This is a genomic window from Segetibacter sp. (genome assembly GCF_025963695.1).
Taxonomy (GTDB): domain Bacteria; phylum Bacteroidota; class Bacteroidia; order Chitinophagales; family Chitinophagaceae; genus Segetibacter.
Genome location: NZ_JAOQAH010000091.1, coordinates 1 through 115,343, shown reverse-complemented (window position 1 = coordinate 115,343; position 115,343 = coordinate 1). Strand labels below are relative to the sequence as shown.

The window sequence follows — 115,343 nt, the reverse complement described above, 5'->3', positions numbered from 1 at the left end:
CCTACCATTAAAATCAATCCCAACGTAAAAGATATTTTCGGTTTTACATTTGAAGATTTTGCCTTAGAAAATTACCAACATCATCCACCTATAAAAGCTGAGGTAGCAGTGTAGAAGAAGGAGGAAATCGGAAGCTGAAAATTGCAAGGCAATAGCAACTTGCTTGTAATTGGGGGCAAGTTCGAATATTAAAAATAATAGTCAAAAACCGGAAGCTCGAAGCTTGAGGCTAACAGCTTGCAGTAAAAAAAATTCCATGATAGTATCTCTTATAGTAGCTGCTACTTCAAATAATGTGATTGGTAAAAACAACGATCTGCCCTGGCGTTTGCCTAACGATATGAGGTATTTTAAAAATACCACCTGGGGTATGCCTGTTATTATGGGAAGAAAGACCTTTGAGTCAATGAGCGAATCTCTGGCAGGAAGAACAAACATTGTAATTACAAGGCAACCGAACTACAAGCCCAAAGATGCCGTTGTAGTTAATAATTGGAGCGATGCAGTTTTTGTAGCTAAAGACGCTGATTGCAAAGAAGTCTTCGTAATTGGAGGCGGTGAAATATTTAAAGACACCATAAAAAAAGCCGACCGAATATACATGACCCGAATTCATACAATTATCGATGGAGATGCTTTTTTTCCGGAGATCGATGAAAAGAAATGGAAACTTGTTTCGAAAAGAGACTGCCCGGCCGATATAAAACATAAATTCAATTATTCACTTGAAGTGTGGGAAAAGAAATAATAGACCCGAAGAAAAATACAAACAAGCCACTCATACTGCTCGTTCAATTAACCTCAATTTCGAAACCAATGTTCCATGTATTCTGCCCTTAAACTAGCTACAAAATACCTCTCTTATTATTTTACTGCTTCAAATGGAAAGGGCCACGGTGTGCATTCTCCATTTGTTTTTAATTTCATTACAAATGTTCTAAACGATCGTCGCACCTTTTATGCATACGAGGAACTGGAAACACTACGGCAGGATTTGATATCTGATAACCGGCAACTTACAATTGAAGATTTTGGCGCCGGTTCCGCAGTTACAAAGAGCAACGAACGGAAAGTAAAAAACATAGCCGGCTCTGCTTTAAAACATAAGAAATATGGGCAGTTGATGTTTCGAATGGTTGATTATTACAAGGCGAACACAATTGTTGAATTAGGAACATCACTCGGCATAACTACCGGTTATCTTGCTTCCGCAAATTTGAAAGGACAGGTGTATACCCTGGAAGGCGCAAGGCAAGTGGCAGAGGTAGCAAAGCAAAATTTTAAAAAGCTTTCATTAGAAAATATACAAGTTGTAGAAGGAAGCTTTGATGACACTTTGCAACCTCTTCTGGATAAAATCAATAAAGTAGACTTTGCATTTATCGACGGCAACCATCGCAGGGAACCTACTGTTCGGTACTTTGAGCAACTGCTTTCAAAAGCTTCAGAAAACTCAGTCTTTGTGTTTGATGATATTCACTGGAGTGAGGGAATGGAAGACGCCTGGACATCTATAAAACAACATGCTTCAGTAACACTTACAATTGACCTGTTTTTTATTGGCATCGTATTTTTTCGAAAAGAACAAAAGGTTGCACAGCACTTTAGTATTAGGTTTTAGAACGTGGTAACGTTGTATTGTATTATTTTTTTGTAATTGCTTCAGGTAAAGAATTCGGTTGCTATAAATGTAGAAGGATTGATTTTGATACAACCGATTGCAAAAAGCTATCGCGACCACAAGCCTAAGTAACCCTGATATTTGCACTATTGTAAACGTAAAATAAAAGTTTTGCCACAGGTTTTACCTAAAAATTTCATTGACTCTCTAGTTGGTTTGCCGGGTTTTGACGAGGACACTTTTATTAATGTTCATGAGAACGCCAGCCAGCTTACTTCTATACGCTTAAATCCATTAAAGCCTACGGCTGCAATAAATAATTTACCTGTTGAAAAAACGATTCCATGGTGTGACAACGGCAGGTATTTGTCAGAACGACCTTCGTTTACATTAGATCCTGTTTTTCATGGAGGAGCTTATTATGTGCAGGAAGCCAGCAGTATGTTTATTGATCATATTGTAAAGGAAATTTATAGAAATGAATCTCTACCCGAACGAGTCTTAGATCTTTGCGCTGCACCAGGCGGAAAAAGTACATTGTTGGCTGCTGCATTGCCCAAAAGTTTTATCATCTCTAATGAAGTGATTAAAACAAGGGTTGGAGTTTTAGCAGAGAACATTAGCAAATGGGGAAGTGATCATGTGATGGTCACCAATAATGATCCTAAAGATTTTAAAAAGCTTCCAGGTTATTTTGATTTAATGGTGGTTGATGCACCATGCAGCGGTAGCGGATTGTTTAGAAAAGATTTAAATGCAATAAATGAGTGGAGCGAAGCCAATGTTGAAATGTGTAGCCTAAGGCAGCAGCGAATATTAACTGATACTATAGGTTCATTAAGGCAAAACGGGATTTTGATTTACAGTACCTGTAGTTATAGCACGCAGGAAGATGAAGACATTTGCGATTGGATAATCGAGCAATTTAATTTGGAGTCAGTGAAAATTGCAATCGACCCTGCTTGGGGAATAGTAGAAACCTCGTCTGATAAACACGCTGCTTCAGGTTATCGTTTTTATCCAGATAAGGTGCAGGGAGAAGGTTTTTTTATAGCATGTTTTAAACAAACAAATACAGTAGATGAATATTATGGCTCTTATAGTAAAGTTGCCGTTGCACCCAAACAAATCCAGTCCATTGTTAATCCCTTTTTGAAAAATTCAGCAGATTATTTAATTAGTGATCAAAAAGAGATAGTTATAGCATCTCTAAAAAAATGGGAAGAAGACATTGCGACAGTTTCAAAAACTTTGAACGTAAGGAAGTCGGGAGTAGCCGTTGGAACAGTGAAAGGCAAAGACTTGATTCCGCATCATGAACTGGCTTTATCTCATTTACTAGCTGCTGCTATTCCATACGTTGACCTGCAGAAGGACGAGGCTTTAAAGTACTTGCGGCGGCAGGATTTGGTTTTTGAAAATGAGAAAAAAGGGTGGACAATTTGCCGCCATGGGGATATCAATTTGGGCTGGATGAAAGTTTTACCCAACCGTGTGAATAACTACTACCCTACAAACTGGAGAATTTTAAAAGCATAACTTTGGCCAACCCTTTAATGGCTATTTCTTATTTTGAAAACCCATTGTTATGAAAAAAATAATTCTCGTTGTTTCCTTTTTTTGTTCGGTTTTAGTTGCACAAAGTCAAAACCTAACTGTTGAAGGCACTGCTCCCAATTTATATATTACACATACCGTTGCCCCAAAAGAAAATTTTTATAGCATAGGCAGATTATATAATCAAACTGCAAAGTCTATTGCTTCATTTAATAGCGTTGTAATGGAGAAAGGGCTTGCAATAGGACAGCGCATAAAAATTCCTTTGAATGATCAAAACCTTGATGTTAATGGCACTTCGGGAGAAACTGTTCCACTAACCCGCATTGTTAGCAAAAGTGAAACACTCTCTAAAATTGGTACTGACCTTAATGTTTCCGCTCAATCAATTAAACAATGGAATAAACTCAGTTCTGACAATATTGCTCCTGGAACTCCCCTTGTAGTAGGTCACTTAAAAATGTCATCGACACCAGGAAATACCAAAGCGGCATTGAATGCTTCAGTAAATGATCAACCAATTGCTTCAAAACAGGAACCAGTGGCAGAGGTAAAGCAAGTTGCTGCTGAACTAAAAAAAGATGAAAGTGCCGCTGCACCTGTTGTAAAACCAGAACCTGTTAAACAGGCTGAAACGGTGGGGAACCCGCCAGTTAAAGAAGCGCTGGTAAAACAGGATGTTACAAAAGCAGAGGATACAAAGAAATCAGAAACTTATAGTTATTCAACTACCAACAGCCTTGGTTCTATTGAGGGTGTTTTTGCAAATGTGTTTACAACAGAGGCCTCACTAAAATCGATAAACAATAAGAGTGGTGAAGCGGCCACCTTTAAATCTACCAGCGGATGGCAGGATAAAAAATATTATGTTTTAATGAATGACGTTGCTCCGGGAACGATTGTAAAAATTGCATCAATGGAGAATAAAACTGTATATGCAAAAGTCTTAGGCAGTATGCCTGATATGAAAGAAAACAACGGCCTTTTGTTAAGAATAAGCAATTCTGCCGCCTCTCACCTTGGTATCATAGATCCAAAGTTTCCTGTGCAAATAAGTTACTATCAATAATTGTTGAAGGAGATTCTCAGAAACAGAAAAGCGGAATTGTAATTAGCAATTCCGCTTTTTTGTTTCTATAATTATTTAATAGCTAGTTACAGAAGCACTGTCATAAACCTGTCCTCTTTCGGTTTTCAACATGCGGGCGGGGTAGCGGTTTATCACGATATAATCATGGGTTGCCATAACAACCGCGGTATTAAAGTCTTTCGCTATTTGAAATAAAAGCTGCATAATCTCATCACTTGTTTCAGGATCAAGATTACCTGTGGGTTCATCTGCGAGTACGAGTTTTGGAGAGTTTAATAACGCGCGGGCAATATCAACTCTTTGCTGTTCGCCGCCGCTCATTTCAAACGGCATCTTAAAGCCTTTGCTTCGTAAGCCTACTTTATCTAACACGTCGTTTATCTTCTCTTCCATTAACTTGTTGTCTTTCCATCCTGTTGCTTTTAGTACAAATTTCAGGTTTTCATGAACATTACGATCGGTTAGTAATTGAAAATCCTGGAAAACAACCCCTAGAGACCTTCGTAAAAAGGGTACTTTTTTCCAGTTCATCTGGCGTAAATCGTAACCTGCTACTATTCCATTTCCCTCTCTTAAAGGAAGGTCGCCATATAATGTTTTCAACAAACTACTCTTTCCTGTACCTGTTTTTCCTACCAGGTATACAAACTCACCTTTATTTACATTGATATTGACGTCCTGCAAGATCAAATTCTCGCCTTGAAATATTTTAGCGTCTGATAACGATACTATTGACTCAGCCATTGCAATTATTGTTGTTGTCACAAAAATATTGTTTCAGTACAGTACTGCCTAACAATAATATATAACAGCGGGAAAAAAGCTGTTAATGTTAATTATTTAAAAGTAAAAACCAGTAAGCCAAAAAAGTTATGGCGTTTAATCAACCGAAAAAAAAATCCGGGTTGAAATACGAAAAGTTGATAATAAAATCCGGAGTACAAGGGAGTGACACAACGATGTTGAAAAAAGTTATCCGGCTTGTAAAATTGACCAGAACTAAAATGTAATCTCTCCAAAATTACCCCTTAGTATCAGCTCTTTTTTATTTAACGCTTCTGCTCTCCCGACTACTTTAGCTTCAATGCCAAATGCTGTTGCTATTGAAATAATGTCTTCAGCCTTGTCTTGCGGAGTAAAGATTTCTAATCTGTGGCCCATATTAAAAACCTGGTACATTTCGTTGTAGCTGGCCCTTGAGGCCTGCTGAATGATATTGAAAATAACAGGCGGTTCAAACAAGTTGTCTTTTACAATCCTCATGTTTCCGGGAAGATATTTCATACACTTTGTTTGGCCGCCACCGCTACAATGTATTAACCCATGAATATCTTCAAACTTTTCTTCCAATAACTTTTTTATAACAGGGGCGTAAGTTCGGGTGGGACTTAAAATAAGCTTTCCAATATTTGTTTTTACCCCGTCGACCTCGATCACATCTTTCAGACCGTGCTTGCCAATGTAAACCACCCCTTCGTTTAAATAAGGCTCAAAGGTCTGCGGGTATTCTGTAGCGTAGCTTTTATTCAGCACATCGTGACGGGCGCTGGTTAAACCGTTGCTACCAATTCCGCTATTGTACTCACTTTCGTAAGTAGCCTGACCTGAACTGGATAATCCAACGATTACATCACCTGGTTGTATTCTATCATTTGTTACGAGTTTAGCTTTGGGCCATCTTGCAGTCATCGTTCCATTTACCGCTATGGTTCGAACCACGTCGCCAACATCTGCTGTTTCTCCGCCGAGGTAATGAATGTTTACGCCAAAACCTTTTAACCAGTCAAATATTTGCTGTGTTCCATTGATGATGGCTTCGAGCACTTCGCCGGGAATATGTTGTTTATTTCTGTCTATGGTAGAAGAAAATAACAAATTATCATAAATACCTACACACAGCAAGTCGTCAATATTCATAACAACCGCATCCTGGGCAATTCCTTTCCAGACAGTTATGTCGCCGGTTTCTTTCCAATAAAGGTAGGCAAGTATGCTTTTAGTGCCTGCTCCATCTGCGTGCATGATGTTTACCCAGTTATTATCGTTCCCTAAAAAATCATTATAAATCTTGCAAAATGCATTTGGAAACAAGCCCTGATCAAGATGTTTTGTAGCGGCATGAACTTCTTCTTTTTGGGCAGAAACACCACGTTGAGAATATAAAGACATTTTGACTAAAAGTATTTAAGTGGCTGCAAATGTACGGGAGAAGACCTTTAGTTGCCCCTTACCAGTTGGCGGTCTTTATTAACACAAGCACCCAACTTCAACAGGTAAGAGGTACAGGTAGCTGCCCACTGCCATCTCTCTAACTGGCAACTTTCTCTTAGCTTTGCCCGATAATTATGATACAGGTTCACAGAGATTTGGAGCAGCTACCCCCGTTTAAAAATGCTGTAATAACTATTGGCACTTTCGACGGGGTTCATTTAGGTCATCGGCAAATAATTAAACTGCTAAAAGAACATGCAGCGTTTAATGGTGGTGAAACTGTTATCATCACTTTTCATCCCCACCCGAGAAAAGTGGTAGCTCACGGAAAAACTGACGTGAAGATCCTTAACACGTTACCCGAAAAAATTGCATTATTAGACAAACTGGGAATCGATCATTTGGTTGTTGTTGCTTTTGATGATGCATTTGCAAACCAAACTGCTGATGAATACATCACTAACTTTCTTGTAAAGAAATTCAATCCTCAAATCATCATTATCGGCTACGATCACCGGTTTGGTAAAAACAGGTCGGGCGATTATCACTTACTTGAAAAGCTGGGTGAGACATTTGGTTATAAGGTGAAAGAAATTCCTGAGCACGTGCTAAACGAAATAATTATCAGCTCAACTAAAATCAGGGAAGCTTTATTGAAAAGTGATGTAAATACTGCCAATAATTTTCTTGGCTACAAGTACTTTTTCGAGGGGAAAGTGGTTGTAGGAAATAAGTTGGGAAGAACCATTGGTTACCCTACTGCTAACCTGGCAATTGACGACGAAGAAAAACTGGTACCCGGAAACGGCGTGTATGCTGTAGAACTTACGATTGAAGAGGATAAAGCCGTATTTAAAGGAATGATGAACATTGGTGTAAGGCCCACAGTAGATGGATCGCAAAGAACCATTGAGGTAAATATATTTAATTTTGACAAAGACATTTACGGGCAGAAGATGCATGTGCATGTAGCCGCCTACCTGCGGGACGAAGTAAAATTTGCAGGACTAGACGCATTAAAAGAACAACTGGCAAAGGATAAAACCGAGGCACAACAGAAATTAAACACCTAGCTATTTTACTGCAATTAACCTTTCAAGAACAAAATGAACGATAGGGCAAAAAGTAGAATTTTTGAGTGTAATCTGCGGCCTTTTTAGTAAAACATCTTCGTCGGTGTAAGGAAACCTTGAGCAATCGCCCGGTCGGTCTTCGTAAATACTACAATAATTGCCGGCACCTAAAAAAGGGCATGGAGCAGTTTTAGCAACATAGTCCCCATCACTATCAAGGTTTAGATATGTAGCAATAAAGCTGCCTTCTTTCATCTTAAGGCTCTTGCTTATTCTCTTTATATCTGTCGTTTTAAAACGCGGCGAGTAGCCCTTGCAACAGTTACCACAACTTAAACAATCTATTTTTTCAAAAGCCTCTTCGTTTAAATCGGGCAGCCTTTTTAGAACCTTATTTTTATCGGCTCTTTGCAAAAATTGCCTGTACTGCTTCTGATGATCAGTAGATTGCTTTTCCCACCCTTCTGTAATATTACGGGCCATTTGTTAAAGTAAGGGGCGAAGGTAATTTTAATAGATAAAAAGTTATGATGAGCATTCGTTAATGTTATTGCCTACACCCTCGCCTTTTTTACTAAATCTCTAAAAAGTTCCCCCTATGGTTTGCTGATGAAGTGATTGCGACGCAACGATGATGACATGGAAGACTACTGCAGGTATTAAAAAGATTCTTAAACAAAAATTGAAAAACAAGGTGAAAGATTTTTGTGAACAAGCGGTGGACCTTCGTTCAACATCGTTGTGTCACTCACTTGTACTTGTATAACATTTATTCGGCTTAATGCTCCTGGCAGTATAGGGCTATATTCAATATTGAGCATTGAGTATTGAACATGGGCTGTTTTCGCTCTAATGTTCAATACTCATCGCTTTTAATACCCAACTTTTGTTATACAAGCGCAAGATCCAGCACCTGCTGCATGTTTTTTACATAGTGAAATGTAACGCCCTTTATAAATTCAGTATCAATCTCATTTACATCTTTCTCATTTTGCCAGCATAAGATAATTTCTTTCAATCCTGACCGTTTCGCCGCCAGCACTTTTTCCTTGATGCCTCCTACCGGCAGCACCTGGCCTCTCAAGGTTATTTCACCTGTCATAGCCAGGAAAGGTTTCACCTTGCGGCCAGAAAAGGCACTCGCTAAAGATGAAAACATGGTGATACCGGCGCTAGGACCATCTTTGGGAACTGCACCTTCCGGTACGTGTACATGAATGGTTTTCTTTTGAAATAACTCGGGGTCAATATTAAATTTCTTAGCGTTCGCCTGCAGGTAACTCAATGCTGTAGATGCACTTTCCTTCATTACATTACCCAGGTTACCCGTAAGCTGCAAGTTAGGTTTGCCATCACTTAAAATTGTTTCAATAAATAAAATATCACCGCCAACATACGTCCAGGCAAGACCAACCGCTACACCGGGAAGATTAATGGTTTTGTAAATTTCGTTGCTGTATTTTGCCGAGCCTAAAATATTCTCAATATCCTGGATTGTTAGCGTTGCTTTTACTTTTCCCTTTACCGCCATCTCTTTGGCCTGGTACCGCATGATTGATGCAATTTGCCTGTCCAACTCGCGTACCCCACTTTCACGCGTATAAGTTTCAATCACCTTTTCAAGAACTTTGTCTGCAATTTTAAAGCTTCCATTTTTTAAACCATGAGCCTCAAATTGTTTTGGAAACAAATGCACTTTGGCTATCTGCACTTTTTCTTCGATAGCATACCCGCTTAAGTCAATTATTTCTAACCTATCTCTTAACGCCGGCTGAATCTCATTAATGTTATTGGCAGTAGCTATAAATAAGACCTTGCTTAAATCGTATTCAAGCTCAAGGTAGTTATCATAAAAAGTATGGTTTTGCTCCGGATCTAAAATCTCCAGCAACGCGCTACTCGGATCTCCGCGATGATCACTTCCTACCTTATCAATTTCATCCAAAATAATAACAGGATTGCTGCTTTTTATCTTTCTGATGCTTTGTATAATCCTACCGGGCATTGCCCCGATATACGTTTTTCTATGGCCCCTTAATTCACTTTCGTCATGCAATCCGCCCAGGCTCAGACGCACATATTTTCTTTCAACAGCATTTGCAATACTTCGCCCAAGAGAGGTTTTACCAATACCCGGAGGTCCAATAAAACAAAGTATAGGGCTCTTCATATCACCCTTTAATTTTAGCACTGCCAGGTATTCCAAAATCCTCTCCTTAATTTTCGTCATACCATAATGATCATTGTCCAAAACCTGTTTTGCTTTCTTTAAATCATAACTGTCTTTGGTATATTCTTCCCATGGCAGGTCGAGCAACAAGTCGAGATGGTTGTACACGACAGAGTAATCAGGCGTGCTTGGATGCATTCTTTCCAGCTTTTCTATACTGCTCTTAAAAAGGTTCTTAGCTGCCTGCGGCCACTTTTTTCCCTCACCTTTTTTTCTCATTTCAGCCAACTCGCGATCGTTCAAATCGCCACCCAGTTCCTCTTTAATACTTTTTAGCTGTTGCTGTAAAAAATATTCCCGTTGCTGCTTATCAAGTTCGGTACGGGTTTTATTAGTAACCTTATTTTTAAGTTCAGCAAACTGTAGCTCTTTTTGCAAAATGTGCATTAATTCTTCCGCTCTCTCTTTCACATCTTCTATCTCAAGCAGCCTTTGCTTTTCACCAATTTCGCTATTTAAATTGCTGCTAACGAAATTGATTAAAAAAGAAGGGTTTTCAATATTCTTCAAAATGATAGAAGCTTCTGTAGGAATATTTGGAGACATGGAAACGATCTGCCCTGCCACGTCTTTTATGTTGCTTACGTACGCTCCAAAATCTTCATCAACAGGTATAATGTCTTCATCAAGCAATTTTACTCTGGCTTTAAAGTAAGGATCTTCAGTAGTGATTTCCTCCAGCAAAAAGCGCTTTTTTCCCTGGATAATAATGGTAGTTCCGCCATCTGGCATTTTAATTAGCTTCACTATCTTGGCTATAGTTCCGATTAAACACAGATCCTTTACTTCAGGATCTTCGATAGTGCTGTCTTTTTGTGCAAGTACACCTATTAACTTATTTGTTTTATACGAGTCGTTTACAGCTTTAATGCTTTTATCACGGCCAACTGTTATGGGTAACACTACACCAGGAAATAGAACAGTATTTCGCAGAGGAAGAATAGGAAGATTCTCAGGAACATGGGTTATTTTATCACTTTCATTCTCGTGCTCGTTTATAGGAATTATTGGAATAAAGTCAGTATCATCTTCAGAATGCAAATAAAAATTCTTTTGAATCATAGTAAATTTTAGTAGACAAATTGTCGCTACAAGACATCAGGAACAGGATTGAATTAATGGTATTAGAACTTTCAATATTAATGCCATTTGAATTAAATGGTGCCGAAGGTAACAAAGTGGCATAAAAAAAGCATTGCCGTAAGACAATGCAAGAAAATTATTTACGTGGTCTTTATAAACTGATACCAACACCCAATTGCAATTGCTGACTTTTCCATTTGTCCTGGGTACCAACATCGTTCAAATTATTTAAGCCAATATTGTAACGTCCGTACACACGCAGCATCTTCAAGTTCACGGTAGCGCCACCTACCAAGGCTAAATCGCCGCTTTTGAAAGCTTCTTTGCCATTGTTCCAAAGCGTTTCGTTTTTATTAAGCAAGATGCCAAACTGGGGGCCTACATTCAGGGTTAAAAGACTTCCAACATTATAACGCAACAATATCGGGATCGTCAAATAATTTAATTTGATATCCTTTGTATTTTGTTGAAAGTTATTAGTTATATCACTCAAATTTGAGCTGGACTTGGTGTTCGTTTGGTTCCAAACAACTTCCGGCTGTATACCCCATTTACTTGTTACATCAATTTCGGCAAAAGCTCCTACATGGTAGCCAAGCTCGTAGCCATCCTTAAAGGCCTGACCTGAAATCTTGGTCTGATTTGATCCAATCTTTCCGCCAAAATTAAATTTCTGAGCATTTGCAACTCCCATCATCGCCACCAACATTACGGTAAGTCCTAGTAGTTTTTTCATATTCTTGGTTTTCGATCAAAAGTTCAATTGTTATGCCAGAAACTTTTCTCCAGCCTTTCCTAAACCAACCTGGGTTTTATTAATAATACTTTAACAACCAAGCAATTAAGTACGAATTTGTTAACTATAAAATGATGACAAATATTAGTTTACAACAATCTTATCAGTTATTATAACGGTATTGTCATCCCTAATCGTATAAAAATAAACGCCACTACTCGCTAATCTTAAATTTATACTTTGCAACCCGTTTATAAGTACTCTTGTAAACAACTGTCGCCCAATTGCATCATATACCGTCAAACTTCCCTTCGTTCCCGTAAAACTTACATGAACGCTGGAGCCTCTGCTGAAAATGGTAGGATAAAGTTTCGTTACCGGCTGACTACTATTTTGCAATTGTACCATGTCTGAATAAACAGAATTACCTGCACTGGAAATTTTTAAACGGTAATAGTTGTTACCATTAAGAGGAGATGGATCGTCAAGAGTAAAAGGTTGTAAGCAACGGTCAAGAGCGGTAGTAACGGTTCCAATTGAACTAAAATCGATACCATTACTGCTTCTTTCAACATCAAAAATTGTACTGGTACTGGAGCAATTTACCTTCCAGGTTAAGGCGTTAACAGTACCTTGGGTGTTCCCTCTAAAATATTCAATAACAGTAGGGGTGGTGCCAGTAGCAGTCTGCACAATAAAGCCGCCAAAACCGGTTACGTTAAAAGTTACTTCCCACCGGTTAAATTCTGCATTCCAAACAATATCTCCTTCAGCCGGATCAATAATCGTTGGAGTTCCGGTATATGAACCAGGCAAACCACTGTTGTCACTGCTTGCTCCCAAATATTTTACAACTCTGAGATTGGCCTTACCTGCAACGTCGGTTGGATTACCAGGTAGATCTAAAGTGCTACCCGGATCATTATTATAAGCAGTAAATTCGGCTTGTGTAAAGTATAACGTAACTGTTGCCGTGGCAGCAGTACCTATAGCGGGGGTAATTTGGTAACGTCTTTGTACATAAGGAAGCGTTCCTACTCTCGGAACTGAGCCCTCTAACCAAACCCTGCTTGTTACAGATCCGGTTACGGGATTCAGACCTGCCGGAATTACCTGGTTGATTAGTTGACAACTGGCATTTATAAACTGGTTGCTACTGTTAATATTCCTGGTGTCACCAGAAGTAGCAGTAGCGATAGGGCCTGTTGATTGAATATTATTATAAACTACAGAACGTATTTTAAGGTCGGCATTAATAATGCCCCAGCTTGAGCCGCTGTTTGTTGAGCTTACTGAACGGTTATCTAACTGTAATCTTTCTGCACCCACGCTCCAATCATCGCTACTTGTTGCATCTCTATAAATAATTATAAAATAATCGATACCACTGGCTACAGTTACATTAAGAGCACTCATATCAAAATAATTCCATGAATACTTTTGAACCAGGTTTGTTGGTACACCCAGAGTTCCCAATAGCGTTCCCGGACTACCTGAATTGCTTGTTCTTACTTCAACTATCATACTTGTTCCAAAACCTAATGTTTGATAATACACCCCTCCTAATTTTCCTGAAATGTCTGGAGTAAACCTTACGCCCAATCTTTCTGTAGTTCTTCTAAATCCAGTTTGTTCTGAGTTTCTGGTTGAAGAGTCGTATTTATATGTTCTACGTTCAGCAGGACCACAATTAAATAGTAACGCAGCAGCTTTGTATACATCCAACTTTCCATAACCCCAGGCATTATTAGGGGTAGGACTTGCTAATTCTGTTATCCCTCCCCTGGTGGCAGCGGACGTAATCCACGTCTTCAATTGAGAAGATGTAGCTGCACTATTTGCCTGTAGTAGTAAAGCTAAAGCGCCTGTAAGTCCCGGGGTTGCCATGCTGGTTCCCGACCGTACATTATACAATCCCTTTTCAATTAAAGAAACAGAATCGGCCCGGCTTATATTAGATGATAAGCAAGAAACTACCATTTGTCCATTAGCAGTTATTTCGGGCTTTAATACATTGTCTCTTCTCGGGCCGGGTGAGCTAAAAGGGGAAAGACTATCCTCTCTTACGGGAGTCGAATAACTATTGTTAAAAGCGTTATACCATGTATTTCTCGCTGCAAACGAACCTACAGTAATTGCGGAGGCAGCGTTTCCAGGTGAACTTACCAGGTAGTTATTGTCGCCGTTTACAAGTACAGTTGGCGGGAAAGCATTGTTAACTCTATATAACCAACCGTCTAATTTAAGGATGGTAGCAGTGTTATTTGTAAGCGTTAATGTGTAAGTACCTGCTGCAGATGCACTATTCGATCCACTGCGTTCGACCCTAACCTGAACATAGCGGTTATTATTAGCAGGGTCCACATTGTTAGTCACGAAAACGGTAAAATTGCTATTTAAGATGTTTCCACTTGTAGATTGTCCTGCTACTGCCGTCACAGAACCTCCCCCAGGTGTAGTAAGCGTGGCATTTATAGAAGCGCTAGAATTAGCATAAATTTCATAAGAAAACACATCTGTACCAGTTGTCATAGGCGGTGCATTGAAAGTTACTGAAGCTGAAAGATTAGCTCCTAAGTTTAACTGGTTGTGCTTTCTAGAGCCCCCCTCATTACCTGCTGATACTGCTACAGCCCTTCCTGGAGCGGACGCTGTAAAATTATCAATAGCCACCTCTACTGGCCTGGTACCGTCATGAGGACCAAACAAGCTTCCCGAACTTAGATTTAATACTACAGGCTTTCCTAAGGTCGTTGATAATGTCTTAAGGTAAGTAATGGCATCAATCACCCTATTATCACTAAAAGTGCTATCTCCCCCTTTTATAACAATAATATCGGCCTCCGGCGCCATCCCTGTATATTTTCGCGAAGGCAAAGCGCTACCATTACCTGTAGCCGTACCAGCCACGTGTGTCCCATGACCATCCGTGTCTCTTTCTCTTACAAAATTTGCAGGAGTGCCATCAATTTCATTATTAATTTGGGTCTGCGTGTACTCAACACCGTAGCTAAAACCAGTTGGAGGCGCTTCACCAGAAACTGCTGTTATCGTTTGATCCCATATTCTTAATATCCTGCTTTTAGAAGTATCATCGGGGCTTCTAAAATCTAGATGCTTCCAGTCAATACCCGAATCGAAGATGGCTACAATTACATTCCTTCCTTTATAAACCGTGTTGTTCAACCTCCTTTCATGCAGTAGTGATGCACCTGAACTTCCCACCACCAGGTCATTCCCTTTATGTAAAGTTTGTGGTGCTTCAATATAATCAACCAAGGGCATTGAAGCCATTTTACCAATTTGATCTAAAGTAGCCCAGGCGGTAGCGAAAGTTGGAAAGTAAGAGTTTATTACTATTCCGCTATCAGATAAAGCCTTGGCATATTTCGTATATACAACACATTCGTATCTTTCTTCGATAGTGGAATTGGGGAAGGAAAAGCCTTTTGTTGGACTAACTCTTTTTACAAACGCGGGTAAACTATTAATATCGGAAGTTCTTGTTTTTGCAGCTTCAATAAGATACCTGTAAACAGGATCAATTTTATACCCAATTACTCTGTCCTGCCCCGAAGCTGAAAACTGAACAAATAATAAAATCAGGTAAAGAACATATTTCTTCAGCTCGCCAGGTAAACCGCAGTGTTTTGTGAAAATAGATAAATTAGCAAAAGCGCGTTTATCAATATCTATGTAAGTAAATCTCTTCATTCTCGTTGATTAATAGGTTGGTTAGCTTTTATCAAATAACGTTAAGACTAATCCCCCTGTTTTCTTAGTTTGGATAATTGGTTTCAGGCGCCTCTATGTACGTCACCTCTTCCATTGTTGCCATTTGTTCAATTTGGGCTAGTGTGGCTCGGGCAGTTACAAACGTAGGTAGTGTTGAACCAACAATTATTCCTTTGTCTTTTAAAGTCTTCGCGCTTTTTGTATATACGATACAATCATATATTCTTCTTTCCAATTCGCTTTTTAACACACTTCCTTTTGCTGCTGGCTTAGAGCCTAAGCATTTTTTATTTAAAGCAATCTTTTTTGTTTTGTAAGTGGAAATCAGAGACCTAAACACCGGGTCTATCTTATCCTCGTTTTTTATATTTTGAGCGTAGGGCAAGGTGTAAAAAAATAGTAAAACAAGTAGTATCGTAATTTTATTGTTCATTGTAAGTAAACCTCTTTTTCATCTCATGCTCGTTTGAACGTTACCATTATTTCCAGTTAAATAAAGTTTGATTACAATAACAAGATAACAACTGACCGGCAACTTCAGGTTATTTTAGAAATAATAGTACAGGTCAAAATTGTTCGGCTAATTGTAGGTACGTATGACGAAAGGATAACGTTCAAATTTCAGTCTCCAATTTTCAAAATAATTATCATTTTAGGAAACAGTTCTCCCCTACCCGTTCAAAATAAAATCGGTTCTAGATACTTAGATAAAGAAGTTATGCCATCTATGCCAGTTCAATTACTGTTATTTCTGGCATGATACCTACCCGTCCAGGGTAACCCAGAAAACCATAACCCCGGTTGACATATAGCTTTTGGTTACCTTCTTCGTACAAACCCGCCCATTGTCTATATACCCATTTTACAGGGCTCCATTTAAAAAAAGGTGTTTCAAAACCAAACTGCATACCATGAGTATGACCGGCGAGGGCAAGATCAATATCGTTGTACTTAGGGCGTACCTCAGCATCCCAGTGAGTCGGATCATGGCTCATCAAAATTTTAAAAGGATATTTTTCGGCACCGGCATATGCCAGATCCATTTTCCCATATTTTGGAAATCTCTTCAGGGCACTCCAGTTTTCTATACCAAGCAAAGCAATACTGTCGCCATTCCTTTCGAGAGCCACATGCTCGTTCATCAACAGTCGCCACCCCATCTGCCCATGTATGCCTTTAAGTTTTTCAAGGTTTTCCCGCTTCGCCTGCAGCGACGGCCAATTTACATAATCTCCATAGTCATGATTGCCTAGTGTACTATACACACCTAAGGGGGCCTTCAGCCTGCCAAAAACATCAACATAATTGTGCATTTCAGTGGAAACGTCATTAACAAGGTCGCCTGTAAAAAGTATCACATCAGGATTTTCCTTTAAAATCATGTCCACTCCTCTACTGACCGCTTCCTTGTTAGCCAAACTTCCCGAGTGCACATCGCTGATTTGAACGATTTTCAAACCTTTAAATCCTTTAGGCAAATTGTTATAAGAAAGGGTTATTCTTTGTACATGATAGTTGTATTTATTGCTAAATCCATAGATAAACGTTGCTAAAAAGGTTCCCCCAACACCAACGCCTAACCAGCTAAGAAACGCCGAACGACTAATACTCCACGCAGCATTGTTATTAGTATCATCAATGTTTTCGGGAAACATCTTGCTTAAAACCCAGGTAATCCCTCTCCTGGCGTCGTCAATTAAAAAGAATATGGTTGCTAATAATTTCGCGATAAATAGGCCGGCAATAGTAGCAAAAAGGTAATTTCTCACATTTTTTGGCCAGCTATCGGTATTCAGATAAGGAAGTAAGACCAAAAAAGCAACTGCAGAAACAGAAATAGCCCAATAAAGTGTATAAATTAAAAGCCGGGTTTTTTCTGTTGCACCCGAAGCCAATGTTTTCAATACCTGGAAAACGTACAGGTCAAGCATTAGCATAATAACAATAATAATCCACCAACTACTCCTATTGCGCATGTCTCTATTTTTTGCAAAAGTAAAGTGAACTGTCCTGTATCTTCTTTCAGGATGTTGAAAACTTGCCCAAAGCTGTTAACCAATTATAAAGCAATTTGTTTAAGTAAGCTGTATTTTTGCCGCAACCGTAAAACCACTATTAAAAAGAAAGGGCCGCAGTTAGTGAATTTGAAAATTGAGAACTACGCGTACCACTACAACGGTTACTGTGCAAACAACACTAATTTAAAAAGTAAAATATGCTACTAACAAGTTTTGGACACGCTTGTTTTTCTGTAGAGATTGAGGGTAATACAATTCTGTTTGACCCATTTATCACTCCTAATCAATTAGCGGCAAGTATTGATATAAACACTATTGAGGCTGATTATATTTTTGTATCCCATGGTCACAGCGACCATATAGCCGACTGTGTTAGCATTGCAAAACGTACAGGTGCAAAAGTGGTTTGTGCGTTTGAGGTGGCGGAATGGTTAAAAAAACAGGGAGTAGAAAACACCCATCCTATGAATACAGGAGGCAAGTGGTCCTTCGAGTTTGGAACTGTTAAATGTGTAGTAGCCCACCACAGCGGCGGCCTTCCTGATGGTTCTTATGGCGGCAACCCTCTTGGCTTTCTTTTCATGACGCCCGAGGAAAACTTTTATTACGCCGGCGACACTGCTTTAACCCTCGATATGCAGTTAATTCCAAGGTGGGCAGAACTAAACTTCTGCATTTTACCTATCGGAGATAATTTTACTATGGATGTAAAAGATGCAATTATCGCTGCCGATTTCCTAAAGTGCCACGTAATTGTTGGAGTACATTATAACACATTCGGATTTATTAAAATTGATACGCAAGAAGCAGTCGCTGCTTTTAAGGTTGCGGGAAAAACATTACTATTGCCTGAAATTGGGCAGACAATCGAATTATAAGTAACCTTTCTAAATAGAATACGAGAATAATTGAAATGGGAAGAATTATTGGTGTGGCAAATCAAAAAGGCGGAGTTGGCAAAACAACTTCAGCAATTAATTTGGCGGCAAGCTTTGCTGTTTTGGAATACAAAACGCTATTAGTAGACGCTGATCCACAAGCAAACAGCACCACCGGCGTTGGTTTCGATTTACACAACATCACCAGCAGCTTATACGACTGCATGGTTAATAACACATCTTCGCACGACGTAATTTTAAAAAGCGAAATACCCTTTTTAGACGTTATTCCTTCACACATCGATCTTGTTGGCGCAGAGATAGAAATGATTAACTATCCTAACCGCGAGAATGTTATGAAGCATTTACTTCAATCGGTAAAGGATCAATACGACTTTATTGTAATTGACTGTTCGCCCTCGCTTGGCTTAATAACCGTAAATGCTTTAGTTGCCGCCGACAGCGTAATTGTTCCGGTTCAGTGCGAATTTTTTGCATTGGAGGGCTTAGGGAAATTATTAAATACTATTAAAATTGTTCAAAACAGGTTAAATCCAGGTTTACAGATTGAAGGTATTTTAATGACAATGTACGACGGTCGCCTCCGCCTTTGCAACCAGGTCGTTAGCGAGGTTAGAAGGCATTTTGACGAAATGGTTTTCAGTACAATTATCCACAGAAATACAAGGTTAAGCGAGGCGCCCAGCTTTGGCAAGCCCGTAATTTTATACGATGCTGATAGTAAAGGAGCTGTTAATTATCTCAATCTCGCCAAAGAAATATTACAAAAAAACGATCTTACACGCATTACCCAGGAAGAAAGGATGTTAGACTGAGTAAGTTCTGAGCTTTGGGTTTAAAGTTTTGAGTTGGTAGTATATAATATTTTTTGCCTGGCATTTGCACCTACTTTCAACAGCCGTTGCGTCGCACTCTTGTACTAAAATTCTTTATTGAGCCCGTGCAGCTAGCTGGCGCTTACGAAAACATCTACCCTCAACTTCAAACTCAAAACCTAAAACCCTAAACCCACACTTAAACCTTCTTTCCCCGTAACACGAACAACAATGAACCAGCCAAATAAAAAAGACGCACTAGGAAAAGGAATCAGGAGTCTTTTACAAAATATAGACTCTGATTTAAAAACTACTGCAGGCACATTAAAAGCACCCGTAGTTGAAAACGTAACAGGAATCAGCAGGATTGCAATGGATAAAATTTCTATCAATCCAAAGCAACCTCGCCGTGATTTTGATGAACAATCCCTAAATGAACTTGCTGCTTCTATTAAGCTACACGACATTATTCAGCCCATTACGGTTACACAACTGGAAGGTGGAAAATACCAGTTGATCAGTGGTGAAAGAAGGTTGAGAGCAGCTAAGCTTGCCGCGCTTAAAGATATTCCGGCTTATATAAGACATGCAAACGACCACCAATTACTCGAGCTGGCGTTATTAGAAAACCTGCAACGCGAAGATCTGAATGCGATTGAGGTTGGCCTAAGCTATAAGCGTATGATGGAGGAGCTTGATTACACGCAGGAACAAGTTGCCGAAAGGATGGGAAAAGAAAGAAGCACAGTTACGAACTACATTCGTTTATTAAAACTTCCACCAGACATCCAACTTTCAGTAAGAAACGGCAGCTTGAGCATGGGACATGCACGAGCTTTGGTTAACGTTGACACAGTTGACAGGCAGCTTTTCATTTTTAACGAAATAAAGGAAAAAGGCCTGAGTGTAAGGCAAACCGAAGAGTTGGTTCGCCAGCTTTATAAAAATGAAGAGAAGGGCGCTAAACCTTCAAAACCAACATTGCCTCCCGCCTACAAACGAATTGAAGATAACCTGGCTTCTCACTTTGCAACGAAAGTGAAACTTGCTCATAACAAAAACGGTTTTGGAAGCATTAGCATAGACTATTATTCTTTGCAGGAACTAAACAAAATTTTAGAGCAAATGAATGTGCCGACTTCTTAGAGGTTGGATCAGCTACTATGAAAGATCTGAAAAGATTAATATGTTTTTTTCTTTTATTGCATACCACTGCTGCTTTTGCACAAACCGGTAATCCCACCGTTATTCGTACAGACTCAACCACCCAAACTAAAAATCCTGCATTTACCAGGGATACAGCTATAAAGATTGTAAACAAGGATACTATTAAAACAGCATCAAAACACAACCCCGGCACTGCTACATTACGTTCGCTTATGTTGCCCGGTTGGGGGCAGGCTTACAACAGGGAATACTGGAAAATTCCCATTGTTTATGCAGCTGTCGGTACAATGGCGGGATTTTGGGTGTTTAACAATATGTGGTATAAAAGAACCAGGGATGCGTACGACATCAGGGTAAACCGACCGCAGGACTCACTCCTCATTAACCCCAAACTTCAACCGCTCGCAACTACCTCACTACAATTTTATCGCAACGCCTACCGGCGCGACAGAGATTATTCAACCCTTTATTTTATTCTTACCTGGGCGCTCAACATTGTCGACGCTACGGTTTTCGGCCACCTAAAAGAATTTGATGTAAGTGAAGACCTTTCGCTTAGAATAAATCCTGTTATCAATAAAAATGCAAAAGGTCTAAGCCTTGTTCTTGGACTTAAATCTCCTACACATAAGGTATCTTTGATTCCCTAGAAATCGATATTTTCTAAAATATCCTAATCAAAAACACTTTAATTAAAACGCTGTAAATCGCTTACATGAAAATTGCATTACTCGGCTACGGTAAAATGGGCCATACTATTGAAGAAATAGCAGTAAAAAAAGGGCATGAGATTGTTTTAAAAATAAACATTGACAACGTAGAGGAGATGACTTTAGAAAACCTAAGGAGAGCTGACGTTGCAATTGAATTTACCGGCCCCGAAAGTGCAGTAGAAAATTTACAGAAATGTTTTGAAGCGGGTGTTCCGGTGGTTTGTGGCTCTACAGGGTGGCTGAATAAATGGGACGATATAACAACCTATTGCAATGAAAGAGACGGTAGCCTGGTTTATGCAAGTAATTATAGTATTGGAGTAAACCTCTTTTTTGAGTTGAATACCTATTTGTCTAAGCTGATGAAAGATTATGATGAGTATGATGTTAAAATGGAAGAGATCCACCACACGCAAAAAAGAGATGCGCCTAGCGGAACTGCAATAACGCTTGCAGAGCAAATCCTGCAAAACGTTAGCAGTAAAAAACAGTGGGTTAATCAACCGGTTGATAATAAAGAAGAGTTGGTGATTATTAGTGAAAGAGTCGATCCTGCTCCCGGAACGCATAAAATAAAATACACTTCTCAAATTGACGATATAGAAATTATTCACACCGCTCATAATCGTATAGGTTTCGCAGGCGGCGCGGTTAAAGCTGCCGAATTTATAAATGGTAAGAAAGGGATATTTAGTATGAAGGATGTGTTGGGCTTATAAATACCAGTCCGCTTTATCAATGTACATCAATTAATTTACCTAAGCCGAACGGAGCGTCGCAAGCAAAGCCCATAGTAGTGCTAAAGCTCGATCCAAAAAACCTAATAAGAGCCAGGGTGCATATTATTCGTTAATCAAAACGATCTTCCCTATGTGCTCACTGCTTTCCATTAGTGTATGTGCCTGCGCAGCTTCTGCTAAAGGGAATTGCTTATAAATAACTGCTTTAAACTTTTTACTTTCAATAAGTGGCCATACATTTTGTTCCACTTCAGCAGCTAACTGTGATTTAAATTCAGACTCCCTGTTTCTAAGCGTACTGCCCGTAATGGTTAAACGACGACGCATAATGTCTGAAACATTAAAAGCAGACTCACCACCCTTCATGGCATTGATAAAAACAAGCCTGCCCTCAGTCTTTAAAAGACGAATGTTTTTAGGTATGTAATCTCCTCCGATCATATCAAGTATTACGTCAGCACCTTTACTTTTAAGCACCTCCTCAAAATCGTCCTTCTTATAATTAATGCACTTGTCCGCACCCAGCGATATACATGCATTGCACTTTTCATCACTTCCGGCAGTAGTATATACTTTAGCACCCATCGCCTTGGCTATCTGGATAGCGGTGATCCCAATACCACTGCTTCCACCATGTACGAGGAATTGTTCGCCGGCTTTTAAAAGGCCGCGTTGAAACACATTGTGCCACACCGTAAATACAGTTTCAGGAAGCGAGGCCGCCTCGGCAAAAGTACAATTGGCAGGAAGGCGTAAACAATGGCTGGCATTAGCAACGGCGTATTCTGCGTACCCTCCGCCCGCAATCAATGCACATACTGCATCGCCTTTTTTCCATCGGGTTACGGCCTCTCCAACTTCTTTAATCACCCCTGCCACTTCGAGACCTGGTACATCAACAGAAGCGCCCGGAGGCGGTGGATATAAGCCCTTTCGTTGAGCAACATCAGGCCTGTTAACGCCTGATGCATGTACTTTTATTAGTACCTGGTTTGAAGTTGGCGTAGGAATGGTCTTCTTACAAAGTTGTAAAACACCAGGTGGACCGGGACGAAGAATTACAATAGCTTTCATGAAAGAGTGTTATGAGACCTTCTTTTTGTAGTCACCGCCGTGCAAGTGTAAATACTGATAGAAACGCTGTTAAGGCAACGTCTCTTTTTGTTGCTCTTCTATTAACTTGCCTAATTGTGTTGCCAAATCAGATTCGCCTTTTCCTGTCTCATGCCACCGAACTGTACCTTCGTCATCGACGAGCTTCAATAACTTTAGCTCTTGTTCAAGTAAATACACTTTATAGTGCATATTGCTGCTTTCGCAAAACGGCTTCACCTTCACATATGTCTTATCGAACTGAACATAAAAATCGTTATCGCAATTCATAAAGTAAGGGGTGATGGCATGAGGAATGGTATAAGAAAAAAGAGATTATCTAACCTTCATTGTAACCTTTACGCTAATTGACAATGCCTTAGTAGTATATCTTCTAAGTTTACCATATACGTTATAAGTCAGCTTACTACCGTTTAAATAAGGCCTGAGTTCAGGAGCATTCTCGGGAGCAGTGTATGTAACAGTTGGCGTATTGGTCTGAGGAAAAGTTAGCGAGGCAACCTCTATTTCAGCCGTATTCTGGCTTGCGTTAGATGCAAAAGTAAAACGGGCACTTTCGAAATTTGAAAAGTTATTTTGCTCATCAGCATTGGACATGTTGAAAATTATCTGTTTTACCTTAACTGATGTGACGTCTCCTGCACCAAATTGACCGTTTGTCTTTGCCTTAACGGCGCTGTCTAAATTGAAACTTTGTGATAGGGAGCCAATAGATTGCTCACTTGTTGGAACAGGGAAACCAGGAGGTAGTGGTGGTGGTGCGGGAACAGTAAAAACAACTTCGGGAACCTCTACATCCACACCTGAAAATACCGAATTGATGATTTTTTTACAACTAGTTATTACTGCTACAATTACAATTACTAATAGAACTGATACGCTTAATTTTTTCATTTGTGTTTTTCTTTTGACTTTAATACAATAGGTATGCCATTATAGGCATTAGAATTTATACCTTATTTACTAAACGAATAATTAGATTTGATCGGTATTTTATAAAATACTTATTTTTCTTTCATTCAAATGTCTGAACAAATCCTATTGTTCTATGTTCTATTTTTCGCTGCGCGATAAGCTTCTAACGCGGTTTAGGTCGAAGGCTAAGAGGAGTTTACGAAGACGACTGCAAGTAAATTTTAGAAGCAAAGTTGCCCCATTCGAAGACAAGGTTTAGAGTTTAAAGCGATAAGGAAAATGTCTTTAGGTGTATCCGAATTATCTAAAACAGATTTCGAAAACGCAAATTGGATAACAGTTCGAACGCTCATTTTTTGACAAACGTTAGCACCACATTGTTACCATTCATTAATTCCAGTCTACCGTTATCGGCTCTGAAAGTATTTATTCTTTTAAGGCTATCTAAATAAGCCTGTTCATCGTACTCTCCCAAACACACCATCCTGGTAGAAGCAGCTCCATCTAACAATAATATTTTGCTTCCTGTTATCTTATAACGGCCCGAATATTTGTTGCAGCCTGTAAAGCCGGAAAAAGTTTCGTTTGCACCAAAAAAGCTAATACTGGGTTTTTCAACTTTATGCATCATCTCTTTTTGTGAAGGAGTTATTTGTTTTACAGGTGTAGCCATTCTCTCTATATTCACTTCTGTAGTAGTCCTGGTTTCTCCGTTAACGATTGTTGATCTGGTCACACTATCCCGCCTGATTTCTGTACCTGGTGCTAACTTTTTAGTTCCCATATCTACACTTGGCTTTGACCTTTGTATACCAGATGCAAGTACCCATGTTCCCTGTAATTCTTTAGGCACCCCAAGTTCGCTCCGACCTTCAATGGGAATATACTCTGTAATGGTACTGGTATCCCTACTATCTTTTTTTCCGCTCTGTGCATTACCTGTATCAGACAGAAAGAAACTAATAACTCCAAGCAGTAATATATTTTTCATAACCTAGGTTTCAAAGTTTTCCAACAATTTCATGCCATCTTAAATATGCCGTTTACTTCTTCTTATGCAACCGTTCATCATCCGGAACTTTAATTTATAAAGCGCCTTCACCGATTTTTGTTAATCTCTATAAGTTTGCAACCTTTACCTTATTATTAAATAGAACGAGTTTTGGAGACCCTGCAAATAAAGAAAATACTTGTCACCGCAAGATGCAGAGTTGCTATTAAACGAACGGGTGCTAAATGAACGACTGAAACTACACATGAGGCAAGTTGGCAAACTAATGCATAATTGGTTAAAAGAAAAAGAACAATTCGCAGAGCAGGGTCAATGGCTGGCAAATGGTGGGCTTACTGTGATAGCTTGTTGAGATCAGTGGCCGCACCAGCACTGGGAAAAAATTATAGAATAATTAGAAAAAAGAAATGTTGATGCCAACGAGTTAAGTGTACTTATTTATGCTTACTCTTTAATGCGTCCTGTTGAATACAAAGGAATGGGCCTAAAAGGTGTAAGAAAACGGTTGAAGAACAAAGCCTTTGCTGCTAACGTTCGCGGGATGATATAAACGAAGGACGCTGCAAACAGGGCTGGTCTAACTACAGGTGAAGTGGTTGAATTTATTTAACCGGCAGTGATCAGTACAGGTTAAACGGATGCGCAAAATAAATAGATAGCCTTATGGTAAAGCTGTAATTTCCTACGATTGTATATAGTTCTGCAGATGAGAGATCGTTTCGTATTGACTCAGTATGGTTTCAGTTACCACATCGTTTATTGATATTATACCAGCTAATTCATCATTTTGCATCACAGGTAGATAACGCAAGTGATGCCCGGATAACAATTTCATGCACTGCTCAATAGTATCTTTTGGTGTGATAACAGGAAACGACGAAGACATAATATCTGCTACAGTTGTATCATCGGAAGAACGTCCTTTTAAAATAACTTTTCGTGAATAATCTCTTTCAGTCATTATACCTTTAAAAGCTGCCCCTTCCATAACCACAACAGAGCCAATATTTTTATCAGCCATTGTTCTTAGGGCATCAATAACAGGGGTTTTAGGATCAACAGTTATAACTGTGATTCCTTTTCTTGCCAGTATCTGAGCAACAGTTCTCATAGCAGTAATTTTATTATTAGATTAAATATAAGAAAAGATTATTTCAGTTTTTCAACTTTTATTACGCAATCCTTTTTTTACCCACCTATATAATTTACGTGCTTTTTATTCCTGATCATACGAAATTAGTTATACCAATAAAATGAGCAGAAGGTATATCTTTGCCACCCAACAGTTATGAAAAAATTTAAACAATAACCTGTAAAAAGTCTTTTAGCGCATGGATATCGATAATTTTAAAAAGTTGACATTAGAACAAAAGCTTTCAGAGATTAAATATAATGGACAAATTCTCGGCCCATACGAACGCAATAACGAAAATGGCGGCGCAAAAGTTCCGGGAGATATTTATGAGTTGTACGACTTTTTTGTTTACTTAAGCGAAGACGAGACCTTTGTAGTACCCTCCCGAAGAAATCCCTTACCGATCTAAATAAACACTTATTATTCCAGAGAACTTAAGGATAGTTCTACAAAAATGCTTCCTTCCATTAAAATTGGTAAGCTGTTTCCTTTATTTGATAAATTAGAAAAAGTGTATAAACAGCGGCTGCCTCTTATCCTTTGCATACAAGGGACACGCCTGGTTTATGGAGGTTTTCATTACCAGGATTAGGTGAACTGTTTGATATCGTTTTTGCACCTAATCAGCATTTATCTTTTTTAAAATCCTAAGAGGTCGGAAGGGCGCTTTTGAAGGAATATTCATTTTTGCAGAAGATATCCTCTTTTTTCTGACTTTATTCCTTGTCGGCGTGGCAGTTTTAAGAGTACCGATAACGTTTTAAGTAAAGACTTAGCTGAGTAATTGCATTACTTCACTATTAATATAACTTGAAATGCGATCGCCTCTTTTATAACCAACAGCATCTACTAATGATGCTTCTGTTGTGTCACTCACGTGTACGAAAGTTTTTTCAAGCAGCTTTTTCACTTTATGTAATTGACCTTATCAGCAATACTTTTTATAACTACATCAGACATACATTCAACTTCCACTAATTTAGAAACCTCCCTTACTTTGTTCTAAAAGGCTCCTGGTAGAAAAATACTATATTCTTCTTCGTATAAAATTTTTCAAAAATAGAAATGTTATTAAGATTATTTAATTCTCTATTGACAATATTCGAATATCCATTTAACTTTAGGTATGGTAATTTTTTCATTTATTAAGTCCAATTAATCGGTTTACAGCCGAAAGAGTTACAATTCTACTTGTAACAAGCTTTTCAACAGTGATCAACTTTGTGGGATTACTATCAGTAAAAGGAAAAGCTTTTTTAAGGTCAAAAAAGCCCGGGAGGGCGTGAAACAAATCGCGGACTTCAATTATTAAATGGGTAGAAGCAAGAAGCCGAAGAAATAGTTTCAAGAGAAATGCTCCCTTTCTTACAGGCCGCCGGTAACTGAAGACCAAATATCAGTGATCGACAGCCTGTTTTTTTGCAATTCCACTTCGGCTTGCAACAGTACTTCTCCACAAACTTTTTCCACAGCTGTAAAATTTAAGTCACTATTTGCAAAAAAGGGATAGTGGGAACAGCTTAAATAACATAAGAAAGGTTACGAGCTGATGAACTCTCAACTCTTTTGATCGTACAAATGAAAAAGTTATATTTGCTGTACTTAAAAAATTACTTATGTCGTTACCTACCAACAATAAAAAGAACGAAACGCAGGGAAATAAAAACCAAAAGGACCAGGGAAAAGGGTCTAAGTTTTTAAAAAGTTCTGCAAAGCCAGCGGCGGTCACTAAAAAAGTTAGATCAACCGGCGCAAATAGAGGAAGCTAACCGACTATTTTATTTGTAGTTACTCAATTCGTCTTAAACCTTCGGATCATAATTAAAGTTGAAAGAAAAGTAGTTACTGCTCAGAAAGGTGAAGAGCAGTAACTACTTTTTTCTTTAGAACAAAACATTCCGAAGCTTTCAATGATTTTTACGATCGTTCTGCAATCTCTATAATCGCTCGTAACCAACGATGTCTCGAAACAATTCCTCATAGCCTTTGAATATCAGTGCTAGTCCCAAAAGAGTAAGAAAATTTCACGAAAGTCAGATGTAATGCTCACAACCATTTTTTAAAAAACTCCATTATATCCTGACGCATTTCGCGGGTTTCTAAATGTCCTACATTATACACACGTAGCTGCCATGCGTCCGAAGCTTCATCGTGTTTATAAATTTCTTTCAAATTTCGGTCAATTTTTTCCAAACCCTTCAAAGGCGTTAAGGGGTCGAGTTTACCTGCCAAGCCGAAGTGTGGCCTGGGAGAAATTAAACCGTTAATCTGAGAAGTTGTAAAATGATTTAATAAATCAGGAACGTAATAGTATATACCATGTAAGGCCAGCCCTTTTTCTGCCACTAGTTCCTGGTAGTCGGTTAAACAGCAAATGTCAATGCAAACTTTAATACGCTCATCAAGACCAGCGATCCACCACGACATAGTACTGCCCATCGACATTCCTATAGTACCTATGCGTTTACTGTCAATATCAGATCGCGATGATAGATAGTCTAATGCTCTTAAATTGTCGTACACCATCATTCCAAACATTACCTGGCCATTCCAAAGCATCTCTTTAAAGATATCAGACTCACTCGTTCCTCTCCGCTCTCCGAAACCCCACATATCTAAACATAAGCCAGCATATCCGGCACGGGCAAGTGCGAGTGCATATGGCGGGCTTTGCATTTCCTTTCGCCCTTTTACAAATTCATCTTTACCAACCTCATATTGACCAAAGTGAGAATGGTTGAAGAGAATAGCCGGAATTTTTCCGACAGCATTTTTAGGTCTCGTGTAATATGCAGGCACTTCTTGCTGGCCGTTTATGTCAAACAGTAATTTTTCAATAATCATTTCATCGGTCTCTTCCCTTGAGATAATTTTTACGGACATCGGCCGGTTTCTGTCGGGCAACCTTCCCAGTAAATTGTACAACTCTTTTCTCCTTTTCCGTTTATTCTGAAATAATTCTTCCTTTTGATCTGAGGTTTTCATTATAGCTGGATGGGTTTTAAGAGTCTGATGATGGCTGACACAACCATTAGTAAAGCAAATAACAAGCAAGCAAAGCAGGACCAAGAGTGGTTTAAATTTCATCTACAGATTTCATTTACAGGTAAGTTAGGGCATTTTAAAAAGAGTTTCTTCAACCTAATTTGAGAATCGATTGTAGAACAACAATGGGTGCTAAATATAACTAAGCAGGTAAGTTGGGCGGGTTACTTTCACTCGTGGTCAAACAGACGCAGCAGTATAAAACGCAGCAGCCCAAACAACGCCATGAAGAATGTTGGATATTAACGAATTCGCGGATGAACAATCAAGTAGTATGATTCAGGAAAAAAATTTACTCGTCGTCTCCGCAATCAATGTAACCGCAATTCAGGCACTCGTAACACTGCTCGTTATCGTTCAATACAAGAACGGCCTCACAACGCGGACATTCTCTTTCAGTGGTTTTTATGCGAACGCTTAGACTTATAACTGGTTCAACTTCTGCAACGTTTTGCTGTTTCATCTTATTGATATTTATCCTGTGAAGAATTATTGATAAGTTGGTTTTGGTGTTGCTCCCGCAAAATTAAAATGGAATATGACATCTACAATTAACGAGTTAATCACAGGTGTAGATAAGTTGCGTATAGAATTAACAGTACAAGAGAGTGACACAACAATGTATCATCAATATTTACAGATGGTCTAAAAAGCTGCATAAACCTCCCCCGGTATAAAACAAAAATGACCTGTTTTACAGGCCATTTTATTTATTTTAAAAACTAAGATTTATCCTAGTTATTGTCTGTCCTTCTCTCCTGCGGCTGCTCCCGGGGTTGAAAATCAGGTTTCGGCATTAATGCTTTACGGCTAAGTTTAAACTTACCTGTCTTAGGATCAAGTCCGATCAATTTTACTTTTACCACATCGCCTTCATTCAAAACCCCTTCCATAGTATCAAGACGTTTCCAGCTTATTTCACTGATGTGCAATAACCCCTGTTTGCCAGGCATAAATTCAACGAATGCGCCGAACTCTTTTATTCCTTTTACAGTTGCCTCATACACATCACCTACTGCCGGAACAGCGACAATGCTTTTAATCCAGGCTACAGCTTTATCTACACCTTCTTTTATAGGTGAGAAAATGCTTACCTCGCCTACATTACCAACCTCTTCGAGATTGATAGTTGTACCGGTTTCGCGCTGAATTTCCTGTATAACTTTACCCTGCGGTCCGATAATGGCACCGATAAATTCTTTATCGATAAACAGTTTCTCCATTCTTGGGGCATGCGGCTTAACCTCGGGACGGGCAGCAGGCATACATGCATACATAGCATCAAGTATATGTAAACGTCCACGGCGTGCTTGCTGAAGCGCCTGTGTCATTACTTCCATGCTTAATCCATCTACTTTAATGTCCATTTGCACACCGCAAATTCCATCACGGGTACCTGTAACTTTAAAGTCCATATCGCCCAGATGATCTTCATCACCAAGTATGTCTGTAAGGATAGCATATTTACCATCTTCACGGGTAATTAAACCCATTGCAACACCGCTAACGTGTTTTTGAATAGGAACACCAGCGTCCATTAAGGCGAGCGAACCGGCACATACAGTAGCCATAGATGAAGAACCGTTACTTTCAAGAATATCGCTAACAATGCGTACAGTATAAGGATAATCATTACCTGGCATCATTTGTTTCAGGCTGCGCAATGCAAGGTTACCATGTCCAACCTCTCTGCGTCCGACACCTCTCATCATTTTAACCTCGCCGGTAGAAAACGGCGGGAAATTATAGTGAAGAATGAAATTGCTGTAATCAGACTTGGCGGCACTTTCTATTAAAAGCTCGTCTAACTTAGTACCAAAAGTAACGGTTGTAAGTGATTGAGTCTCACCCCTTGTAAACAATGCAGAACCATGTGGAGTTGGAAGAGGATCTACTTCCATAGTTAATACACGAACATCTTCCAGACCACGGCCGTCAAGCCTTACTCTGTCTTCAAGCATCATGTTTCTTACTTCTTCCCACTGCAGATCGGCGTAATATTTCTTTGCAAGCTTCTTTTGCACATCTGTAGCGTCTTCACCAAGACTTGCAATTAATTCATTCTTTATAGTACTAAAAGCTTCGCTTCTTGCATGTTTGCTTGATCCGCTTCTTGCAATTAGTCCAATTCTGTCTTTCGCAAAATCAATTACTTTTTGTTTAATTTCTTCGCTTTGCTCTGGTTTAGCATACTCTCTTACTCCCGGTACACCTACTTTACTTCTCAGTTCTTGCTGTGCCTTGATGTGAACCCGGATAGCATCGTGCGCAGTTTGCAAGGCATTTACCAAATCGTCTTCCGAACACTCTTTGGCTTCACCTTCCACCATCATCAGGTTTTTATCAGTAGCAGCTATAATAAACTCATAGTCTGCTCTTTGTAGTTCTGACCGTGTAGGATTAATAACTATCTGGCCATCCACTTTAGCAATTTTTGCCTGGCTAATGATTTCTTTAATGGGAATATCAGAAACGGCCAATGCTGAAGATGCAGCAAGACAAGCTAACGAATCAGGCATCACTTCTGGATCACTCGAAATAAGGCTAACTAAAACCTGTACCTCACAAAAATAATCGTCGGGAAATAAAGGACGAAGTGAACGGTCAATTAAACGACTAGTTAAGATCTCGTAGTCGTTTAACCGCGCTTCTCTTTTGAAAAAAGAACCTGGAATACGGCCTGCTGAAGCAAATTTTTCCTGGTAGTCTACTGACAAAGGAAAAAAGTCTTGTCCTTCGCGGGCTTCGCGATTTGCTACAACCGTAGCTAATAAAATACAATTGCCCTGGCGAACGGTAACAGCACCATCAGCCTGCCGGGCAAGTTTTCCTGTTTCAATTGTTACTTCACGGCCACCGCCAATATCGAAAGTAACATTAATGGGTTGAGATAACATATAGGTAACAATGTTTGAATACGGAACAGCAGGGACAAAAAGGAGGGACAAAGAGCGCCCGACATTCCGGTTAATAAATTAAAAAGGATGACCAATGGGGACAAACACAAAAAACTATTCCCAACTAATGCATGATCAGTTGGGAATAGCTATTATCATTCGAAAAACTTATTTTCTTAAACCCAATCTTTCAATCAATCCGCGATAACCTTGCAGATTGTGCCTCTGCAAATAAGTGAGCAAGCTCTTACGCCTACCAACTAGTTGCATCAATCCACGATGGGTAGAAAAATCTTTTTTATTTGCTTGTAAATGTTTTGAAATCTGGCTGATACGTTCAGTCAGTAAAGCCACTTGTCCTTCTATAGAACCTGTGTTTTGAGCTCCACCACCGAATTCAGTAAAAATGCTTGTTTTTTTCTCTGTTGTTAAAGACATTTCGAATTGTTTAAATAGACACCAATTTTTTATTTTCTTATAATTGGCTGCAAAAGTAGTAAAATAATGTAAACTGTTGAAATTATAAAACTAAACTTCTTATAATTAATTTTTTCACAGGAAAGTAATTGGTTGTTATTTGAATTGAAAAAAATTAAAAGTATTTTAGTAGTAGTTCTTTCAAAACAAAAACTTCCATATGAATCGCATAGAACGTATAGAGCACTGGGGTGATACCCATCACCCAAAATGGGTAGACATAGTTCGTATAGGACTAGGAATTTTTCTTTGTTATAAAGGAATTGACTTTCTCCGTAATATGGGAATTATGACCGAACTAATCTCAGGCAAGCTTTCTTACGGTTCGTTTTTTATTGTCATGCTTGGCCACTATATTGTGTTTGCTCACATTCTTGGTGGTATCTTTCTTACGCTGGGCGCTTTTACACGGTTTGCATGTCTTATCCAAATTCCAATATTACTTGGCGCTATTATTTTTATTAATTTTTCTCAGGATGTGCTTAGACCTTACTCTGGTTTTATACTTTCTATACTAGTGTTGCTCTTACTTGTTTATTTCCTGGTGGCAGGAAATGGTCCGATTGCATTTAGTTTTGACGAAAAAGAAGAAAAAGTAAAAAAATAATTTGAATCAAAATTCTTAGTGGGGCACTGTTGAGCATTTTGGCATATTGCATACACTGCAATTATTAGATTTAAAAAAACATCAATAAATTCTCTTACCCATACCCCTTCTCCCTACATATCTCCTAAAAACTGCTCATGATCGTTTGGTTTCTTCAATGTTATATTTGCCTTTAACCTGTAAATATTGAAAAGCCTCACCTTCTCGGTAATTAATGACCTTACTTACGACCAGCGAATGCAGCGCATTTGCACTTCACTCGCAAATGCTGGCTATAAGGTTACTTTAATAGGCAGGCAGCTTCCTAATTCTCATCCGGTTAAAGCTACTTTGTATAAACAAATTCGGGTTTCGTGTTTTTTTGAGAAAGGGAAATTGATGTACCTCGAGTTTAACCTGCGACTATTTTTTGTTCTTTTATTTACTTCAACTGACTGCTACATTTCTATTGATCTTGATACTGTTATCCCAAATTATTTTGCTTCTAAAATTCTAAAAAAGAAAAGAGTATACGATGCACACGAGCTTTTTACCGAGCTAAAAGAAATTGTTACACGACCATTTATTCAAAAGGTTTGGCTAAGGGTAGAAGGATTTGCATTGCCGAGATTCATTCACGGATATACGGTTAATGAATTTATAGCAGCAGAGTTTAAAAGGAGATATGGATGTGAATATGCGGTAGTAAGAAACCTACCTACTCTCACAAAACTGCCTGGATATTCTGATAACACAGATCGTTTTATAATCTATCAAGGTGCGGTAAACGAAGGAAGAAGTTTTGAAACACTCATTCCTGCAATGAAAAATGTAGGCGCTAAATTATTGGTTTGTGGCGATGGAAACTTCTTTAAACAAGTACAGCAACTAGTTGACAACGAAACAGTTGAAGCAAAAGTAGAACTGAAAGGAATGGTTCCGCCTGACGAATTGAAATTAATTACTCCGAAAGCTTATGCAGCGGTTATGCTGTTTGAAGAAACAGGTTTAAACCAATACCAATCCTTAGCTAACCGTTTTTTTGATTACATCATGGCCGGTGTTCCGCAAGTTTGTGTTGATTTTCCAGAGTACAGAAAGCTTAATGAGAAATATCAAATAGCAAGTCTTATCCCCGATACCAAACCTGACACGATTGCGAATGCTTTAAACAATCTGCTTAACGATGCTGTTTACTACAACACACTCCGTAAAAACTGCCTGGTAGCGAGAGAAGACCTCAATTGGCAAAACGAAGAAAAGGTATTACGGAATTTCTATAATGAACTTTTTGACGCTGAGGAATAACAAGTTACAGAGTTAGCTTCGAATTTAGCAAGGTGACTATGCGAGTAAATTGCACAAGTGTGCGACGCAACAATGGCGATAAAAGAACGGCTGAAAGGTTAATAAAATAATGGAAAAGCACCTTCATATAATTTGTTTAAATGTCCCCTATCCTGTTGATTATGGCGGTGTTTTTGACCTTTTTTATAAACTTTCTGCCCTACAACAAAGTGGCGTGAAGATCCATTTGCATTGTTTTAAATATGGGAGAGACGAGCAACCTGCTCTCAATCAATATTGCGATAGTGTAGACTATTACAGGAGAAACGAAGGTTTAGCGTCCTTATCATTAAGTTATCCGTACATCGTTAAAAGTCGGAGCAGTAACAAGTTGCGTGACAGGTTAAGCCAAGACGATTACCCTATTTTGATGGAAGGTATACATTGTACATACCTGTTAAACGATAAGCGATTTAAACAAAGAAAGTGTTTTGTAAGGTTGCATAATGTAGAACATATTTACTATGGCCATTTATACACTTTTACAAAATCCCCTTTTAAAAAGCTTTATTTTTTATGGGAAAGCTACTTGCTGAAGAGTTACGAAAGATCTATCACTAACAAGGCTGCTTTCTTCAGTGTAACCCAGAAAGATGCGGAAATTTATAAAACAATGGGGTGTACAAACATTCAATCTCTTCCTTTGTTTTTGCCCGGTTGGAAGGTAAATAGTGGGGAAGGTAAAGGCTGTTTTTGCCTTTATCATGGAGACCTAAGTGTGGCTGAAAACGAACAGGCAGCCACCTGGCTTTTAGAAACCGTTTTTAATGACTTAAGCATACCCTTTGTGATTGCCGGAAAAAACCCGTCCGAAAAACTCGTTAAGCTTGTCCGTAATAAGAATTCGACTTGCCTAATTGCAAATCCCGAGGAACGGGAAATGCAGGACTTGATCGAAAAGTCGCATATCAACATCATTCCCTCCTACAACTCTACAGGGATTAAAGTAAAGTTATTAAACGCTTTATATAATGGACGGCACTGCCTTGTAAATGAAGCGTCTATAGAAGGAACCGGTCTTGAAAAGGTATGCAATATAGCGTCAACTGCGCAGGAATTTAAAAACGCCATAAATGCAATTTACGATCGCCCTTTTCCTATAGAAGAAATAGATTTAAGAAGAGAAGTACTTGATAACGTGTTCAATAACACTCATAACGCGAATAAAATAACAGACAGTATTTGGGGTAATTGAACTGGAAGAAAGAACGGCCTTCTTCTCTAAAAGATAGAAGCGTTTTTTGGCGTTTTTTGAACCAAAGCCGCAAATACTAATAGAGCCGCCCTATGTATTCTAAGTCGAAATGTTACTTTTGCGGCAGATGTTCAAAGAATTCTCTAAGACTTTAAATATTGCTGCTCCACTTATTATTAGCAACATCTCCCAGGTTGGACTAGGATTAATTGATAGCGCAATGATTGGAGCAGTTGATTACCAGCAGCTAGCTGCGTCATCGCTTGTTATTAATATTATTTCTATTGCACAAGTCCTGGGTATGGGAATGGCCATCGCCATATCACCCCTAACCGCTATTGCAAACGGACAAAGAAATACTTTTCAGGCTTCAAAAGTTTTATTTAACGGATTTCTTCTTTCAACCATTGTTGCCATTCTCATCGCCGTCACACTGATTTCTTCATACAAGCTTTTATTCAATTTAGGACAAGATCCACATGTTGCTGCTTTATCTGTCCCTTTTTATAAGCTAATGGCCTGGTCACTTATTCCCATGCTTATGTTTGCTTCGGTAAAACAATTCTGCGACGGCCTCGAGTACACAAAAACCGCTATGACCTTGTCGTTGTTATCCCTACCCATTAATGCTTTTTTAAATTGGATTTTTATTTATGGCAGGTTTGGTTTCCCTCGGATGGAATTAGCAGGTGCGGGGTTGGGAACACTGATTACCAGGTGCTTAATTGTTGTTATCTTAATTATTATTGTATGGCGACACAAAATATTTCAACCTTATATAGAAATCAGAAAACAAGCATGGAAGGCCGATGTGAAAACATGGAAAGAGCTACTACATCTTGGTGTACCAACCAGCCTCATTTACGGGATGGAAGTGGCGGCCTTTTCAGTGTCTGGAATTATGATTGGATGGTTAGGAGCAACGTCACAGGCAGCCCATCAAATTGCCCTTAACCTTGCTACCGCAACTTTTATGGCGGCTGCGGGTTTAGCACTAGGTGGATCTATACGGGTCGCAAATGCATACGGAAGAGAGGAAAAAGGATTATTACGCCGCATAGGAGTTAGTACCATTGTGGGGGGATTGATTTACGGGTTCATCTGTGCCATTTTATTTATAATACTAAAAAACCAGTTACCTCTACTCTTCACCAATAACGCCGAGGTCGCCATTGTTTCATCTTCTTTGCTTGTCTTTGCTGCTTTATTTCAAATTTCTGATGCAACGCAGTCTATAGGTGTTGGGCTATTGAGAGGAATGAAAGACGTTAAAGTACCGGCTGCCTTTGTTGCCATTGCATATTGGCTAATTGGTATACCTGTCGGTTATTTTCTATCTTTTAAATTACACATGGGGCCGTCCGGCATTTGGCTGGGGTTCGTTACAGGACTATCAGCCTCTTCGGTACTCCTTAATACAAGGTTTTTAAATAAAAGTAAGGTTTAAAATAAAAGTAGTTTCACTACCTCTTCTTGACATTTTTTCTCTTAAACTGACAATACACCAATCTTTTCTGAAAAATTTACAGCGCGTCAAGTGCTGGCATTTTGCTTGATTTACTTCTGGCGTAAACCTTAATTAACTTAAAATTTAAAAGGAGGCTATTATGACACTCGCAAAAAGAAACGGAAATTTAATTAACTCTTTGCCTGGATTATTTGACGACTTCTTTACCAGGGATTTATTTGATTGGGGCAATTCTAACTTTTCAATGACGGGAACAACAGTACCAGCCGTAAACGTAAAAGAAACCGCAGAAACTTTCGAAGTCGAAATGGCCGCTCCCGGAATGAAAAAAGAAGATTTTAAAGTAGAACTGAATAACAACGTTCTTACCATTAGTTCAGAAATGAAACATGAAAACGAGGAAAGAGACGGCGAGCGCTGGACAAGGAAAGAATTTAGCTACCAAACGTTCCAAAGAAGCTTCCAGCTATCAAGAGAAGCAGTTGATGCTGATAACATTCAGGCAAAATACGAAAACGGTGTTCTTCATTTAGTTATACCAAAGCGCGAAGAAGTAAAACAAAAACCAGCAAGGCTGATAAATATTTCATAATCCAACTAACTTTTAGAAAAAAGCCATCATTCAAATGGTGGCTTTTTTGCGTTAATTTGAGCAGGAAAGATATTGGGCACATCTCACTTACGCCGGTAATCCAAACCAAAACGTCCTTAATATACTTCAAACGATCGCTTATGAAATACATCTTTCTCCTTTTCGTTTTTACCGCCGCTTTTTGTAAAGCGCAAACTATCGACAGTACTTATGCCTTAAAATTAGGTTATCCAAAAGGCGCCAAAGTAGTTATCCTTCATATAGATGATGCAGGTATGAGCTTCGATTCAAACGAAGGTACTATTACAGCAATGACCAAAGGTGTTGCTAATTCGTGCAGCGTAATGATGCCCTGCCCCTGGGTACCGGGCTTTGTTCATTATCTTCAGGAGCATAAAAATTTAGACGCCGGTCTACACCTGACCTTAACGTCGGAATGGAAAGATTACAGGTGGGTGCCACTGGCAGGGAAGACAGAAGTTCCTGGCTTAACCGATATAGAAGGTAATTTGTGGCGCAGCGTAGCGGATGTAGTAAAACACGCAACTGCCGATGAAGTAGAAAAAGAAATCAGGGCTCAAATTGACAGGGCAGTAACAATGGGTTTCATACCTACACATTTAGACTCTCATATGGGGACGCTTTTTGCCACGCCGGCTTTTATAGAACGATACGTGAAGGTTGGAATTGAAAAGAAAATTCCTGTAATGCTACCTGGCGGACACAACACCTTAATACAAAGCGAAATGAAAGCACCGGACTCCCAGGTGCAACAATTAAGACAAATTGGTAAAATGCTTTGGTCTGCAGGTTTACCTGTGCTGGATGATCTGCACAATGAAAGTTATGATTGGAAGATTCCGGACAACATTAGCAACGATGATAAAAAAATTCAAGCCTTTAAAACCCAGAAATACATTGCAGCAATAAAATCATTGAAGCCTGGGATTACCATGATGATTATGCATTGTACTGCACCAACCGCCGTATTTCCCTTTATTAGTAACAGCGGGCCGGTACGCAAAGGAGATTTGCTTGCAATGACAGATCCGGCTTTTAAAAGTGCTTTGCAAAAAGAAGGCATCGTATTAACTACTTGGAGAGAGTTGAAAGAAAGAAGAGATAAATTACAGTAGCCCACCTCCTACTTCAAAATTCTGCGACCTCAATTTTTAACAGTATAATTCTTTTCAGTACCGGCATAAGTTGTTAAAGCATCACCGTTGCGTCGCAGTACGTTTATTCTTCAGTTCCTTGTGCAGCTTTAGTCCTAGTTCGAGAGAGTTTATGACAATTTAAGATCCCTTCTCAATAAGTCGACAAAGAGCCTTTTGAACTTCTTTGTAAAAAATATAAGAAATGACGGAATATGTAATCAATGTAAACGAAGTAGAAGACCTTCAAATGACTAGCGGAATAGTGGAGTTAGAGCAAATATTCACAAGAGCCAAAAGCACCGTTATTCAGGGAGGAACAGTCGTACTTACAAGAAAGTATGCAGATGGAAGATCTGAAGTTTTCGATGAACTTACAACAGAAGCGGATTTGGAAGAATACAGGCAGACAGTATTTAAATACTTATAAGACAAAGATTACCTCGTCAGCCTTGTTTCAAAATTATTTCCTAAATCAATACTTTATTGCAGTGCTGTGACTGTTAACAAAGAGACTATAGGGAATAGTTGCGTAATTTTGCCGGCTAAATTATTTTGTAATGAGCCGTAAAGGAAAAGTTTTGGTAGCAATGAGTGGCGGTATCGACAGTACGGTTACGGCTCTCATGTTGCATCATGAAGGTTACGAAGTAATCGGCATTACAATGAAAACCTGGGATTACGCCAGCGCCGGAAGCAGTAAGAAAGAAACCGGCTGCTGCAACCTTGATAGTTTCAACGACGCTCGTGCTGCAGCGGTTCATCATGGCTTTCCTCATTTCATATTAGATATACGCGAAGAGTTTGGAGATTTTGTTATAGAAAATTTTGTTGACGAATACCTCGCTGGCCGTACGCCTAATCCTTGTGTAATGTGCAACACCCACATTAAATGGCGTGCTTTATTAAAAAGAGCCAATGCCTTAGATTGCGATTATATCGCTACCGGCCATTACGCTAAAGTTCGCCTATACGATAATGACAGGTACGTGATCAGCAAAGGCAAAGATGCTACCAAGGATCAAAGTTACGTGTTGTGGGGGCTCGACCAGGAATTGTTAAGCCGCACAATTATGCCGCTTGGCATTTACCATAAAACAGAGATCAGGCAAATGGCTCACGACATGGGTTACCCGGAACTTGCCAAAAAAAGCGAGAGCTATGAAATTTGTTTTGTACCTGATAACGACTATCGTGGTTTTCTAAAAAGAAAAGTTGAAGGGCTTGAAGACAAAGTAGCAGGGGGCAACTTTGTAAACAAAGAAGGTAAAATTTTAGGAAAACACAAAGGCTATCCTTTTTATACTATCGGGCAAAGAAAGGGTCTTGAAATAGCAATGGGCAGACCCGTGTTTGTAACTCAAATAATCCCCGAAAGTAATACAGTTGTATTGGGCGATGCGGAGGACCTTGATGAAAGCTCGATGAGGGTCATCAAATTGAATATGGGGAAGTACGATACAATTACACCAGGAATGGAGGCGATCGGAAAAATAAGGTATAAAGACAGCGGCAGCCTTTGTAATATGTATCCGGAAAATGAAGGCTTAAGGGTCCATTTTTATGAAAACGTAAAAGGCATTGCGCCTGGCCAAAGTGCAGTATTTTACGAAGGTGATGATGTAATCGCAGGTGGAATAATACAAAAAAGCCGAATTTAATATTCCAGGCAAGTCAGCAATATTTACTTGTTCGTAAGCTCTACGATACCAAACTCCTGCTTCAGGGCTGAAGAAACATCATACATTTTTTGTAACAACTGTTTACCATACTTTCCATAAAAAAGCGAAAAGTTTTCTTGCCTTTCCTGGAGGCTGTTAGCCGGAAAAAGTTGTTCTCTCAGTTTTGATATTTGCCGTTGTTGGGCTTCAAACTTTCTTTTCTCCGCCCGTAGCATTTTCTTTTCCAGCCCCTCAACTTTTTCCAGTGCTTTAGTTTGTAATGCCGCAGCATGCTGTGAAAGGGTAGGGTCAATTTTCTCAGCGACTTCTGATAAATGCTTATAAAAGCCTTGTAATTGTTCTTTCTCCTGATCAAGACTTAGCTGAAGGCTGCTATCTCGCACCACCACTGAATTCAGTAGCTTTTCAGTTGACTGAAATAAATCTGTTATTTTAAAGCCAAGAGTATGAGCGAATTTTTTGTGAACTGCTTCAACCAGCAAAAATGAATTACGAATAATTAACGCAGGATAAGGAACGTTACAGGCTTCAAACACGCGCTTCAATTCCAGCCAATAGGCAATCTCTCCGCCTCCTCCGATAAAAGCAATATTTGGCAAAATGCTTTCCTGAAAAATACCCCGTAAAATAACGTTAGCACTAAAGCGTTCAGGTCTGCTATTTAATTCTTGCAATATTTCTTCTTGAGTCCAAAATAGCCCTAAACCTTCTACTTTATATCCAACACCATCCCGCTCTATCCGCTCTCTTTTAGTTTCTGTTAGGTAAAACAGGTTTATTTCTCTCCCACTTGCTTGTACTTTATAATGTTCACTTAGTAGATCAGCTGTTTCCCCCACAACTTTATGTGAAAATTGCTGAACTAATTCCTTTTTTACAATTGGGATAAATTGCCTTTTTAATTCAGCATTATCGGGTATCAGCACAATTAGCCCAAAGTCTTTAAACAACTCATTTACCAGGGTTAGAGTTGCCTGTTGAATCAATTCGCCTTCTTTGTATGCGTTTTTGAAAAGGCGAACCAGTTCCTCACCATAAGCAGTTACTCCTAATTGCCCAGCAATACTTTCAATCAGCTTTATTAAAGCCCTATCAACTTTCATTCTTCCAACAGCACCTGTCTGTTTGGTTTCCCACTTCAGCTTCTCACCATTTAGGTTAATGTGTCCTAATTCATCCAAATCGGCATCTTCACTACCCATGTAATAGACGGGAACAAACTTGCAGCCCGGGATCGCAGTATTTAAATCATCTGCAAGCCTTATAGTATGCAAAATTTTATATATGAAAAAAAGTGGCCCTGTGAAAATATTTGGCTGATGGGCTGTACAAATAGTGAACGTATTTTCGCTTAACAACGACTGTAAATGCTGCTCCTGGCTTTGACTTAATGAGAAGTCTTTGTACTGGTTTCTCAATTCACGAACAAGCAACTCACGCGGAGTATTGAATTGTTTCCTTGCTTCTATTGATGCCTTAATTCCATCTACCGAAACGGCATGTTTATAGAACGGTTTTAATTTCTCATCGCCCATCACATAATCGGTCATCATCTTAGAAAAATAACCCGTGCTTTCGTAACTTATATTTTCACAGCTGGCTTCCATTAAAATTAGTTGGGCTGCAATTTATGCGATTATCAATGAAGGATTCTCAATTTATAATTAGAAGGAAATACGACGAACAACTGCACTTGAAATACGGCTGCAAAAAATGAAATTTGATGAAGACAAAAGACTTAGCCCTGAAAGTATAAACCTTTAAAACAGGTTTTTAATCATATCTATTATCCCGTCTTCAACCACTTCACCTTCAAGGTCGTAATCGTATGCTTTAGTAATTTTTACATTTACAAACTCACCTATTGGTAAACGCTTTGTTGTATTTATAACCACCTCATTATCTACTTCCACGCTGTCAAATTCTGTGCGTCCGAGATAGCGGCCCGACTCTCTTTTATCAATTAAGACTTTAAATGTTTTACCTATTTTTTCCTGGTTCTTTTCAAGGCTTATTTCCTGCTGCACTTCCATTATATCCTGTGCCCTTCGTTCTTTCTCTTCTGCCGGAACATCGTCGACTAAATCGTAAGCACTTGTATTTTCTTCATGACTATAAGTAAAAATACCTACCCGATCAAATCGTGTCTCTTGTAAAAAACCTTTTAGTTCTTCAACATCCGCTTCGGTTTCTCCGGGATAACCTGTAATTAATGTTGTACGTAAACAAATGCCGGGAACCCGCTCACGTATATCGTGCACCAATTGGGTCATTTCTTCTCTTGTTATTTGCCGGCGCATAGATTTTAGCATGTTGTTACTGGCATGCTGCAGTGGCATATCTATATACTTGCAAATATTGTCACGCTCTCTTATCACATCCAATATTTCCATGGGAAATTTGCTTGGATAAGCATAATGCAACCGAATCCATTCAAGCCCTTTTATATCTGCAAGTGCATGTAAAAGTTTAGGCAACTCACGCTTTTTATAAAGATCTAATCCATAATAGGTAAGTTCCTGCGCGATCAGCATTACCTCTTTTACCCCACGTTTTACAAGGCCTTCAGCTTCGGCAACCAATTGTTCAATCGGTTTACTAACGTGATTGCCGCGCATTAAAGGAATTGCACAAAATGAGCAGGTACGGTTACAGCCTTCACTAATTTTTAAATAAGCATAATGAGATGGTGTACTTAATAAACGCTCCCCTACCAACTCCGCTTTATAATCAATATCAAACTTCTTAAGTATTTGAGGAAGCTCCATTGTTCCGAAATAAGCATCCACTTCCGGAATTTCCTCTTCCAGGTTTTGCTTATACCTTTCGCTTAAGCAGCCGGTTACATACACTTTATCCAGCTTGCCTCTCTTCTTTAAATTAACCTGGTCCAGAATTGTATTGATGCTTTCTTCTTTGGCTTTATCTATAAATCCACAGGTATTTACAATTACTATGTTGTGGTCTAACTTTCCACTTTCATGAACTACGTCAATTTCATTTGCATGTAACTGGCCGCTTAGTACCTCGCTGTCAACCATATTTTTACTGCAACCAAGCGTAATAATATTGACCTTATCCCTTTTAAGTGTTCTTGCTTTCATAACAGGCGGCAAAGGTAATAAGATTGGTTTCGTGGTACGAATTTTAACCTTTTATTGCCCAAACCTTCTCCCCTAAAAGAAGGGTTATAAGAAAACTGGATAATGAGCTCTCTGTTTGACACAAAACCGTGTTTGTTGAAAACGCACAATTAAAAAACAAAAAGACGAACGGATTGCGACGCAACGATGACACGGCAAAGAACAAATGCCTGTACCAACAATCTTACAAAGACCTATAACTAAAGCTCTAAACCTCTCCTATAGCTTGGACGAAGTACTAAAACAGTTAGGGCCAATTGAAACAAAAACCTGTGGCACGTTCTTTTATTCTGCTAGCAACACAAGCCACATTTATGATAGTAACTGAAGAGCAAAAAAAAGAAGCGCACGAATTTTATGGAGAAGCATTGGACCTGTTGGAAGAAAGCGGAGCAAAGTTTATGTTGGGAGGCGCATTCGCAATGTTTCACTACAGCGGAATTTATAGGGATACCAAAGACTTAGATGTCTTCTGCAAGTCGACCGAATACCCTAAAATTTTGAAGTTTTTTGGCGAAAAGGGATACAAAACCGAATTAACTGATGTACGCTGGCTGGCTAAAGTGTTTAAAGGAGAATATTTTATTGATATTATTTTCGATACCGTTAACAACATTTGCCGGGTGGACGAAACATGGTATCAAAGAGCGGTGCCATCTGAGTTTGTTGGCAGACAGGTACGAATGATTCCTCCGGAAGAGCTGATCTGGTGTAAGCTTTATGTACAGAACAGGGAACGGTTTGACGGTGCCGACATAAACCATATTATGCTTACATACGGCCAGAAAATAAATTGGAAACACCTGCTTTTTCGCATGGATCAGCATTGGCATCTACTGCTTGCACAAATTTTAATGTTTCAGTTCGTTTATCCGTCTGACTACCGCGAAATAATTCCGAAGTGGCTGTTTGATGAACTGATTTATAGAGCAAATGAGCAGTACGACATTCCTCCTGCGATTGAAAGAGTTTGTCGCGGACCTGTTGTTGACCAGACACAATATTCTACTGACATTAAAGATTGGAACTATAAAGTTTCTACAATTAAAACCACCTAGTATGGAAGAAACCAAAAAAATACGCATAGCAGCAATTGCAGACATTCATGTAAAGGAAACTGACAAAGGCAGGTGGGTTAGCTGGTTTAAAGAAGTATCTAAACAAGCTGATGTAGTGCTGATTTGTGGAGATCTTACAGATACAGGCGACGAGGAGGAGGCCCAGGTGTTAGCAGAAGAACTGAAAGCTTGTACGGTTCCTGTTGTGGGGGTCTTGGGTAACCACGACTATGAAAAGGGCCGGCATAAATTAATAAGGCAAATTGTGCAGAACGAAAACGTGCACATTTTAAACGGGGAGTCGGTGGTGATTGCCGGAGTTGGCTTTGCTGGTGTAAAGGGATTTGGCGGAGGTTTTGACAGTCATATGCTGTCGATGTTTGGCGAAGGAGCAATGAAAGCTTTTGTGCAGGAAGCGGTTGAGGAGGCTTTACATTTAGACCGGGCGCTTGCACGCCTGGACGGAGATTATCCAAACATAAAAAAAGTTGCAGTTCTGCATTATTCTCCCATAAAGGCTACAGTGATAGGCGAACCGGAAGCCATTTTTCCGTTCTTGGGTTCTTCCCGGCTTGCCGAACCGCTTTCTCGTCGCGGAGTTACTGCTGCATTTCATGGCCACGCGCATGTGGGTACGTTAGAAGGTGAAGCTGCCGGAGGTGTAAAAGTCTTTAACGTTGCAAAACCTATTTTACTGAAAGCCGGCTATACCCTGCCATTTTACATGTTCGAACTGTAGTTTTTTTTGGCGCAAACAATTGGGCCTTTGCCCAGCTTTTGTTGTGTCACTCCCTTATACTTTAAGAAATTCTATTCAGCCATCTTTTCTTATCGAAGCCTCTAAACACAAATTATTTTTCCGCGTCTTCCGCGTTTTCTGCGAGAAATATCTACCAGACATTAAAAAACCTCCCAATTTCGGAGGTCTTTTGTTTTGATGAATACAACTCGGTTACAAAGAATTGTATAAATAAATCTGTTTAATTTATAACGACATCTGTTTTTCAGCGATCATTTTTCTCATGCTCAATAAACCATATCGCATACGGCCAAGTGCTGTATTGATGCTACAATTTGTCATGGCTGCAATCTCTCTAAAACTAAGATCAGCATAATGACGAAGAACAATAACCTCTCTCTGCTCCTCAGGTAACAAGTCTAAAAGTTGACGAACCCTATCGTGACTTTGACATTTCATAATCGCTCTATCGGCGCTATGAGCTCCTACATTTATTACTTCAAAAATGTCACTGTCATCGCTTGTTGTAATTGTTGGTGTACGCTTCACTTTTCTAAAATGGTCAACACAAAGGTTATGGGCTATACGAGTCGCCCACGGCAAAAACTTCCCTTCTTCATTGTAATTGTTTTTTCTAAGAGTATCTATGATTTTGATAAATACATCCTGGAATAAATCTTCAGCCAGGTACTTATCTTTTACTAAAATGTTGATAGAAGTAAAAATTTTGTCTTTGTGACGGTTTACTAAAACTTCTAATGCATTGTTGTTGCCTGCCTGAAATGATTGTACAAGTTGGTTGTCTGTTGCCTGGGTAAAAAAGTTCATAGTTGGGGGTTTTGGATTAAGGGTTTCGAATTAAGGATGTTGGATAAGTTAGTTGGGTTTTGGATTAAGGGTTTTTAATTTTGCTTTTGTTATTCTTCAACCGGGATGTCTTCCCTTTTTTGGACCGTTGTTGATAACATAACAAAGAAAGGGTAGTTTATACCAACAACATAAGTATGGAAGGTAAAAGCATAGCCCAATAAGACACTTTCCCAAAATCTTACTTCTTCCCAATTCGAGGCTATGTTTTTAAAAAGGTTCGAAAAAGTGTAAAGAAATGTATAAGAGCGAGAGCTTGCGGCCACCACCTCGAAAGCGACAGCAACTAAAAAACCTCCGGCTAAAGGAGGTTTTTTAGTTAAATGATATTAAGGGTACTATTAAAGCTATAAATATAGCGGTTCAAATTTCAGGGTCTTGCAAAACAAAAGCCGATTCATTTAGCTTAGGCCTTAACCGCTGCTTAGATTTATTAAAAACCATTATTCCATTTTGTTTTCCTTCACGCAATTTTCTTTGCTCCTCCAGCGGAAGGTTATATACTGCCTGACATTGAGGGGTACAACAAGCGTCATATTTTTTTGAACATTCATTGCATTGTATAAACAGCAAATGACACGAGTCGTTATTACAGTTGGTATGAGTATCTGCCGGTTTACCGCATTGATGGCATTTAGCGATTACATCTTCTGTTATCCGCTCTCCTAGCCTATTATCGAAAACGAAATTCTTTCCTACAAACCTGCTATCCAATTTATTTTCCTTAACCTCTTTTGCGTAATTAATAATGCCGCCTTCAAGATGAAAAACATTATTAAAACCATTATGCAGCATGTACGCGCTTGCCTTTTCGCAACGTATACCTCCGGTGCAATACATAATTATGTTTTTGTCTTTTTTATCTTTTAAAAGCGCTACCGCCATTGGTAGTTGTTCTCTAAAAGTATCACTGGCAACCTCTATAGCTTTTACAAAATGACCTACCTCGTATTCATAATGATTGCGCATGTCAACTACGATTGTGTCTTCATCCTGAAGCAATTGATTCATCTGTTGGGCATTCACATATTTACCTTTCCGCTCCATACTAAAACCAGGATCTTCAATGCCGTCAGCTACAATTTTTTCCCGCACCTTTATTTTCAACACCCAAAAAGATTTACCGTCATCATCTACCGCAATGTTTAATCTTATTCCAGTAAGAAAGTTGTATGAATACAAGAAATTTTTAAAGGCTTCGTAGTCAGACTGAGGTACACTTACTTGTGCGTTGATCCCCTCTTCGGCAACATATATGCGACCAAATACCTTTAAAGGATCCAACCCTTTGTACAATTCGTCTCTGAACTCCTGTGGATTTAAAATGTGATGATATTGATAAAAACTGATTGTAGTTCGGGGTTCTGTTTCCTGGTATAAACGTTCCTTCAGCTCTTTTTGAGAAACGCGGTTATGTAGTACTGCCATAGTTTATTTACATTTTCAGACACTTACTATTTGCTTTTATAATAAGCAAATAAATGTTCCATTATAAACGAACCTGCTTGCATTACAGGCAAATTATTGGACAAAAATAACAAAGCGTTTTTTACGTAGTAGGAACCGCGGGTAATTTAAGAGTTTGTTGCAGCGTCTTATAAAGTAAAAAGACAGGCCGGAATTGTTGCTGAAAAAAGAAAAACGAGTACAAGAGTGCGACGCAAGAAAAGCGCAATAGCCAACTCTTGTTGGCAAACAAATAGAAACATCCGCCCTTAAACCTACCCCGCCTATAATACGATCACTATCTTACCCCTGGTCTTTCCTGTTTCAATTTGCTTATGGGCTTCTGCTACCTGCTCAAAAGAATACTCTTTAGATACGTGCGATTTTAAAGTACCGGCTTCAAGTAGCTCGGCTATTTGTTCCATATCGTCTCCATTAGAATGCACCAGGTATGCTATTGCCTTTATATTTCGCTTTTCGGCTAATTGTGTTAATTCTTCTGTTATGCCTCCGGCTATAGCTACCAGGCGTCCACCTTCTTTTAACACCTTAAGAGAACGAAGCGGATTTGAACCGCCAACTGTATCAAAAACCACATCTACATCTTCTATAGAATCTTCAAAGGCTCCTTGTGTATAATCTACAAACTCGTCGGCACCCAGCTCTTTTACAAAATCGTAGTTTGGATCGGATGCTGTACCTATTACGTGTGCTCCAAGGTATTTTGCAATTTGTACCGCATAATGCCCTACCCCGCCCGCTGCTGCATGAATTAATACTTTTTCACCCGGCTGTACATTTGCCTGGTCAATTAAAACCTGCCATGCCGTTAGAGCTGCAAGGGTACCCGCCACGGCTTCCTGGGGAGTAATAAGTTCAGACATTTCGGCCAGGTGATTTGCAGGGGCAGCCACGTATTCAGCATATGCCTTTCCATGTCCCGGAAAGTTTACCATTCCAAACACTTCATCACCCTCTTCAAGATTGGTTACACCAGGTCCTACTTCTACTACCTCGCCTGCAATATCCCACCCTAAAATAACCGGTGCTTCTTCCTTTAATTTATTATAAAGGGCTAGTCCTTTCCGTGTTTTAATATCTACAGGGTTTATGCCTATTGCTTTTACTTTTACCAAAACCTCACCTTCTTTTAAAACCGGCATAGGCAGTTCTGTGACTACAAGATTCTCAGTACCACCTGCTTCGTTTAATATAATAGCTTTCATACATGTATTTTTATCCCTACTAATATCCCGATCCGCGTTCAAAATTAGCGCAAGAATTTGCTACGCAGAAGAATAAGTGCAAATTGTATGCGCTTTGTTTCATTCAAAAAAAATGACGTTTTTATAAATATCGGATTTTGGCGAACCACGGTTGGCCCCAACTAAAACTGGTGAAAACTGCGGGAAACAAATTCAAGAACATCAACTAGTGAAGTTCTCCAATAAGTCCAATTATGTGCCCCGTCGCGAATGCGAAACTCATGCGGAATATCCTTTTTTTTCATAGCAGTATGCACCAGGTTATTTCCTTCATACAAAAAATCGTCATCACCGATGTCGATGTACCAGCGAACTGCTTTTTTAAGACTATCGGGCACATTATTGATAAGAGACAAAACACTTTGCCGTTTGAAATATGAATTGATGGCTGTATCGGCGAGCTGTGGATTAACCTGTATCAAACGTGTTTTGGCATCCTCCAGGTTAAGTGGACCGGTGGCTGCACTTAACGGACAAGCCGATGAAAATAATTCGGGATGATGTAGTGCATAAGTAAAAGTGCCGCCACCCCCCATCGATAAACCAGAAATGGCCCTGTACCTTTTCTCTGTTTTTATTCTATAAGTTTTTTCTACAAAAGGCATCAATTCCTGAAAAAAGAAATCTTCGTATCTCCACTTATTAGTTACGTCATTTTCATAACCGCGCTTGCCGGTATTTGCATCTGGCATTACAATAATCATTGGTGTTGCCGATCCATCTTTTATCGCCTTATCCGTAATGCTTAACACTTCGCCAAACTGCACCCAACCTGTATGATCATCGCCGGCTCCATGTAGCAGGTATAAAACCGGGTAGCTCCGTTGCGAGGTCTCGTAATCAGGCGGAAGATAAATGGCGAACTTCCTATCCATGTTCAAGATCTTACTCTTCAGCGAAAGGTTGTCCATCACCTTTCCCGTTTGAGCTTGTAGCAACGAACAAACGCAGGAAATAAAAAGCAGGCAAGTAATTTTTCTCATAGCAAGGTTTATTATAGGTTTTATACTTAGGAAGTCATCTTTTCGTGTTTTTTCAACATTCTTGCGTCGCACCCTTTTACATTTTTTTAAGCTTCAGCTTGTTTACGAAGATAGCTAGTAGTATTAATTTTCAAAGCTTTATATGGCGGGGTTTCGGCCCCGCCGACGAGGTAGTAGCAGGCATTATAAACGAGTTACTTCAGCAAGTAAAAACCTCTTTAAAACTACTGACGATAAATTAATCTTTTACTGTAAGTCCGCGTCTAATAGCCAGAAAGCTCTTTTTCATTTCTTTTATTGTAACAAAAACTGGTAGTTTCTTTATATAATACTTCCATGCTGCTAGCATTAAACCAACAGCTCAAAACCTGGGGCATAAGAAGATGTGAGCTAAATACGGGAAAGGCATTATATTTTATGGAAGTTGAACCGAAAAATAATTACAATAACAGGATAGCTTAAGTTCTTAAAACAACAGAAGGAAGAAATTTTAAAACAATCTTTTAATTTATTTAAAACCGTAATTACACTTTTTATGAGAACACTGACTTACCGGATTATCACTATTTTTTGCCTGGTTATAGCTGCCAACCTGGATGCTTCTTCCCAGAAATATAAAAAAGCGGAAGACACGCTTAAATTAAACAAAGAATACGCAGAAGTAAACAGGGACATTGCTGACATAAACCTAAAGTTAGCTGAAGCCAAAAACGAGCTACCGGGTCTTCAGCAAAACGTTGTTTCCCAAAATTCGCAGGCCCAACGGGCAGCTATTGAAAGCAGCGAAGAGGCGGCAAAAGCAACAGGAGGAGACTTAGGGGACGCTAAAAAAGCAAAAAAGAAAGCGAACAAAGCGCTTGACGAAGCTGAGGACGTAGAAAAAGCTGAGGATAAAATAAAGGACAAGAATAACAGGATTAAGAAGCTTGCTTCGCAACTGGAGAAAAAACAAAAAAGATTGCGCGAGTTAGAGGAGATGAGGATTAATATAACAGGCCGGTCCGCCCGTTAGTCTTTTCTTAGCCAAAAAGTCGCTCGGTATTACGCTATAGATAAAAACCTTCCTTTTTCTGTTAAACCAGAAAGGAAGGTTTTTTTTAACCCTGTTTTCATTAGTCTCTCAAATTATTTTGGCGGTAGTATCTAAAAATTAAAATGCTGCAGCCTTGCTTTTACTTAAAACTACTTTTGTAACGCACCTATCAAATCTTGCATGGAAACATTTATAACTATATTAAGAGGTATCAACGTGGGCGGACATCATAAAATTGAAATGGCTGGATTAAAAGCAATGTTTGAAAAACTTGGGTTTGAAACGGTAACGACGTACATACAAAGTGGTAATGTTATTTTTAACGCGGCCCCGAAAGCATCGTCAGTTGACCTTTCAAATACAATCAGGAGAGCAATTGTAGAAACTTATGGTTTCGAAGTACCTGTTATAATTAGAACCCTAACGGAATTAGAAAAAGCAATAACTGCTAACCCGTTTCTTAACGAAGCAGACGTTGATGAAGAAAAGCTACATCTTACTTTTCTTGCGGACGTTGCTGACAAGGATAAAATAGATAAAATCTCGCACTTGAACTTCGCCCCTGACAGGTTTATAATTATAGAGAAAGAGATTTATTTGTATTGCCCTTTGGGATATGGAATTACCAAACTAAGCAACAACTTCTTCGAGAATAAATTAAAGCTAACTGCAACCACAAGAAATTGGAGAACGGTAAATAAACTTTTAGATTTAGCAAACACAAATTAGCTAAGGGGTTATAAAGACGCCAGGCCTATAGTGTTCCTATTGCCAATTTAATACAGGGGCCAACTGTAGTTATTTTAATTCCGTCTTGGTTTCCCTTAACTACCTCTCTCCCCGAAATCACATAACCGTTGGCTCTCAAAAACTTTGCAATCTTATAACCGTTCTCAGCATTGCTGCTGCTAACAATACGTATTGAAACACATTTAGCTGAGTTAGGCGCATACGCCTTTTCCATCTTAAGTTCGTTTAATATCTCCAACATCTTTTCATTGCTTACCTCCTTAACCTCTTTCACCTTTTTAGTTGGGGTTACACCGGCATCTGACAAATCTTCAACCGATTTTTGAATTGCTGGTATTGTAATTTCCTGGGTAGTTCTCTTTGTAGTTACTGATTTTTTTTTGGCAACCGGTTCCGCTTGTTTGATTCTTTCAGGCGATTTTTCGAAATTATCACCAGCAACAGTGGGAGTTTCCTTTAATGCACCTGTATCAACCCTCTTTTCCTCAGTCTTTACAGTTTCTTTACTCCAGTCTTTAAAATGTATTACAACTAGTATCACAACTCCAACCAAAACAAGGACAGCTATTACCAATAACATCTTTTGTAGAACCGTGTAAGTTCTCGCCGGCTTTTTATTCCGATTCATTACAATAGGTCTGTACTTTCTTGATGCCATACTTTTATTTAACCAAAGAAATTAATTTGTCGATCATTAATACTTGCTAAAAATACAGTTTTCTTTCTTTATGAATGATTGCAGCATGGTTTAAATCTTACAGCATTTGCTTGTACCTGTCTCCTCCACTACCATGTTATCGTGTTATAATTCGTACTCCGACAGAATGTTCTAAATGCTCAGTGCAAAAAGAAAAAGTACAAGGGTGCGACGCAACAAAAGCCGGATTTTTAATAAATGGCGGATAAAAAAAATTATTTGCCTTTACTATACTTTACATTGTATTGCAAAGCCTCTATGGCATTTGACAAATACACAAAAGGTGAGTTCCAGTTGATGGCTATTTCATTGGTTGAATAAGAACAGTCGTGATCTAGAAATGCGGTTTCTGGTTCGGAAAACTCGTAACCTGCACACTTATCCTGCTTTCCCGGATTTGGGCCGCCAGACAGTAAACCGGGAACGGGTTCAGTAACCCCATCTGCAACTGAGGGCCTGTGATGGGGGTGCATAATCGACTTGCTTCCAATACCGGAAAGAAAAGAGTAACCTGTGGCATTTCGTCCAAGTAAATAATCAAGATTGCTTAGGGCATTATCAATATATTTTTTGTCTTTAGTAAGCAGGTATGCATTTATTAAAACAATACCTTGGTTGCCTGCATTAGAACTACTTCCCCAGTTAAAATCGCGTATTGATTGTCCCATTATAGTTTGAAAAGCATTGCCTGAAACGTTAGAAATATAGCGGTCAGCCAGCTTCGTAATTTGCGATGTGATCATTTTAAGATTGTTTTGTACATAAGCCGGAAATTTCTTTTGAAAGCGCGCCAAGGTGTAGTGACCCAGCAACTCTACGCTTCCCCATGAAGGCAGGGAAATGCTGTCTTTCTTTTGCTTTGCATATACATCGTAGTACTTCTTGTCTGCTGTGGTTGCAAACAGCTCTGCTGCTGCCCAGGTCCATTCATCGGTAAACGACCTGTCGCCATAACCTCCCGTAGTTATTTTTGGTTCATACTTTTGGTTGATTGCATTTTGGTTGTATTCGATTGCGGGGTTGCTCTCCGACCATTTCCACGCTTTTACAGAAGCTTTCATACAACTGTCTGCTAACCCCGGCAATTGCTTCTGAAACTTTTTTAAGATACGAGCGGCCTGTGCAGTTACTGCAGCAAAGTCTAAGGTAGCACCTGTTCCTTTTTGAACTACATACCGCGGTGCTGTCGTTACCCCCGGCATTACCATACCATCAAAAGAAGCATTGGTGCATTTGTTATACACGCCGCCGTCGTTGGGGTCCTGCATCGTCAACATCCAACGCAGGTTGTATATCAGTTCATTTAATAAATCGGGCACCTGGTCGTTGCTCTCAGGAATGTTTGTTTTTAATGTGTCGAAATAAGTTGAAAAATCTTCGTAAGCTGACAACATCGTTCCCATTGTAATGCCGCTGTTTACAATGTACTTGTTATAGTCTCCTGCATCATACCATCCTCCGGCAGTAGATATTTTAGTTCCTTCAGGACGCTCTTTGCTTGCAGCCGAAGGATGAATAAGTACAGCATTATCCGAATGCCCTGCTGAGCGGTGCCACTTGCCTGCATATTTCTCTTCGAGCGGCATAGATACTCTTTGGTAATAATACCCTTTTAACCCGGCAACAGCAGCCGTATGATTAACATTTTTGCGAACCGCAAATACATAAGAATGGCCTACGCCGGGAATAAGCACAACATAAGTTCCGGGAGTATAGAATGAAGAGAAATCGGCAACCTTTGTTTTGGTTGATGAATTTTTTGACTGCTTTTCATTTCCTAAAGTACCTCTAAACAAAGTATCCTTTAGGTTTGTAGTTGTAATGAAGAATTTTTGACCATTTGTTTCTCCCGTAACAACCGCAATTTTGGGAGCATTAGTATAAAACCCAAGTTGGTTCAACTTAATTCGGTCGCTAACTGTTGCGGGTTGCGAAAAAGAAAAAACAGAGGTCATTAAGGTGATCAGTAGCAGGAATAGTTTTTTTGCTTTTTGGGAAAACAATAGAGTAATGGCAGATAGCAGGAAGGAGAAATTTTTCATGAGTAGTATGTTGTAACGAAGATATATTGAAGTAGAAGTATAGTTCAATTTTTAATGCTAAAATAAAATCATGCAATACCGTTCATTTAAAGGAACAAAAATATCAGAAGTAGGCCTTGGTACATGGCAATTGGGAAGTGCCGATTGGGGCATTGTTGACGATGAAGAAGCGTTTGCTATTTTACAGGCGTTTACCAAAACCGGTGGTAATTTTATTGATACTGCCGATGTATATGGAATGGGCATTAGCGAAAAAGTAATTGGCAGATTTAAAAAAACAGTGAACGAACAATTGTACGTTGCCACCAAGTTAGGTCGCCGAAGCGACGAAGGTTTTGGTTGGCCAGCCAACTTTACTTATGACGGTCTGAAGCGGCAGGTAGAAAGTTCGTTAGAAAACCTGGATGTTCCTCAATTGTTTCTTGAGCAATTGCATTGCATTCCAACGGAGGAGTTGCGTAAGGGAGAGGTGTTTGATCACCTGCGCAAGTTGCAGTCTGAAAAATACATTGCCAATTGGGGTGTAAGTGTTGAAACCAGCGAAGAAGCTTTGCTCTGCCTCCGTCAGGAAGGACTGGCTTCTTTACAAATAATATTCAACCTCTTCAGGCAGCATGTAGCTGATGAAATATTTTCAAAAGCAAAGGAAAAAGACGTTGCTTTAATAATTCGTGTACCGCTTGCAAGCGGACTCCTTACCGGTAAATTTAATGAAGAAACAAAGTTTGAAGAAAAAGATCATCGAAACTTTAATGCTAACGGAGATGCATTTAATGCCGGCGAAACATTCTCAGGTGTAGCGTTTTCAAAAGGTGTAGAATTATCACGCGAAATAAAAAACCTGTTACCCGATGAACGAATGGCTCAATGGTCAATCAGATGGATACTTGACCATCCTGAAGTAACTACAGTTATACCTGGCGCTTCAAAGGTTTCACAAGTAGAAAGTAATGTAGCAGCATCGGCTTTACCGAGATTATCTGAAGACGTACATACCAGGCTCCGGGCATTGTATGATGAAAAAATAAAACCAATCATTCGCGGGCATTATTGATTAGATAGTAAAATGTGTTTAAAAGTTATAAAACCTCAACTCCTACATAAACGTGGGAGTTTTTTTTGTGCCCGTGCATGTATTCTTTACTCAACATCCTTGTGTCACTCACTTAAACTTTTATCTATTATTCACCGCCTCGCATAAATATTGTCTCCCCGCACTTCACAAAAAAATCTATTAAATATCCTACTGTATTTTCAGTAAGCCCTAAGTATCAATGCTTTTACAACAAAATCTCATAAAGCGACGGGCGAACTAACATCGTGCAACCTCCCAAAAGTAAAAGCAGTCATTATGTTGTTAATCTTCTATCATGAAAAAACTTTTACCAGGTTTATTGTTTCTACTTGTTTTTTCTGGCTGTAGAAAAGAATACTACGGCACCGACGAGTATTCAGCGGGCGCCACCTACAATTACTCCGGCAAATTCGTCCGAAATTATTTCAACTTACTTTGTACCATCTCTAAATCTACTCCAGGTTTTTTCCCTCCCGAGGTAGCACGAGCATATGGGTATGTTGGCATAGCCAGTTATGAGGCAGTGGTAAAAGGTATTCCAGGAGCGCAAAGTCTGGGAGGACAATTAAATGGCTTATCCACAAGCGATATTCCTCCACTGCCGCAAAATCTTCAATGCAACTGGGGAATTGCATCAAACACTGCAATAGCAGATATGATGAGAAAAATGTTTTCCAAAAAAATAAGCGCCGCCAATTTAGCTTTGATAGACAGCACTGAACAGGCAAACTTAAAAGGAATGGCTGTAGGCGCCGGTGCTGACATGGTAAGCCGATCCATACAGTTTGGAAAGCAAGTAGCGTCAGCAATTTATAATTATTCTCTCAACGATGGAGGTCATGAGGCCTACCTTGAACCCTTTCAGTTGCCCTACCAAATGCCGCCCGATCCTTCTTGCTGGGTTCCTACAAGCGCAACCCTACATCCTGTAAGTCCTTACTGGGGCAAAAATCGCCCTTTTATCCAGGCCACCACTACTCACGCAGAGCAATATCAGCCTACTAAATTTTCTACCAGTCCTACATCCGATTTTTATAAAGCAGCCTTAGAAGTTTATAACCAGGGAAAACGAAATACCCCCGAGCAAATCGAAATAACGAAATACTGGGCCGACGACCCGTTTAACACTTGTACCCCCACTGGTCATACATTTAATATTATGACACAATTGTTAGAGGAGACAAATGCAACCTTAGAAAAGTCATCCGTTGCCTACGCCAAATTATGTATCGCAGAAAATGATGCCTTTATCTCTTGCTGGAAGTTAAAATACAAATCCATCCTCATCAGACCTGTCAGCTATATAAAACAATATATCGATCCCGCTTTTAAAACCGTAATAGGCACCCCCGCTTTTCCGGCATTTACCTCGGGCCATTCTGTTGAAATAGGTGCAGGCACAAAGGTTTTTAACGAAATGTTTACTAACGGTAGCGGCGATTACAATTTCACCGATTATAGCCAGTTGCAATATGGTTTTGCAGCCCGTCATTACAACAACTTCAATGATATGGCAGAAGAATGCGCCAACTCCCGGTTCTACGGCGGAATACATTACACAGAGGATAACATTAAAGGACTAGAACAAGGCCGCGCTGTTGGAGATTTTGTCATCAATTCACTTAACTGGCCTAAAAACATTCGATAATCTTATTAGTATTTTAAAATGAAAGGTCTCAAATTTCTTTTATTGCTGGTTATTGTATCACTCACTCTTTGCTGTAGAAATGAAAAGACCAATATAAAAGTGTTGGCAGACGAATTTGCAAACTTAGAATGCAGGGCAATGGAGCTGAGAGAACAAAGATTTGAACTTGCAAATCAGCTTCGTTTTACACACGATACCCTGCTACAAAAGCCCGGTGGAGATACAATAAGTTTAAACTTAAAACTCGCAACGCTGGATAAACAAAAGGAAGCCATGCTAAAACAAAGCTTGTCTCTTGCTGATAGCATTCACACAACCTTAACTGCCTTAATGAAGAACCACCTAACTAATGAAAATGATAAGCAGGCCTTCAATAAAATGCTTAATAAAACACTCCTGGAAAGAGGATGTATTAAAAGGTCTTAATACCGCAGCTGCGGTGTTAATTCTAAATTGAGAACATTATAACCATCTCTCTTTATAGTATGCCTGGCAGCAGAATAAACGGGTTCTTCTTTATCTCAATTTAATTCTTAATAAAAAGCTCCTCCTCTCTTAAAAAAGGGGAGCCTTTTGTTTTACACTTTTTCCTTAGAAGAAAACAGGTAAGTAAGCTTTTCTGTCCCGGCAATTGCCCTTCTCTCAACTCCTGTTGTGTCACTACCTTGTACGGTTGCTCTTCGGGCGGCAGTTTTCAAAGCGTATTTTTTCTGGCATTTGTATATCATCCCGGCAATGCAAAGTTTAGAGATCTCTTAATGCGCACGAAAAAAATTACTAATCTTGCAACGGTAAGAAATAAAATTTAAGAGATGACACGAGCAAGGAACAATGTGGCGATAATTTTCGGTCTACTATGCTTTGGCTGTGCCTCTTCCGGCATACATACCGGTAGCACTAACAGTCTTGCGCCATCAGCTTTACAGGTGTATGGAAGGTATTCCCTTAACAATGAACAAGGTATTGAGCTGATAAGTTCCGCCGTTCACTTTGGTTTTAGCTTCGATGGAACCGATTGTACTGTTTCTGCCTTCATTCCTGGTAAACAAGATCATAATTACCTTCAATATGAACTGGATGGAGAATATCAGGAAAGAATAAAAATTTCAGGAAGCTCAAATGAGCCAATATTAATTAAAGCCAAAAGAGCAGGACGTCATACTGTATGGATATATAAAGCTACGGAAGCACACACGGGAGGGATATTTATTCAAAAAATAAGCGGCCACAATCTAAAGTCGCTTTCGAAACCAAAAGCGCCTTTAATTGAATTCATTGGTAACAGTATAACCTGCGGTGCTGCCGCAGATGCATCTCAGGTTCCTTGTGGTAAGGGTCAATATCATGACCAGCACAATGCCTATATGGCTTATGGACCAAGGGTAGCAAGAACCTTAGGTACCGATTTTGTACTAAGCAGCGTTAGTGGTATAGGAGTTTATCGCAACTGGAACAGCGACTCTCCTACTATGCCACAGGTATACGAAAAAATAGATTTCCAGGATCGAAGCCAAAAACAATGGAATTTCAAATTACGGACTCCGCAAATTGTAAGTATTGCGCTGGGTACAAACGACTTTAGCAACGGCGATGGTATAAAAAAACGCCTGCCGTTTGATAGTGTAGCGTTTATAAGTAATTATGTACAGTTTGTTGAATTGGTAAAATCAAAATACCCAAACGCGTACATTGCTTTACTTAGCAGCCCTATGGTTAATGGTAATTCAAAGCTTACCCTCGAAAGATGCTTAAGGGCAGTAAAAGAAAAAGTTGATGCTTCTAGTACCTCCGATAAGAAAGTCGCCATTTATTTTTTCCAACCAATGCAAGCGCATGGTTGTGGCGGTCACCCAAGCGTAGAAGATCATGCTATATTAGCAAAAGAACTGGTGCCTTTTTTCAAAAAATTATTGAGCTGAAAACAGACTACAGCCGTTAAAAATTTTTGAATTGATACGGGTCAATACGTACGCACTCCATTTATTAGCAAGGATATTACGAGGGTTTATAAAGGCTTTAACTTAGAAGGTGAAAAACGGTTCATTTCATTTTGAAAGGAGAAATTGTTATTCACGAAATTATTTCTCAGAGCTTTTGCTTTTACAATTCCTGCATCGGTAATAGATATAGCAACCTTATCTAGTTGCTTAATAATTACAAGCTTTTCTGCTGATAATAATTCAAGGTGTTTTTGAATTAATAGCCAATCACGACTGTGGCTTAAAATAATTTGATGCGGAGTACATAAATAAGTATGTGGAGAGGGATCAGATTTTACAATTTCATAAATAGCCGAAAGGGTTTCATAGTATGCTTCCATAAAATAAAAATACTTCAAATACTTCCATTTTAAAAACCCCTTTCAGGATATTTGTCAACATCATTTGAAAAGATATTCACTATTTAAATCCTGATACAATTAAAATGCGTGGCTTCAAGTCTAACCGTAGAAGTACGGGTGTTGCAAAAGGGATGAAATATCGCAAAAATAAAAAACCAGGAAAGAAAGGATAATCCTCTTTCCTGGTTTTTTAAAAATGATTTATTGTGGTAGGCCTATCTGACAATTATAAAATTAGCCTCACCTATCTTTTCATTGTTAGTGAAGATGATAGTTCTATACCTGCCGTTAGGTAAAGAAGACGTATTTAATTGAATAGTATTTGCTGAAGCAGTTTTATTTATATGAAGAACCTTTAATCCTAATGAGTTATAAACCTCTGCAGTAACCGCTTTATTAATAATATTCTTGGGAACTATTGTGAGATAATTATTAGCCGGAACAGGATAAACAGATACTCCATATCCTATATCTGCAAGCGCAATTTTTATTACTTCGCTTGAACTTTTCTTTCCGTCTTTATCAACCATAACCAACTTATAGTATCTTACCTTTTTTGCCTTTACTTTTTGATCGTTAAAATTGTAATTACTCGTAATTGTTAAAGATCCTCTTGCTTTTACATTTCCAATTGGTGTAAATGTTTTGCCATCTTCACTTGCTTCGACATCATATCTTTCTAAACTAACTTCAGACGCAACAGTCCAATTCAACTTAACTCCACCACTTTCCGGCTTACCTGTAAAGGATATTAGTTTTACTGGCAGTGCTTGGTTGTTTTGAGTTATACCACCGCCTCCACCACCAGATAAATTGGTTACAGTAAATTCTGCTGCATGAGATCCGGCGCCAATGTATGTGTAGGTCCAGTTGTTCTCATCTGCATCAGAACCTGGAAAAATAGAGTTGATATCAGTAACTCCTTTAAGACTGGTAGAAGGATCAGGATTTCCGTCTTTCGTTTTATAGAAAATCAATTGTTGGAATTCTGCATCATGCGAGGGATAAGAACCGTTGATATCTGCAACATCCTGGTTATTAAAATAAAAACGAACACCAACAGCAGAGGTAGGCTGTGTAGTAGGGTTTACCGCCCAATACCTGTTCATCACATAATAGCCGCTTGGGTTAGAAATTGCCGGTGCATTAAGAAGAATGGCTTGCGACGTTCCTGCTTTTTCAGTAGCGGCCACTTTCACTTGAAAAGTACCATCTGCTACCTTACCAATATTGTTACCATTCTTGCGAAGTGATAATAACAGAATATCATCTTTTATATTAGCGGGAGTATTGTTATCAGCATAATAATTGGTCCATCCAAACTGGTCAGTACATTCTCTTGATGCTGTTAAGGTATTCGGAGCAGATGATAACACAGGAGCTACGCAACCAAAAGCAAGTGCCTCACCAGCTTTTGCCGAGCAGCCGCTCGTATCTTTTACAACCAGGCTTACCAAATAGTTTGAAGCACCTTTATACGCGTGTGTTACACTAGAGTTAAGAGAAGTGCTTGTTTTGCCGTCACCAAAATCCCAACTATACGTTAAAGGGCCTAAACCTGTGGCCTTTGAACTAAATTTTATATTAACAGTTGAGCAAGTTGTATCTATGGTTTTAGTATACTGAACGGTAGGTCCTAAAACCACAACTGTAGTTACAGCAGTATCTGCTTGCTGCAATACATTTTTTACAATTAAACTAACTGTATATCTTCCTGGCTTGGTGTATTGGTGATTTGGACTCGCAGTTTCGGAAACTGACTGGTCTCCAAAATTCCATAGCCACGAAGTAGGGCTGCCGGTAGAGTTATCTGAGAAATACACACGTTCGGTTGAACAACTAAAGGTGTTTTTGTTTGCAGTGAATGCCGCTTTTATCTGTGCAGTTGATTTTGTAGCAAGTAAAAGCATTGAGAAGAAAAGACAAATACCTAGTGCAATTTTTTGTAAAGCTCTCATCAAAAATGGGTGTTTAGGAACATAGAACGGAGCGATAATTCAAAAATTGCATTTGTTACAGTGTTCCCTAGGAAAAAGCTGGCCGGTTACGAAACAAATGTTAATTAAGGGCACAAAGTTGGCCTTTTGGGGTTGCAAGATTAAAACTTCAGGAAGAGGCTTACGGATTGGTATAAAAAACAAAAGAGGCAGGTTTTGTACCTGCCTCTTCTAAAAACCATAAAGCCTATTATCCTAGTGACCTGATCCAGGCTACGACTTCATCTTTTGTTTTTCCAAGTTTTTGCTGTAACCTTCCAAAAAATTCGTCATCCTTTCCTTCTTCGTATTCAACATCATCATCAGTCAAACCACCATGAGCTTGTTTTAATTTACCCTTGAACTCATTGATGTCTCCTTTAAATTCTAACTTATCCATAGTATTTAATTTGAAGCAATAGGCTAAAAAATTATGCCATAATAAGCTATAAAAATCTCACAAGAGATGAAAAACCCGTTAGTATTTCAAGGAACTTGAGGTTGGCTTACAGGCTTCCAATTCATTACCCCATGCTTACAACTTTTCAATTTCAAAACCTTGGTCAACTAACAAAAACAATATTTTCCTGTTCAATAAGTGGTAGGTTTTTAAACCTTTGGATAATTCTTGCTACTACAACAACGTCTTTCTCGCAGTAGCTTACAATCCGCTCCAATTTTTTTTCCCTGTAGTAAACATGTTGCACCATACTACCATCAATATCATCTTTCGACGTAGGTACATTTAGTACCGAAGCCAATAAATGAAGGGACGTATAATTTTTGTAATCACCGAATTTCCACCACTGCATTGTATCTGTCATGCTAATCTCCCAGGGTTTAGCACCATAAATATTTAGACAAGCCGGTAGAGGAATTTGATTAATAACCATCCGGCGACATATATAGGGAACATCAAACTCACGAATATTATGTCCGGCAAATTGAAACTTAGGTTTATGCTTACAAAATTTATCTGTCAGCTCCACGAACTGCTTTAAAATACTAACCTCGTCATGGCCATAAATACTTTTTATTTTCAAGCATGCTTTTCCGCTCGTATCGGTGTAAAAGAAGCCGGTCGATATGCAGATTATCTTTCCAAATTCTGCCAGTATTCCAGCCTTTTGCATGTAAACTTCTTCACTACTAAAAATTTCTGGCACTGTTTTTGAAATTTTGTCGAAAAAAAGCTTAGCCTCTTCCGCTGGTAATACAGTGTAATCTGAATATTGAGGCACCGTTTCAATATCTAACAAAAACAAATCAAAAAGCGCTTGTATATTATTCAAAATCTTCTTTATTAATAAAAAGTAAACCATCAAAAACTATGAGCTACAATCCTGAATACTCTTCAACAAATCCACAGCAACCGACGCCTAAAAAAAGAGATGATCGTGCAATTATTTACGGTGTTTTAATTGCTGCATTGTTAGCTACCTGGGGATACATTATTTACGATAAAAGTAAATCTAATGAATCTATAACGCAATTGCAGACTCAATATTCAAACGTTGACTCTGCTCGTAACGAGGTTCAAACTCAGTACAACGATGCGCTGGCCCGACTAGACTCTGCCACTGGTAATAATACCGAACTTCAAGGCGCGCTAACCGAAAGACAGTCTGAAATCAACAACTTAAAGAAACAAATTACTTCAATCACTGGCAGGAGAAATGCAACGGCAGGTGAGCTTGAAAGAGCAAGAGGCCTGATTAATCAGTTGAATATGCGAATCGACGATATGTATGTCGAAATCCAAAGATTGAAGACCGAAAACCAAACGCTTGCCAGCTCAAATAAAAGGCTAAGTAGCGAAAAGCAGCAACTATCAACTGAAAAAGGTCAGTTGGAAGAAAACCTTTCAAGCACCGAAGCGGCCCGTCAACAGGTTGAAGATGTAGCTTCTACCCTTCATGCAAGCAATATGAATATTACACCGTTGCGTGTAAAAGGTAACGGCAAAGAAAAAGAAACAACAACAGCAAAAAGAGTGGACTTATTACGCATCTCTTTCGATGTTGATGAAAACCGAATTGCTGCTACCGGTAATAAAGAACTTTATGTAGCTGTTACTGCACCCGATGGCAGACCAGTAACAATGGCAAGTGGTAGTGGCACTTTTGATACACGCGACGAGGGAACTAAAACCTATACAAACAGAGTAACCCTTCCTTACGAGCAAGGAAAAAGATCTGCGGTCAGTTTTGACTGGAAGCAAGAAGCAAAATATCAACTCGGTCAATACAAAATCGAAGTGTACCACAACGGGTTTAAAATTGGCGAAGGAACAAAGACTTTAAAGAAAGGTGGCTTATTTGGCTAGTAGTCGAAAAAAGGAAATAATAAAAAATCTGTCTATTATAATAGGTAAAGCGGGAGAAAATTCTCCTGCTTTTTTTATGTCCGTATTTCATAATTAAAGAACTTTTTTTGAAGCAGGCAGAATACCCCTCTTCAACATCGTTGTGTCACTCCCTTTTACTTTTTTTTTCTATTCAGCTTTTCAAAAACGGCGACCTTTTATTTCGTTGCAATCCTAACATGCTTACATCGGGTTCTACAAGATTGCCCTTAAAGAGGCATGGCCAATGTGAATAGTTCGTGTTTCAGCAGGTTTTCTTCCCTCATACTGAAAACTAAGTTCAAGATTGTTACTTAAACGTTTCGTAAGATCAAAATTCCATAAGAGATTTTTACCTGGCAATAAAGCATCTAGCATAATATAACTTACAGTAGAGTTGGCAGCACCGGTATAGTCAATCTTTGTATAAGTAAACCTTCCTGAGAAGCTTGTATTATTTACTGAATTGAATTTTCCATCGATATTTAAAGAATTACTAACCGATTTTTCTCCGCCATATATAGCCCTATTTCTTTTCTGGTTAAAAAGGTAGCTGGTTGAGAGCCTATAGTTGGTACCGCTGGTATATGTAAGTTTTGGTTCTGAATTAATGGATTGAATTTCATAATTGCGGTTATCAAATTTGGGTGTATACAACGAGTTGTTGCCAGTCTTTTGAATAAACTCAACCGTGTATTGCTTTGCGGGCGTCCACCTACTCCTGAAGCTCCACTCTTCTAATTTTCGGCTTTCAAAGCCATACGTCAACAGCGATTTGTTTGAATTAGCAAGGTTACTTACATCGAAGCCCCACTTGCTGCTGAACCTGTTGAAAGAAACCGTATTGGATAAAATATTGGTTAACGTAAGCAGAGAAGAATCATTTATGGCGCCCTTAAACGGGTTAAAAACAAGTGAACCGGTCGCAAGTTCTTTCTTACCCAACTGAAGCGATGATTGAAAATTTATTCTTCCTAAAAAATTTCCGAGTTTTTTATTTTTAAAGCTAGCTGACAATGCTCTGGGATTTAATGAGAAAGTATAATTAAACTGAGTATAATTAGCTTTCACAAACTGATTGGTAGGCGTAAACACCCGAATAAACTTTGCCTGGTCGCTAAATAAAGCAATTTCGAATTCATTTAATTGAGGTACACCGTCTTTATTATAATCGTTCCATGCATACTCACCACGTCCCGCTGGAACTTCTATATAACTAAAATCTCTTCGCTGCTCTTGCCCCGCCCCCACTTCGTATAAAACATTCCCAACCGCGAAACCTTTAAATTCGTTAATTACATATTCGGCCCTCCCCAATATGCTATTCTCCGGCTGAAGGTTTGATAGCTGTTTATTGGTTACCTGTAACTGCCGGTAAGTAGCATTTAGTCTAAATTGATGGTGCGAGTTCGCTAGTAACTCTGTATTCACTGTTATATTATGGCTACGGTCAACCTGCTCAAGATTTTTTTTGTAGGGCACTTTGTCACTTCTTGTAAAATAGGTTATCCCCCAGCGATTATCTTTTGCCTGGTTAGATTTTATATAGGTAGAAAGCGTAGTAAAGGCAAAACTTTCTGCGGAAACAGTGTCTGACTTTTTATCGTGAATCTCATTATGCTCCACTGCAAACGATGCACCGATAACATAGTTTTTTAAACCAGAAAAAACTTTGCTGATGTCGACAGTAGGGCGAAGAAAAAAGCCTCTTTTTTGAACAGCATTAATATTTGTAAGGCTAAAAACATCTTTTATCAGCCACCCCCCCATTTTCTGCTCATGCACTAAAAGTTGCCGAAATCCTTTATACCCTTCACTTCTCAGATATGCAGATGACTGATATTTAAACCTGTTATTGGCCGAATCTGATAATTCAATGTCAGCAAAAGACAGTTGTTCTGTAGAAGCTGCAGGCTGATAATTTAACCCCCAGTCCCGGTAAAATTCAACAGTTCTTAATCGTTCAACAGGACGGAAATTTTTATCTACTACTTCGTAACCCCCATTTGCTTTAAGTTGCAACAATCTTCCACTCTTCGTCCGCAAGTTCATAAGCCGCCCCACACCCACTTTACCCGCAAAACCCTTGTCGTCGCGTTTGTGTCTGTTCGAAAGCGCGTTTACATCATAATTACTTGCTGCCAGTTCTGTGGTAACGGTTGTCTTAGAATCTAAATCATAAACAGCTCCAACCGTAAACAACTGTTGTTTTTTAGGCGTTACCAGGTATGTTGCAGGTTCAAAGTTTCCTTGCGAAACTCCGTTAACCGGCTGTACCCACCGGTACACTTTTCCGTTTGCACCATTAAAATCGGGTACATAATTTCCTTTACCTTGGCCAACTTCAATAAATCCTAAATTGTACCTGGCGCTATCCTTACTGGTAGAATACACATAAATCCTCTCTTTTGCACCTGCTACCAGGGTGTCCATTTCGGCATACAATATTTTGCTCGTTGAAAATGAATCCAAAGAAGCTGTCGGATAAAAAGCATTTTGAATACTATCGCCGATATTGTTTAAAAACTGCCGTTGCTTCTGGTCAAGTGATTGATTAATTGGCGAATTCTTTGCATCAGCGTTACTGTAAGCAGCAATATTTATTCTCAATTTTTTATTTACTGTTAATTCATCTGCTCCATATAACATAGAGTTTAGAAAGCTTCTTTCTGCATAATCAAACTCAATCTGTATGCGACTATCCTTAGTAATCATCTTTCGGGGAGTGAAAGTGATTTCAGCTGTGTTATAATTAATAATGTAATCCTGGTCTTCGCCCCGTTGCAACATTTGACCGTCAACAAAAACTCTTTCTGTACCAGCTAAAACAATAAAAAAAATTTCGTTATTAACTCCTTTCAGTCTGTATGGACCCTGATTGCCTTCCTGTCCCTGAAAAATGTTTCGTGTAAACTTGCCCTTAGCTATTGCTCCGCTTAACAAAATGTTATTCGAACTGTTTTTTCCCAGGTTGGACGTAGTACTATAAGACATGCCCTGTAGCCTTTGATAGAAATTTAAAAAGTAAGATTTATTTTGCCTGAGGTCAATGTCTCCAAGGTTAACCTCCCATGCATTTTTTTTAAACTGAAGCCAGACCCTATCGAATTCGTTTAGTTGTTGCGTAGAACCATCCGGTTGTATTGGAATATTATTGTCCGTCATTGCCGCAGCAACATGAATACTATCACCAAGAAATCCGCTTAACTGTAAATTAAATTGCGAATTCACTACTACATCCTGGCTGTTTCCAAAACTTAATGCACGACCGAAGCTTCCATTATAATTCATCGTACCAAAGTCGAACAAGCTGCTACTTGTACCCCCGGGTCTATTGCCTTTGTTAGAAGCATTTGACTGCGATATAAAATTATTCATCACACTATCGTAGGTAAATCTTTTAGAAACAGCGTTTAAGCGATAGGGAAATACCCGGTAAAAAACGTGAATACTATCTACAGGCAATTTCTTCTTCAAGGTGAGCATTGCGTTTACTTCATCCAGGAGATAATAAGAAGTATCAAAACCTCTTATAAAAAAAGTATGGGGAACGATGCTTAAGCTATCAACGGTAAAGGGTGATAAAACAGGAATCTTTTTACTTCTCAGGTTAGAGTACTTATAAGGCTGCGACTTTACAGTTGCAGCTAGTAAAAATCCAAAAATAAAAACAGCTATATATTTTGTAAGGGTCAATTGAAAACTTCAGCGTAAAATTTATTCTATAATAATAGCAGGGTTTTTAGTTATAGTGACATTAAGATAAAACATAAACGAATATAGCTGCTTATGATTGTTGAATCTGATTATTTTACTGGATGAAGCAAGTTAAATAGATGAACAAAAGATGAACAAAATGCGACGCAAGGATGCTTAATCGGAGATTTGCTGTCGGTACTAAAAAAGTAAACTGTTTACCTGGAGCGGGATATGTACTTTAAAAAGAAGGCGTCGCCTTTTAGCACTTCAATTTCTGAAAAGTAAAAATCATCAATGTCTTCAGTTACAATACAAAAACAATTACTGTCGAGAGCACTGTAATATTGTAATCCATCTTCAAAATCTTTAACCTCGTTATTTCGCAACGTTTGCTTTACTGATAACGCATCGGTTGTTGTGATGTGAATATGTTCGCTAAGTATTGATATCCTCTGTTTGGCAACTTTTGCCTTAAACTTTTTTTCTGCAAAATAAAAAGCAATAGCGAGATATACAGGCGAGGTAAAAACCTCGAAACGGTCTGTATCCGCGAAACTTAAAATTCGAGAGGTATAGGTAAAAAGAGGATATTCTTTATTTAAGACTGATACCAGAATGTTGGCATCTACAAATATTCTCATTATTTTTTAGAAGCGAAGTATTCATCCTTAAAAGACTTATTGCTTCTTTTTTTGGTTTGATAGGTAGCTTCCCCTTCTGCAACCTGGCTAACCCAATCTGAAATAGGATAATCTTCGAGAGAATGATAGCCAGATGTAGTTACTTTTTGCAATAGAAACTCGACAAGACGAGACACACTTATATTGTTTGCTTCGGCATAGGCTTTTGCCTTATTGATGATATTGGCATCGAAACTTAAGGTTATCTTATTATCCACAACGCCCATTTTATCAAAATTATCACATTACTCCAAAAAAAAAAGCTTGTACGTACAGCTTCTTCTATTGAAAGATTTTGGAACTTAAATAAAAGGCCACCGTAAAAGTGGCCTAATGAATTATAATAAGAATGACTACTATTTATACATTTCCTCTCTCAACACTTTAACCCTCTCATCATCGACATATTCGTCGAAAGTCATTAACCGGTCAATAATACCTTTAGGAGTAAGTTCTATAATGCGGTTAGCGACAGTTTGAATAAACGTATGGTCGTGGCTGGTTAATAAAACAATTCCCTTAAAGTTTGTACAGCTTTCGTTAAAAGACTGAATACTTTCAAGGTCAAGGTGATTTGTCGGTTGGTCCAGAACAATTACGTTAGGATTCTGCAACATCATCCGACTGATCATACAGCGCACTTTCTCACCTCCGCTAAGCACCTTCGTCTTCTTCATGATCTCGTCACCGGTAAACAACATCTTTCCCAGAAAACTTCTTAAAAAAGGTTCATCAACATCCGTTACATAAGACGGAACATATTGGCGAAGCCAGTCCATCAAATTAAGGTCATTCTGAAAATATTCATTATTCTCCAGGGGTAAGTAAGCCGTCGTTACCGTTGTTCCCCACTCAAACTTGCCATTGTCGGGCTTTACCTCATTATTGATGATCTCGAAAAAGCTGGTGACTGCCAGCGCATCCTTGCTTATAAAAGCAATTTTGTCGTTTTTGCTAATACTGAAACTAACTTTATCAAAAAGTTTACGGCCATCAACGGCTTTACTTAAATTTTCTATATTTAAGATCTGGTTTCCTACCTCACGTTGCTGTTGGAAAATAATACCTGGATATTTACGGTTACTAGGCTCAATTTCTTCGATAGTAAGTTTTTCCAAAGCTTTTTTACGGGAAGTAGCCTGTTTACTCTTTGAGGCATTTGCGCTAAAACGTGCAATGAAATCTAATAAATCTTTCCGCTTTTCTTCGTTTTTCTTATTCTTATCAGTCATCTGACGCGCCATCAACTGGCTACTCTCATACCAAAAGGTGTAGTTACCCGTATAAATCTTAATTTTCGCTCTGTCTACGTCAGCAACGTGGGTACAAACCGTATCTAAAAAGTGACGGTCGTGACTAACAACTAATACAATGTTTTGGTAATCGGCCAGAAAATTTTCGAGCCATCCAATCGTTTCAATATCCAAACCGTTTGTAGGTTCATCTAATAGAAGAATGTCAGGGTTTCCAAAAAGCGCCTGGGCAAGTAGTACCCTCACTTTAAGATTACCTGGTATGTCCCTCATCAAACTGTTATGATATTCTTCCTTCACATCAAGGCTGCTTAACAGTGTTCCAGCATTGCTCTCTGCCTCATATCCACCCATTTCACCAAATTCTCCCTCTAGTTCACCTGCGCGCATACCATCTGCTTCGGTAAAATCTTCTTTTGCATAAATGGCATCTCTTTCATGCATTATCTCCCACATCTTCTGGTGCCCCATCATAACCGTGTTGATCACTGTCTCTTCCTCAAAAGCAAATTGGTTTTGCTTTAAAATCGCCAACCGTTCGCCCGGAGATATCTCTATGCTTCCCTTGTTTGGTTCTATTTCTCCGCTTAATATTTTTAGAAAAGTCGACTTACCAGCACCGTTTGCTCCGATTACTCCATAACAATTGCCTTTAATAAAGTTTAAATTAACTTCATCAAATAACACTCTTTTGCCATACGCAAGTGTTACATTTTTTACACTTATCATTCCTGATATTATTTTTAATTACTGTTAGAGGTGAGAATAGCTTGTATAGATTTTCGTTTTAATCTACTCCTCTTTTGGCCGCAAAAGTAGTAAAACAACATTAAGGCATGAAGAATTAAAAAGGAGAATCAAAATGCAGAAGAAGTTTACATTGATAGTCAGCGAAACTGCGATAATTAAGAAAACCGTTTATAAAAATAAAAGCCGCCAGGGGAAACTGACGGCTCTTTAAAAATTTAAAACTGCTCCTAATACGCTCTTGCAAATAAAACCCTCTCTTTAGAAGGTTGGCCGGTAAGAATACAGGCTCCTTCTTCCTGGGGATTATTTAGCGGAATACATCGGATGGTAGCTTTAGTTAGATTTTTTATTTCATCTTCAGTTTCACCTGTCCCATTCCAATGAGCTGAGATAAACCCTGCTTTTTCATCCAGCAATTTTACAAATTCTTCCCAGTTATCTGCTTTTGTTATATTCTGCTCACGAAAAGCACTTGCTTTATTATAGATGCTTTTTTGAATGTCATCCAGTAAGCTTACAATACTGTCCGAAAGCCCTTCCATCGGGTAGCTCTTTTTTTCTTTCGTATCCCGGCGTGCAACTTCAACTACACTATTTGCCAAATCCCTTGCTCCTATACCAATTCTTACAGGCACCCCTTTTAATTCATATTCAGCAAACTTCCATCCTGGTCTTGAATTCTCATTGTCATCATATTTAACTTTAATACCCCTTTGCTTGAGTTCACTTACAATTTCAGCTACTTTTTCATCAATTGCCTTTTTCTGTTCATCCCCCTTGTAAATCGGTACAATGACTACCTGGATAGGGGCCAGTTTTGGTGGCAGGATTAATCCATCGTCATCACTATGAGCCATTACCAAAGCCCCAATTAGTCTGGTACTTACCCCCCAACTGGTTGCCCAAACGTAATCCAGCTTATTTTCTTTATCGCTAAACTTGACATCAAAAGCCTTTGCAAAATTTTGACCTAGAAAGTGAGATGTTCCTGCTTGTAAAGCCTTTCCATCCTGCATCAAAGCTTCTATACAATAAGTATCAAGCGCGCCTGCAAAACGTTCGTTTGGGCTTTTTACACCTTTAATTACCGGCATCCCCATAAACTCCTCGGCAAAAGTGGCATACACGTCAAGCATTTGTTTTGTTTCTGCAATGGCCTCATCCGCTGTCGCGTGGGCGGTATGTCCTTCCTGCCAAAGAAATTCGGCTGTACGTAAAAATAAGCGGGTCCGCATCTCCCATCTTACTACGTTTGCCCATTGGTTAATTAGCAAAGGCAGATCCCGGTAACTTTGAATCCAACCTTTATATGTATTCCAAATGATTGCCTCACTTGTGGGTCGAATTACGAGCTCTTCCTCCAGTTTGCTTTCAGGATCGACCATTAAAGACCCCTTTTTTTCAGGATTCACTTTTAAACGATAATGTGTTACAACGGCACACTCCTTTGCAAATCCTTCAGCATTTTCTTCTTCTTTTTCAAAAAGGCTTTTAGGCACAAGAAGCGGAAAATATGCATTTTGGTGACCTGTATCTTTAAACATCTTATCAAGCACATCGCGCATGTTTTCCCACAAGGCAAACCCATAAGGTTTTATAACCATGCAACCACGAACAGCACTATAATCAGCAAGGCCTCCTTTTATTATCAAATCATTATACCACTGAGAGTAATCTTCTTTCCTCGACGCTATTTCTTTACCCATAAAATCGGTTTTATTTATACCTTAACAAAAGGCCTTGATACTTTTAACATTTGGAATAATGTTTGAGTATAATCAGGCAGACGAAATAGCCGCAAAAGTAATAACTTCACATTAGATAATAATTTTAAAAAACCCTTCGCCATGAGATACAAAATTTTACTTTACGGTTTGATGGCTGCTGTTATAACCAGCTGCTCATCAGCCTATAAAGCAAGCCAAACCCCTGACGACGTGTACTATTCTCCGGCAAGAGAAGGAGTACAAAAACAAACTGCCAGCAGGGACAGATACGAGGACTATGTGGCGTCTGAGGACGACCAGTATCTGCGAATGAAAACCAGGAACAGAGATCGCTGGTCTGGTATTGATGACTATACTTATTGGAATGATAGCCGTTATGTTCCATCTTATAATTACAACTACGATTATTATAGGAATAATGTCTATAACTCATACGTTTGGAACAATTGGTATAGCCCTTATTCAACCTTTTATCATCCATACATGAACGGCAGCTTCGGCTATTATAACCGCTACAATAATGTTGGCCTTTATTACCCTCAGTATGGGTACAACTCCTATGGATCGTCGTTCATTTCGAAAAATCCGGCAAGAGTTCTTTCTCCTTCTGTTAGCAGGCCTAATTTAAATGGTTATAGAAACGGTCTCTACAATAACACTAACAGCAACACAAACCGCAGTAACCAGGGAGTTGGTAATACTTTGAAGCGTGTGTTTTCTACTAATGAGAACGCCCGTACCTACAGTAATGAAAATAGTAATAGTAATACTAACACATACAGTGCGCCCCAAAGGACCTATACGCCTCCGTCTTCGTCGTCATCCTCATCTGGAAGCTCTTCTTCAGGAAGCTCAAGTGGAGGTGGAGTATCTCGTCCCCCACGGTAGATAATTGAAAGGAAATATTTGACTATTACCATTATATAAACAAAAACCGTATTCCTTGAATACGGTTTTTTAAATCATAAGTCTCATGAAAAAGTTTTTACTAACTATTTCCTCCGCGTTATCGTTGTCAGCGGCCTTCTCGCAAGCGCCGGAGGATATTTTACGTTATAGTTATTTTCCTCAACACGGATCGGCCCGCAACATGGCTATAGGTGGTGCAATGGGATCATTGGGTGGAGACATCAATGCTCTATTTGTAAACCCGGCTGGATTAGGGTTATATAAAACAAGAGAAATTGTTTTGAGTCCAGGCTTTGGTTTCAATAACAACAAGGCTGGTTTTCGTGGGACAAACACTGCAGCTAAAAAAACAGCTTTTGACTTGGGAACCAGTGGAGTGGTAATAGGCTTCAACAACGCTCATAGTAAATGGACTAGTCAGGCCTTTAGTTTTGGCATAAATCAAACGGCAAATTTCAATAATGTTGTTTCATACAATGGCACAAACAACCAGAGTAGTTTCAGCGAACAATTTGCAGAAGAAATTTCTGCAAATAACATCGACATCTCAGGCACTCTTAGAGACCCGCGTTTTGCATACGGAACTTATCCCGCCATATACACCTACCTCGTTGATGTATTTAAAGTAAAAAATTCGAATCCAAATGGACCTGATTCGATCCAGGTTATACAAGGGGTGCCAGAAAAATTGTTGGAAAAGGGAATTGCACTTAATCAGCAAAAAACAGTTACTACCAAAGGTGGAGTCTATGAGCTTGCTTTAGGTTATGCTGCAAATATGGATGATAAATTCTATGTCGGCGGAAGCATAGGACTTCCCATTGTTAATTATCGCCGCATTACATCATACAGGGAAAGCGACCCAACTAATGATGCTAATAACAATTTCGCGTTTTTGCAGCATAATGATACATTGTCAACAAAAGGTTTTGGTGTTAATGCAAAACTTGGAATTATCTACAAACCTGTCGAATTTCTTCGCTTAGGACTGTCAGTACAAACACCGACCTATTACAGCTTAACCGATAAACAAGCCTCAGCTTTAACAACCAATAGCGAAAATTTCGTTAGCGGCAACCCCAGAAGTGTATCCTCAAGGGAATTTACGGGTGGCACAGAAGGCGCAATCCGTTACACCGCTACCACACCCTGGAAGGCTGTAGCCAGCGCTTCTTATGTTTTTAGAGAAATAAACGATACCCGAAAACAACGTGCTTTCATAACAGCAGACATCGAATATGCCGGATACGGAGGTTCGGGTTTTGGCGCCGATGGAGAGACCATAACTACCGAAGATCAGCAATACTATAAAGAATTAAAAGCAGTTATTAAGGAGCAGTATAAAGGGGCATTCAATTACAGGTTGGGCGGCGAGTTGAAGCTGAACACCATTATGTTTAGGTTAGGTGGAGCTTATTATTCAAATCCATACAGAACCCAACAGGGCGCGGGCAGCGAAGCAATTAAATCTAATATTGTACAAGGTAGCGGTGGACTTGGTTATCGCAACCACGGCATGTTTATAGACCTTACTTACGTTCACAACATAACTAAAGACGTAAACTTTCCTTATCGCTTAACTGATAAGGCAAACACTTTTGCCACACAGCAAAACACGCGCGGAAATGTTGTTATGACAGTAGGCTTTAAATTATAATGCGTACTTATTCTTGAGAAAAGCACTTCTGATAAAGAGGTGCTTTTTTTGTTTGTACCGCAGTTCCTTTATTCATCATCGTTGTGTCACTCTCTTCATCTTACACAATGTTTTTCAACGTGTTTGCCTATCTTATCATATTAATTTTATTTGACGTGGCATAACAATTGAACATCGTTTTGCTGTTAAAATTTTGTTTACCTAAAACTATTTTTATGCTTTGGAGAGGCAGGGAAGGAAGTGGAAATGTAGAAGATCGAAGGGGTATGTCTGGTGGAGGAATGGCGGTTGGTGGAGGTATCGGTGGTATTATCATTTATCTGCTGTATTCTTTTTTAGGAGGTAATCCTTCCAATGCGCCTGATCTTCTCCCTGGTCAAAGACAAGAGACACAAGGAAAACAATATGATGCAAGGTCAGCTGGTGCAGATGATACCCTCGCGCAATTTGTTTCCGTCGTGCTTAAGGATACAGAAGACGTATGGGAAAACATGATGAATGGATATAAAAAACCAAAACTTGTATTATTTTCCGATGCAGTACAATCAGCATGTGGTTCTGCAAGTGCTGCCGTCGGGCCTTTCTATTGCCCCGGTGACGAGAAAGTATATATTGACCTCTCGTTTTTTAGGGAGTTGAAACAACGCTTTGGAGCTCCTGGCGATTTTGCAATGGCTTATGTGATAGCACATGAAGTAGGGCATCATGTACAAAACTTATTAGGAACATCCGACCAGGTTCATTCATTACAACAGCGAAGCGGTGAAAAAGAAGGAAATAGATTATCAGTAAAACTAGAACTACAGGCCGACTTTTATGCAGGAGTTTGGGCGCACCATGCCAACGAAATGAAAAGCATGTTGGAACCGGGCGATATAAATGAAGCGCTGACTGCAGCAAACGCAATTGGTGACGACCGGCTACAGCAACAATCACAAGGCCAGGTGGTTCCTGACGCCTTTACCCACGGAACTTCTGCACAGCGGATGTATTGGTTTAAAAAAGGTTTTGAGACGGGAGATTTAAAACAAGGCGACACATTCAACTCCTCCGAATTACAATAAAGCCTCCGACGGGATAAATCGATAATTTATAAAAACTAGTGAGAAGAAATATAGGCTTATAACAGATGTGCCACACCTTAAAGGTGTGGCACATCTGTTTACTAAAAAACTCATAAGTTACCTGCAGATACAATACAGTAGCTATCTGTTACAAATCTGTCCTGCGCGTACCAGAATACAACTCATATTCCAGCAGCCTGCAGTCAATCTTGCTGGTATAAAATTCCAGTCTCCGCTTTGCCTTTAAGCCAATTTTTTTAGCCAGTTCCAGGTTGCCGGTAAAGATATAGCCTGTGTAACCCTTACACTTTTTTTTCAAAAAATCGCCAATTCTGGCGTAGGTTTCCTCTAACTCGGTCTCCACTCCCAGCCTTTCACCGTATTCGGGATTTAAAAAAACAACTCCACTCACCGATTCAGGAACCTCCGTCGCTTCAAAGTCACCTAACTGAAAGTTTATAAAATGCTCAACTCCTGCAGCAGCAGCGTTTATTTTAGAAATATTTATTGCATCAGCACTTATGTCAGAAGCTATAATTGTTAGCCCAGCCACTTCTTTGATTTGTGTAAACAGCAATTGTCGTTCATGATCGTACACACCTTTATCGTAGCCAATGATATGCATGAATGCATAGTTATCTCTAAATAATCCCGGCCTACGATTGGTTGCAATTAATGCCGCCTCGATAGCTATGGTGGAAGACCCACACATTGGGTTTATAAACGGAGAAACCCGGTCCCACTTTGTGGCCAGCAAAGTTGCCGCAGCAAGGGCTTCCAGCATTGGCGCTTTACCAGGTATTTTACGGTAACCGTGTTTTGCAAGCGTTTCTCCTGAAGTATCTATAAATAACTCAGCTAAGGCTTCGCGCCAAAAGAGGTGAATAACTGTTTTATCTAACTCAGGTCCTGAATTGGGTCGACTACCAGTCTTGTCTCTCATTCGATCTACGATAGCATCTTTAACTTTTACATTGGCGAACAGAGAAGTTCTGATACTAGGATGGTCCACATTACTTGTAACAGAAAAATATCCGTCTGAAGCAATTATTCTTTCCCACTCTATCGCCGACAATTCCTTATAAACATCATCCGGTCCGTTTGCTTCAAACTCCTTTAAAGAATACAATACCTGGCTTGCGCAACGTAATTGAAGGTTCAACTTAATACAATCGTTCAATGTTCCTTTCAATTCAACACCAGTGGAGAAAGTACGAACCGGAGTAAACCCGAGTTCCTCAACCTCCTGCTGCAGATAAGGAGATAGTCGTTTATTACAAGTGATAATAATTCTGCTGGAACTAGAAAAAAATTGAGTCATAAAATGCGCTTGGTAAATCTTAAGTAGAAAAGGGGATTTGGATGATAGGATTTAATTATAACCGGGTATTTGTTGTAAAATTAATTGGAGTAGCCTATTACTTCCGGAGGTCATCCATGTTATCTCCGGATCTTTTTTAAACCAGGTTAATTGCCGCTTTGCATACCGACGGGTATTTGTTTTTATGTTGGCAATAGCCTCTGGTAAAGTAACCTGTGCATCAAAAAAATCAAAAAGCTCCTTATAGCCTACTGTTTGCAAAGCATTTATATTTCGTTCTGATAACAGCCCAAACGCTTCCTCCACGAGCCCACATTGTACCATCAAATCAACCCTATTATTAATTTGTTGGTACAATTGCTCTCGCGGCATTTCAAGTCCGATTTTTACAATATTAAAGGGGCGGGTCTCTTTTGTACCTTGCCTGAATGTTGTTACTGACTTTCCGGATGATAATACAACCTCGAGGGCACGCATTAACCTTTGTGGATTTTCCCGCTCAGCTATCGCCCAAAACTCCGGGTCGTTTTCAGCAACCTGTTGCTGCAAATATTTAATACCTTTTTCTTCATACGCCCCCTGTATTTCCTTTCGCAAAGAAAAATCAACTGCAGGCATTTCATCCATTCCTTCGGTAAAAGCTTTTATATACAATCCGGTTCCACCGACCATTACTGCAACGCAATTCTTTTCGAAAATTTTCTCGGCGACCTGCAATGCATATTTTTCAAATATTCCGGCATTTACCTCTTGGTGAATACTGTGCGAATTGATGAAGTAGTGATGAACCGCAGTCAACTCCTGCAACGAAGGCTTTGCTACACCAATATTTAGTTCTTTAAAACACTGCCGGGAATCTGCTGAAATAATATCTGTTTGTAATTGGTGTGCCAATTGCAGAGCAATTGCCGTCTTACCAACTGCTGTTGGACCACAAATAATAACCATTGTATTTTGATGCAAAATGTAGAGGCAGTAGTTTAAACTATAAGAACAAGCGAAGGACGGCGATTAAAACTAATATTCTTCCTCGTGATTTGCGTCTTCTGCTTCATCTGTAAACGTTTCGTCTTCACTCTCTTCCGCTTCAGAAACGGAGTCGCTAACGCCTTCGCGTCCGAAACCTTCTGCGCCTGCACTTAAATCATACTTCTCTTCTATATCTACAAATTTATCGCCCAAAAGGCTCTTAGTTCCATACTGGGCAGGACCAATGCCTTCGGTACGGGCAGTGGAGGGATACGAAGTTTTAGGGGTTTCTTCTTTGCTTACGTTAATTAGCTCGACTAAAAACGTCCAGCCTTTTACAAAGTCATAAGTGTATATAAACTTTTGATTTGGATCTTTTATTTCTGAACCAATGGTCGTTTCTGACATAATTAAAGGTTCGGCTTTGTACTCTTTTTCATACTTCTGCAACGAAATTTCTCTACCGCGTTGCCAGCTATCGTTGCTTCGATAAAACGTCGCAGCATGTTTATTGTCGAACTCATAAGCTTTTAAAATAGCACTATGAAGGTCGGCAAATGTTTGAGTATGTTTTACAACGATATCACGATATACACTTTCATCATCTTCATAATAAGCTCTGAATTTTAAAACCGCCATTTTATTTGTCCTTTATTTTAATTGTTAAAGCTAACGGGTTAATGAAAATAAATAACCTTTCTCTTCAAATTATCTGTCTTACCTGGATGTCTGGCCCCGTACAAAATGAAATCAGAACCCGATTTCAGCAACAGCAACAAACTAAAAGTACCAGCTGATTTACTGATACAGTAAAAGTGTGCGACGCAACAATGCCAAATAGAACTTCTTTGCCGGATACAAAAAATACAATTGACACCCTGCTTCATTTTGTTGAAATGGTAAGTGCAAACTTCTTACCATACTGGCATCGGGTATTGAGTTATGTGACCGGAGATAAATCTAGTTCTTTACCTTTTTGCAGCATAAACTCAAAAGCTTCGTTATAATTGTTGGAAATAACGCCGTCTAAAATCGCTTCCCGAATAGCATCTTTAATTAATCCTACCTTTCGTCCGGGCGATAATCCAAAAGTTTCCATGATTAGCTCGCCGGTTATCGGGGGTTGCCAGTTGCGTACTTTATCCTGCTCCTCTACTGCTTCCATCCGCTTTTTTACAAGCTCGAAGTTGGTTAGGTACTGCCTTACTTTAAATTTATTTTTGCTTGTTATGTCTGCATTACAAAGTAGCATAAGTGCCTCGATGTCTTCACCTGCATCAAATAGTAGCCTGCGAATTGCACTGTCTGTTATATTTTCTTTGGTTAAGCTAATCGGCCTTAAATGCAGTTCAACAAGTTTTTGTACAAACCTCATCTTTTCATTTAATGGCAATTTTAGCTTGTTGAAGATTTTAGGCACCATTCGGGCACCTACCACTTCGTGACCATGAAAGGTCCAGCCGTGTCCTTCCTCAAATTTTTTGGTAGCTGGTTTTCCTATGTCGTGTAAAACCGCCGCCCACCGTAACCAAAGGTCGTTTGTGTGAATGCTAATATTATCTAAGACTTGTAAAGTATGGTAGAAGTTATCTTTGTGTCCCTTGCCATCGATATACTGGGCACCAGCAAGGTCAACCATTTGGGGGAAGATAATGCGCAACAACCCTGAAGTAAATAGAAGATGCCAGCCCAGAGAAGGCTTGCGGGAAGACATTATTTTGTTTAGCTCTTCAGTAATTCTTTCCTGCGAAACAATCCTGATTCTATCCTTATTATCTTTTATTGCCTGAAAGGTGTTATCTGCTATTTCAAACTGAAGTTGGGTGGAAAAACGAATTGCACGCAACATGCGCAGGGGATCATCACTAAAAGTTTGGATAGGCTCTAAGGGAGTTCGAATAATTTTCTTTTCAATGTCGGCAAGGCCGTTGAAAGGGTCTATGAGTGTTCCATAATCTTGCTTGTTGAGACTGATGGCAAGGGCATTAATAGTGAAGTCGCGACGATTTTGATCGTCTTCGATCGTTCCCGGCTCTACTGTAGGATTTCGGCTTTCTGACCTGTAACTTTCTTTACGCGCACCTACAAATTCAATCTCAAAATCGTCAACTTTGATCTGAGCAGTACCAAAATTTTTAAAGAAAGCAACTTGAGGCTTAGGCGAGAACCTTTCGGCAACCTTCTCAGCCAGCAATATTCCATCGCCAAGGCAAACAATATCTACGTCTTTGCCCGGCCGCCCGATGATTTTATCCCGTACAAAGCCGCCAATTATAAAGGCAGGCATTTGCAACTCCTCCGCTGCGTTGGATATTTTTTTAAAAACAAACAATTCTTTACCTGTGCAATCTATGTACATGATTGCCGCAAATATAATTGTTTATGTAAGTGGTAATTGGCTGAAGCGGAGGTTTTCAGTTTATTTGGAAACAGGCGGATGAATAAACACGCCGGCAGCACTTATTCGAACTCAAGTTCGTTGCTGAAATATTCCCAGCTAAAATATTTTTTGAACAGATAGTTTGCTGAGCTTTTTACTGAACCTGACACTTTTCTGTAAGAGTACTTATAGGGCCGGGTATGGAATTTTTTATTTTCGATACCGAGAGCATTTAGGAAGTCGTTTAGAACAGGGAGCTTTTCCTGGGGCACTGAAAGCGTAACTTGAGGCATGGCTTATTTGGTTTTGTTTGACTAGAACAATTTCTCTGCCATACCCCAACTCTCGGGCCGAAAATAAAAATATTGCAATTTTCAAACACTTTACTCCCTTATTATTAAACACTTCCCATTCTTCCATTTTACTATCGCTGATGCCGATAAAGAAAATTCCTCATTTTGCCGATATTTCACTACATAGCCAACCCCACTTTTAATATCGGGGGCAATACTGTTAAAGCTTTTAGGAGACGGTTGACCATGAAAATTGGCTGAAGTTGATACGAGAGGCTTCTTCAATCTTTTTACAAGATGTCGACAAAAATCTTCTTTAACCAACCTGATGGCAATGCTTCCGTCTTCGTTTAACACTTCGTCTGCCACGCCTAACCCGTACTCGTAAATAACTGTAGTAGGCTTAGATGTACTGGTTAAATAGTCAAACACTTCAAGATCGGGCGTAGCTGTGTATTGTAAAACATCTCTTTCAGAAGCAAGTAAAACAATTAATCCCTTATGCAACGGCTTGCCTTTCAATTGCATTAATTTCTCAACTGCTTCTTTGTTAGTAGCATCGCAGCCCAATCCCCAAATGGTATCTGTAGGATATAGTATAACTCCGCCGGCATCAAGAACTTTAAGTGCCTCTTCAATATCTTCTATAAAATCTGTCATTCAAAGGCGAAGGTAAACCTGCATTACTTGAGCAGCACATTTTTCAGCGGCAAAATTTTGTGCATGTTCCCAACCTTTTACCTTCATTTCTTCAGCTAAGTCTTTATCGCTTGTAATATGTAGCATTGCAGCTGCTATTTCATCTACAGAATAAGGGTCAATATAATAGGCTGCATTTCCTCCCGTCTCAGGAAGGCACGAGCTATTCGAAGTAATTACCGGGGTCCTACTCCACAGGGCCTCGAGAATCGGAATTCCGAAACCCTCGAAAAACGAGGGGTAAATAAGCGCTTGCGAAAGTTGGTAAATAGCAGGAAAATCTAACGAAGATTGAAACCCGAAAGAGGCTTTAGCAGCATTGGTTTCAGAAAGAAAGATAACGGTGCTCTCCAAATGGTGTCTTGAAACATATTCTTTCACTTCCTTTTTATAAGCACCTCCCTTCCCTATCACAACCAAAGGAATACTTGATTTTGCCTTCAACGTATGTATTGCCTTGCACACGTTTAAAAGGTTTTTCCTTTCTATAATAGCGCCAACGTATAGAAAGAAACGCTCGGGCAGATCATACAATTTCCTGATCCTGTTCTTTTCCTCCTCGGAAATAGTGGCCGCAAACGAAGGATTACAGCTCTGGTAACAAATACTAATCTTTTCCTCCGGTATTTTGTAAAAGTCAATAATATCGTTTTTTGTTTGCTTGCTGATAGCTATGATATGATCGGCATTATTGCACGCGTACATAAACTTGCGCCGATAAATTTGTACATCTATTTTATTGTATTGCTCGGGGCTTCGCTCAAAAATTAAGTCATGTATCGTTACTACAGACCGTATTCCGGTCTTTTGTATACCAACCGGAATCTCGTGGCTTAGTCCGTGATACAACTGCATACCTTCGTTAATCAGATCACGCTTCACCCAATTACTTCGCCATAAGAACTTAAGCCTTTTCGAAAAAAAACCTGTCGGAACAAGGTTTGAAACATTTTTCAGATTTTTAATATCGTATTGCGATGTGAGTTTTGGAGCACATAAAAAATAACGATTTTCAGGATAATAAGTAGCCAGAGATGAAATAAGAGACCGGCTATAATGACCCAGGCCTGTTGCGTTTTGGTAAGCCCTTTTAGCATCAAATGCTATTTTCATTCTTAGTATCCTTTTAGGTTTTTTACTTAACTGCGGAAATACTATTAAGCATTGTTGTGTCACTCACTTGTACTGCAATTCTAATTTCACCACTCAAATGCCCAACACCTTAATTGTCCCTTGCAAACTTATACGAAATTGAATGGTTGTATCAGATGTATTGTAGATGTATTATAATTGCAAAAATGAAAGGCTTTGTATTCATCTCCTTTTTAACGATTATTTCTTCGGTTTGCTTCTGTCAAAAGCAACACCGGCGTTACGATTCTCTTATCACAACTTATAACCACCTATACAATCAACCTTTCCCCCAACTCGAACTTGAAGACACCAGTGGCGCTCTTATAAAAACTTCTTCGCTGCTTGGCAAAACTGTTTATGTCGACTTTTGGTTTACCACTTGTCCTCCCTGCATAAAAGAAATTCCTTACTCAAAAGCATTGCAGCAATATTTTGAAAAGGACTCGAATATTGTCTTTTTAAGTATTTGTATAGAAAATATAGATAGAAAATCAGAATGGAAAAAAATGATAACGGAACAGGGCATGGGTGGCGTTCATTTATTTTACGCTCGCAACCGTCCTCAGAAAGTAAATCTTTTGCGAAAGTATGAGATCGCATTTCCCACCTATCTGTTATTAAATAAAGAAACGAAAGTTATTGGGTACAGTGCACCAAGACCATCAGAAACAGGCTGGGTTCATTTTGCAATTGAGCAGGCTGCCAAAAACAATTCTTTGGCAAATTCCTTCAAACTTTCGGTTAAAAATCCGGCCGTAATAGCTGCTTATAAATAGCTTTAAAAAGTGCTTCTTATCAAGATGACACACCAGGAGCTTAAGTAACGCGACGGTTTCCGCAAATATATCTTGTACTTAATTGCATTTCTTATAAGCCTTATACAATGCTTGCTTGTGTATTGCTATAATTCTCCCTCACATTTTTTATATCAACGTGTTGTTGCTTACGTTTATAATTCTTATTCCATTCTTTTTATCTAACCCTTTAATTTCGCAAAAAATTTATACTATGGAATTACAGTCATTGATACAGGAAGCCTTTGGCAAGAGGGAGCTTTTAAAACAGCCACAATATGAACAGGCCGTAAGAGAAGTAATTGAAGAAGTCGACAAAGGTCGCTTAAGAGTTGCAGCGCCTGGCGAAAACGGATGGGTAGTAAATGAATGGGTAAAGCAGGCCATATTGATGTACTTCGGTATTCAACAAATGGAGACTTACACTTTACCTCCGTTTGAATTTTATGATAAGATGAAGTTGAAAAGCAATTATAAAGAATTGGGAGTGCGCGCTGTTCCGCCTGCTGTTGCCAGGTATGGCGCTTTTCTGGCAAAAAATGTTGTTTTAATGCCGAGCTACGTAAACATAGGTGCTTTTGTAGATGAAGGGACTATGGTAGACACATGGGCCACGGTTGGAAGTTGCGCACAGATAGGTAAAAACGTTCATTTAAGTGGTGGTGTAGGTATAGGCGGTGTTCTGGAGCCTTTACAGGCAAGCCCGGTAATTGTAGAAGATGGTTGTTTTCTTGGTAGCCGATCTATTGTTGTCGAAGGTGTAATGCTTGAAAAAGAAGTAGTGCTGGGCGCCAACGTAGTACTAACGCAATCGACCAAAATAATTGATGTGAGTGGAAATGAGCCCGTGGAATATAAGGGTCGGGTACCGGCCAGAAGCGTAGTTATACCCGGCACTTACACTAAAAAGTTTCCTGCCGGCGAATACAATGTGAGCTGTGCGTTGATAATAGGTAAACGCAAACCAAGTACAGACTTAAAAACCAGTTTGAATGATGCGCTAAGAGATTTTAATGTAGCGGTATAAAAGCAATTACAGAAACGCTACGAAAGATCGTTTTGTGTAATATAAGTAAATCAATTACAGCCGTTCTACCTTGGATGTAAACTTTTAAAGCCCTGGTAATACAACAAGTTTTACCAGGGCTTCACTATTATGGATGAGCCAAAACTAAATAACAAGATAACATTAGCAGGTTTTGTAATAACCCTTTTCGGATCTATCTTATTTTCTACCAAAGCCATCATTGTAAAAACTGCCTTTAATTCGATACATATTGATGCGCTTACCCTACTTACTTTACGAATGGTGTTTTCTCTCCCTTTTTATCTAATTGCAGCTTTCCTCACAAGCAATAAAAAAGGGAACGTTAGGATGAGTGGAAGGCAGTGGGTGTATGTAATACTACTCGGGTTGTTTGGTTATTATCTTTCAAGCCTTTTCGATTTTATCGGCCTTCAGTACATCTCTGCAGGACTCGAAAGGTTAATCCTCTTTTTATATCCAACTTTTGCAGTCTTAATCAATGTCTACTTTTTTAAGCAGAAGATGTCAGGTACACAAAAAGCAGCTCTTTTACTCACCTATGTTGGAATTGCTATTGCTTATTACGGAGAACTAAATATTGACACTAGCAATCCTCATTTTTATTTAGGCAGCTTTCTTGTGTTTGTTTGTGCGGTTACGTATTCCATCTACATTGCCGGCAGCGGAAAAATTATACCATACATTGGCTCTACAAAATTCACAGCATTTGCTATGCTGGCTGCTACCGCAGGTATTTTTACTCATTTCTTACTTATAGGAAATATTCAAACCTTGCATTCAGGAGCAGGTCTCTGGTATTACGGTTTATTACTTGCTATTGTTGCTACAGTAATTCCCTCATTCTTCCTGTCTAATGGAATAAAAAGAATTGGCGCAAATAACGTAGCTATCATTTCCGCCATTGGCCCTGTCTCAACAATAATACAGGCTCATTATTTTTTAGGAGAGAGGATTTTTACCGAACAAATTATAGGAACTATTCTCGTAATTGCCGGCGTTCTTTTGACAAGTTTAAAAACCGTTCCTAAAAGTAATACTGAGTAATTACGGTTTGAAGGAAATTAGAAGGAATTGTAAATGAAGAAAGAGAAGCAAAAAAAGCCAAAGGTTATTTCTTTTTCTTCTTATCTAACGGTCGCGGAGGCGTGGTCTTTTTATTTTCAGGGCAGCCTTCATTTTTTATAGTCCCGGCAACATCAATACACTTATCGTCATCATCAATTATTCCGTCGCTATCCTTATCGCCCACCGGGCAACCGTCATACCTTGCAACACCTGGAGCACTTGGGCACTTATCGTCTTCATCATTTATTTTATCACCATCGCTATCAGGAGCAACACACCCTTTATATTTTGCCAACCCGGCAGTAGTTGGACAATTGTCTACATCATCAGCAATACCATCATTATCTGAGTCGGGTATAGGACAGCCATCATATTGTATTACCCCCTTTTTATCGGGACATTTGTCTAACGAATCCATTATCCCATCGCCATCTCTATCTTTTTTTATAATTGTATCAGCAACCGGCAAAAGAACGTTACAGAGAGGACTTTGAATTTTAAATGAAAGAAACTGAGAATTTCGAAAACCAGGATCGGCAGAAGCTACCGAAAGGTTACGGGTAAATGCCAAACTTAAATCGGGCAGCGGAATTTTAAATTGCGCAAATAAGTTTAAATGCACAAAGATCGAAAACAGGAACAAGCTATACTTGAGGTTTCCTGTTTTCGATCTCATAAATAATGAAATAAAATAAAGTTTTGAAAAGTTAATCGTCTGAGGGTAAAATAGCGGCAATTTCTTCCACCTTAACCTTTACCATCCCATCAAAGCCACCCAATAATCTTGCTGCTGCTTGCGTAAGGTCTACTACCCTTCCCATTTTTGCCATCCGGGGATGCATCCTGTCATTAATCCGAACTATAACTGATCTAAGATTTTCCAGATTTGTTACTTTAACCCAGGTGTTAATTTTGAAGTTGTTACTTGCTGCTGTTAGATTTGTGTGCTTAAATACTTCACCAGTGGCAGTTCTTAATCCCTGGAACCTTTTTGCGTAAATTGTTGCCACCCCATTAAGCTGCTTTCCGTCTTTCTTAGAACCTTCCTGAGCAATTCCGAAGATCGGAATAAGCATCATCATGAATAAGAGTTTTTTCAAATTGTGCAGTTTTAGTAGTTTCAAAAATAAAATACCAGTATGCGAATACGGCACGAAAATAGGGTAAACTTTCTTTTCCCCATCTTTTTTATTGCTTTAGCTTCTTCACAGTGCGCCTGTTCGCAAGCTTTTAAGACCTCTCGCAGTGCTACATTACCGCCTGTCATTAATAACGTTGCAACTTATAAAAATAGTACTTCAATTGATTCTTCAAAAACATTAATATTGCTTCAACCTTTTATTCCTCAGCTGATTATTGACTTAAAATATGCTTCAAAAAATAATTTCACAAAGCAAATTCTATATGCTGATGCTGCCGCATACGCGCGTCGGACAGCAGCCGTAGCACTAAAAAAAATTAATGAAGAACTTAACAAAACCGGCTTGGGATTAAAGATTTACGACGCTTATCGCCCCTACCAGGTGACAAAAAAGATGTGGAAAGTTGTACACGACGAACGCTATACAGCTAACCCTGCAAAGGGAAGTGGACATAATCGCGGAGCAGCAGTAGACGTGACTTTAGTCCAACTTGCAACAGGAGAAGAGCTTGAAATGCCTACAGCTTTTGATGATTTTTCTATAAAAGCGCGTCACGACTACAACAACCTCCCCAAAAAAATATTACATAACAGGACGGTTCTGAAAACAACAATGGAAAAATTTGGCTTTGTATCATTAAGCACCGAATGGTGGCATTATTCGCTTCCTGGTGCTGCAGATCGATTTGAGTTATTAGATCTTAGTTTTAAACAATTACAAGAATTGGAGTAGGCGTTACCTTTTAATAGATTAAAAATGAATGATTACGAAGTAAAAGCTTTTAGAGAAGTTTCCATCTGGCATAGAGCAATGTTGCGAAGCCCCGGTTATTTTAACCGCCTTTCAAAAAAGGTACAGGATAGAATTAATAAAATAATTCCGGAAAAGGTTCATAGCGCAATTACGACAGCAATTAAACAAATGTTCAGGGTAGTTTTGTTTGGATCAGAATGGACCACTGCAAATGCCCGAACGGAAGGAAGCCTTGAAGTACGGGAAGCGGTGGTACTTGAAAAAATAAAATTTTACAAACATACCGCAGCAGCCGAGGGCGGAATAACCGGCGCAGGAGGCATATTATTAGGGCTTGCCGACTTTCCTTTGTTATTGGGAATTAAGATAAAACTACTTTTTGAGATTGCTTCTGTTTATGGATTTGACACCGGTGACTACCGGGAAAGGCTATACCTATTGCATATTTTCCAACTGGCGTTTTGCAGTGATCAAAGAAGAAAAGAAATTTACCAGAAAATTCGTGATTGGGAAAACATCAGCCAGCAATTACCTGAAGACATACACGAATTCGACTGGCGAACTTTTCAACAAGAATACCGCGACTATATTGACTTAGCAAAAATGGCCCAGTTAGTTCCGATAATCGGAGCACCTGTTGGCGCAATTGTAAACTATCGACTAATTACAAAATTAGGAAAAACAGCTATGAATGCTTATAGGCTTCGTTTGCAAAAACGCCTTAAGTAAGTTATTGCGCTGTCCGTATAACTCCTAACAAAAAGTCGCTCACCTATCTTTGTCTTCAATACACTACTTATGAACCTGGAATTTAATAAGAATGAAGAGGCACTGAAGATGTCGGTAAGTATTAAAAACGAACGGTACGAAAAAATAAAAGCAGGCGGCGGAACAAAATCGATCGAGAAACAACACGAAAAAAATAAATTAACCGCCCGGGAAAGAATTGCTTACCTAACCGACGAAGAAAAGCCATTCATCGAAATTGGATCGTTTGCAGGTTTTGAAATGTACGAAGATCAAGGCGGGTGCCCTGCAGGGGGAACAGTAGCAGGACTTGGATATATCAGCGGCCGACAATGTGTAATCATCGCAAACGATCAAACGGTTAAGGCAGGCGCGTGGTTTCCCATCACCGGTAAGAAAAATTTAAGAATGCAGGAAATTGCAATGGAAAACAATCTTCCTGTTATTTACCTGGTAGATAGTGCTGGTGTTTTTCTTCCTATGCAGGATGAAATCTTCCCCGATAAAGAGCACTTCGGAAGGATCTTCAGAAACAATGCGCGAATGAGTGCAATGGGCATCACACAAATTGCGGCGGTAATGGGTGCATGTGTTGCTGGCGGCGCTTACCTACCAATTATGAGCGACGAAACTTTAATGGTTGAAGGGAATGGCAGCATCTATCTCGCAGGTCCCTACCTGGTGAAAGCAGCAGTCGGCGAAGAAGTCGATGCAGAAATATTGGGCGGCGCTGCTACCCACAACGAAATAAGCGGAATCGCTGATTATAAATTTCCTAACGAGCAGGAATGTCTCGACCATATAAAAAAGATTATCAGCAAGCTGGCTGCTCCAAAAACAGCTGGATTTAACAGAACAGAACCAACTCTGCCTAAAAAAGATCCAAAAGAAATGTATGGCATGTTTCCACAAGGAAATGTGAAGCCATACAACATGGTTGAAATAATTGAGCGAATTGTTGACCGCAGCGAATTTGAACAATTTAAGGAGCATTATGGCAAAACAATAGTTTGTGGCTACGCAAGAATTGATGGCTGGGCAGTAGGTATTGTGGCCAACCAGCGACTGGTGATAAAGAATAAAAAAGGTGAACTACAAATGGGTGGAGTAATTTATAATGACAGTGCTGACAAAGCAGCAAGGTTTATTATGAATTGTAACCAGAAGAAAATTCCCCTTGTTTTCCTTCACGATGTAACCGGGTTTATGGTTGGCAGCAGAAGCGAGCACTCGGGTATCATTAAGGACGGAGCTAAGATGGTAAACGCCGTTGCTAACTCGGTCGTACCCAAAATTTCCATTGTTATTGGCAATAGTTACGGTGCAGGTAATTATGCCATGTGTGGCAAAGCCTATGATCCCCGGTTTATTTATGCATGGCCAACAGCCAGGATTGCTGTAATGGGGGGAGAACAAGCAGCGAAAACAATGTTACAAATACAAGTCGCAGGATTGAAAGCCAAAGGCCAGGAAGTTACACCAGAGGCCGAACAAGAGTTATTAAGCAAATTAAAAGGTCAATACGAGAAGCAAACCAGCGCATACTACGCCGCTGCGCGGTTATGGGTGGATGAAATTATAGACCCATTAGACACCCGAAAGCTAATTTCAGAAGGAATTGCGGCAGCAAACAATCAACCTCATATTGCTGAGTTTAACATGGGACTACTGCAGGTATAGTTAAAACGAAGTGCGAAGTTTTCACACTATCATACTCATCTGTTACCTGTCATCTGCCCCTTTTTCCTTCAACTGTCCACCGTCATCTTTTTTCGCGTCTCAACTATTTTTATTGTTCTTTTGCCGTTCAAAGTTACCCCATGTCCAACCCTTTTACGATCTACCAGGTTGATGCTTTCACAACAAAACTATTTGGTGGAAATCCTGCGGCAGTTTGTCCATTAGAAACCTGGTTACCAGATGAAGTAATGCAAAAGCTTGCAGCAGAAAACAATCTCAGCGAAACAGCTTTTTTCGTAAGAGAAAATGAAGGCTTTCATCTACGTTGGTTTACTCCTGAATACGAAATAGACCTTTGCGGTCATGCTACTCTTGCAACCGCTTTTGTGCTCTTTAATTATCTACATTTCGCAAAAGAGGTTATAAAGTTTCGAACCAAAAGTGGAATGCTTGAAGTAAGAAAAAAAGGTGAATTGATTGAACTAAACTTTCCGAGCAGAATGCCGCAGGCATGTGCAGTGCCCGAAGCTTTATTAAAAGGCGTCAACTTTCCGCCTCTTAAAGTATTAAAGTCAAGAGACTATTTTTTAGTGTATGAAGATGAAGCATTAATAAAGCAAATTGTTCCTGACTTTAGTTTTTTAAACCAGCTAGATACCATTGGAGTAATCGTGACGGCAGCTTCCGAAGAAGTGGACTTTGTTTCACGCTTTTTTGTTCCAAATTCTGTAATCGGCGAAGACCCGGTAACTGGTTCAGCACATTGCAATCTTATTCCCTACTGGGCAAAAGAATTAAATAAAACTGTGCTGACAGCAAAACAATTGTCGGCGCGTGAAGGCGAATTATTTTGTGAAGACAGGGGCGAACGGGTAACCATGGCGGGGAGCGCCGTTTTATATCTAAAAGGAGAATTCTACTTGTAACTATGTCAACAAACGAACACCAACTAATAATATACACTGATGGGTCAAGTCGTGGCAATCCGGGTCCGGGCGGTTATGGCGCAATTTTGCTGTGGGGTGATAAACGTAAAGAACTTTCGGCCGGTTATCGCAAAACGACCAACAACCGCATGGAGTTACTAGGTGTCATCTCTGCACTTGAAAGCCTCACGAAAAAAAATATTCCTTTAACCATTTACACAGATAGTCAATACATCGTAAAATCAGTGCAGCTTAAATGGCTCGATAAATGGATAAAGACAAACTTTGCCGGCGGCAAAAAAAACAAAGACTTGTGGACCCGTTTTTACAACATCGCTAAAGACTACCAGATTACCTTTCAGTGGGTAAAAGGCCACGCAGACAATCCATTAAACAATCGCTGCGATGTTCTTGCAACAACTGCTGCAGATGGCAGAAACCTCTTAGTCGATGAAGGGTATGAGCGAGAACTCGCAAACAGATAAAGGTGATCCGGCAATGGTCAATAGTACAAATGATAATATTTTTGTTACCCGCTTCCCAACCCTGTAGAAATCATTGTTGCTAATAAACATGAATATTTTTTTGTTACAGGCGGCCGGATTTCTATTAAACATCGTTGTGTCACTCCCTTGTACTGCAACCAAAAAATCGGCAGTTCATTTTTGTCTGGTTTCAAGCCCATTTAGGGTTTTCGTGCATCGCGCTCTTGTACTTTTATTTATTCTATTCAACGAGGTAAAACTCCCAATAAATATTCAAACTAACCATGAATACTACCTGTAGCTGGAGCGGTGGCAAAGACAGTTGTTTTGCGCTAATGCAGGCAATTAAACAAGGATATCAACCAAAAGCACTGTTGAACGTTTTAAATGAACATGGCAAAATATCCCGAAGCCACGGAATTCCTTCTGAAATCTTAAAAGCCCAGGCAGATAGAGCAAATTTGCCCATGTATCTGTTTCCAAGTAGCTGGCAAGACTATGAAACAAAGTTTGTAAACGCATTGAAATTAATCAAAGCACAGTTTGCATTGCAGTACGCAGTCTTTGGAGACATAGACTTACAAGCACATCGGGACTGGGAAGAAATGGTGTGTGCGAAAGCAGGCTTACAGGCAGTCTTGCCATTATGGAAACAAGACCGCCGAAAACTGGTAGATGAAATGCTTGCCAGCGGAATTGAAACCATGATTGTAAGTTGTAATGAAGTAATGGGAGAAAGGTTTTTAGGCCAAATAATTACCCCAACCTTAGTTGATGAACTGGAAGCATTAGGAGTAGATGCATGCGGAGAAAACGGAGAATATCACACCCTTGTTCTAAATTGTACACTCTTCAACAAACCTTTAAGTGTAACCGTTGAGGGAAAAACCTTGCATGAAAAATTTTGGTTCTGCAATTTGCAGCTTGCCCAATAACACCGTATTCGCCACCATTTAGCTACAAGATGACAGAAGTATTATTCCCTGGCTACTTAATATCAGGCGCAGGAAACAATACTCCTCCAAATAACAAATACGCCCACAACAATGTCCAGGCAATATTAAAGAGTTGCGCCAGGATAAAAGTAAGTGCAGGCCGCCCACCTTGAATTTTAACCAGGTCAGCGAATCTTGCTTCTAAACCAATCGCTACAAAAGCAAGTGCAAACCATACAGTACGCAGACTATTAAGCATACCAGCAACTTGTTTAGTAGTACCGGTAGGAACAAGAAATGAGAACAGTAACGAAGCAGCCAAAAAGCCTAGCACAAACTTTGGAAACCGCTCCCATACAATCGACACCCCTTTGCCTTCTGTAGAAATTTTTGCTGACGGGTCTTTCTTTAGTGTCCACCAGGCGGCAATAAAAATAGCGGCTACACCAATTAAGACATTCTGAGAAAATTTTACAATTACGCCCGCTTTAATTGCTAACGGGCCAACCAGCTGTGCCGCAGCGGTAACCGATGCCGTAGTATCTAACGTTCCTCCAAGCCACGCACCTGCTACAATATCTGACAAACCCAACGCACGAATAACATAAGGCATAAAAATGAGCATAGGAATAGCAACCAGCAACACCAATGAAGTAACGTACGAAAGTTTCTTTTTATCTCCATTGATTGCACCTGCTGCAACTATCGCCGCTGACACGCCGCAAATGGAAACAGCAGAAGCTAATATCACCCCAAACTCATCATCTACTTTCAGCAACCTTGATAACCACATCGAAAAGAACCATACTGTCGACACCACTACAACCGCCTGCAAAATTCCCGGTATTCCGGCTTGTACGATATCGGTAAATAAAATGCTCGTTCCTAATATCACCAATCCTGTTTTAATAAAAAACTCAGAACGGGCTGCTTCTTTTAACCATGCGGGAAGGGCGGTTAAATTGCCAATTAACAACCCTGAAAACAACGCAAAAACAACATATTCTATACCATAATAGTTCACTGTTTTATTGCCAGCGAGTATGAGCGAAACAATACCAAGCACAAATATTAAAGCGAAGCCCTTAACAAATTTTCCTGCATTACCTCCCGACAATGAAATTGCTATTGAGGAGATCGCCATAAAGACCAAACCAATCGCCGCTATCAACAGAAGGTTGTTGATGGCAAAAACTTTGGTTACCAGATCGTTCGTATCAGCCCATTGATAAACCGGAGTCGTAAATTTAAAACCAGGTGATGCTATCGCAAATCCCAGGATACCGGCAACAATAATTCCTCCTATTATTACCGCCCACCAATCTTCTGTGAGTGCCGACCAAAATGTTTTTGGTGTGCAATCGTTTACATCTTTTTCAACTCCATCGACAAACTCGTTTATTACAGGAGTGTTAGTAGGAACATTTGTTGACGGCATATGCAAGTTTATTTGTCTAAAGTAATTTGTTTTGCTTTAAAATCGTTCGTACCGGCACGATGTTAAAAATCGCTAAGAAAAATTATCTTAATCATTTGCATTCATGGCGGCCAACACCATTCTAATATCTCCGTATCCAATCTCTTCCGGTAAATTTTCTTTTAAAACCTTTAAACTATTCCGCCCAAATATTTCTGCAGATTTCTCTATCGCCATTCGTTTACTCCCTTCCACCAGGTCATCTATTTGAAGTTCGTGTCTGGCAATATAAAAGCTCAGATGAGTTTCAATGGTGATGGCAGACAGGTTTCTTTCTTCTGCAATCTCCGCAATCGTTTTACCTTTTTTATACATCTCAAAGGTGAGACGTTTGGTATCAGACGCACGTTCCGTACCAGGAGCTGTTTGCTTTCTCTCGCGCTTTGGCTGTCTTAAGTGGGTACGGGTTTGCAACTTATAAGCCATACAAAAGTCTTGTACCATCTCTAAAAATGCTTGTCCATATTTCTCTGCCTTAAAAGCGCCGAACCCCGAGATTTTCAATAATTCACTTGAAGTAATTGGAAGATAAGTTGCAAGATCAAGTAAAGTGCTGTCGCTAAAAATAATGTAAGAAGGCACGTTTTCCTCCCGCGCTATTTTGTTGCGCAACAGTTTCAGGTTTTCGAATAACTCTTTTTCGTAAGAATGCTGTTGGTGAATCTCGGGTTCGTGTGCAATTTCTATATTCACAGGAGCTGACAAATACACCTTTTCTTTTTGAAACAACACTGCTCTGCCTTTTTCAGTTAAGTGTAATACAGGATATTGCCCGTCTGATTGCACGAGATACTCATAGTCGAGCAGCTCCTTTGTATAATGCAACCACTCCTCCTTTGAAACATCTTTACCAATTCCGTAAACACTAAGTGCTTTATGATCGGCACGCATCTTTTCGTTGTTACTTCCTCTTAAAACATCTACAACGTATCTCATACCAAAACTTTCTTTCAATCGTACAACAGCACTTAAAATTTTTTGGGCAATAATGGTAGTATCCTTTAAAACTGGTTTATTTAAACATACATCGCAACTACCACAATAGTCGGCCGCCTCATCACCAAAATAATTAAGCAGGTACTTTCGTCTACATGTTTTTATCTCGCAGAACTTGCTCATCTTATCAAGCTTTTGAAGCATAATCTTTGTCTGGGCCTCATTTCCTTCCACTTCGGCAAAACGTTTTAGTTTCAATACGTCGCCCGCACCATAAAATAATACAGCCTCGCTATGTAATCCATCTCTTCCTGCCCGGCCGGTTTCCTGGTAATAGCCTTCTATATTCTTTGGCAGATCTACATGAACTACAAAACGCACATTACTTTTATTAATACCCATACCAAAAGCAATCGTTGCAACGATAATGTTTATATCATCTTTCAGAAACTTGTCCTGTCTTTCATCTCTTACTCCTTTGTCTAAACCTGCATGATAAGCCTGCGCGTTAAAGCCATCCGCTTGCAAATCTTCCGCAAGCTTTTCGGTCGAAGTCCTGCTTAAACAATAAATAATTCCGCTGTCTTGTTTATGCTGTTTCAGGTAACTGATCAGCGCTTCATAATAATTCTTTTTTGGTTTTACATAATACCAAATGTTGGGGCGGTTAAAACTGTTTTCAAAAACCCTTACATCATCAAACTGCAGCTTATCAATGATATCTTTTTGAGTAAGCGCATCGGCAGTAGCCGTAAGTGCAATGATTGGAGTAGAAGGAAACTTTTGCTTAAGCTGGCCCAGCACCAAATATTCCGGCCTGAAGTCGTGGCCCCATTGCGATATGCAATGCGCTTCATCAACCGCAAAAAGGGAAACATTTATTTGTTGTAAAAATTGCATAAACTGTGTCTCCTTTCCCATTAACCTTTCGGGCGCCAGGTACAACAATTTAAGCTGGTTGGATTGTAGCTTTTTAAAGATTGCATTTTGTTCGGCATTGCTTTGGGTACTGTTTAAAAAAGCTGCGCTAATACCGTTTACAACCAATGCATCTACCTGGTCTTTCATCAACGCAATTAACGGGCTTACAACAATGGTTGCTCCCGGCAAACACAAGGCGGGCACCTGGTAGCACAAACTTTTACCGCCACCCGTTGGCATCAGCACCATCGCGTCATTTCCTGCAAGCACATGCTCAACTATTTCCTGTTGATTGTGTCTAAAGGAATCGTAGCCGAACACCCTTTGTAAAATTGCCGTGGGATTAATTGAAGACATAATAGAAATAATTCATGTATTTTAAAATTAGCGCAAACAAGAGTTCTCAGGAAACTTTTTTGTGATCCGTCCTCAGTTATCCTATCATCATTAGGGGCGTCGCACTCTTGTACTTTTAAGAATTCTATTCATCCTTCCATTATTGCTAAAGCACCTTCCATTTAAAAAAAGAGTATGGCAAGTCGGCAGTATGAGTTTCAGCAAGCGATATGGGCTAATGCAAAAGATGTAAAAGAAACATTACTCGCTTTTGCTAAATTAAAAAACAGTTGGATGAACGTATTGCGACGCAACGATGTTTAACCGGAGATAAAATGACCGAAACAAAAAAATTGACGCCTTACATAACCATCAAACTACACCCTCTTATATCGCTGTTATCTCTTCTTCCAACTACTTCAAAACTGCCATCTTCAAATATTCTTCCAACGTCATCTGTAGCTATGAAACTGCAACTGTAAATGTTAGCAAGATCTATCACATTAATTAATCCTCGTCCCTTACCAGTTATTAATAGGGGGTCGTCTTCGTCTCTTACCAAAACTTTCATCCACGGAACCGTGTTAAAAATTCCTTCGCCAAAAGAATATCCCTGCGACAATAACTCTGTCATTCCATATTCAGAATGTACAGTTGGTACGCCTAACCGTTGCTGCAAAATAGCATGCACCTCTTCCCTCACCATTTCCTTTCGCCTTCCCTTCATACCACCCGTTTCCATTACCGTCGTATATTTTAGCTTTATCGGAAACTGATCGGCAAAGTCAAGCAGGGCAAAAGTGACGCCTATCAACAATGTCTTTTGCTTGCGGTCCTCCAGATCCTGTAACACGCTGGCCAACTTTTCAAACTCGTATAAATAAAAGCCGCTTTTGTTATGACCAGAAATCCTTATCAGCTCTTCGACCATCATAATTAAAGACGATCCTTTTCTTTCAAGAAAAGAGGGAAGCAAACCAATAATGCACCAGTCTTTGGGGTCGCCATAAAACTTTCGGAAACCTTCTGTAAAACTTTCTGTATATAACTTTGGTTCTTTTACAAAGTGCCTGCTGTTAGCTGTACGGGTAGTACCGCTGCTTTCAAAGACAAGCTCAGGTTCAATAGGTCCGGTAACCACTTTATGCGTTTTGAAAAAAGAAACCGGCAAAAAAGGAATATGAGCAAATTCGGTAACCTTTTTAATATCAATCCGGAGAGCATCAACCCAGTTTTTATAAACGATGTTTTGCTGATATTGAAATTGGAAAATATCGAGTGCATGTGCGCCAAAAGTGTCTTGCGACACTGACAAAATATTGTTAACAATGTCTTTCACTACTGCTTATGCATGAAGGGTTTTGACTAAATTTGGAATGTAAAAGAAAATCATGAGCACAAAGATATTGGTTACAATTTTTGCCTTAGGTATTTTGGCAGGGTGCGGAAAAGATAAATATGCTACTAAACCAACGTTGACATATAAAAAGGTAAATACTAAGTTTTTAAATAACAACGAGACTTTAACCTTTACTCTTGGCGTTAGCGACGCGGAAGGAGACCTTCAGGATAGTTTGTGGGTTCGGGAAATTGTAAAAGGATGTGCTACCGGAGGTTTTACTGCTAAATATAAAATGCCTGATTTTACAGCTACTAAAAATTTGCAGGGCGAAATACAGGTCTGTTATTCATATGGTTTAAATCTTGGTTGCCCTCCCCTAACTCACTCAAGCTGCGTAAGCAGAAATGATACAGCAACATTTGTATTTTGGATACAGGATAAAGAAAAAAATAAAAGCGACACGGTAGTAAGTGAACAGGTGGTGATCTCTAAATAACAGGAGTTGTTTAGCAAATTTATAAACGCTTTCTTTTACGGAAACATATACCTTGGCATTTGTGCCGTAGCGCTTTGTATTGAAACTAACCTGCTTAGCGGCATCTCTTTAAATGTTTTCCCTTTTTATTTTTTAATCTTCTTATGCACCATTGTTTATTATACGATGATTTATGCAAGAAGCGTAAGAGTAAAAAATTTTAATGAGCGTGCGGGGTGGTATTCAAAGTATTTGTCTCAAATAAAAACTGCGCTTAGAGTTGCTATCGTTTTAACCGTACCGTCCCTCATTTTTCTTTTAGCTGTTAACCTTCATCGTATACTTTCATTATCACTGGTTCAGCTTTTACTTATTTCTGCTTTTCCGATAGCTGCTGCGTGGTATACATTTACTCCTAAAGCTTTAAAGCTTATTAAAATAAGGCAAATTGGATGGATAAAACCTTTCATTGTTGGCTTAACCTGGGCTGGTTGGGTCACCATTTATCCAATTATAATCTGGCAGGTACAAAAGAATGAGTCTTTTGATGCTCCTTTTGTTCCGCTCCTGGTATTGTATATCCAAAATTTTCTATTTTTTTCCATCAACGCAATCATCTTCGATATTAAGGATTATAGAACCGATTCTTATTATCAACTTAAAACTTATCCTGTAATTTTTGGCGTAAAAAACACTATTCGCTTTATTGTTTTGCCCTTAACCCTGATAAACCTGGTAGCGTTTTTTATTTTTCAACGCCAGCAAAACTTCTCACATCTGCAAACCTCCATTCAACTGATTCCTTACGTTCTGCTGGTGATCATTATCTTGCGATACCGGGAGGGAAGGAGCGTTTTATATTATCTTGCGGCGGTTGATGGCTTGGTATTTTTAAAAGCTTTCTGCGGAATAACAAGTGTTTTATTAATAAAAAAGTAACAATGCCGAAATCAAAAAAAGAAAAGAAGAACGAGGAAACGATATTAAACGAGGCATCTCATTCATTTTTGCGGAATTATTTAAATAATCCATCGCCAGTTGGTTTTGAATCAGCCGGGCAAAGAATCTGGCTCGATTACCTGCAACCCTACATTGATGAAAAATTTGTAGACCCTTACGGAACAGCGGTAGGTATAATAAATCCAAACCAGCCATTTAAAGTTGTTATTGAAGCACACGCTGATGAAATAAGCTGGTTCGTTAATTATATCACAGATGCAGGTTTGATATATTTAAAGAGAAATGGCGGCGTTGATCACCAGATTGCTTTAAGCAAACGTGTTATTATACATGGCAAGAATGGAAATGTAAAAGCCGTTTTTGGATGGCCGGCTATTCATACACGCCTTTCTAATCCTGAACAAAAAGAACCACAACCCAAAGTTGAAAGCCTGTGGCTGGATTGTGGTGCGAGAAACAAGAAAGAGGTGGAGGATCTTGGAATTCATATAGGTGCAGTAGTTACATACGATGAGGGGTTTGAAGAACTTTCTTATGACCACTACATTTGCCGTGCTATGGACAACCGCGTTGGTGGTTTTATGATTGCCGAGGTTGCGCGTTTACTGAAAGAAAATAATGTACAGCTTCCCTACTCGTTATATGTGGTAAATGCTGTGCAGGAAGAAGTTGGTCTTCGTGGTGCGGAAATGATTGCGCGTCGTATAAAACCAAACATCGCTATTATTACAGACGTAACCCACGACACCACTACTCCCATGATAAATAAAATGATAGAGGGAGATTGTGCTTGTGGAAAAGGGCCCTCACTAGCTTATGGGCCCGCAGTGCATAATAAGCTTTTAACGCTTGTACAGGACGTTGCACAAAAATCTGAAATACCTGTGCAGTTAAGAGCAGTCAGCCGCAGTACAGGTACAGACACTGATAGCTTTGCTTATGCAAATGATGGCTGTCCGTCTGTGCTAATTTCTATTCCATTGCGCTACATGCATACTACAGTTGAGATGCTGCACAGAAGCGATATAGAAAATACGATTAAACTAATGTATCAGACTTTACTAACGCTTACTCCCGAAACAAATCTGAATTATTTTTAGGGGCCAAGCAAGTTGAGACAGATATGCCATACCGTAAAGGTGTGGCACATCTGTCTGCTAATTTTTTGCAAGTGGTGAATATAATTTTTGTAACTATGCGAAGAGTAACTTCTTCGCATTTTTTTATGTACTTAAGGCAATTACAAAAACATAGCCCATTACTAACAGCCCTCGTCATTATTTTCATATGCGCGCAGCTATTTGTCATACTAATCTGGGGCATCGTTATCACTCCTTTTTATAATTACGGAATGTTTAGTGAAGTAATTAAGGTAAAAAATGCCTACCAGATATTTGAAGTTGAGCTAAATGGCAAAAGGCTGCGGGGTAAAGACTTTTCACCGCAGAAATGGGATAAGATCCTATTGCCATTACAATTTTACGCGGGTATAAAGACTAGCAACCAATTATATAAATCGGACATAAAAAGGTTGCTTTACAAAATGCGCATTCCTGCAAACGATGCAAATTTTCTTCTTACCTGCAATTATCAACAATTTGAAAACTGGTATAAGGATTACCTGCAGGATGTGACAAACCAAAAAATAGAGGCCTTCGCTGTTAGCTATCGTAACTATCAATATCATTCAAATAAATTACAAACCTCTCCTACTGCAATTCCGCTTTCACAAATATGCCGCTAACCGAACGACATAGGAAACAGATTATTTATGCTTATTGCATTATATTTTACCTGTTGATGTTGTCGAAACTTTTAAATGGGCTCTTTCTTTTTCAAGTAAAGCCGTTTTTATTTAATAATCGATTTGACTTGTTTACGTGGATGATTATGAAAACCGGTCTTCATCAATGGTTGTTAAATAACCCTTATGGCTGGATTGTTTGTGATGTCTTTTTCTACTCGATGCCGTTGTTGTATTTGTTTGCTTATAAAACAAGCACACGGTTGGTGAGTGCTGCTGCAGTTGTAATGCTGGTTGTAAACTTCATCTACATTCAATGCTACACCTTGTACCCTACCAGTAGTGTTGAAGGCTTTATTGCCTGGTTACTTTTTCCATTTTTATTGATGTGCATTACACTGAAAAATTTCTATTTTATACTACATGCACTTCGTTACTTCTTCCTGTTCTTTATTACGTCAGCTGCTGTTTGGAAGTTTGTTCAGGGAGGCATTTTTAATATTGAACAAATGAGTGGCATTCTGTTATTTCAGCACAAAGAATATCTCGCTTCTTCGCCGGACTCGTGGTACACGTCATTCATTTACTGGCTTGTTAGTCGCCCTTACATTAGTTACTTCTTATACCTAACGGCAACCGTACTTGAGCTATCCTTTATAACAGGCTTTTTTACCAGGAAACGGGACTATTTTCTTGTTGGTGCATCTATTGTTTTTCTTTTGACGGATTCCTTTTTGATGAGAATACCTTATTGGGAAATAACTCCTTTTCTAATAACTCTTGTATTTTCAAAATATTCTTTTCCGTCTTCCGCCACATTTAAAGAGCGCAATAGATTAGTATAAGCAGTTGCAAAACCAAGAAAAAGCAAAATAGAATTGTTGCTGTCGAACGGATTGCGACGCAAGGATGATGCTATAGAAAACAAATGCCGGTATCAAAAAAAAACCTACCCTTACCTTCCTCCACCAGAACAATGCTTCTTTAAATAAGATGTAAATAGTTTAGATAAGTGTGCCCTTGTTCCCTCTCCTTCTGAAATACTGTGGGTGCGGTTAGGATAACTCATCATTTGAAAATTCTTACCGTGTTTCACCAGTTCATTTATTAAGATTTCTGTTCCCTGGTAATGCACGTTGTCGTCGCCGGTGCCATGAATAATCAGCAGGTTTCCCCGAAGGTTTTTTGCATGAGAAATGGGCGAACCGTTGATGTAGTCTTCCCTGTTTTCCTGCGGCAATCCCATATAACGTTCCTGGTAAATGTTGTCGTACAATAACTGGTTGGCAACGGGTGCAATTGAAATACCTGTTTTATAAATTTCAGGATATTGAAACAAAAGGTTTAAAGTAGTTGAGCCGCCGCCGCTCCATCCCCATACTGCAATGCGACTGGTATCAACAAAATTCCAGTTACTGATTTTTCTTGCTGCCATAGCCTGGTCGCGAATATTTACAATGCCTATTTTGCGGTAGATGGCTTTACGCCATGCAGCTCCTTTTGGAGCGGGAGTACCACGCCCGTCGAGACCGATTTGTATATAACCGTCAGCAGTCATATCACCTGAATAGAGAGAAGTGCCGGCACTTCCCTGCGCATCTTTCACGGTCATAGACGCAGGCTCGGAATACACCTGGAACAGCACCGGGTACTTTTTTGTACTGTCGAAGTTTTTCGGCTTTATCATCCAGCCGTCCATTGTAACATTATCTTCAGTAGTAACCTGGAACATTTCGACAGCAGGACGCGAAGCTGTGTTTCGAGGTTCTGATTTTCCGTTGACGACCAAAGTTGTATGATCAGGAAGGCCGACCCAATCCGCCACCCATTCGCCTGTTAGGTTAGAAAAATAATGATTAGCATAGGTGCCCGATGGCGAGATATTATAGGAATGCGTTCCCTTTTGAGCAACTGGCGATAGTAATTCTGCTTCTCCATCACCATTCAGTGTAACCTTATATAAATACTGTTGAGTAGCGTTAAAAGGCGAAGCCATTATATACGCAACGCCATTCTTTTCGTCAATGGCTTCAAGGCTAATCATATCATAATTGCCCTTTGTAATTTTTGTTTCTTTACCGTCGCGCCCCACGCGATACATGTGACGCCAGCCGTCTTTTTCCGAAATCCATAAAAACTCCTTTCCACCATTTATCCATTCCCAACCGGTCGGGTCGTCGCTCCACCGGGCTTTCACATCTATCCACGCTTTATCTTGTTCGCTATAAATGGCATTAGAAACACCGCTAGCTATATTACAAAGAAAGACTTTTGACTCATTTTGTTTCCTGTTCAACTGTTGCAAAACCAGTTGCGAACTGTTTGCCGCCCACTCCATCCTCGGAATATAATGTTGTACAGGATCGCCCGGCACCTTCATCCACGTAGTTTTTGCAGTTGAAACATTCACTACACCAATTCTTGCCGGGGAAGGATTTTGACCAACCTTAGGATATTCAACAGGATTGGTAAAAGAGTACAAAGAGTCAGTATTATTTATAAGTAAAAAATTTTTTATTTTAGTTGCATCAATTTGCCAGAAAGCAATATTCTTACTATCGGGGCTCCAACGAAATCCGTCCCTGCAATCAAACTCTTCTTCATATGCCCAATCAAAAGTTCCGTTTATTAACCTGGTTGTTCCGTCTTTAGTTAAAGGCCTTATCTTATTAGTCACCAGGTCTTCCACGTAAACATTGTGCCCGCTTATATATGCAGCCTTTGTACCATCGGGCGAAATTTTAGCAAACATTAATGAAGATGCAGGTCTTCCTTTACCTATCTGCGTCAAACGCTTATTATTCATATTCAAGACCCAATAATCACCCCTCGTATCTCTACGCCAAACCCTTTTAGTATTTGTAAAAATCAGCACCTTTTTCCCGTCTTCGCTAAAAGAAAAACTTCTTACACTTAAAGCCTTTGTTTGCCCTTTTGGAGTAAGCTGCCCAGCCTCCACAATTACTTTTTTCTTAAAAGAAGGAAGCTTGTGTTCAACAATCGTATTGCCTTCGATATTATGAAAGCTACTCCCATTCTTTGTCCATTGAATGTTTTGCCCCGACTGAGAAAAAACCGGAACCGATAAATAGAAAACGATAATTGCAAGAGAGAAGAATTTCATTACAGGTAACATTTTTTAAACTTATAAAACTGGCACTTTTAAATAACAATTATACTATTAATAATATAACAGCCGGTTAAATCTGCAAAAGGTTTTTTTGTAGCCGGCATTGTACTTTACTCAACATCGTTGTGTCACACCCTGCGGCAAATAGTTCTTTATTTAGCTTTTTAGCTTTGTCTCTTTTCTCTCCTTATCTACCAGAAGTATTTAACCACACAGACTTAGTACAGGTAAAAAAGACTTCAAAAACAATAAGTATAAAGCATAGAAAACGACCTATAAACAACAGTTCTTACATAAAGCACGTTAGCAGGTTTGGTGCCAGGTGAAGGCGCGGGCGTTCGTAAACAGGCGTAGCAGTTTCGGAAACAAGCGGGTCGAGTTCGGTTGCTAGAACAGCGCCCCGCGGCTTGGGCTTGCCCGGAGCTTATGCCTTTATTTGTCTAAATTCCCCCATACCGAAAAATAAATTTGGCAGTCTACGAACTATTCGTAGATTTACGAAAAGTTCGCAATTGGAAAAATTAACCCAGCAGGAAGAAGAGCTGATGCAGGTTATCTGGAATTTGCAGGAAGGAAACGTAAAAGCTTTTCTGGAGCAGATGCCCGACCCAAAACCTCCTTATACTACGCTTGCTTCTACAATCAAAAACCTTGAAAAGAAAGCATATGTTACCAGCCGCTTATTTGGTAATACTTACTTATATAAAGCCGTAGTACAAGCAGAAGAATATAAGCAACAGTTCATGCAGGGTTTTGTGCAGAACTATTTCAATAACTCGTATAAGGAAATGGTTAATTTTTTTGTATCGCAGAAAAAACTGAAGCCAAAAGAACTGGAAGAAATTATTGCACTTATTGAAGAAAATAATAAATAAACGAATATGCCAGTATATTTTGAATACGCACTGAAAGTTTCTATCAGTCTTGCAGTAGTTTTTCTCTTTTATACTTTGCTGCTAAAAAGGATGACTTATTATAAATGGAACCGCTACTTTCTGTTGATGTTTTCTCTGGTTTCTTTTATTGTTCCGTTTATTAACGTTAATGTATTTGTACAAGCCCAGGAAAAAAGCCCTGTTTCATTTGTTAATGAGTTTCCCTCTATTTATTCAGTTGAGGTAATAGCAGAAACAAACAACCCAGGTATGATTGTCTATTGGCAAATACTTTCGGCTGTATTTCTGCTCGTTTCTTTCGCACTTGTGATTCGTTTATTAATCCAGTTTTTTTCTATCCAAAAGATTAAATCAAAATCAACCCTTTTAAGCGTTGGCGAAGAAAATATTTTTCACTTTCCTCAACAAATAGTACCCTTTTCTTTTTTGAATGACATTTTTATAAATACAAACAACTACAACGACAAAGAATTACTAGACATACTAAACCATGAGCGTGTGCATGTGCAAGAGAAACATTCGGTAGACATGCTTGTATCAGAACTCGTCTGCATTCTTAACTGGTATAACCCGTTTGCCTGGATGCTAAAAAAAGCAGTAAGGGAAAACCTGGAATTCATTGCCGATGATAGAGTAGTTAGTAAAGGGATCGATAAAAAAGGCTACCAGTACCTGATGCTTAAAGTAACGGGAAACTTTCCTTCACCTATTGCCAGCAGTTTTAAACTTTCGTCTTTAAAAGCCCGGATGATAATGATGAACAGATCAAAGACCTCTCAACTGCACCTGCTAAAATTTGTGTTGCTGGTACCAATGATAGTTATACTGTTACTCGCTTTTAGAAACAGCAAAGAAGCCGGGTCTGAAGTAAAAAGAAAAAGCGAGACCACTGAAACTTATACCTTATATACACTTACTTATTCTATTCCTGATGAAAAGGTGAAAGCGATAGTTGTAAAAGAAAAGGGTAAATCTTTACTAAAGCCTGGAGAATTATTAAACCTAACATTGATCCATAATGAGAAAGACAGGCTGAAGAGCCTTTTAGAAAAGAACGGTTACCGTAACATTAGAAGTAACGCCATCAGGTTTATGATAGATAGTGCATCTGTCAATAATAGTTTTTCAATCGAGGTAAAAATAGATCTGGAACAAGGTGTTGCGGCTATAGGAAGAAAACGTTTTATTCCACTTAATAAGGCAGTGATTGAAGCGAACCTGCGTGGTCTATCGTGGTTACACGCAGGCCAGGTGAAACATAAAAGTGATGGGCAGTTTGAAAACGGCAGTTGCAGTTCGGCCTTTTCTTTAGATACCTAATCAACCGCTTCCCGGATCATTAAAGAACACGGGTTTTAGATACAGATATGTTCAACTCCGAACCTTGCTGCACGAGTACAAAAAGTACACGAGCGTGACACAACGATGTCTAATAGCATTCCTATTGCCCGATACCAAAATATACAATAGTATAACAGTCATCAGAGATAACCGCGACTTCGCCATGTTATAAATCTCCATCACATTTCTCGATTGCCACTTATTCTAGTCACCCTTTAAGCCTGGAGCAGGAAATCTATTGCCAAAAAAAATACCATAAATACAATGAATTATAATCGTGTCAATAACATTACGGGTTGGATAGTTTGCATGATTGCATGTGCTGTTTACCTTTTAACAACAGAGGCAGGCGGCAGCTTGTGGGACTGTGGGGAGTTTGTAAGTACAGCATACAAATTACAAGTGCCCCATCCACCGGGAGCACCGCTGTTTGTGTTGTTGGGACGCTTCTTCATTATCCTTTTTGGCGATGACCCAAACACTGCTGCCAGGGCGGTAAATGTGATGAGCGCGTTAATGAGCGGCTTTACCATCCTCTTCCTTTTTTGGACAATTACTCATTTTGCAAGAAAGATTATTCAGCCAGGCAAACAAGCATTAGATAAGACCGACCTGACAGCTGTTATGGCGGCAGGTGCTGTGGGTGCGTTAGCTTACACCTTCAGCGATTCGTTTTGGTTTTCGGCAGTTGAAGGCGAAGTGTATGCTTTAAGTTCAGTATTTACAGCCATTGTGTTTTGGGCAATATTTAAATGGGAACATGCTGTGGACAGCGAAACACAAACAGGTGTGAACGCAGACCGATGGATCATCTTCATCGCCTTTATGATAGGACTTTCAATTGGCGTGCACTTATTAAACCTGTTAACCATTCCTGCTATTGTACTGGTGTATTATTACAAGCGATATAAGGCAACGAAGAAAGGGGCCATGATCGCTTTCGCTATCGGGTGCATTGTTACAGGTATTGTTCAAAAAGCAGTTATCCAGTTTACGATTATTTGGGCAGGTTCGTTCGACGTCTTTTTCGTGAATTCATTAGGCTTACCATTTTTTAGCGGCTTTATTGCTTTTTTCGTTTTGCTGGCAATTTTAATTAAATACGGATTGGGGTGGGCAAATAAAAAAAATCAATCTTTCCTTCGTTTGGGGCTTTGGTCGTTTACGTTCATGCTGGTTGGTTACAGCACCTACATTACAACCATGGTCCGTAGCAACGCAGACCCTGCCGTTGATATGTTCAACGTAGATAATCCTTTAAGTTTACAGGGTTACTTAAGCCGCGAGCAATATGGCGACTTCCCCCTGGTGTATGGGCAAAAGTTTACGGCAGACCCAATAGATTATAAAGAAACTTCGACAAAATATATTAAGGCCAAAAACAAGTATGCCGAAAATGGAAAGGACGGGCATTATGTGTATGACGACAACCAGATGATGCTCTTTCCCAGGGTTTGGGACGCAAGCAACGACCAAAACCACCGCGATTATTATGCTCAGTTTTTAAACATTGGCAAGAACACCGACGGCACTTACGAAAGAGATCCTGATTTTGCAGACAACATTGCATTCTTTGTTAGCTACCAAACATACTGGATGTATTTCCGCTATTTTATGTGGAATTTTTCAGGAAGGCAAAATGATGTACAAGGGATGTTTCCCGGAAATGTACGAGATGGAAACTGGATAACCGGTATCTCTTTTATCGACAACATAATGTACGGCGACCAAAGCCTGATGGCTGATAGCAGTAAAAGCAATAAAGCTCATAACAAACTTTTCTTACTTCCTTTCTTGCTTGGTATTGCCGGTCTTGTTTATCAATGTAAAAAATCAGGAAAAGAATTTAATGTGGTGTTTATCCTGTTCCTCCTTACCGGCTTTGCCGTAGTTATTTATCTCAACCAGCCAGGCTTTCAGCCAAGGGAAAGAGACTACGCCTATGTTGGTTCATTTTACGCGTTTGCTATCTGGATCGGTTTGGGTGTTTTACCTGTTGCCGCCTGGCTTTCCAAAAAACTCAATCGCACTACTGCCACTAACCTTGCAACTGTTGTCTGCTTGCTTGCGGTGCCGGTGTTGATGGCTTCGCAGGAGTGGGACGACCATGACAGAAGTAAGAAGCAGCTGGCAAGAGATTCAGCTAAAGACTATCTCGAAAGTTGTGCGCCTAATGCTATCCTTTTTACTGGCGGAGACAACGACACCTACCCTTTGTGGTACGCCCAGGAAGTTGAAGGTATTCGCCCGGATATACGGGTAGTGATTAATCCATTGTCAGGAACTGATTGGTATATTAATCAAATGAGGTATAAAATTAACCAGAGCGATCCTGTTGATTTGATATGGTCGCCCGAACAGATACAAGGCCGTAAAAGAGACTATGTTCGTTACCGGTCAATACCCGGGGTAAGTGGCCAGCAGTATTTCGACTTATACGACCTTTTAAAAAACTATGTTGGCAGCGATGATCAAAGTAAGATGATGCCGGCAGGCAGCAATGAAATGATTAATACATTTCCGGTTTATAAAGTGTCTATACCAGTTGACGTAAACTTGGTAAAGCAAAACGGAACAGTTAATCCAAAAGACAGCGTGGTAAGTGAGGTACGGTTTGATATCCCTAAAGATATTTTAATGAAAAACGACCTGGCTGTTTTAAACGTGATTGCAGCTAACAAATGGAAGCGTCCTATATATTTCACTTCACAGTATGACGAGTTGGGGTTCGGCCGCTATTTAAGAAAGGATGGGCTTGCTTACCGGTTCGTTCCTGTTGAGGGAGACAACATTAATACCGATTGGATGGCAGATAAGTTGATGAATAAATTTACTGCCGGCAATGCAAATATTCGCGGTGTTTATTTTGACGAACCAAATCGCCGCCAACTGATTGGCATTAGAAGTGCCTATGCTGAACTCGCCTTCGATCTTGCAGCAAAAGGTCGTAAAGAAGAAGCCCGGAAATTTTTGCTAAAGGCTGACAAAATGATGCCTGAATACAACTTTCCTTACGGGCACATCAGCGCGGGAAATATGCACAATAGAAGTGCGATGGCTTTTTTGGAAGCTTGTTATCGTGCTGATGCAAAAAACCTTGTAAAAAAGGTTGAAAACTCAGTAAAAAATGATCTTACACAACAGGTACACTTTTATAATTCTTTAGATGGAAGTAAAGCAGAAGCAATGGCAATGGAAAAAAACATGGCAGAAAATTTATTAAACACAATGGAAAACATGAAGGAAATGTATGCGCCAGGGTTGAAAAAAGAAAATGGATTGCAACAAATGAATACCAGGTAAGTTTATCAACAAGAAGTTTAGCTGGTGCGACACCTACATCATAAGAATCAAAGGAGAGTCTGTTGAAGTGCCTAACTACTAATGCGCCACCTCGCTAATTCGCTATTGCACGGTTATTTTGCTGGTACGTACTGTTTTAAGTACAATTATTAATGGGCAGAGGAAATAAGCTGAATTGAAAAAAATGCGGTTGAAGTGAGTGACACAACAATGCTGAATAAATTTTCTACAGCTTGTAACAAACCTATTCTTGATAGTACTCGCGCTTTACACGCTGACTCACACTTGTCATAATCTCGTAGGGAATGGTGTCGCAGAGTTTGGCCACCTCCTCTACTGTAAGGTTCGTACCAAATATTTCAACTTCGTCTCCTTCCTCGACACCGGCAATATCCGTGATATCGATCATGGTCATGTCCATACATACACTACCCACTACAGGTGCAAGATTACCGTTGATGAATACACGTCCTACCCCATTACCCAACTTTCTGCTGAAGCCATCCGCGTAACCAATCCTGATGGTAGCAATCAGGCTGTCTCTGTTTACAAATCCCCGGCGGCTATAACCCACCGTTTCGCCTTTTTTAACTTTGCGAATTTGTGCAATGGTTGAACGCAGTGAAGCCACAGGCTGAAGGGATAATACCTTTTCGGCACTACTGTCTACGCCATATAGACCTATGCCTAACCTCACCATTTCGAACTGAAACTGGGGATATCGAAAGATGGCGGCAGAGTTTGAAATATGCCGGATAAAGGAATACCCGGTAGCAATTTTAATTTTATCACAAGTCTGTAAGAACAGCCCGACTTGGTGCGTGGTAAACGCATCGTGGGTTGCACTTTCACTTGCCGCGAGGTGACTAAAAACACTCTTAACTACCAGCCTCGGGTTTTCACTTAGAAAGTCTACAAGTTCATTTATGTCCTCCTCTTCAAACCCAAGGCGATGCATTCCTGTATCTATCTTAATATGAACATGAAATTGTTGAAAGCCCTCATTTTGTAAGTATTTATTAAAAGCTTTAAGAATTGCGAAGGAATACATCTCCGGCTCCAGATTATATGTGATGAGCGATTGAAATGTAATGTTTTCAGGATTCATTACCATTATCGGCAATTTTATACCTGCCTTTCGCAGTTCTACCCCTTCATCTGCATATGCGACTGCCAGGTAGTCCACCTTATGATACTGCAGTACGCTTGCCACTTCAGCACTACCACTACCATAACTAAATGCCTTTACCATGGCCATCACCTTTGTTGCCGGTTGTACATACCGCTGGTATTCCTTTAGGTTATGAGCCATGGCAGATAGGTTTACCTCGAGCACTGTCTGATGCACTTTTTGTTCAAATAACAGGTTTATTTGTTCAAACTCAAAAGCCCTTGCTCCTTTCAATAGTATTACTTCATCCCTAAACCGGATATTTAAAAATTGATGCGTAAATGTATCGACCGAATTATAAAAAAAAGATTGAGGAATAGCACTTCCAAAGAGCGATTGCAACGCTGCCAGCCGGGGCCCAATGCCAATAAATTTATGTACTCTATGCTGAATTAGCGCCTGCAACACTTTATGATATTGTTCCTCGGAGCTGGTAGTTTCGCCAAGGTCAGAAAGAATAACAGTGGTAGATTGGTTTCCGGCCTGCTGGTGCAGGAAATCGAGGGCCATTCTAAGACTGCTCAGGTCGTTGCTATAACTATCATTAATTATCGAACAGTTATTAATTCCCTTTTTTAATTGCAACCGCATCTCTACGGACTGCAGTTGGAGCATTCGCTTTGCAATAGTGTCGTCGGCAACTTTCAGGTATAATAATAGGGCCCAGCACGTAATAGAATTCTCTACAGATGCATTGTCTGTAAATGGAATCAAAATATTAACAGGGCTACCATTGTAACTACCTGTTATTAAACTTTGCTTCTCGCTCTTTTCAACATCAATAATCTGCAAGTCTGCGTCTCCGTTTCCCCATATAAAAAGGTCTTCTTTTTTCCTGGTTGAAATAGCCGCATTAATAATTGGATCCTGGTTGTTAGAAACGATTGTGTAAGCGCTTTTGAACAGCTTTAACTTTTCATGCACCTTTTGTTCTTTGCTGTCAAAGCCTGCACTGTGTGCAGCACCCACATTGGTAAGTATACCGATGGTTGGATGAATGACTTCTTCAAGCACATCCATTTCTCCGACCTCTGAAATACCGGCTTCAAAAATGGCAAGTGTATTTGATTCGCTCAATTGCCACACACTAAGCGGAACTCCTATTTGCGAGTTGTAACTTTTAGGACTTCTTACAATATTATAGTCGTCTTGCAATAACTGGTACAACCACTCCTTCACAATAGTTTTACCGTTGCTTCCGGTAATACCAATAACAGGTATTTGAAATTGTTTTCTATGAAACGCTGCCAGTTTCTGCAATGCCTGCAATGGACTATCAACAAATAAAAAGTTTGCTTCGGGGAAATTAGCAGGGTCAAAGTTTTTGGAAACTACAAAACTTTTTACACCCGATTTATACAATTCTTCAACAAAAGCTTCGCCCCTTCTTCGTGCGCTTGAGAGGGCAAAAAATAAGGTTGTTGCCGGAAATACCAAGCGACGGCTGTCAATAAGAAGGAACTCTATTACAGTTGAAGCGTCAGCAATTTTCGCATCTTCACTTATAACCTCAGATATATCTTTTATGGAATAAGGCAAGGTGGAGAACAATAATTAATTAAGTTATTACAAACTTTCGTGCTTGATAGCGCCGCTATTCTTGGTTTTATACATCGAGAAAACTATGGCAGAAACGAGACAAACTATAATTACTGCCAGTGAAATGTAAATAGAAATATGAATGTCGAAATATTCCATCAACATCTTTACCCCAATAAATACTAACACTACAGCTATACCTTGCTGCAGATAACTGAATTTGTCAACTGCCCCGCGCAACAAAAAGAAAAGACTACGAAGGCCTAAGATGGCAAAAATGTTTGACGAATAAATAACCATAATATCATCTGCAGTAAAAGGAACATCAGGACGCTCTCTTACCAGCGATACAACTGTAGGAATGCTGTCGAGCGCAAAAACAATATCAGTAGCAGCAAGCATAACCACTACCATACTTAGCATCGTAAAATATATTTTTCCTTTAGAACTGATTATAAAACGCCCTTTAGGTTCTGCATCCGTTAGCCGGAAAACCCTTCGCATAAACAGGTAGATCTTGCTGTTTTCCGGGTGATACTCTTCCTCTTCATTTTGAAAAAAAAGTTTAAAGCCGGTATAAATAAGGAAGGCTCCAAAAAAATACATGATCCAATGAAAACGATCTATCAGTTCGATGCCTACTGCGATAAATAAAATCCTGAAAATGATGGCCAGTAAGATCCCGATCAATAACGCGCGGCCTGCATCAGATTCCTTCACCTTGAAAAAAGAAAAAATAAGTATGAAAACAAAAATATTATCAATACTGAGACTCCACTCCATTAAGTAGGCGGTAATGTATTTAGTGGCTACAATGCTACTTTTGTCAACCCATAGAAACGCGAAAAAAGCAAGAGATAGAACAACCCAAAAACCGGTTTGCACCAGTGCCTTCTTAATTGTTATAGTCTTATTTTTTTTACTTAATAATCCTAAATCCAGTACTAATGCAGCGATTATAACAATTATAAAAATCGCATACGTCATTTTATTTTCCAACATCGACCTTAGTAATTAGAATGCAAAAATACAGGTAATTATGGCAAAGTAACCGGTCAATAAAGCGTTGCAGAAAATAGAGGTAAAAACGTGAAGGCTTTTTTGTAAGAGGATTTACACTGAAATTACAAGAAACACTAGCTAGCGAAACGCTTCTTTCTTTTAAGCTGATATAACCAACCAAAAAGCACCACAAGCAGAATTGGCAATACGATATTCACCATTTGCCACATGGTTTTTTGGGTAAGTATTTTCTGTTTGTCCAGCAAACGAAGGGTAAAATCTTTACTGCGACTTTCCAAAACACCGTTTGGGTTAACCAAATAGTCTACGGCATTCATCAAAAACTCTTTATTAGCGAAGGGATAATTTTCATACTGTTGTACTCCCATCGGCAAAGCTCCATCACTTTCTGTGACCACGTTGGTTACAATGTCGCCATCACTTACTACAATCTGTTTTCCTTCCTTGACAGCGGCAGGCAAAAAAGGTTTGGCCGTAAAGGTTGAAAGAGAGTCTCTTAACTCATTGGTAAGTCTGTTAGCAAACAATGAAGTAAATTTTCCTTCAAGTAAAACAGCGACAGGAATGTAGCTTCTTCTAAAAAGTCTCAAATCCTCCTCATTCTTAACCGACTGAAGACTAACTATTGCCGGGGTACTTAAAGAACGGCTATTAGTATCGCTGGCAAGTAATATTGTCTTTTTAATACCGGTAGCTTTTACTGTATCAATTGATCCGGGAAAAATACTGAGCACGTCATCTAAATTTTTGGCAACGGGATGTGTTGAAGGCGAACTCAACAGCGGATAATATGGAAAAGGCAGGCGTTGTATCTGCGGCTGGTTACCCACCTGCCCTACTACCAACGGCTGCTTTGCAGATTTTAAATCCTGCACCAGGTCACCGTTTATCCGAACTCCATATTTAAATAAAATATCATCAACATTCAGGTTTTTGTCAAAAGCTACAAAGTCAGACTGAGCCCTTAATAAACTATCCATTTCGGCATACAGCTTATCAACAAACCAAATCACATTTCCGCCCTGCATAATATATTGGTCAATTTTTAGCTTTTCTACTTCTGTAAAAGTTTCTGAAGGTTTTACAATCAGCAGTGCATTAATTGTATCAGCATCAAGCCTGCCCGATTTCACGTCAATAACTCCAAACCTGTAATTCTTACTCATTGTTACAAACAGGTCTTTAATCTTCCCGTTGGGAGGCAGGGGCTCACCGTTTCCAGCTGCATAAGCTACAATCGGAAACTCTTTTCTCGTTAACTTGTCTATAGCATCTGCAAATTTAAATTCCAGCAACGCCTCGCTATAGTTCAGTGTACTTTCTTCATCCATCCCACTTTTTCCGCTTGTTAAATCCACAGGTAGTTGCCGACCACCATACATTACCGTTGCCGCCGGAAAAATCAATCGCTCTGTTTTTTCTTCGCCCTCCTTGGCAGTTACCTGGTTATTAAAAGGTTTTATTCCCATTCTTACCAGGCTGTCGTACACCTCGTATCGCAATGTATCGGGCAAACCTTCTCCTGGTCTTATAAACCGATATTGCAAATTCCCCTTTGCATACTCTTTAAATTCACCCAGTAATTCGTCGCTTGCAACGCTTAGTTTTTTAAAGCCTGCGCTTAAGTCACCGGTTAGATATATGTCGATCATTACCGGCTCGTCCAATTCTTTCAATACCCGTTTGGTAGAATTGCTTAAAGAAAAGCGTTTTTCTTTGGTAAGATCAATTCTAAAATGCGATAGTGAAGCCAGGTAAATCACGGCAACAAAGAGCAATGAAAGCCATACCCACCACCATTTATTCTTCAATACTTTTTCAAACATTTTTATACTTTTTCCAATCTTTTTTTGGTTACCAGCCTAAGTTTTTCAATCAAGCATTGTTGTGTCACTCACTTGTACTTCCGGTTTTTTATTCACCAACCTCTCCCTCATTCCCGTTAAAAAGACGGCTTTCTGCAATACAAAAACTGTCTCTTATCAAACGCCGAATTTTAAAATCAAGGCTCCCGCTTTAAAGCCCCATCAAGGGGGTTTATAGGTGTTACCTACTCGCCAAATTTCTTTGGGTAATCAGTAAAAACAAAAAGATTACTGCCAGAAAATATACAACATCTCTTGTATCGATTACTCCCCTGCTAATACTTCTGTAATGAAAGTCTATACCTAACATACCAATGTAATAATCAGCTCCGTTGGCAAACACGGGAAGTTTGCTTACAGCAGCAAATCCACTATACAACAAAAAACAAACAAAGGCAGCCATGATAAAAGCCACAACAGTATTATTGGTAAAACTGCTGGTACAAATACCGACTGCGGTATAAACAGCTGCCAGCATTAACAAACCGATATAACTTCCAATCGCGCCACCAACATCAATTCCGCCTTTTGCGCTCAGTTGCTGAATGCTGATTGCATAAATAACAGTAGGAACCAGCGCCATTGCAACCACTAAAAGGCAGCCGAAATATTTTCCCCAAACAATTTTTGAAGGGCTGAGAGGCAATGTTTTTAAAATTTCGAAAGTGCCACTTTTGTATTCATCCGCAATGCTGCGCATAGTAATGGTAGGCACAAGAAAAAGCATGATATAAGGAGCTAGGCTAAAAAAGTTATCTAAGGTTGCATAACCAAAATCAAGAATGCTTGAGTCAGGAAAAACGAACAAGAATAAACCCATTAACAACAGGAAGAGAATAATGGCAATATAACCGGTCAGGCTGCTAAAAAACTGCCTCCACTCTTTCATGCAAATAATCCACATAAATTCAAAACTAAGAATAAGAAAAGTAATAGCAATGTTATAAGACGGAGATGAGAAGAAGTATGAAAAATTTATATGTTGATTAAATAAACACTAGTATAAGTGTGTGACACAACGATGTTGAATAAAGTACAAAGGCTGGTATAAAAAAAATTGC

101 protein-coding genes (1 of these 101 running past the window's edge) are annotated in these 115,343 nt (G+C 39.4%); 51 read left to right on the top strand and 50 right to left on the bottom strand.

Going from position 1 to position 115,343, the window contains the following annotated elements; all coding sequences use genetic code 11:
* From JWR87_RS16725 to JWR87_RS16705, 5 genes are all read left to right on the top strand, one after another.
* A protein-coding gene (locus JWR87_RS16725) for a thymidylate synthase (RefSeq protein ID WP_297822266.1) crosses the window boundary here: on the top strand, window positions 1-114 show its final stretch. 708 nt of this gene lie to the left of the window's left edge; the window shows 114 of its 822 coding nt (coding positions 709-822); the start codon falls outside the window, past its left edge; it ends in the stop codon at window positions 112-114.
* A gap of 142 nt (window positions 115-256) precedes the next feature.
* Entirely contained in the window at window positions 257-748 is a 492-nt protein-coding gene (locus JWR87_RS16720; protein WP_297822264.1) for a dihydrofolate reductase, read from the top strand.
* Between the two features lie 75 nt (window positions 749-823).
* Window positions 824-1,621 (top strand): class I SAM-dependent methyltransferase, encoded by a 798-nt coding sequence (locus JWR87_RS16715; RefSeq protein ID WP_297822262.1) that lies wholly within the window; start codon window positions 824-826, stop codon window positions 1,619-1,621.
* Window positions 1,622-1,792: 171 nt separating this feature from the next.
* The gene (locus tag JWR87_RS16710) at window positions 1,793-3,160 is read left to right on the top strand and encodes an RNA methyltransferase (protein WP_297822259.1); all 1,368 of its coding nucleotides are present in this window, start codon (window positions 1,793-1,795) and stop codon (window positions 3,158-3,160) included.
* Window positions 3,161-3,209: 49 nt separating this feature from the next.
* On the top strand, window positions 3,210-4,247 hold the full coding sequence (locus JWR87_RS16705; RefSeq protein ID WP_297822257.1) for a LysM peptidoglycan-binding domain-containing protein: 1,038 nt from the start codon (window positions 3,210-3,212) through the stop codon (window positions 4,245-4,247).
* Window positions 4,248-4,322: 75 nt separating this feature from the next.
* Here JWR87_RS16705 and JWR87_RS16700 read toward each other — a convergent pair whose 3' ends face one another.
* Window positions 4,323-5,033, bottom strand: coding sequence for an ATP-binding cassette domain-containing protein (locus JWR87_RS16700; RefSeq protein WP_297822255.1), 711 nt, complete (start codon window positions 5,031-5,033; stop codon window positions 4,323-4,325).
* 234 nt (window positions 5,034-5,267) lie between these two features.
* Window positions 5,268-6,437, bottom strand: coding sequence for an AIR synthase-related protein (locus JWR87_RS16695; protein ID WP_297822253.1), 1,170 nt, complete (start codon window positions 6,435-6,437; stop codon window positions 5,268-5,270).
* Between the two features lie 176 nt (window positions 6,438-6,613).
* On the opposite strand from JWR87_RS16695, the gene JWR87_RS16690 reads away from it, so the two are divergent.
* Window positions 6,614-7,552 carry a bifunctional riboflavin kinase/FAD synthetase gene (locus JWR87_RS16690; protein ID WP_297822251.1) on the top strand — a complete coding sequence of 313 codons (939 nt, stop codon included), beginning with the start codon at window positions 6,614-6,616 and terminating at the stop codon, window positions 7,550-7,552.
* On the opposite strand, the gene JWR87_RS16685 is transcribed toward JWR87_RS16690, so the two are convergent.
* The 6 genes from JWR87_RS16685 to JWR87_RS16660 form a co-directional block, all read right to left on the bottom strand.
* Window positions 7,553-8,035 (bottom strand): YkgJ family cysteine cluster protein, encoded by a 483-nt coding sequence (locus JWR87_RS16685; RefSeq protein WP_297822249.1) that lies wholly within the window; start codon window positions 8,033-8,035, stop codon window positions 7,553-7,555.
* 406 nt (window positions 8,036-8,441) lie between these two features.
* On the bottom strand, window positions 8,442-10,844 hold the full coding sequence (gene lon, locus JWR87_RS16680) for an endopeptidase La (RefSeq protein ID WP_297822247.1): 2,403 nt from the start codon (window positions 10,842-10,844) through the stop codon (window positions 8,442-8,444).
* A gap of 172 nt (window positions 10,845-11,016) precedes the next feature.
* Window positions 11,017-11,601 carry a porin family protein gene (locus JWR87_RS16675; RefSeq protein ID WP_297822245.1) on the bottom strand — a complete coding sequence of 195 codons (585 nt, stop codon included), beginning with the start codon at window positions 11,599-11,601 and terminating at the stop codon, window positions 11,017-11,019.
* A 144-nt stretch (window positions 11,602-11,745) separates the two neighbouring features.
* Window positions 11,746-15,315 (bottom strand): S8 family peptidase, encoded by a 3,570-nt coding sequence (locus tag JWR87_RS16670; RefSeq protein WP_297822243.1) that lies wholly within the window; start codon window positions 15,313-15,315, stop codon window positions 11,746-11,748.
* A gap of 64 nt (window positions 15,316-15,379) precedes the next feature.
* Window positions 15,380-15,769: a hypothetical protein gene (locus JWR87_RS16665; RefSeq protein WP_297822241.1), complete on the bottom strand. Its 390-nt coding sequence runs from the start codon at window positions 15,767-15,769 to the stop codon at window positions 15,380-15,382.
* A 292-nt stretch (window positions 15,770-16,061) separates the two neighbouring features.
* Complete coding sequence (locus JWR87_RS16660) at window positions 16,062-17,312, bottom strand: metallophosphoesterase (RefSeq protein WP_297822239.1); 1,251 nt, start codon at window positions 17,310-17,312, stop codon at window positions 16,062-16,064.
* Between the two features lie 239 nt (window positions 17,313-17,551).
* Between JWR87_RS16660 and JWR87_RS16655 the strand changes: the two genes are divergently transcribed.
* The 5 genes from JWR87_RS16655 (at window position 17,552) to dapB (ending at window position 21,667) form a co-directional block, all read left to right on the top strand.
* On the top strand, window positions 17,552-18,232 hold the full coding sequence (locus JWR87_RS16655; protein WP_297822237.1) for a metal-dependent hydrolase: 681 nt from the start codon (window positions 17,552-17,554) through the stop codon (window positions 18,230-18,232).
* A 35-nt stretch (window positions 18,233-18,267) separates the two neighbouring features.
* Window positions 18,268-19,068, top strand: a complete 801-nt coding sequence (locus JWR87_RS16650) for an AAA family ATPase (RefSeq protein WP_297822235.1) — start codon at window positions 18,268-18,270, stop codon at window positions 19,066-19,068.
* A 231-nt stretch (window positions 19,069-19,299) separates the two neighbouring features.
* Complete coding sequence (locus JWR87_RS16645) at window positions 19,300-20,214, top strand: ParB/RepB/Spo0J family partition protein (protein WP_297822233.1); 915 nt, start codon at window positions 19,300-19,302, stop codon at window positions 20,212-20,214.
* A gap of 17 nt (window positions 20,215-20,231) precedes the next feature.
* A complete protein-coding gene (locus JWR87_RS16640; RefSeq protein WP_297822231.1) occupies window positions 20,232-20,885 on the top strand; it encodes a DUF5683 domain-containing protein in 654 nt (217 codons plus the stop codon).
* Between the two features lie 65 nt (window positions 20,886-20,950).
* Window positions 20,951-21,667 (top strand): 4-hydroxy-tetrahydrodipicolinate reductase, encoded by a 717-nt coding sequence (dapB, locus tag JWR87_RS16635; protein ID WP_297822229.1) that lies wholly within the window; start codon window positions 20,951-20,953, stop codon window positions 21,665-21,667.
* 123 nt (window positions 21,668-21,790) lie between these two features.
* Here the strand turns inward: dapB and JWR87_RS16630 are convergent, their stop codons facing one another.
* From JWR87_RS16630 to JWR87_RS16610, 5 genes are all read right to left on the bottom strand, one after another.
* Window positions 21,791-22,762 (bottom strand): NAD(P)H-quinone oxidoreductase, encoded by a 972-nt coding sequence (locus tag JWR87_RS16630; protein WP_297822227.1) that lies wholly within the window; start codon window positions 22,760-22,762, stop codon window positions 21,791-21,793.
* A 69-nt stretch (window positions 22,763-22,831) separates the two neighbouring features.
* Window positions 22,832-23,071, bottom strand: coding sequence for a hypothetical protein (locus tag JWR87_RS16625; protein WP_297822225.1), 240 nt, complete (start codon window positions 23,069-23,071; stop codon window positions 22,832-22,834).
* Between the two features lie 45 nt (window positions 23,072-23,116).
* Window positions 23,117-23,695: a hypothetical protein gene (locus JWR87_RS16620; protein WP_297822223.1), complete on the bottom strand. Its 579-nt coding sequence runs from the start codon at window positions 23,693-23,695 to the stop codon at window positions 23,117-23,119.
* A gap of 370 nt (window positions 23,696-24,065) precedes the next feature.
* Entirely contained in the window at window positions 24,066-24,707 is a 642-nt protein-coding gene (locus JWR87_RS16615) for an META domain-containing protein (protein WP_297822221.1), read from the bottom strand.
* Window positions 24,708-25,410: 703 nt separating this feature from the next.
* Window positions 25,411-25,839 (bottom strand): CBS domain-containing protein, encoded by a 429-nt coding sequence (locus JWR87_RS16610; protein WP_297822219.1) that lies wholly within the window; start codon window positions 25,837-25,839, stop codon window positions 25,411-25,413.
* 220 nt (window positions 25,840-26,059) lie between these two features.
* On the opposite strand from JWR87_RS16610, the gene JWR87_RS16605 reads away from it, so the two are divergent.
* Window positions 26,060-26,272, top strand: a complete 213-nt coding sequence (locus JWR87_RS16605) for a hypothetical protein (protein WP_297822218.1) — start codon at window positions 26,060-26,062, stop codon at window positions 26,270-26,272.
* Window positions 26,273-27,479: 1,207 nt separating this feature from the next.
* Window positions 27,480-27,632, top strand: coding sequence for a hypothetical protein (locus tag JWR87_RS16600; RefSeq protein WP_297822216.1), 153 nt, complete (start codon window positions 27,480-27,482; stop codon window positions 27,630-27,632).
* 277 nt (window positions 27,633-27,909) lie between these two features.
* Here JWR87_RS16600 and JWR87_RS16595 read toward each other — a convergent pair whose 3' ends face one another.
* The 4 genes from JWR87_RS16595 to rpsO all read right to left on the bottom strand — a co-directional run bounded on the left by JWR87_RS16595 (window position 27,910) and on the right by rpsO (window position 32,243).
* Window positions 27,910-28,950: a CocE/NonD family hydrolase gene (locus tag JWR87_RS16595; RefSeq protein ID WP_297822213.1), complete on the bottom strand. Its 1,041-nt coding sequence runs from the start codon at window positions 28,948-28,950 to the stop codon at window positions 27,910-27,912.
* Window positions 28,951-29,200: 250 nt separating this feature from the next.
* Entirely contained in the window at window positions 29,201-29,371 is a 171-nt protein-coding gene (locus tag JWR87_RS16590; RefSeq protein WP_297822211.1) for a hypothetical protein, read from the bottom strand.
* A 271-nt stretch (window positions 29,372-29,642) separates the two neighbouring features.
* A complete protein-coding gene (gene pnp / locus JWR87_RS16585; RefSeq protein ID WP_297822209.1) occupies window positions 29,643-31,805 on the bottom strand; it encodes a polyribonucleotide nucleotidyltransferase in 2,163 nt (720 codons plus the stop codon).
* 168 nt (window positions 31,806-31,973) lie between these two features.
* Window positions 31,974-32,243, bottom strand: coding sequence for a 30S ribosomal protein S15 (gene rpsO / locus JWR87_RS16580; RefSeq protein WP_297822207.1), 270 nt, complete (start codon window positions 32,241-32,243; stop codon window positions 31,974-31,976).
* Window positions 32,244-32,442: 199 nt separating this feature from the next.
* Between rpsO and JWR87_RS16575 the strand changes: the two genes are divergently transcribed.
* The 8 genes from JWR87_RS16575 (at window position 32,443) to mnmA (ending at window position 40,285) form a co-directional block, all read left to right on the top strand.
* Entirely contained in the window at window positions 32,443-32,889 is a 447-nt protein-coding gene (locus tag JWR87_RS16575) for a DoxX family protein (protein ID WP_297822205.1), read from the top strand.
* A gap of 186 nt (window positions 32,890-33,075) precedes the next feature.
* On the top strand, window positions 33,076-34,176 hold the full coding sequence (locus tag JWR87_RS16570; protein ID WP_297822203.1) for a glycosyltransferase: 1,101 nt from the start codon (window positions 33,076-33,078) through the stop codon (window positions 34,174-34,176).
* A gap of 109 nt (window positions 34,177-34,285) precedes the next feature.
* On the top strand, window positions 34,286-35,410 hold the full coding sequence (locus JWR87_RS16565) for a glycosyltransferase (RefSeq protein ID WP_297822200.1): 1,125 nt from the start codon (window positions 34,286-34,288) through the stop codon (window positions 35,408-35,410).
* A gap of 127 nt (window positions 35,411-35,537) precedes the next feature.
* A complete protein-coding gene (locus JWR87_RS16560) occupies window positions 35,538-36,857 on the top strand; it encodes an MATE family efflux transporter (protein WP_297822198.1) in 1,320 nt (439 codons plus the stop codon).
* Window positions 36,858-37,017: 160 nt separating this feature from the next.
* On the top strand, window positions 37,018-37,470 hold the full coding sequence (locus JWR87_RS16555; RefSeq protein ID WP_297822196.1) for an Hsp20/alpha crystallin family protein: 453 nt from the start codon (window positions 37,018-37,020) through the stop codon (window positions 37,468-37,470).
* 140 nt (window positions 37,471-37,610) lie between these two features.
* A complete protein-coding gene (locus JWR87_RS16550; protein WP_297822194.1) occupies window positions 37,611-38,606 on the top strand; it encodes a polysaccharide deacetylase family protein in 996 nt (331 codons plus the stop codon).
* 223 nt (window positions 38,607-38,829) lie between these two features.
* Window positions 38,830-39,054 (top strand): hypothetical protein, encoded by a 225-nt coding sequence (locus JWR87_RS16545; RefSeq protein ID WP_297822192.1) that lies wholly within the window; start codon window positions 38,830-38,832, stop codon window positions 39,052-39,054.
* 130 nt (window positions 39,055-39,184) lie between these two features.
* Window positions 39,185-40,285, top strand: coding sequence for a tRNA 2-thiouridine(34) synthase MnmA (gene mnmA / locus JWR87_RS16540; protein WP_297822190.1), 1,101 nt, complete (start codon window positions 39,185-39,187; stop codon window positions 40,283-40,285).
* A gap of 23 nt (window positions 40,286-40,308) precedes the next feature.
* Here the strand turns inward: mnmA and bshC are convergent, their stop codons facing one another.
* Together bshC and rimO are read right to left on the bottom strand one after the other, a co-directional pair.
* Window positions 40,309-41,913, bottom strand: coding sequence for a bacillithiol biosynthesis cysteine-adding enzyme BshC (gene bshC, locus JWR87_RS16535; protein WP_297822188.1), 1,605 nt, complete (start codon window positions 41,911-41,913; stop codon window positions 40,309-40,311).
* A 153-nt stretch (window positions 41,914-42,066) separates the two neighbouring features.
* Window positions 42,067-43,410, bottom strand: a complete 1,344-nt coding sequence (rimO, locus tag JWR87_RS16530) for a 30S ribosomal protein S12 methylthiotransferase RimO (protein WP_297822185.1) — start codon at window positions 43,408-43,410, stop codon at window positions 42,067-42,069.
* A gap of 353 nt (window positions 43,411-43,763) precedes the next feature.
* On the opposite strand from rimO, the gene JWR87_RS16525 reads away from it, so the two are divergent.
* Complete coding sequence (locus tag JWR87_RS16525; RefSeq protein ID WP_297822183.1) at window positions 43,764-44,507, top strand: nucleotidyltransferase; 744 nt, start codon at window positions 43,764-43,766, stop codon at window positions 44,505-44,507.
* A 1-nt stretch (window position 44,508) separates the two neighbouring features.
* Window positions 44,509-45,246, top strand: coding sequence for a metallophosphoesterase (locus JWR87_RS16520; RefSeq protein ID WP_297822181.1), 738 nt, complete (start codon window positions 44,509-44,511; stop codon window positions 45,244-45,246).
* Window positions 45,247-45,492: 246 nt separating this feature from the next.
* Here the strand turns inward: JWR87_RS16520 and JWR87_RS16515 are convergent, their stop codons facing one another.
* From JWR87_RS16515 to JWR87_RS16500, 4 genes are all read right to left on the bottom strand, one after another.
* Window positions 45,493-46,074, bottom strand: a complete 582-nt coding sequence (locus tag JWR87_RS16515) for a sigma-70 family RNA polymerase sigma factor (protein ID WP_297822179.1) — start codon at window positions 46,072-46,074, stop codon at window positions 45,493-45,495.
* Window positions 46,075-46,476: 402 nt separating this feature from the next.
* Window positions 46,477-47,541, bottom strand: a complete 1,065-nt coding sequence (locus tag JWR87_RS16510) for a rhodanese-related sulfurtransferase (protein ID WP_297822177.1) — start codon at window positions 47,539-47,541, stop codon at window positions 46,477-46,479.
* A gap of 302 nt (window positions 47,542-47,843) precedes the next feature.
* Window positions 47,844-48,785, bottom strand: coding sequence for an NADP-dependent oxidoreductase (locus tag JWR87_RS16505; protein WP_297822175.1), 942 nt, complete (start codon window positions 48,783-48,785; stop codon window positions 47,844-47,846).
* Between the two features lie 161 nt (window positions 48,786-48,946).
* Window positions 48,947-49,807, bottom strand: coding sequence for an alpha/beta hydrolase-fold protein (locus JWR87_RS16500; protein ID WP_297822172.1), 861 nt, complete (start codon window positions 49,805-49,807; stop codon window positions 48,947-48,949).
* A gap of 535 nt (window positions 49,808-50,342) precedes the next feature.
* On the opposite strand from JWR87_RS16500, the gene JWR87_RS16495 reads away from it, so the two are divergent.
* Both JWR87_RS16495 and JWR87_RS16490 read left to right on the top strand, forming a co-directional pair.
* Entirely contained in the window at window positions 50,343-50,819 is a 477-nt protein-coding gene (locus tag JWR87_RS16495) for a hypothetical protein (RefSeq protein WP_297822170.1), read from the top strand.
* Window positions 50,820-51,020: 201 nt separating this feature from the next.
* Window positions 51,021-51,569 carry a DUF1697 domain-containing protein gene (locus JWR87_RS16490; protein ID WP_297822166.1) on the top strand — a complete coding sequence of 183 codons (549 nt, stop codon included), beginning with the start codon at window positions 51,021-51,023 and terminating at the stop codon, window positions 51,567-51,569.
* Between the two features lie 25 nt (window positions 51,570-51,594).
* On the opposite strand, the gene JWR87_RS16485 is transcribed toward JWR87_RS16490, so the two are convergent.
* Together JWR87_RS16485 and JWR87_RS16480 are read right to left on the bottom strand one after the other, a co-directional pair.
* Window positions 51,595-52,248, bottom strand: coding sequence for a hypothetical protein (locus JWR87_RS16485; protein ID WP_297822163.1), 654 nt, complete (start codon window positions 52,246-52,248; stop codon window positions 51,595-51,597).
* Between the two features lie 254 nt (window positions 52,249-52,502).
* Window positions 52,503-54,329 (bottom strand): glycoside hydrolase family 9 protein, encoded by a 1,827-nt coding sequence (locus tag JWR87_RS16480; RefSeq protein WP_297822161.1) that lies wholly within the window; start codon window positions 54,327-54,329, stop codon window positions 52,503-52,505.
* Between the two features lie 70 nt (window positions 54,330-54,399).
* On the opposite strand from JWR87_RS16480, the gene JWR87_RS16475 reads away from it, so the two are divergent.
* From JWR87_RS16475 to JWR87_RS16460, 4 genes are all read left to right on the top strand, one after another.
* Window positions 54,400-55,383 carry an aldo/keto reductase gene (locus tag JWR87_RS16475; protein ID WP_297822159.1) on the top strand — a complete coding sequence of 328 codons (984 nt, stop codon included), beginning with the start codon at window positions 54,400-54,402 and terminating at the stop codon, window positions 55,381-55,383.
* Between the two features lie 316 nt (window positions 55,384-55,699).
* A complete protein-coding gene (locus JWR87_RS16470) occupies window positions 55,700-57,052 on the top strand; it encodes a vanadium-dependent haloperoxidase (RefSeq protein WP_297822157.1) in 1,353 nt (450 codons plus the stop codon).
* An 18-nt stretch (window positions 57,053-57,070) separates the two neighbouring features.
* The gene (locus tag JWR87_RS16465; RefSeq protein ID WP_297822155.1) at window positions 57,071-57,478 is read left to right on the top strand and encodes a hypothetical protein; all 408 of its coding nucleotides are present in this window, start codon (window positions 57,071-57,073) and stop codon (window positions 57,476-57,478) included.
* Between the two features lie 386 nt (window positions 57,479-57,864).
* Window positions 57,865-58,971 (top strand): SGNH/GDSL hydrolase family protein, encoded by a 1,107-nt coding sequence (locus JWR87_RS16460; protein ID WP_297822153.1) that lies wholly within the window; start codon window positions 57,865-57,867, stop codon window positions 58,969-58,971.
* Between the two features lie 86 nt (window positions 58,972-59,057).
* On the opposite strand, the gene JWR87_RS16455 is transcribed toward JWR87_RS16460, so the two are convergent.
* The 4 genes from JWR87_RS16455 to JWR87_RS16440 all read right to left on the bottom strand — a co-directional run bounded on the left by JWR87_RS16455 (window position 59,058) and on the right by JWR87_RS16440 (window position 62,661).
* On the bottom strand, window positions 59,058-59,390 hold the full coding sequence (locus JWR87_RS16455) for a hypothetical protein (RefSeq protein ID WP_297822151.1): 333 nt from the start codon (window positions 59,388-59,390) through the stop codon (window positions 59,058-59,060).
* 218 nt (window positions 59,391-59,608) lie between these two features.
* Window positions 59,609-61,351, bottom strand: a complete 1,743-nt coding sequence (locus JWR87_RS16450) for a PKD domain-containing protein (protein WP_297822149.1) — start codon at window positions 61,349-61,351, stop codon at window positions 59,609-59,611.
* 229 nt (window positions 61,352-61,580) lie between these two features.
* Entirely contained in the window at window positions 61,581-61,769 is a 189-nt protein-coding gene (locus JWR87_RS16445; protein WP_297822148.1) for a CsbD family protein, read from the bottom strand.
* A gap of 163 nt (window positions 61,770-61,932) precedes the next feature.
* The gene (locus JWR87_RS16440) at window positions 61,933-62,661 is read right to left on the bottom strand and encodes a ribonuclease H-like domain-containing protein (RefSeq protein WP_297822146.1); all 729 of its coding nucleotides are present in this window, start codon (window positions 62,659-62,661) and stop codon (window positions 61,933-61,935) included.
* A gap of 38 nt (window positions 62,662-62,699) precedes the next feature.
* On the opposite strand from JWR87_RS16440, the gene JWR87_RS16435 reads away from it, so the two are divergent.
* On the top strand, window positions 62,700-63,695 hold the full coding sequence (locus tag JWR87_RS16435; RefSeq protein ID WP_297822144.1) for a hypothetical protein: 996 nt from the start codon (window positions 62,700-62,702) through the stop codon (window positions 63,693-63,695).
* Between the two features lie 234 nt (window positions 63,696-63,929).
* Here the strand turns inward: JWR87_RS16435 and JWR87_RS16430 are convergent, their stop codons facing one another.
* From JWR87_RS16430 to proS, 5 genes are all read right to left on the bottom strand, one after another.
* Window positions 63,930-67,409, bottom strand: a complete 3,480-nt coding sequence (locus JWR87_RS16430) for a hypothetical protein (protein ID WP_297822142.1) — start codon at window positions 67,407-67,409, stop codon at window positions 63,930-63,932.
* A gap of 218 nt (window positions 67,410-67,627) precedes the next feature.
* A complete protein-coding gene (locus tag JWR87_RS16425; RefSeq protein WP_297822140.1) occupies window positions 67,628-68,053 on the bottom strand; it encodes a PIN domain-containing protein in 426 nt (141 codons plus the stop codon).
* Window positions 68,053-68,319: a DUF6364 family protein gene (locus tag JWR87_RS16420; RefSeq protein ID WP_297822137.1), complete on the bottom strand. Its 267-nt coding sequence runs from the start codon at window positions 68,317-68,319 to the stop codon at window positions 68,053-68,055. Before JWR87_RS16420 ends, JWR87_RS16425 begins: the two co-directional genes overlap by 1 nt.
* A gap of 129 nt (window positions 68,320-68,448) precedes the next feature.
* Window positions 68,449-70,074 (bottom strand): ATP-binding cassette domain-containing protein, encoded by a 1,626-nt coding sequence (locus JWR87_RS16415; RefSeq protein WP_297822135.1) that lies wholly within the window; start codon window positions 70,072-70,074, stop codon window positions 68,449-68,451.
* A gap of 248 nt (window positions 70,075-70,322) precedes the next feature.
* Window positions 70,323-71,801, bottom strand: a complete 1,479-nt coding sequence (gene proS, locus JWR87_RS16410) for a proline--tRNA ligase (RefSeq protein ID WP_297822133.1) — start codon at window positions 71,799-71,801, stop codon at window positions 70,323-70,325.
* Between the two features lie 141 nt (window positions 71,802-71,942).
* Between proS and JWR87_RS16405 the strand changes: the two genes are divergently transcribed.
* The 3 genes from JWR87_RS16405 to JWR87_RS16395 all read left to right on the top strand — a co-directional run bounded on the left by JWR87_RS16405 (window position 71,943) and on the right by JWR87_RS16395 (window position 75,452).
* The gene (locus JWR87_RS16405) at window positions 71,943-72,710 is read left to right on the top strand and encodes a hypothetical protein (protein WP_297822131.1); all 768 of its coding nucleotides are present in this window, start codon (window positions 71,943-71,945) and stop codon (window positions 72,708-72,710) included.
* Window positions 72,711-72,795: 85 nt separating this feature from the next.
* The gene (locus tag JWR87_RS16400) at window positions 72,796-74,388 is read left to right on the top strand and encodes an aromatic hydrocarbon degradation protein (RefSeq protein ID WP_297822129.1); all 1,593 of its coding nucleotides are present in this window, start codon (window positions 72,796-72,798) and stop codon (window positions 74,386-74,388) included.
* A 215-nt stretch (window positions 74,389-74,603) separates the two neighbouring features.
* Entirely contained in the window at window positions 74,604-75,452 is an 849-nt protein-coding gene (locus JWR87_RS16395) for a neutral zinc metallopeptidase (RefSeq protein WP_297822127.1), read from the top strand.
* Window positions 75,453-75,600: 148 nt separating this feature from the next.
* On the opposite strand, the gene JWR87_RS16390 is transcribed toward JWR87_RS16395, so the two are convergent.
* The 6 genes from JWR87_RS16390 to JWR87_RS16365 all read right to left on the bottom strand — a co-directional run bounded on the left by JWR87_RS16390 (window position 75,601) and on the right by JWR87_RS16365 (window position 82,227).
* Window positions 75,601-76,773 carry a class I SAM-dependent RNA methyltransferase gene (locus tag JWR87_RS16390; protein ID WP_297822125.1) on the bottom strand — a complete coding sequence of 391 codons (1,173 nt, stop codon included), beginning with the start codon at window positions 76,771-76,773 and terminating at the stop codon, window positions 75,601-75,603.
* 51 nt (window positions 76,774-76,824) lie between these two features.
* Window positions 76,825-77,721, bottom strand: a complete 897-nt coding sequence (gene miaA, locus JWR87_RS16385; RefSeq protein ID WP_297822123.1) for a tRNA (adenosine(37)-N6)-dimethylallyltransferase MiaA — start codon at window positions 77,719-77,721, stop codon at window positions 76,825-76,827.
* A gap of 69 nt (window positions 77,722-77,790) precedes the next feature.
* On the bottom strand, window positions 77,791-78,381 hold the full coding sequence (locus tag JWR87_RS16380; protein ID WP_297822121.1) for a hypothetical protein: 591 nt from the start codon (window positions 78,379-78,381) through the stop codon (window positions 77,791-77,793).
* Window positions 78,382-78,682: 301 nt separating this feature from the next.
* Window positions 78,683-80,101, bottom strand: a complete 1,419-nt coding sequence (locus JWR87_RS16375) for an HD domain-containing protein (RefSeq protein WP_297822119.1) — start codon at window positions 80,099-80,101, stop codon at window positions 78,683-78,685.
* A gap of 404 nt (window positions 80,102-80,505) precedes the next feature.
* A complete protein-coding gene (locus JWR87_RS16370; RefSeq protein WP_297822117.1) occupies window positions 80,506-81,075 on the bottom strand; it encodes an L-threonylcarbamoyladenylate synthase in 570 nt (189 codons plus the stop codon).
* Window positions 81,076-82,227 (bottom strand): glycosyltransferase family 1 protein, encoded by a 1,152-nt coding sequence (locus tag JWR87_RS16365; RefSeq protein WP_297822115.1) that lies wholly within the window; start codon window positions 82,225-82,227, stop codon window positions 81,076-81,078.
* Between the two features lie 185 nt (window positions 82,228-82,412).
* On the opposite strand from JWR87_RS16365, the gene JWR87_RS16360 reads away from it, so the two are divergent.
* The 3 genes from JWR87_RS16360 to JWR87_RS16350 all read left to right on the top strand — a co-directional run bounded on the left by JWR87_RS16360 (window position 82,413) and on the right by JWR87_RS16350 (window position 85,134).
* Entirely contained in the window at window positions 82,413-83,024 is a 612-nt protein-coding gene (locus JWR87_RS16360; RefSeq protein WP_297822112.1) for a TlpA disulfide reductase family protein, read from the top strand.
* Window positions 83,025-83,256: 232 nt separating this feature from the next.
* On the top strand, window positions 83,257-84,069 hold the full coding sequence (locus tag JWR87_RS16355) for a 2,3,4,5-tetrahydropyridine-2,6-dicarboxylate N-succinyltransferase (RefSeq protein WP_297822110.1): 813 nt from the start codon (window positions 83,257-83,259) through the stop codon (window positions 84,067-84,069).
* A 129-nt stretch (window positions 84,070-84,198) separates the two neighbouring features.
* Window positions 84,199-85,134 carry a DMT family transporter gene (locus tag JWR87_RS16350; protein ID WP_297822107.1) on the top strand — a complete coding sequence of 312 codons (936 nt, stop codon included), beginning with the start codon at window positions 84,199-84,201 and terminating at the stop codon, window positions 85,132-85,134.
* Window positions 85,135-85,198: 64 nt separating this feature from the next.
* Here the strand turns inward: JWR87_RS16350 and JWR87_RS16345 are convergent, their stop codons facing one another.
* Both JWR87_RS16345 and JWR87_RS16340 read right to left on the bottom strand, forming a co-directional pair.
* Complete coding sequence (locus tag JWR87_RS16345) at window positions 85,199-85,831, bottom strand: thrombospondin type 3 repeat-containing protein (RefSeq protein ID WP_297822104.1); 633 nt, start codon at window positions 85,829-85,831, stop codon at window positions 85,199-85,201.
* 31 nt (window positions 85,832-85,862) lie between these two features.
* Window positions 85,863-86,255 (bottom strand): septal ring lytic transglycosylase RlpA family protein, encoded by a 393-nt coding sequence (locus JWR87_RS16340; RefSeq protein WP_297822102.1) that lies wholly within the window; start codon window positions 86,253-86,255, stop codon window positions 85,863-85,865.
* Window positions 86,256-86,294: 39 nt separating this feature from the next.
* Between JWR87_RS16340 and JWR87_RS16335 the strand changes: the two genes are divergently transcribed.
* From JWR87_RS16335 to JWR87_RS16310, 6 genes are all read left to right on the top strand, one after another.
* Window positions 86,295-87,029 carry a M15 family metallopeptidase gene (locus JWR87_RS16335; protein WP_297822099.1) on the top strand — a complete coding sequence of 245 codons (735 nt, stop codon included), beginning with the start codon at window positions 86,295-86,297 and terminating at the stop codon, window positions 87,027-87,029.
* A gap of 24 nt (window positions 87,030-87,053) precedes the next feature.
* On the top strand, window positions 87,054-87,779 hold the full coding sequence (locus JWR87_RS16330; RefSeq protein ID WP_297822096.1) for an EcsC family protein: 726 nt from the start codon (window positions 87,054-87,056) through the stop codon (window positions 87,777-87,779).
* A 69-nt stretch (window positions 87,780-87,848) separates the two neighbouring features.
* Window positions 87,849-89,477 (top strand): carboxyl transferase domain-containing protein, encoded by a 1,629-nt coding sequence (locus tag JWR87_RS16325; protein WP_297822093.1) that lies wholly within the window; start codon window positions 87,849-87,851, stop codon window positions 89,475-89,477.
* Between the two features lie 140 nt (window positions 89,478-89,617).
* Window positions 89,618-90,403 (top strand): PhzF family phenazine biosynthesis protein, encoded by a 786-nt coding sequence (locus JWR87_RS16320; protein ID WP_297822090.1) that lies wholly within the window; start codon window positions 89,618-89,620, stop codon window positions 90,401-90,403.
* Window positions 90,404-90,405: 2 nt separating this feature from the next.
* The gene (gene rnhA / locus JWR87_RS16315) at window positions 90,406-90,888 is read left to right on the top strand and encodes a ribonuclease HI (protein WP_297822088.1); all 483 of its coding nucleotides are present in this window, start codon (window positions 90,406-90,408) and stop codon (window positions 90,886-90,888) included.
* Window positions 90,889-91,172: 284 nt separating this feature from the next.
* Window positions 91,173-91,823: a diphthine--ammonia ligase gene (locus JWR87_RS16310; RefSeq protein WP_297822086.1), complete on the top strand. Its 651-nt coding sequence runs from the start codon at window positions 91,173-91,175 to the stop codon at window positions 91,821-91,823.
* A 52-nt stretch (window positions 91,824-91,875) separates the two neighbouring features.
* On the opposite strand, the gene JWR87_RS16305 is transcribed toward JWR87_RS16310, so the two are convergent.
* The gene (locus JWR87_RS16305; RefSeq protein WP_297822084.1) at window positions 91,876-93,261 is read right to left on the bottom strand and encodes a putative sulfate exporter family transporter; all 1,386 of its coding nucleotides are present in this window, start codon (window positions 93,259-93,261) and stop codon (window positions 91,876-91,878) included.
* 87 nt (window positions 93,262-93,348) lie between these two features.
* A complete protein-coding gene (gene recQ / locus JWR87_RS16300; RefSeq protein ID WP_297822082.1) occupies window positions 93,349-95,514 on the bottom strand; it encodes a DNA helicase RecQ in 2,166 nt (721 codons plus the stop codon).
* A 174-nt stretch (window positions 95,515-95,688) separates the two neighbouring features.
* Here recQ and JWR87_RS16295 point away from each other — a divergent pair, with 174 nt between their 5' ends.
* Window positions 95,689-95,817, top strand: a complete 129-nt coding sequence (locus tag JWR87_RS16295; RefSeq protein WP_297822080.1) for a hypothetical protein — start codon at window positions 95,689-95,691, stop codon at window positions 95,815-95,817.
* A 37-nt stretch (window positions 95,818-95,854) separates the two neighbouring features.
* Here the strand turns inward: JWR87_RS16295 and JWR87_RS16290 are convergent, their stop codons facing one another.
* A complete protein-coding gene (locus tag JWR87_RS16290) occupies window positions 95,855-96,832 on the bottom strand; it encodes an acyl transferase (RefSeq protein ID WP_297822079.1) in 978 nt (325 codons plus the stop codon).
* A 52-nt stretch (window positions 96,833-96,884) separates the two neighbouring features.
* Here JWR87_RS16290 and JWR87_RS16285 point away from each other — a divergent pair, with 52 nt between their 5' ends.
* The 5 genes from JWR87_RS16285 (at window position 96,885) to JWR87_RS16265 (ending at window position 100,859) form a co-directional block, all read left to right on the top strand.
* Complete coding sequence (locus JWR87_RS16285) at window positions 96,885-97,331, top strand: hypothetical protein (RefSeq protein WP_297822077.1); 447 nt, start codon at window positions 96,885-96,887, stop codon at window positions 97,329-97,331.
* 6 nt (window positions 97,332-97,337) lie between these two features.
* A complete protein-coding gene (locus tag JWR87_RS16280; RefSeq protein WP_297822075.1) occupies window positions 97,338-98,249 on the top strand; it encodes a hypothetical protein in 912 nt (303 codons plus the stop codon).
* A 2-nt stretch (window positions 98,250-98,251) separates the two neighbouring features.
* Window positions 98,252-99,370: a M42 family metallopeptidase gene (locus JWR87_RS16275; RefSeq protein WP_297822073.1), complete on the top strand. Its 1,119-nt coding sequence runs from the start codon at window positions 98,252-98,254 to the stop codon at window positions 99,368-99,370.
* A gap of 95 nt (window positions 99,371-99,465) precedes the next feature.
* A complete protein-coding gene (locus JWR87_RS16270) occupies window positions 99,466-100,014 on the top strand; it encodes a hypothetical protein (protein ID WP_297822071.1) in 549 nt (182 codons plus the stop codon).
* Between the two features lie 146 nt (window positions 100,015-100,160).
* On the top strand, window positions 100,161-100,859 hold the full coding sequence (locus JWR87_RS16265; RefSeq protein ID WP_297822068.1) for a hypothetical protein: 699 nt from the start codon (window positions 100,161-100,163) through the stop codon (window positions 100,857-100,859).
* A 110-nt stretch (window positions 100,860-100,969) separates the two neighbouring features.
* Here JWR87_RS16265 and JWR87_RS16260 read toward each other — a convergent pair whose 3' ends face one another.
* Entirely contained in the window at window positions 100,970-103,138 is a 2,169-nt protein-coding gene (locus JWR87_RS16260; RefSeq protein ID WP_297822065.1) for a DPP IV N-terminal domain-containing protein, read from the bottom strand.
* 518 nt (window positions 103,139-103,656) lie between these two features.
* Here JWR87_RS16260 and JWR87_RS16255 point away from each other — a divergent pair.
* The 3 genes from JWR87_RS16255 (at window position 103,657) to JWR87_RS16245 (ending at window position 108,684) form a co-directional block, all read left to right on the top strand.
* A complete protein-coding gene (locus tag JWR87_RS16255; RefSeq protein WP_297822064.1) occupies window positions 103,657-104,019 on the top strand; it encodes a BlaI/MecI/CopY family transcriptional regulator in 363 nt (120 codons plus the stop codon).
* Window positions 104,020-104,025: 6 nt separating this feature from the next.
* On the top strand, window positions 104,026-105,360 hold the full coding sequence (locus JWR87_RS16250) for a M56 family metallopeptidase (protein ID WP_297822062.1): 1,335 nt from the start codon (window positions 104,026-104,028) through the stop codon (window positions 105,358-105,360).
* Window positions 105,361-105,645: 285 nt separating this feature from the next.
* The gene (locus tag JWR87_RS16245) at window positions 105,646-108,684 is read left to right on the top strand and encodes a DUF2723 domain-containing protein (protein ID WP_297822060.1); all 3,039 of its coding nucleotides are present in this window, start codon (window positions 105,646-105,648) and stop codon (window positions 108,682-108,684) included.
* Between the two features lie 244 nt (window positions 108,685-108,928).
* Here JWR87_RS16245 and JWR87_RS16240 read toward each other — a convergent pair whose 3' ends face one another.
* The 4 genes from JWR87_RS16240 to gldF form a co-directional block, all read right to left on the bottom strand.
* Window positions 108,929-111,394 carry a bifunctional UDP-N-acetylmuramoyl-tripeptide:D-alanyl-D-alanine ligase/alanine racemase gene (locus tag JWR87_RS16240; protein WP_297822058.1) on the bottom strand — a complete coding sequence of 822 codons (2,466 nt, stop codon included), beginning with the start codon at window positions 111,392-111,394 and terminating at the stop codon, window positions 108,929-108,931.
* Between the two features lie 27 nt (window positions 111,395-111,421).
* Window positions 111,422-112,381 (bottom strand): TerC/Alx family metal homeostasis membrane protein, encoded by a 960-nt coding sequence (locus tag JWR87_RS16235; protein WP_297822056.1) that lies wholly within the window; start codon window positions 112,379-112,381, stop codon window positions 111,422-111,424.
* A gap of 149 nt (window positions 112,382-112,530) precedes the next feature.
* Window positions 112,531-114,243, bottom strand: a complete 1,713-nt coding sequence (gene gldG / locus JWR87_RS16230) for a gliding motility-associated ABC transporter substrate-binding protein GldG (protein ID WP_297822054.1) — start codon at window positions 114,241-114,243, stop codon at window positions 112,531-112,533.
* A 220-nt stretch (window positions 114,244-114,463) separates the two neighbouring features.
* Window positions 114,464-115,186, bottom strand: a complete 723-nt coding sequence (gene gldF, locus JWR87_RS16225; RefSeq protein WP_297822052.1) for a gliding motility-associated ABC transporter permease subunit GldF — start codon at window positions 115,184-115,186, stop codon at window positions 114,464-114,466.
* Window positions 115,187-115,343: the final 157 nt, after the last annotated feature.

Excerpts from the sequence above, each read along its gene's own strand:
- JWR87_RS16720 (WP_297822264.1), top strand. The coding sequence starts at position 257 with ATGATAGTATCTCTTATAGTAGCTGCTACTTCAAATAATGTGATTGGT.
- JWR87_RS16715 (WP_297822262.1), top strand. The coding sequence starts at position 824 with ATGTATTCTGCCCTTAAACTAGCTACAAAATACCTCTCTTATTATTTT.
- JWR87_RS16705 (WP_297822257.1), top strand. The coding sequence starts at position 3,210 with ATGAAAAAAATAATTCTCGTTGTTTCCTTTTTTTGTTCGGTTTTAGTT.
- JWR87_RS16695 (WP_297822253.1), bottom strand. The coding sequence starts at position 6,437 with ATGTCTTTATATTCTCAACGTGGTGTTTCTGCCCAAAAAGAAGAAGTT.
- JWR87_RS16690 (WP_297822251.1), top strand. The coding sequence starts at position 6,614 with ATGATACAGGTTCACAGAGATTTGGAGCAGCTACCCCCGTTTAAAAAT.
- JWR87_RS16685 (WP_297822249.1), bottom strand. The coding sequence starts at position 8,035 with ATGGCCCGTAATATTACAGAAGGGTGGGAAAAGCAATCTACTGATCAT.
- lon (WP_297822247.1), bottom strand. The coding sequence starts at position 10,844 with ATGATTCAAAAGAATTTTTATTTGCATTCTGAAGATGATACTGACTTT.
- JWR87_RS16675 (WP_297822245.1), bottom strand. The coding sequence starts at position 11,601 with ATGAAAAAACTACTAGGACTTACCGTAATGTTGGTGGCGATGATGGGA.
- JWR87_RS16670 (WP_297822243.1), bottom strand. The coding sequence starts at position 15,315 with ATGAAGAGATTTACTTACATAGATATTGATAAACGCGCTTTTGCTAAT.
- JWR87_RS16665 (WP_297822241.1), bottom strand. The coding sequence starts at position 15,769 with ATGAACAATAAAATTACGATACTACTTGTTTTACTATTTTTTTACACC.
- JWR87_RS16660 (WP_297822239.1), bottom strand. The coding sequence starts at position 17,312 with ATGCGCAATAGGAGTAGTTGGTGGATTATTATTGTTATTATGCTAATG.
- JWR87_RS16655 (WP_297822237.1), top strand. The coding sequence starts at position 17,552 with ATGCTACTAACAAGTTTTGGACACGCTTGTTTTTCTGTAGAGATTGAG.
- JWR87_RS16650 (WP_297822235.1), top strand. The coding sequence starts at position 18,268 with ATGGGAAGAATTATTGGTGTGGCAAATCAAAAAGGCGGAGTTGGCAAA.
- JWR87_RS16645 (WP_297822233.1), top strand. The coding sequence starts at position 19,300 with ATGAACCAGCCAAATAAAAAAGACGCACTAGGAAAAGGAATCAGGAGT.
- JWR87_RS16640 (WP_297822231.1), top strand. The coding sequence starts at position 20,232 with ATGAAAGATCTGAAAAGATTAATATGTTTTTTTCTTTTATTGCATACC.
- dapB (WP_297822229.1), top strand. The coding sequence starts at position 20,951 with ATGAAAATTGCATTACTCGGCTACGGTAAAATGGGCCATACTATTGAA.
- JWR87_RS16630 (WP_297822227.1), bottom strand. The coding sequence starts at position 22,762 with ATGAAAGCTATTGTAATTCTTCGTCCCGGTCCACCTGGTGTTTTACAA.
- JWR87_RS16625 (WP_297822225.1), bottom strand. The coding sequence starts at position 23,071 with ATGAATTGCGATAACGATTTTTATGTTCAGTTCGATAAGACATATGTG.
- JWR87_RS16620 (WP_297822223.1), bottom strand. The coding sequence starts at position 23,695 with ATGAAAAAATTAAGCGTATCAGTTCTATTAGTAATTGTAATTGTAGCA.
- JWR87_RS16615 (WP_297822221.1), bottom strand. The coding sequence starts at position 24,707 with ATGAAAAATATATTACTGCTTGGAGTTATTAGTTTCTTTCTGTCTGAT.
- JWR87_RS16610 (WP_297822219.1), bottom strand. The coding sequence starts at position 25,839 with ATGAGAACTGTTGCTCAGATACTGGCAAGAAAAGGAATCACAGTTATA.
- JWR87_RS16605 (WP_297822218.1), top strand. The coding sequence starts at position 26,060 with ATGGATATCGATAATTTTAAAAAGTTGACATTAGAACAAAAGCTTTCA.
- JWR87_RS16600 (WP_297822216.1), top strand. The coding sequence starts at position 27,480 with ATGTCGTTACCTACCAACAATAAAAAGAACGAAACGCAGGGAAATAAA.
- JWR87_RS16595 (WP_297822213.1), bottom strand. The coding sequence starts at position 28,950 with ATGAAATTTAAACCACTCTTGGTCCTGCTTTGCTTGCTTGTTATTTGC.
- JWR87_RS16590 (WP_297822211.1), bottom strand. The coding sequence starts at position 29,371 with ATGAAACAGCAAAACGTTGCAGAAGTTGAACCAGTTATAAGTCTAAGC.
- pnp (WP_297822209.1), bottom strand. The coding sequence starts at position 31,805 with ATGTTATCTCAACCCATTAATGTTACTTTCGATATTGGCGGTGGCCGT.
- rpsO (WP_297822207.1), bottom strand. The coding sequence starts at position 32,243 with ATGTCTTTAACAACAGAGAAAAAAACAAGCATTTTTACTGAATTCGGT.
- JWR87_RS16575 (WP_297822205.1), top strand. The coding sequence starts at position 32,443 with ATGAATCGCATAGAACGTATAGAGCACTGGGGTGATACCCATCACCCA.
- JWR87_RS16565 (WP_297822200.1), top strand. The coding sequence starts at position 34,286 with ATGGAAAAGCACCTTCATATAATTTGTTTAAATGTCCCCTATCCTGTT.
- JWR87_RS16560 (WP_297822198.1), top strand. The coding sequence starts at position 35,538 with ATGTTCAAAGAATTCTCTAAGACTTTAAATATTGCTGCTCCACTTATT.
- JWR87_RS16555 (WP_297822196.1), top strand. The coding sequence starts at position 37,018 with ATGACACTCGCAAAAAGAAACGGAAATTTAATTAACTCTTTGCCTGGA.
- JWR87_RS16550 (WP_297822194.1), top strand. The coding sequence starts at position 37,611 with ATGAAATACATCTTTCTCCTTTTCGTTTTTACCGCCGCTTTTTGTAAA.
- JWR87_RS16545 (WP_297822192.1), top strand. The coding sequence starts at position 38,830 with ATGACGGAATATGTAATCAATGTAAACGAAGTAGAAGACCTTCAAATG.
- mnmA (WP_297822190.1), top strand. The coding sequence starts at position 39,185 with ATGAGCCGTAAAGGAAAAGTTTTGGTAGCAATGAGTGGCGGTATCGAC.
- bshC (WP_297822188.1), bottom strand. The coding sequence starts at position 41,913 with ATGGAAGCCAGCTGTGAAAATATAAGTTACGAAAGCACGGGTTATTTT.
- rimO (WP_297822185.1), bottom strand. The coding sequence starts at position 43,410 with ATGAAAGCAAGAACACTTAAAAGGGATAAGGTCAATATTATTACGCTT.
- JWR87_RS16525 (WP_297822183.1), top strand. The coding sequence starts at position 43,764 with ATGATAGTAACTGAAGAGCAAAAAAAAGAAGCGCACGAATTTTATGGA.
- JWR87_RS16520 (WP_297822181.1), top strand. The coding sequence starts at position 44,509 with ATGGAAGAAACCAAAAAAATACGCATAGCAGCAATTGCAGACATTCAT.
- JWR87_RS16515 (WP_297822179.1), bottom strand. The coding sequence starts at position 46,074 with ATGAACTTTTTTACCCAGGCAACAGACAACCAACTTGTACAATCATTT.
- JWR87_RS16510 (WP_297822177.1), bottom strand. The coding sequence starts at position 47,541 with ATGGCAGTACTACATAACCGCGTTTCTCAAAAAGAGCTGAAGGAACGT.
- JWR87_RS16505 (WP_297822175.1), bottom strand. The coding sequence starts at position 48,785 with ATGAAAGCTATTATATTAAACGAAGCAGGTGGTACTGAGAATCTTGTA.
- JWR87_RS16500 (WP_297822172.1), bottom strand. The coding sequence starts at position 49,807 with ATGAGAAAAATTACTTGCCTGCTTTTTATTTCCTGCGTTTGTTCGTTG.
- JWR87_RS16495 (WP_297822170.1), top strand. The coding sequence starts at position 50,343 with ATGAGAACACTGACTTACCGGATTATCACTATTTTTTGCCTGGTTATA.
- JWR87_RS16490 (WP_297822166.1), top strand. The coding sequence starts at position 51,021 with ATGGAAACATTTATAACTATATTAAGAGGTATCAACGTGGGCGGACAT.
- JWR87_RS16485 (WP_297822163.1), bottom strand. The coding sequence starts at position 52,248 with ATGGCATCAAGAAAGTACAGACCTATTGTAATGAATCGGAATAAAAAG.
- JWR87_RS16480 (WP_297822161.1), bottom strand. The coding sequence starts at position 54,329 with ATGAAAAATTTCTCCTTCCTGCTATCTGCCATTACTCTATTGTTTTCC.
- JWR87_RS16475 (WP_297822159.1), top strand. The coding sequence starts at position 54,400 with ATGCAATACCGTTCATTTAAAGGAACAAAAATATCAGAAGTAGGCCTT.
- JWR87_RS16470 (WP_297822157.1), top strand. The coding sequence starts at position 55,700 with ATGAAAAAACTTTTACCAGGTTTATTGTTTCTACTTGTTTTTTCTGGC.
- JWR87_RS16465 (WP_297822155.1), top strand. The coding sequence starts at position 57,071 with ATGAAAGGTCTCAAATTTCTTTTATTGCTGGTTATTGTATCACTCACT.
- JWR87_RS16460 (WP_297822153.1), top strand. The coding sequence starts at position 57,865 with ATGACACGAGCAAGGAACAATGTGGCGATAATTTTCGGTCTACTATGC.
- JWR87_RS16450 (WP_297822149.1), bottom strand. The coding sequence starts at position 61,351 with ATGAGAGCTTTACAAAAAATTGCACTAGGTATTTGTCTTTTCTTCTCA.
- JWR87_RS16445 (WP_297822148.1), bottom strand. The coding sequence starts at position 61,769 with ATGGATAAGTTAGAATTTAAAGGAGACATCAATGAGTTCAAGGGTAAA.
- JWR87_RS16435 (WP_297822144.1), top strand. The coding sequence starts at position 62,700 with ATGAGCTACAATCCTGAATACTCTTCAACAAATCCACAGCAACCGACG.
- JWR87_RS16425 (WP_297822140.1), bottom strand. The coding sequence starts at position 68,053 with ATGAGAATATTTGTAGATGCCAACATTCTGGTATCAGTCTTAAATAAA.
- JWR87_RS16420 (WP_297822137.1), bottom strand. The coding sequence starts at position 68,319 with ATGGGCGTTGTGGATAATAAGATAACCTTAAGTTTCGATGCCAATATC.
- JWR87_RS16415 (WP_297822135.1), bottom strand. The coding sequence starts at position 70,074 with ATGATAAGTGTAAAAAATGTAACACTTGCGTATGGCAAAAGAGTGTTA.
- proS (WP_297822133.1), bottom strand. The coding sequence starts at position 71,801 with ATGGGTAAAGAAATAGCGTCGAGGAAAGAAGATTACTCTCAGTGGTAT.
- JWR87_RS16405 (WP_297822131.1), top strand. The coding sequence starts at position 71,943 with ATGAGATACAAAATTTTACTTTACGGTTTGATGGCTGCTGTTATAACC.
- JWR87_RS16400 (WP_297822129.1), top strand. The coding sequence starts at position 72,796 with ATGAAAAAGTTTTTACTAACTATTTCCTCCGCGTTATCGTTGTCAGCG.
- JWR87_RS16395 (WP_297822127.1), top strand. The coding sequence starts at position 74,604 with ATGCTTTGGAGAGGCAGGGAAGGAAGTGGAAATGTAGAAGATCGAAGG.
- JWR87_RS16390 (WP_297822125.1), bottom strand. The coding sequence starts at position 76,773 with ATGACTCAATTTTTTTCTAGTTCCAGCAGAATTATTATCACTTGTAAT.
- miaA (WP_297822123.1), bottom strand. The coding sequence starts at position 77,721 with ATGGTTATTATTTGTGGTCCAACAGCAGTTGGTAAGACGGCAATTGCT.
- JWR87_RS16380 (WP_297822121.1), bottom strand. The coding sequence starts at position 78,381 with ATGGCGGTTTTAAAATTCAGAGCTTATTATGAAGATGATGAAAGTGTA.
- JWR87_RS16375 (WP_297822119.1), bottom strand. The coding sequence starts at position 80,101 with ATGTACATAGATTGCACAGGTAAAGAATTGTTTGTTTTTAAAAAAATA.
- JWR87_RS16370 (WP_297822117.1), bottom strand. The coding sequence starts at position 81,075 with ATGACAGATTTTATAGAAGATATTGAAGAGGCACTTAAAGTTCTTGAT.
- JWR87_RS16365 (WP_297822115.1), bottom strand. The coding sequence starts at position 82,227 with ATGAAAATAGCATTTGATGCTAAAAGGGCTTACCAAAACGCAACAGGC.
- JWR87_RS16360 (WP_297822112.1), top strand. The coding sequence starts at position 82,413 with ATGAAAGGCTTTGTATTCATCTCCTTTTTAACGATTATTTCTTCGGTT.
- JWR87_RS16355 (WP_297822110.1), top strand. The coding sequence starts at position 83,257 with ATGGAATTACAGTCATTGATACAGGAAGCCTTTGGCAAGAGGGAGCTT.
- JWR87_RS16350 (WP_297822107.1), top strand. The coding sequence starts at position 84,199 with ATGGATGAGCCAAAACTAAATAACAAGATAACATTAGCAGGTTTTGTA.
- JWR87_RS16345 (WP_297822104.1), bottom strand. The coding sequence starts at position 85,831 with ATGAGATCGAAAACAGGAAACCTCAAGTATAGCTTGTTCCTGTTTTCG.
- JWR87_RS16335 (WP_297822099.1), top strand. The coding sequence starts at position 86,295 with ATGCGAATACGGCACGAAAATAGGGTAAACTTTCTTTTCCCCATCTTT.
- JWR87_RS16330 (WP_297822096.1), top strand. The coding sequence starts at position 87,054 with ATGAATGATTACGAAGTAAAAGCTTTTAGAGAAGTTTCCATCTGGCAT.
- JWR87_RS16325 (WP_297822093.1), top strand. The coding sequence starts at position 87,849 with ATGAACCTGGAATTTAATAAGAATGAAGAGGCACTGAAGATGTCGGTA.
- JWR87_RS16320 (WP_297822090.1), top strand. The coding sequence starts at position 89,618 with ATGTCCAACCCTTTTACGATCTACCAGGTTGATGCTTTCACAACAAAA.
- rnhA (WP_297822088.1), top strand. The coding sequence starts at position 90,406 with ATGTCAACAAACGAACACCAACTAATAATATACACTGATGGGTCAAGT.
- JWR87_RS16310 (WP_297822086.1), top strand. The coding sequence starts at position 91,173 with ATGAATACTACCTGTAGCTGGAGCGGTGGCAAAGACAGTTGTTTTGCG.
- JWR87_RS16305 (WP_297822084.1), bottom strand. The coding sequence starts at position 93,261 with ATGCCGTCAACAAATGTTCCTACTAACACTCCTGTAATAAACGAGTTT.
- recQ (WP_297822082.1), bottom strand. The coding sequence starts at position 95,514 with ATGTCTTCAATTAATCCCACGGCAATTTTACAAAGGGTGTTCGGCTAC.
- JWR87_RS16295 (WP_297822080.1), top strand. The coding sequence starts at position 95,689 with ATGGCAAGTCGGCAGTATGAGTTTCAGCAAGCGATATGGGCTAATGCA.
- JWR87_RS16285 (WP_297822077.1), top strand. The coding sequence starts at position 96,885 with ATGAGCACAAAGATATTGGTTACAATTTTTGCCTTAGGTATTTTGGCA.
- JWR87_RS16275 (WP_297822073.1), top strand. The coding sequence starts at position 98,252 with ATGCCGAAATCAAAAAAAGAAAAGAAGAACGAGGAAACGATATTAAAC.
- JWR87_RS16270 (WP_297822071.1), top strand. The coding sequence starts at position 99,466 with ATGCGAAGAGTAACTTCTTCGCATTTTTTTATGTACTTAAGGCAATTA.
- JWR87_RS16265 (WP_297822068.1), top strand. The coding sequence starts at position 100,161 with ATGAAAACCGGTCTTCATCAATGGTTGTTAAATAACCCTTATGGCTGG.
- JWR87_RS16260 (WP_297822065.1), bottom strand. The coding sequence starts at position 103,138 with ATGAAATTCTTCTCTCTTGCAATTATCGTTTTCTATTTATCGGTTCCG.
- JWR87_RS16250 (WP_297822062.1), top strand. The coding sequence starts at position 104,026 with ATGCCAGTATATTTTGAATACGCACTGAAAGTTTCTATCAGTCTTGCA.
- JWR87_RS16245 (WP_297822060.1), top strand. The coding sequence starts at position 105,646 with ATGAATTATAATCGTGTCAATAACATTACGGGTTGGATAGTTTGCATG.
- JWR87_RS16235 (WP_297822056.1), bottom strand. The coding sequence starts at position 112,381 with ATGACGTATGCGATTTTTATAATTGTTATAATCGCTGCATTAGTACTG.
- gldG (WP_297822054.1), bottom strand. The coding sequence starts at position 114,243 with ATGTTTGAAAAAGTATTGAAGAATAAATGGTGGTGGGTATGGCTTTCA.
- gldF (WP_297822052.1), bottom strand. The coding sequence starts at position 115,186 with ATGTGGATTATTTGCATGAAAGAGTGGAGGCAGTTTTTTAGCAGCCTG.